This is a genomic window from Shinella zoogloeoides, from assembly GCF_033705735.1.
GTDB classification, from domain to species: Bacteria; Pseudomonadota; Alphaproteobacteria; order Rhizobiales; family Rhizobiaceae; genus Shinella; species Shinella zoogloeoides_A.
The window spans coordinates 429,635-540,905 of record NZ_CP131130.1; the positions used below are offsets into that span (position 1 = coordinate 429,635).

Annotated in this window: 95 protein-coding genes and 6 pseudogenes (2 of these 101 cut by a window edge); 49 read left to right on the forward strand and 52 right to left on the reverse strand. The window is 67.0% G+C overall.

Annotation, left to right across the window (positions count from 1 at the left end; genetic code table 11):
• Positions 1–200 carry the beginning of a metal-dependent hydrolase family protein gene (locus ShzoTeo12_RS02155; RefSeq protein WP_318911120.1) on the reverse strand. 1,252 nt of this gene lie to the left of the window's left edge, so only the first 200 of its 1,452 coding nucleotides appear in the window; the start codon lies at positions 198–200; its stop codon lies beyond the left edge, outside the window.
• A 169-nt stretch (positions 201–369) separates the two neighbouring features.
• Between ShzoTeo12_RS02155 and ShzoTeo12_RS02160 the strand changes: the two genes are divergently transcribed.
• Both ShzoTeo12_RS02160 and ShzoTeo12_RS02165 read left to right on the forward strand, forming a co-directional pair.
• Positions 370–636, forward strand: coding sequence for a hypothetical protein (locus ShzoTeo12_RS02160; protein ID WP_318911121.1), 267 nt, complete (start codon positions 370–372; stop codon positions 634–636).
• A gap of 2 nt (positions 637–638) precedes the next feature.
• On the forward strand, positions 639–1,331 hold the full coding sequence (locus tag ShzoTeo12_RS02165; RefSeq protein WP_318911122.1) for a thioredoxin family protein: 693 nt from the start codon (positions 639–641) through the stop codon (positions 1,329–1,331).
• A gap of 49 nt (positions 1,332–1,380) precedes the next feature.
• Here ShzoTeo12_RS02165 and ShzoTeo12_RS02170 read toward each other — a convergent pair whose 3' ends face one another.
• From ShzoTeo12_RS02170 to ShzoTeo12_RS02180, 3 genes are read right to left on the reverse strand one after another with little or no spacing between them, the layout of a single operon-like run.
• Positions 1,381–2,247: a sulfurtransferase gene (locus ShzoTeo12_RS02170; RefSeq protein WP_318911123.1), complete on the reverse strand. Its 867-nt coding sequence runs from the start codon at positions 2,245–2,247 to the stop codon at positions 1,381–1,383.
• Positions 2,248–2,262: 15 nt separating this feature from the next.
• Positions 2,263–3,981, reverse strand: coding sequence for an NADPH-dependent assimilatory sulfite reductase hemoprotein subunit (locus ShzoTeo12_RS02175; RefSeq protein ID WP_318911124.1), 1,719 nt, complete (start codon positions 3,979–3,981; stop codon positions 2,263–2,265).
• Between the two features lie 10 nt (positions 3,982–3,991).
• Entirely contained in the window at positions 3,992–5,785 is a 1,794-nt protein-coding gene (locus ShzoTeo12_RS02180) for an assimilatory sulfite reductase (NADPH) flavoprotein subunit (RefSeq protein ID WP_318911125.1), read from the reverse strand.
• A gap of 481 nt (positions 5,786–6,266) precedes the next feature.
• On the opposite strand from ShzoTeo12_RS02180, the gene ShzoTeo12_RS02185 reads away from it, so the two are divergent.
• The 4 genes from ShzoTeo12_RS02185 to dhaL all read left to right on the forward strand — a co-directional run bounded on the left by ShzoTeo12_RS02185 (position 6,267) and on the right by dhaL (position 11,542).
• Entirely contained in the window at positions 6,267–7,214 is a 948-nt protein-coding gene (locus ShzoTeo12_RS02185; RefSeq protein WP_119258099.1) for a substrate-binding domain-containing protein, read from the forward strand.
• 78 nt (positions 7,215–7,292) lie between these two features.
• Positions 7,293–8,792 carry a sugar ABC transporter ATP-binding protein gene (locus ShzoTeo12_RS02190; RefSeq protein WP_318911126.1) on the forward strand — a complete coding sequence of 500 codons (1,500 nt, stop codon included), beginning with the start codon at positions 7,293–7,295 and terminating at the stop codon, positions 8,790–8,792.
• Between the two features lie 165 nt (positions 8,793–8,957).
• On the forward strand, positions 8,958–9,743 hold the full coding sequence (locus tag ShzoTeo12_RS02195; RefSeq protein WP_318911127.1) for an ABC transporter permease: 786 nt from the start codon (positions 8,958–8,960) through the stop codon (positions 9,741–9,743).
• Positions 9,744–9,778: 35 nt separating this feature from the next.
• Positions 9,779–11,542: a dihydroxyacetone kinase subunit DhaL gene (dhaL, locus tag ShzoTeo12_RS02200; protein ID WP_318911128.1), complete on the forward strand. Its 1,764-nt coding sequence runs from the start codon at positions 9,779–9,781 to the stop codon at positions 11,540–11,542.
• A gap of 6 nt (positions 11,543–11,548) precedes the next feature.
• Here dhaL and ShzoTeo12_RS02205 read toward each other — a convergent pair whose 3' ends face one another.
• The 16 genes and pseudogenes from ShzoTeo12_RS02205 to ShzoTeo12_RS02285 all read right to left on the reverse strand — a co-directional run bounded on the left by ShzoTeo12_RS02205 (position 11,549) and on the right by ShzoTeo12_RS02285 (position 28,364).
• Positions 11,549–12,505, reverse strand: a complete 957-nt coding sequence (locus tag ShzoTeo12_RS02205; RefSeq protein ID WP_119258103.1) for a sugar-binding transcriptional regulator — start codon at positions 12,503–12,505, stop codon at positions 11,549–11,551.
• Between the two features lie 79 nt (positions 12,506–12,584).
• A pseudogene (locus tag ShzoTeo12_RS02210) lies at positions 12,585–13,920 on the reverse strand (NAD(P)/FAD-dependent oxidoreductase).
• A gap of 65 nt (positions 13,921–13,985) precedes the next feature.
• On the reverse strand, positions 13,986–15,197 hold the full coding sequence (locus ShzoTeo12_RS02215; protein ID WP_318911129.1) for an MFS transporter: 1,212 nt from the start codon (positions 15,195–15,197) through the stop codon (positions 13,986–13,988).
• Between the two features lie 186 nt (positions 15,198–15,383).
• A complete protein-coding gene (locus ShzoTeo12_RS02220) occupies positions 15,384–15,587 on the reverse strand; it encodes a cold-shock protein (protein ID WP_119258105.1) in 204 nt (67 codons plus the stop codon).
• A 102-nt stretch (positions 15,588–15,689) separates the two neighbouring features.
• A complete protein-coding gene (gene argE, locus ShzoTeo12_RS02225) occupies positions 15,690–16,850 on the reverse strand; it encodes an acetylornithine deacetylase (protein WP_318911130.1) in 1,161 nt (386 codons plus the stop codon).
• Between the two features lie 250 nt (positions 16,851–17,100).
• Entirely contained in the window at positions 17,101–17,778 is a 678-nt protein-coding gene (locus ShzoTeo12_RS02230) for a DUF1028 domain-containing protein (protein ID WP_318911131.1), read from the reverse strand.
• Between the two features lie 11 nt (positions 17,779–17,789).
• Entirely contained in the window at positions 17,790–18,212 is a 423-nt protein-coding gene (locus ShzoTeo12_RS02235; protein WP_119258108.1) for a RidA family protein, read from the reverse strand.
• A complete protein-coding gene (locus ShzoTeo12_RS02240) occupies positions 18,149–19,285 on the reverse strand; it encodes an extracellular solute-binding protein (RefSeq protein ID WP_318911132.1) in 1,137 nt (378 codons plus the stop codon). Before ShzoTeo12_RS02240 ends, ShzoTeo12_RS02235 begins: the two co-directional genes overlap by 64 nt.
• Positions 19,282–20,085 carry an ABC transporter permease gene (locus ShzoTeo12_RS02245; RefSeq protein ID WP_318911133.1) on the reverse strand — a complete coding sequence of 268 codons (804 nt, stop codon included), beginning with the start codon at positions 20,083–20,085 and terminating at the stop codon, positions 19,282–19,284. The genes ShzoTeo12_RS02240 and ShzoTeo12_RS02245 overlap by 4 nt, the downstream gene beginning before the upstream one ends.
• 33 nt (positions 20,086–20,118) lie before the next feature.
• Positions 20,119–21,048, reverse strand: a complete 930-nt coding sequence (locus ShzoTeo12_RS02250; RefSeq protein WP_318911134.1) for an ABC transporter permease — start codon at positions 21,046–21,048, stop codon at positions 20,119–20,121.
• Entirely contained in the window at positions 21,045–21,299 is a 255-nt protein-coding gene (locus ShzoTeo12_RS02255; protein WP_318911135.1) for a TOBE domain-containing protein, read from the reverse strand. The genes ShzoTeo12_RS02250 and ShzoTeo12_RS02255 overlap by 4 nt, the downstream gene beginning before the upstream one ends.
• A complete protein-coding gene (locus ShzoTeo12_RS28195) occupies positions 21,296–22,135 on the reverse strand; it encodes an ABC transporter ATP-binding protein (protein ID WP_413251111.1) in 840 nt (279 codons plus the stop codon). Before ShzoTeo12_RS28195 ends, ShzoTeo12_RS02255 begins: the two co-directional genes overlap by 4 nt.
• A 10-nt stretch (positions 22,136–22,145) precedes the next feature.
• A pseudogene (locus ShzoTeo12_RS28200) lies at positions 22,146–24,226 on the reverse strand (FAD-dependent oxidoreductase).
• A 288-nt stretch (positions 24,227–24,514) separates the two neighbouring features.
• Positions 24,515–25,996, reverse strand: a complete 1,482-nt coding sequence (locus ShzoTeo12_RS02275; protein ID WP_318911136.1) for an aldehyde dehydrogenase — start codon at positions 25,994–25,996, stop codon at positions 24,515–24,517.
• Positions 25,993–26,952 (reverse strand): LysR family transcriptional regulator, encoded by a 960-nt coding sequence (locus ShzoTeo12_RS02280; protein WP_318911137.1) that lies wholly within the window; start codon positions 26,950–26,952, stop codon positions 25,993–25,995. The genes ShzoTeo12_RS02275 and ShzoTeo12_RS02280 overlap by 4 nt, the downstream gene beginning before the upstream one ends.
• 155 nt (positions 26,953–27,107) lie before the next feature.
• Positions 27,108–28,364 (reverse strand): NAD(P)/FAD-dependent oxidoreductase, encoded by a 1,257-nt coding sequence (locus ShzoTeo12_RS02285; RefSeq protein WP_318911138.1) that lies wholly within the window; start codon positions 28,362–28,364, stop codon positions 27,108–27,110.
• 246 nt (positions 28,365–28,610) lie between these two features.
• On the opposite strand from ShzoTeo12_RS02285, the pseudogene ShzoTeo12_RS02290 reads away from it, so the two are divergent.
• The 6 genes and pseudogenes from ShzoTeo12_RS02290 to ShzoTeo12_RS02315 all read left to right on the forward strand — a co-directional run bounded on the left by ShzoTeo12_RS02290 (position 28,611) and on the right by ShzoTeo12_RS02315 (position 34,186).
• A pseudogene (locus tag ShzoTeo12_RS02290) lies at positions 28,611–29,611 on the forward strand (LacI family DNA-binding transcriptional regulator).
• 127 nt (positions 29,612–29,738) lie between these two features.
• Positions 29,739–30,773, forward strand: a complete 1,035-nt coding sequence (locus ShzoTeo12_RS02295; RefSeq protein WP_318911139.1) for a sterol desaturase family protein — start codon at positions 29,739–29,741, stop codon at positions 30,771–30,773.
• On the forward strand, positions 30,770–31,081 hold the full coding sequence (locus ShzoTeo12_RS02300) for a MocE family 2Fe-2S type ferredoxin (RefSeq protein ID WP_234189889.1): 312 nt from the start codon (positions 30,770–30,772) through the stop codon (positions 31,079–31,081). Before ShzoTeo12_RS02295 ends, ShzoTeo12_RS02300 begins: the two co-directional genes overlap by 4 nt.
• Before the next feature lie 76 nt (positions 31,082–31,157).
• On the forward strand, positions 31,158–32,102 hold the full coding sequence (locus ShzoTeo12_RS02305) for a substrate-binding domain-containing protein (protein ID WP_234189890.1): 945 nt from the start codon (positions 31,158–31,160) through the stop codon (positions 32,100–32,102).
• Between the two features lie 57 nt (positions 32,103–32,159).
• Entirely contained in the window at positions 32,160–33,365 is a 1,206-nt protein-coding gene (locus tag ShzoTeo12_RS02310; RefSeq protein ID WP_318911140.1) for an NAD(P)/FAD-dependent oxidoreductase, read from the forward strand.
• The gene (locus ShzoTeo12_RS02315) at positions 33,365–34,186 is read left to right on the forward strand and encodes a sugar phosphate isomerase/epimerase (RefSeq protein WP_318911141.1); all 822 of its coding nucleotides are present in this window, start codon (positions 33,365–33,367) and stop codon (positions 34,184–34,186) included. Before ShzoTeo12_RS02310 ends, ShzoTeo12_RS02315 begins: the two co-directional genes overlap by 1 nt.
• 25 nt (positions 34,187–34,211) lie before the next feature.
• Here the strand turns inward: ShzoTeo12_RS02315 and ShzoTeo12_RS02320 are convergent, their stop codons facing one another.
• Positions 34,212–34,874: a GntR family transcriptional regulator gene (locus ShzoTeo12_RS02320; RefSeq protein ID WP_318911142.1), complete on the reverse strand. Its 663-nt coding sequence runs from the start codon at positions 34,872–34,874 to the stop codon at positions 34,212–34,214.
• A 246-nt stretch (positions 34,875–35,120) separates the two neighbouring features.
• On the opposite strand from ShzoTeo12_RS02320, the gene ShzoTeo12_RS02325 reads away from it, so the two are divergent.
• From ShzoTeo12_RS02325 to ShzoTeo12_RS02355, 7 genes and pseudogenes are all read left to right on the forward strand, one after another.
• On the forward strand, positions 35,121–36,383 hold the full coding sequence (locus ShzoTeo12_RS02325) for an NRAMP family divalent metal transporter (protein ID WP_119258124.1): 1,263 nt from the start codon (positions 35,121–35,123) through the stop codon (positions 36,381–36,383).
• Between the two features lie 13 nt (positions 36,384–36,396).
• A pseudogene (locus ShzoTeo12_RS02330) lies at positions 36,397–37,166 on the forward strand (LamB/YcsF family protein).
• A 10-nt stretch (positions 37,167–37,176) separates the two neighbouring features.
• Complete coding sequence (locus tag ShzoTeo12_RS02335) at positions 37,177–37,986, forward strand: putative hydro-lyase (protein WP_318911143.1); 810 nt, start codon at positions 37,177–37,179, stop codon at positions 37,984–37,986.
• A 7-nt stretch (positions 37,987–37,993) separates the two neighbouring features.
• On the forward strand, positions 37,994–39,583 hold the full coding sequence (locus ShzoTeo12_RS02340) for a 5-oxoprolinase/urea amidolyase family protein (protein ID WP_318912355.1): 1,590 nt from the start codon (positions 37,994–37,996) through the stop codon (positions 39,581–39,583).
• Positions 39,584–39,592: 9 nt separating this feature from the next.
• Complete coding sequence (locus tag ShzoTeo12_RS02345) at positions 39,593–41,323, forward strand: acetyl/propionyl/methylcrotonyl-CoA carboxylase subunit alpha (RefSeq protein WP_318911144.1); 1,731 nt, start codon at positions 39,593–39,595, stop codon at positions 41,321–41,323.
• An 88-nt stretch (positions 41,324–41,411) separates the two neighbouring features.
• Positions 41,412–42,524 (forward strand): agmatine deiminase, encoded by a 1,113-nt coding sequence (aguA, locus tag ShzoTeo12_RS02350; RefSeq protein ID WP_318911145.1) that lies wholly within the window; start codon positions 41,412–41,414, stop codon positions 42,522–42,524.
• 12 nt (positions 42,525–42,536) lie between these two features.
• Positions 42,537–43,628, forward strand: a complete 1,092-nt coding sequence (locus ShzoTeo12_RS02355) for a polyamine ABC transporter substrate-binding protein (RefSeq protein WP_318911146.1) — start codon at positions 42,537–42,539, stop codon at positions 43,626–43,628.
• Positions 43,629–43,688: 60 nt separating this feature from the next.
• On the opposite strand, the gene ShzoTeo12_RS02360 is transcribed toward ShzoTeo12_RS02355, so the two are convergent.
• Positions 43,689–44,498 carry a LuxR C-terminal-related transcriptional regulator gene (locus ShzoTeo12_RS02360; RefSeq protein WP_318911147.1) on the reverse strand — a complete coding sequence of 270 codons (810 nt, stop codon included), beginning with the start codon at positions 44,496–44,498 and terminating at the stop codon, positions 43,689–43,691.
• 40 nt (positions 44,499–44,538) lie between these two features.
• Between ShzoTeo12_RS02360 and aguB the strand changes: the two genes are divergently transcribed.
• Entirely contained in the window at positions 44,539–45,417 is an 879-nt protein-coding gene (aguB, locus tag ShzoTeo12_RS02365; protein ID WP_318911148.1) for an N-carbamoylputrescine amidase, read from the forward strand.
• Between the two features lie 39 nt (positions 45,418–45,456).
• Here aguB and ShzoTeo12_RS02370 read toward each other — a convergent pair whose 3' ends face one another.
• Complete coding sequence (locus tag ShzoTeo12_RS02370; protein ID WP_318911149.1) at positions 45,457–46,233, reverse strand: glutaredoxin family protein; 777 nt, start codon at positions 46,231–46,233, stop codon at positions 45,457–45,459.
• 51 nt (positions 46,234–46,284) lie between these two features.
• On the opposite strand from ShzoTeo12_RS02370, the gene ShzoTeo12_RS02375 reads away from it, so the two are divergent.
• Positions 46,285–46,689 carry a MerR family transcriptional regulator gene (locus ShzoTeo12_RS02375; protein ID WP_318911150.1) on the forward strand — a complete coding sequence of 135 codons (405 nt, stop codon included), beginning with the start codon at positions 46,285–46,287 and terminating at the stop codon, positions 46,687–46,689.
• Between the two features lie 796 nt (positions 46,690–47,485).
• Positions 47,486–48,136, forward strand: coding sequence for a GGDEF domain-containing protein (locus ShzoTeo12_RS28205; protein WP_413251135.1), 651 nt, complete (start codon positions 47,486–47,488; stop codon positions 48,134–48,136).
• Between the two features lie 372 nt (positions 48,137–48,508).
• On the opposite strand, the pseudogene ShzoTeo12_RS28210 reads toward ShzoTeo12_RS28205, so the two are convergent.
• The 8 genes and pseudogenes from ShzoTeo12_RS28210 to ShzoTeo12_RS02415 form a co-directional block, all read right to left on the reverse strand.
• A pseudogene (locus tag ShzoTeo12_RS28210) lies at positions 48,509–49,768 on the reverse strand (ice nucleation-like protein); the annotation flags it as partial.
• 11 nt (positions 49,769–49,779) lie between these two features.
• On the reverse strand, positions 49,780–54,330 hold the full coding sequence (locus ShzoTeo12_RS02385) for an ice nucleation-like protein (RefSeq protein WP_318911152.1): 4,551 nt from the start codon (positions 54,328–54,330) through the stop codon (positions 49,780–49,782).
• Positions 54,327–54,902, reverse strand: coding sequence for a hypothetical protein (locus ShzoTeo12_RS02390; protein ID WP_318911153.1), 576 nt, complete (start codon positions 54,900–54,902; stop codon positions 54,327–54,329). Before ShzoTeo12_RS02390 ends, ShzoTeo12_RS02385 begins: the two co-directional genes overlap by 4 nt.
• A 164-nt stretch (positions 54,903–55,066) precedes the next feature.
• Positions 55,067–55,846 (reverse strand): anti-sigma factor, encoded by a 780-nt coding sequence (locus ShzoTeo12_RS02395; protein WP_318911154.1) that lies wholly within the window; start codon positions 55,844–55,846, stop codon positions 55,067–55,069.
• Entirely contained in the window at positions 55,843–56,409 is a 567-nt protein-coding gene (locus ShzoTeo12_RS02400; protein WP_119258137.1) for an RNA polymerase sigma factor, read from the reverse strand. The genes ShzoTeo12_RS02395 and ShzoTeo12_RS02400 overlap by 4 nt, the downstream gene beginning before the upstream one ends.
• The gene (locus tag ShzoTeo12_RS02405; RefSeq protein WP_119258228.1) at positions 56,393–56,767 is read right to left on the reverse strand and encodes a hypothetical protein; all 375 of its coding nucleotides are present in this window, start codon (positions 56,765–56,767) and stop codon (positions 56,393–56,395) included. Before ShzoTeo12_RS02405 ends, ShzoTeo12_RS02400 begins: the two co-directional genes overlap by 17 nt.
• A 109-nt stretch (positions 56,768–56,876) precedes the next feature.
• Entirely contained in the window at positions 56,877–58,262 is a 1,386-nt protein-coding gene (locus ShzoTeo12_RS02410; protein WP_318911155.1) for an FAD-binding oxidoreductase, read from the reverse strand.
• A 121-nt stretch (positions 58,263–58,383) separates the two neighbouring features.
• Entirely contained in the window at positions 58,384–59,709 is a 1,326-nt protein-coding gene (locus ShzoTeo12_RS02415; RefSeq protein ID WP_119258139.1) for an MFS transporter, read from the reverse strand.
• Between the two features lie 311 nt (positions 59,710–60,020).
• Between ShzoTeo12_RS02415 and cyoA the strand changes: the two genes are divergently transcribed.
• The 5 genes and pseudogenes from cyoA to ShzoTeo12_RS02440 all read left to right on the forward strand — a co-directional run bounded on the left by cyoA (position 60,021) and on the right by ShzoTeo12_RS02440 (position 64,951).
• Positions 60,021–61,079, forward strand: coding sequence for a ubiquinol oxidase subunit II (gene cyoA, locus ShzoTeo12_RS02420; protein ID WP_413251112.1), 1,059 nt, complete (start codon positions 60,021–60,023; stop codon positions 61,077–61,079).
• A gap of 78 nt (positions 61,080–61,157) precedes the next feature.
• Positions 61,158–63,162: pseudogene (gene cyoB / locus ShzoTeo12_RS02425) on the forward strand (cytochrome o ubiquinol oxidase subunit I).
• A 4-nt stretch (positions 63,163–63,166) separates the two neighbouring features.
• Complete coding sequence (gene cyoC, locus ShzoTeo12_RS02430) at positions 63,167–63,790, forward strand: cytochrome o ubiquinol oxidase subunit III (RefSeq protein ID WP_119258142.1); 624 nt, start codon at positions 63,167–63,169, stop codon at positions 63,788–63,790.
• Positions 63,787–64,185 (forward strand): cytochrome o ubiquinol oxidase subunit IV, encoded by a 399-nt coding sequence (gene cyoD, locus ShzoTeo12_RS02435; protein ID WP_318911157.1) that lies wholly within the window; start codon positions 63,787–63,789, stop codon positions 64,183–64,185. The genes cyoC and cyoD overlap by 4 nt, the downstream gene beginning before the upstream one ends.
• A gap of 16 nt (positions 64,186–64,201) precedes the next feature.
• A complete protein-coding gene (locus tag ShzoTeo12_RS02440; protein WP_318911158.1) occupies positions 64,202–64,951 on the forward strand; it encodes an SURF1 family protein in 750 nt (249 codons plus the stop codon).
• Positions 64,952–65,215: 264 nt separating this feature from the next.
• Here ShzoTeo12_RS02440 and ShzoTeo12_RS02445 read toward each other — a convergent pair whose 3' ends face one another.
• Positions 65,216–67,897 (reverse strand): sensor histidine kinase KdpD, encoded by a 2,682-nt coding sequence (locus ShzoTeo12_RS02445; protein ID WP_318911159.1) that lies wholly within the window; start codon positions 67,895–67,897, stop codon positions 65,216–65,218.
• Positions 67,898–68,126: 229 nt separating this feature from the next.
• Between ShzoTeo12_RS02445 and ShzoTeo12_RS02450 the strand changes: the two genes are divergently transcribed.
• Together ShzoTeo12_RS02450 and ShzoTeo12_RS02455 are read left to right on the forward strand one after the other, a co-directional pair.
• Positions 68,127–68,900 (forward strand): SDR family NAD(P)-dependent oxidoreductase, encoded by a 774-nt coding sequence (locus ShzoTeo12_RS02450; RefSeq protein WP_318911160.1) that lies wholly within the window; start codon positions 68,127–68,129, stop codon positions 68,898–68,900.
• A 10-nt stretch (positions 68,901–68,910) separates the two neighbouring features.
• Complete coding sequence (locus ShzoTeo12_RS02455; RefSeq protein WP_318911161.1) at positions 68,911–69,660, forward strand: SDR family NAD(P)-dependent oxidoreductase; 750 nt, start codon at positions 68,911–68,913, stop codon at positions 69,658–69,660.
• On the opposite strand, the gene ShzoTeo12_RS02460 is transcribed toward ShzoTeo12_RS02455, so the two are convergent.
• The gene (locus ShzoTeo12_RS02460) at positions 69,657–71,054 is read right to left on the reverse strand and encodes a PLP-dependent aminotransferase family protein (RefSeq protein ID WP_318911162.1); all 1,398 of its coding nucleotides are present in this window, start codon (positions 71,052–71,054) and stop codon (positions 69,657–69,659) included. The genes ShzoTeo12_RS02455 and ShzoTeo12_RS02460 overlap by 4 nt on opposite strands.
• A gap of 101 nt (positions 71,055–71,155) precedes the next feature.
• Between ShzoTeo12_RS02460 and ShzoTeo12_RS02465 the strand changes: the two genes are divergently transcribed.
• Complete coding sequence (locus ShzoTeo12_RS02465) at positions 71,156–72,019, forward strand: DMT family transporter (protein WP_318911163.1); 864 nt, start codon at positions 71,156–71,158, stop codon at positions 72,017–72,019.
• A gap of 51 nt (positions 72,020–72,070) precedes the next feature.
• On the opposite strand, the gene ShzoTeo12_RS02470 is transcribed toward ShzoTeo12_RS02465, so the two are convergent.
• From ShzoTeo12_RS02470 to minC, 5 genes are all read right to left on the reverse strand, one after another.
• Positions 72,071–74,245, reverse strand: a complete 2,175-nt coding sequence (locus ShzoTeo12_RS02470) for a right-handed parallel beta-helix repeat-containing protein (protein WP_318911164.1) — start codon at positions 74,243–74,245, stop codon at positions 72,071–72,073.
• 271 nt (positions 74,246–74,516) lie between these two features.
• Positions 74,517–74,702: a hypothetical protein gene (locus ShzoTeo12_RS02475; RefSeq protein ID WP_318911165.1), complete on the reverse strand. Its 186-nt coding sequence runs from the start codon at positions 74,700–74,702 to the stop codon at positions 74,517–74,519.
• Between the two features lie 139 nt (positions 74,703–74,841).
• Positions 74,842–75,105, reverse strand: coding sequence for a cell division topological specificity factor MinE (gene minE, locus ShzoTeo12_RS02480; protein WP_119258150.1), 264 nt, complete (start codon positions 75,103–75,105; stop codon positions 74,842–74,844).
• Positions 75,102–75,917 (reverse strand): septum site-determining protein MinD, encoded by an 816-nt coding sequence (minD, locus tag ShzoTeo12_RS02485; protein WP_119258151.1) that lies wholly within the window; start codon positions 75,915–75,917, stop codon positions 75,102–75,104. The genes minE and minD overlap by 4 nt, the downstream gene beginning before the upstream one ends.
• Positions 75,918–75,943: 26 nt before the next feature.
• Positions 75,944–76,687 carry a septum site-determining protein MinC gene (gene minC, locus ShzoTeo12_RS02490; protein ID WP_318911166.1) on the reverse strand — a complete coding sequence of 248 codons (744 nt, stop codon included), beginning with the start codon at positions 76,685–76,687 and terminating at the stop codon, positions 75,944–75,946.
• A 521-nt stretch (positions 76,688–77,208) separates the two neighbouring features.
• On the opposite strand from minC, the gene ShzoTeo12_RS02495 reads away from it, so the two are divergent.
• From ShzoTeo12_RS02495 to ShzoTeo12_RS02515, 5 genes are all read left to right on the forward strand, one after another.
• A complete protein-coding gene (locus tag ShzoTeo12_RS02495; RefSeq protein WP_119258153.1) occupies positions 77,209–78,330 on the forward strand; it encodes an AI-2E family transporter in 1,122 nt (373 codons plus the stop codon).
• A 32-nt stretch (positions 78,331–78,362) separates the two neighbouring features.
• A complete protein-coding gene (hdaA, locus tag ShzoTeo12_RS02500) occupies positions 78,363–79,058 on the forward strand; it encodes a DnaA regulatory inactivator HdaA (RefSeq protein WP_318911167.1) in 696 nt (231 codons plus the stop codon).
• A gap of 332 nt (positions 79,059–79,390) precedes the next feature.
• Positions 79,391–81,604, forward strand: coding sequence for an RNA degradosome polyphosphate kinase (locus tag ShzoTeo12_RS02505; RefSeq protein WP_413251113.1), 2,214 nt, complete (start codon positions 79,391–79,393; stop codon positions 81,602–81,604).
• Between the two features lie 10 nt (positions 81,605–81,614).
• Positions 81,615–83,135, forward strand: a complete 1,521-nt coding sequence (locus ShzoTeo12_RS02510) for a Ppx/GppA family phosphatase (protein ID WP_119258156.1) — start codon at positions 81,615–81,617, stop codon at positions 83,133–83,135.
• A 6-nt stretch (positions 83,136–83,141) separates the two neighbouring features.
• Entirely contained in the window at positions 83,142–83,726 is a 585-nt protein-coding gene (locus ShzoTeo12_RS02515) for a DUF922 domain-containing Zn-dependent protease (protein WP_318911168.1), read from the forward strand.
• 101 nt (positions 83,727–83,827) lie between these two features.
• On the opposite strand, the gene ShzoTeo12_RS02520 is transcribed toward ShzoTeo12_RS02515, so the two are convergent.
• Both ShzoTeo12_RS02520 and ShzoTeo12_RS02525 read right to left on the reverse strand, forming a co-directional pair.
• Positions 83,828–85,186 carry an esterase-like activity of phytase family protein gene (locus ShzoTeo12_RS02520; protein WP_318911169.1) on the reverse strand — a complete coding sequence of 453 codons (1,359 nt, stop codon included), beginning with the start codon at positions 85,184–85,186 and terminating at the stop codon, positions 83,828–83,830.
• Between the two features lie 165 nt (positions 85,187–85,351).
• Positions 85,352–86,254 carry an AraC family transcriptional regulator gene (locus ShzoTeo12_RS02525; protein WP_318911170.1) on the reverse strand — a complete coding sequence of 301 codons (903 nt, stop codon included), beginning with the start codon at positions 86,252–86,254 and terminating at the stop codon, positions 85,352–85,354.
• On the opposite strand from ShzoTeo12_RS02525, the gene ShzoTeo12_RS02530 reads away from it, so the two are divergent.
• The 3 genes from ShzoTeo12_RS02530 (at position 86,253) to ShzoTeo12_RS02540 (ending at position 87,419) form a co-directional block, all read left to right on the forward strand.
• On the forward strand, positions 86,253–86,660 hold the full coding sequence (locus ShzoTeo12_RS02530; protein ID WP_318911171.1) for a DUF2000 family protein: 408 nt from the start codon (positions 86,253–86,255) through the stop codon (positions 86,658–86,660). The two genes, ShzoTeo12_RS02525 and ShzoTeo12_RS02530, sit on opposite strands and share 2 nt — an antisense overlap.
• Positions 86,661–86,779: 119 nt before the next feature.
• On the forward strand, positions 86,780–86,971 hold the full coding sequence (locus tag ShzoTeo12_RS02535) for a DUF4160 domain-containing protein (protein ID WP_318911172.1): 192 nt from the start codon (positions 86,780–86,782) through the stop codon (positions 86,969–86,971).
• Positions 86,961–87,419 (forward strand): DUF2442 domain-containing protein, encoded by a 459-nt coding sequence (locus ShzoTeo12_RS02540; RefSeq protein ID WP_162911476.1) that lies wholly within the window; start codon positions 86,961–86,963, stop codon positions 87,417–87,419. Before ShzoTeo12_RS02535 ends, ShzoTeo12_RS02540 begins: the two co-directional genes overlap by 11 nt.
• On the opposite strand, the gene rnd is transcribed toward ShzoTeo12_RS02540, so the two are convergent.
• From rnd to ShzoTeo12_RS02555, 3 genes are all read right to left on the reverse strand, one after another.
• The gene (gene rnd, locus ShzoTeo12_RS02545; RefSeq protein ID WP_318912357.1) at positions 87,416–88,561 is read right to left on the reverse strand and encodes a ribonuclease D; all 1,146 of its coding nucleotides are present in this window, start codon (positions 88,559–88,561) and stop codon (positions 87,416–87,418) included. The genes ShzoTeo12_RS02540 and rnd overlap by 4 nt on opposite strands.
• 177 nt (positions 88,562–88,738) lie before the next feature.
• A complete protein-coding gene (locus tag ShzoTeo12_RS02550; protein ID WP_318911173.1) occupies positions 88,739–88,915 on the reverse strand; it encodes a hypothetical protein in 177 nt (58 codons plus the stop codon).
• 144 nt (positions 88,916–89,059) lie between these two features.
• Positions 89,060–89,482: an organic hydroperoxide resistance protein gene (locus ShzoTeo12_RS02555; RefSeq protein WP_119258233.1), complete on the reverse strand. Its 423-nt coding sequence runs from the start codon at positions 89,480–89,482 to the stop codon at positions 89,060–89,062.
• 113 nt (positions 89,483–89,595) lie between these two features.
• Here ShzoTeo12_RS02555 and ShzoTeo12_RS02560 point away from each other — a divergent pair, with 113 nt between their 5' ends.
• The 7 genes from ShzoTeo12_RS02560 (at position 89,596) to ShzoTeo12_RS02590 (ending at position 96,612) form a co-directional block, all read left to right on the forward strand.
• Positions 89,596–90,087: a MarR family winged helix-turn-helix transcriptional regulator gene (locus tag ShzoTeo12_RS02560; RefSeq protein ID WP_119258162.1), complete on the forward strand. Its 492-nt coding sequence runs from the start codon at positions 89,596–89,598 to the stop codon at positions 90,085–90,087.
• Positions 90,088–90,166: 79 nt separating this feature from the next.
• Positions 90,167–92,086, forward strand: coding sequence for a PAS domain-containing sensor histidine kinase (locus tag ShzoTeo12_RS02565; protein WP_318911174.1), 1,920 nt, complete (start codon positions 90,167–90,169; stop codon positions 92,084–92,086).
• A gap of 1 nt (position 92,087) precedes the next feature.
• Positions 92,088–92,465 (forward strand): response regulator, encoded by a 378-nt coding sequence (locus ShzoTeo12_RS02570; protein WP_318911175.1) that lies wholly within the window; start codon positions 92,088–92,090, stop codon positions 92,463–92,465.
• A gap of 268 nt (positions 92,466–92,733) precedes the next feature.
• Positions 92,734–93,975 (forward strand): MFS transporter, encoded by a 1,242-nt coding sequence (locus ShzoTeo12_RS02575; RefSeq protein WP_318911176.1) that lies wholly within the window; start codon positions 92,734–92,736, stop codon positions 93,973–93,975.
• 97 nt (positions 93,976–94,072) lie between these two features.
• On the forward strand, positions 94,073–95,458 hold the full coding sequence (locus tag ShzoTeo12_RS02580) for a multicopper oxidase family protein (protein WP_318911177.1): 1,386 nt from the start codon (positions 94,073–94,075) through the stop codon (positions 95,456–95,458).
• A gap of 67 nt (positions 95,459–95,525) precedes the next feature.
• Positions 95,526–95,903, forward strand: a complete 378-nt coding sequence (locus tag ShzoTeo12_RS02585) for an MbcA/ParS/Xre antitoxin family protein (RefSeq protein ID WP_119258167.1) — start codon at positions 95,526–95,528, stop codon at positions 95,901–95,903.
• Positions 95,863–96,612 (forward strand): RES family NAD+ phosphorylase, encoded by a 750-nt coding sequence (locus tag ShzoTeo12_RS02590; protein WP_318911178.1) that lies wholly within the window; start codon positions 95,863–95,865, stop codon positions 96,610–96,612. The genes ShzoTeo12_RS02585 and ShzoTeo12_RS02590 overlap by 41 nt, the downstream gene beginning before the upstream one ends.
• A 192-nt stretch (positions 96,613–96,804) precedes the next feature.
• Here the strand turns inward: ShzoTeo12_RS02590 and ShzoTeo12_RS02595 are convergent, their stop codons facing one another.
• Both ShzoTeo12_RS02595 and ShzoTeo12_RS02600 read right to left on the reverse strand, forming a co-directional pair.
• A complete protein-coding gene (locus ShzoTeo12_RS02595) occupies positions 96,805–98,325 on the reverse strand; it encodes an ABC-F family ATP-binding cassette domain-containing protein (RefSeq protein WP_318911179.1) in 1,521 nt (506 codons plus the stop codon).
• Between the two features lie 615 nt (positions 98,326–98,940).
• Positions 98,941–100,491 (reverse strand): helicase HerA-like C-terminal domain-containing protein, encoded by a 1,551-nt coding sequence (locus ShzoTeo12_RS02600; protein ID WP_119258234.1) that lies wholly within the window; start codon positions 100,489–100,491, stop codon positions 98,941–98,943.
• Between the two features lie 243 nt (positions 100,492–100,734).
• On the opposite strand from ShzoTeo12_RS02600, the gene ShzoTeo12_RS02605 reads away from it, so the two are divergent.
• Complete coding sequence (locus tag ShzoTeo12_RS02605; protein ID WP_119258171.1) at positions 100,735–101,127, forward strand: hypothetical protein; 393 nt, start codon at positions 100,735–100,737, stop codon at positions 101,125–101,127.
• Positions 101,128–101,447: 320 nt separating this feature from the next.
• Here the strand turns inward: ShzoTeo12_RS02605 and ShzoTeo12_RS02610 are convergent, their stop codons facing one another.
• From ShzoTeo12_RS02610 to ShzoTeo12_RS02620, 3 genes are all read right to left on the reverse strand, one after another.
• Positions 101,448–102,602 carry an MFS transporter gene (locus ShzoTeo12_RS02610; protein WP_318911180.1) on the reverse strand — a complete coding sequence of 385 codons (1,155 nt, stop codon included), beginning with the start codon at positions 102,600–102,602 and terminating at the stop codon, positions 101,448–101,450.
• Positions 102,603–102,882: 280 nt separating this feature from the next.
• Positions 102,883–103,716 (reverse strand): aldo/keto reductase, encoded by an 834-nt coding sequence (locus ShzoTeo12_RS02615; protein WP_318911181.1) that lies wholly within the window; start codon positions 103,714–103,716, stop codon positions 102,883–102,885.
• 70 nt (positions 103,717–103,786) lie between these two features.
• A complete protein-coding gene (locus ShzoTeo12_RS02620) occupies positions 103,787–104,980 on the reverse strand; it encodes an MFS transporter (protein ID WP_318911182.1) in 1,194 nt (397 codons plus the stop codon).
• A gap of 137 nt (positions 104,981–105,117) precedes the next feature.
• On the opposite strand from ShzoTeo12_RS02620, the gene ShzoTeo12_RS02625 reads away from it, so the two are divergent.
• Complete coding sequence (locus tag ShzoTeo12_RS02625) at positions 105,118–106,008, forward strand: LysR family transcriptional regulator (RefSeq protein WP_318911183.1); 891 nt, start codon at positions 105,118–105,120, stop codon at positions 106,006–106,008.
• Positions 106,009–106,011: 3 nt separating this feature from the next.
• Here ShzoTeo12_RS02625 and tam read toward each other — a convergent pair whose 3' ends face one another.
• From tam to ShzoTeo12_RS02640, 3 genes are all read right to left on the reverse strand, one after another.
• Positions 106,012–106,785, reverse strand: a complete 774-nt coding sequence (tam, locus tag ShzoTeo12_RS02630; RefSeq protein WP_318911184.1) for a trans-aconitate 2-methyltransferase — start codon at positions 106,783–106,785, stop codon at positions 106,012–106,014.
• Position 106,786: 1 nt separating this feature from the next.
• Positions 106,787–107,437 (reverse strand): haloacid dehalogenase type II, encoded by a 651-nt coding sequence (locus tag ShzoTeo12_RS02635; protein ID WP_318911185.1) that lies wholly within the window; start codon positions 107,435–107,437, stop codon positions 106,787–106,789.
• Between the two features lie 251 nt (positions 107,438–107,688).
• A complete protein-coding gene (locus ShzoTeo12_RS02640) occupies positions 107,689–108,729 on the reverse strand; it encodes a zinc-dependent alcohol dehydrogenase family protein (RefSeq protein ID WP_318911186.1) in 1,041 nt (346 codons plus the stop codon).
• 285 nt (positions 108,730–109,014) lie between these two features.
• On the opposite strand from ShzoTeo12_RS02640, the gene ShzoTeo12_RS02645 reads away from it, so the two are divergent.
• Positions 109,015–109,899 (forward strand): branched-chain amino acid aminotransferase, encoded by an 885-nt coding sequence (locus ShzoTeo12_RS02645; protein WP_318911187.1) that lies wholly within the window; start codon positions 109,015–109,017, stop codon positions 109,897–109,899.
• 209 nt (positions 109,900–110,108) lie between these two features.
• Here ShzoTeo12_RS02645 and ShzoTeo12_RS02650 read toward each other — a convergent pair whose 3' ends face one another.
• Positions 110,109–110,501, reverse strand: coding sequence for a hypothetical protein (locus tag ShzoTeo12_RS02650; protein WP_318911188.1), 393 nt, complete (start codon positions 110,499–110,501; stop codon positions 110,109–110,111).
• A 264-nt stretch (positions 110,502–110,765) separates the two neighbouring features.
• On the opposite strand from ShzoTeo12_RS02650, the gene ShzoTeo12_RS02655 reads away from it, so the two are divergent.
• Positions 110,766–111,271, forward strand: partial view of a superoxide dismutase gene (locus tag ShzoTeo12_RS02655; RefSeq protein ID WP_119258180.1) — the 5' portion only. 97 nt of this gene lie beyond the right edge of the window; the window shows 506 of its 603 coding nt (coding positions 1–506); its start codon is at positions 110,766–110,768; its stop codon lies beyond the right edge, outside the window.

Consider the following 111,271-nt stretch of genomic DNA (forward strand, 5'->3'; position numbering starts at 1 on the left):
ACGGCCCTTGCGGGCGCCTGCGCGAAGGCCGCGCCGCCAAGGGCGGGGGCGGCGAGGCTCGCCGCGATGGCCTTGAGGACCGAGCGGCGGGAAAGGCCCGCATCGATGCGGGAGAACAGATCCCGGGCGAGCGGGCTGTGGCACGCGCAATCCCCGTCATGCGTGAGATGCCGGTATCTCTGGCCAAGACGAAACAACAAGGCGCCCCTCCCTCTGCTCGAAGAGTGTCTTATGCCCAGCGCATGAAACTTAATCAACCGTCGGCCGCGTCCATGGGAAAATCCCGACACACTTGTCACTCCCGGCAATCGGTCCTTCCGGCCTAGTCTCGGCTTTGCGACGACGGAAGCGCGGGAGAGGAAAATGGCGATGCCGGTGACAGTCGAAAGGCCGCTTCAAGGGCGGACACATGGTCCGGCGGACTGGCTCTGCCTTGCCGCTTCGCCCGTCTTCGCCGCCATGGCGTGGACAAGCGCCGGCGACCCGATGGCCCTCTGCGCCTCGGGGCCGCTGCCGATGGACGGCATGGCCGCGATGTACCTGCTGATGGCTCTTTTCCATCTGCCGCCCTGGCTGAGGCTCGTTTCCCGCCGGACGCGGCGCTTCCCGCCCGACACATCAACCGAAGGAGAATGACAATGCAGCACCCAATCGTTTCGCGCGAGGACTGGCTTGCGGCCCGCAAGGCCCTCTTCGAGAAGGAGCGCGCCATGACCCACCGGCTCGACGCCCTGCGCGCCGAGCGCCGGCAACTGCCCTGGGTCAGGATCGAGAAATCCTATGTCTTCGACGGTCCGGACGGCGCCGTCACGCTGGGCGACCTCTTCGGGGATCGCAGCCAGCTTGCCGTGTACCACTTCATGCTGACGCCCGGCTCGGACCACATCTGCCCGGGATGCTCCTTCACGGTGGACCACGCCGATGCGGCGCGCCGGCATTTCGAGCAGGCGGACCTCGCCTTTGCCGCGGTCTCCCGCGCGCCGGTCCGGCGGATCGAGGCGGTCAAGGAGCGGATGGGCTGGACCTTCCCCTGGGTCTCCTCGGACGACCGCGACTTCAACTACGATTTCGGCGTGTCGTTCAGGCCGGAGGACCGCGCCGCCGGCCGCGCACTCTACAATTACGGCCTGACGACGATCCGCAACGCGCCGGACATGTTCGGCCTCAGCGTCTTCGCCAAGGATGAGGAGGGCAACATCTACCACACCTACTCGACCTATCATCGCGGTACGGAGCTGCTGATGGGCGCGCTCAACTGGCTCGACCTCGTTCCCAAGGGCCGCAACGAGAACGGCACGATGAGCTGGGTGAAGCTGCACGACGAATATTGACGGCTGACAGCCGGGCGCGGGCGGCGGCATTGCGCCGCCCGCGGAAATCCTACTTGCCGAGCCAGATCGTCCCGCTCCGGTTGACGACCGGCACGCCGACGGCATTGCCGTATTCGGTCCACGAGCCGTCATAGTTGCGGGCGTCGTAGCCGAGCAGGCGCTTCAGGGCGAACCAGGTATGGCTCGACCGTTCGCCGATGCGGCAATAGGTGATGACCGGCTTCGTGCCGTCGATGCCCTTCTCGGCATAGATGCGGCGGATCTCGTCGAGCGGCTTGTAGGTGCCGTCCTCGTTGACGATGGTGGCCCATGGCACGTTTTCCGCGCCGGGAATGTGGCCCGCGCGGATCGACAGTTCCTTGACGCCTTCCGGCGCGAAGACCTTGCCGAGATATTCGTCGGGCGAGCGGATGTCGACCAGCTTGCCGTCGATGCGGCCCTCGGCGACGTCGAGCGTGTTGGCAAGGCGGGCGCGCAGGCTGTCGTCGCGCCCGGGTAGCTCCAGCGCCGTCGCCTCGTAAGCGGGCACCGCCGTCGTCAGCGGCAGGCCGCGCGCCTCCCACAGCTTGCGGCCGCCGTCGAGGAGCTTTGCCCGCGTGCCGAAGCCATAGACGTCGAGGACCCAGACACCCCAGGCGGCGAACCAGTTGTTGTGGTCGCCGTAGACGATGACGGTGGTGTCCTCGTCGACGCCCGCCCGGCGCAGCTGCGCCTGGAGCTTCTCGCGCGAAGCGATATCGCGGTTGACGGTGTCGACGAGGTCCGTGTGCCAGTTGAGATCGACCGCGCCGGGAATGTGGCCCTTCTCGTAGACGCCGGTATCGACGCTGACCTCGAAGACCCGCACCTTGGGGTCGGTCAGATGGTCCTTCAGCCAGTCCACGGTCACGAGGGAATCGGTTGCTGCTGTCGTCATGATGCTTTCCTTTCGTCAGTCGTTGAAATGGCGGCCTTCCGTGACCTCGGCCACATAGCCGGCGCGGATGGCGAAATCGCCGAAATGCTCGCCCGGATGCCGCTCGCGGGCGAAATGGCCGATCACCTTGCCGAGGAGATCGAGGATCGCCGGCTCCGCCGCGTTCTCCAGCACCATCTTGTTGAGGCGCTGGCCGGCAAAGCCGCCGCCGAGATAGAGGTTGTACTTGCCCGGCGCCCGGCCGGTCAGCGCGATCTCGGCGATATAGGGCCGCGCGCAGCCGTTCGGACAACCGGTCATGCGGATGGTGATCGGCTCGTCCGAAAGCCCGTGTTCGGCGAGGATGGCGTCGATCTTGTCGATCAGCACCGGCAGGTAGCGCTCGCTCTCGGCCATGGCGAGGCCGCAGGTCGGCAGCGCCACGCAGGCCATGGAATTGCGCCGGAGGCCGCTGCCGCCATTGAGCATGTCCAGCCCGTGCGCCTTCAGGAGCGCCTCGATGGCCGGCCGGTCGGCCGGCTCCACCTCGGCGATGACGAGGTTCTGGTTGGGCGTGACGCGGAAGGTGCCGCGATGCGCCTCCGCGATGGCGCGCAGGCCGTCGAAGAGGGCGTTCCTCACCCGGCCGTTCTCGATGCGCAGCGTATAATGCTCGCGCCCGTCCTCGCCGCGCTGCCAGCCGAGTGTGTCGCCGTTGGTGGCGAAGGCGTAGGACTGGGCATCTCCCAGCGCGAAGCCCAGCCGGTCCTCGATCGCCGCCTTGATCCAGTCCAGCCCCTTGTCGTCCACGGTATATTTGAAGCGGGCGCGGCTGCGGTCGGCGCGGTCGCCATAGTCGCGCTGCACGCCCATGACGGCGTCGCAGGTCTCGATCACCCGGTCCTTCGGTATGAAGCCGATGACGCTGGCGAGCCGCGGATAGGTCTTCGGCGCCTGGTCGGTCCGCCCCATGCCGCCGCCGACCGCCACGTTGAAGCCGGTAAGCCGGCCGTCCTCGATAATGGCGATGAAACCGAGATCCTGCGCATAGACGTCGATGTCGTTGACCGGCGGAATGACGAAGCCGATCTTGAACTTGCGCGGCATGTAGGTGCGGCCGTACATCGGCTCTTCCGGCCCGTCGCCGCGCGTCTGGCGCTCCTCGCCGTACCAGATTTCCGGATAGGCGCCGGTCTTGGGGGTGGCGTGGTCGCTCGCCGCTTTGGCGAGCGCGTAGACTTCGGCATGCAGCGCCGAAAGCTGAGGGTTGATCGAAGCCATGACGCCGCGCGCATCGTCGCCGCAGGCCGCCTTGGTATCGAGCGCGACGTCGCGCAGCCCCTGCATGACGGCTCTCAGGTTCTTCTTGTGGAGGTAGTGGAGCTGGAAGGTCTGGCGCGTCGTCAGCCGCAGCGTGTCGCCGGCATAGGCCCGTGCGAGCGCATCGAGCTTCAGCCATTGCGAGGGCGACAGCACCCCGCCCGGCAGGCGCACGCGCGCCATGAAGCGATAGGCCGGCTCCAGCTTCTGCCGGCGGCGCTCGTCGCGGATGTCGCGGTCGTCCTGCTGGTAGAGGCCGTGGAACTTCATCAGCTTGATGTCGTCGCCGGGCACGGCGGCGGTCAGCGGGGCGGAAAGGCCTTCCGCAATAGTGCCGCGAAGCTGTTCGCTGTTCGCCTTCATCGTCTCGTCGGCGCTCAGCCTTTCGAGCGGCTGGGAGATGTCGCGGCTGCGGTCGGTTTCAAGAAGGGTCATCGTCGGGGCCTCAATAGACGTCGATCTGGTAGCGGCGGCTTTCGCGCAGCGCGGCGAGGTAGTCCTCGGCGGCGGCCTTGCCGTGCCCGCCTGCTTCGGCGACGATCGCCGTGAGCGCGCGGTGCACGTCGGGCGCAAGCTTCGCCCCGTCGCCGCAGACATAGAGATGCGCGCCCTCTTCCAGCCACGCATAAAGCTCGCGGGCCTCCTCCAGCAGCCGGTGCTGGACATAGGTCTTTTGCGCGCCGTCGCGCGAGAAGGCGACGTTCATGCGCGACAGCACGCCGTCCTTGAGGAAGCCCTGCCATTCGGTCTGGTAGAGGAAGTCGCTGTCGAAGTTGCGCTCGCCGAAGAACAGCCAGGCGCGGCCCCTGGCCCCTTGCGCCTCGCGCTCCTGCAGGAAGGCGCGGTAGGGGGCGACGCCCGTGCCGGCGCCGATCATGATGATCGGCGCGTCGCCTTCCGGCAGGCGGAAGCGCGGGTTCTCCTGCACATAGACGGGAAGGACCGTCTCCGGCGCGGCGCGGCGCGAGAACTGGCCGGAGGCGACGCCGTGGCGCTCCTCGCCGTTCAGCCCGTAGCGCACGGTGCTGACCGTCAGGTGCACCTCGTCGGGAACGGCCGTCGCGGAAGAGGCGATGGAATAGAGCCGCGGCTGGAGCGGACGGAGACCGGCAGCGAGCGCCGCCGCGTCGATGCCCTTCGCCGGATAGCGGCGCAGGATGTCGATGACGTGGTTTTCCCTGAGGAAGGCCGAGCGCGCATCGCCCGCCAGTTCCTTCAACGCGGCAGCGCCGGTCACCTCCGCCCACTGGTCGAGGAAGCGCGGCGTGGCGGCGGTGATTTCCAGCACGCCTTCGAGCGCCTCGCCGAGCGTCGTCGCCGCACCCTTGATCGTCAGGGCTTCGCCGCCGGAAAGGTCGAGCACGGAAAGAAGCCCTTCGACGAGCGCCGGATCGTTGCGCGGCATGACGCCAAGCGCATCGCCCGGCGCGAAGGCAAGGCCCGAGCCTTCCAGCGACAGCTCGACATGCCGCGTCTCCTTGCTCGATCCGCGCCCGGTGAGCGCCAGGTTCTCGATGACGATGGCCGGGAAGGGGTTCTGCCTGTCGTAAGCGGTTGCCGATGGGGTGGCCGATGCGGCGGCAGCTGGCACCGCTGCGGTTCGGGCCGGGGCGAGGGCGGCGAGGGCCGTCTCGATCCAGGCGGCGGCGGGGTCGTCATAGTCGACGTCGCAGTCGACGCGCTCGTGCAGGCGCTTGCCGCCGAGCGCGGCAAGGCGGTCGTCGAGGCGCCGGCCCGCGCCGCAGAAGAACTCGTAGGTGGAATCGCCGAGCGCCAGCACCGCGTAGCGCAGCCCCTCCAGCCGCGGCGCCTTGCGGCCCTCGACGAATTCGAAGAAGCCGGCGGCGGAGGTCGGCGGCGCGCCCTCGCCATGGGTGGAGGCGACGATGAGGAGGTCCTGCTCCTCTTTCAGCCGGCGCGGCTTGTAGTCGGCCATGTCGGTGAGAACCGGGGCGAGGCCGGCGGCATGCGCCCGCTCGGCAAGGCGGTCGGCGAGGCGCTTGCCGTTGCCGGTCTCGCTGCCGTAGAGGATGGTGAGCGTGCGCGCGGCGGCGGCCGGCGCGGGGTCGAGCCCGGCGGGCACGAGATGGGCCGCCTCGGGCCGGCCGGCATCGGCCAGCCCGGCGAAATAGCCGCTCAGCCAGAGCGCCTGCTGCGGCTTCAGCGCCGTGGCGACGGCGCGCACCGTCCTCCACTGTTCCTCGCTCAGCCCGGGTCCGTTGAATTCCACGACAGTCATGCGTCCGCTCGCCTCCCGAGGCCGGAAAACCGGCATTTCCAAAGGGTTCGGCGGCACTATTGGCGGGCGTCGGCAGGCGTGACAAACGAATGATATTGCCGTCTCGGTGCAAGAAAATTGCAGTCAACGCGTCTTTAGACACGCGTTCCAAGCGGAAAGGGAAGGGCGTTCCGGGCGTTCTGCAGCGGCCCGTTTTCTTGGGACAATCTACCCTTTGCCGGCCGGCGATTTTTTCGGGATTCAGCCGGTTGGCGCCTTCCGCGCGCCTCTAGGAACGGGTCACGGCGCAAGCGTTTTGTGCACCTGCGCGCCGACGACCCGGTCTGTGCCCGCTGAGCGGAGGCTTTTTTACTGTTGTAAAAATGAAAATACATCTGTATCAATTTGCACGCGGGCTTTGGGTTTTGGGAGCGAGCCCACGCAAAGCCCTCGTTCCATCACTCAGGCGGGAGGGATCTCGCCTGCTCCAAGGGAGGTCATCATGAAGAAACTCGTCACGTTGCTGGCATGCGCCGCCGCGTTCGCGCTGCCGGTCGTCGCCTCGGCTGAGGATGCCGCCGGCACCACCAAGAAGGACAGCTACCGCTTCGTCGTCGTGCCGAAGGTCGTCCATCCCTGGTTCGACAAGGTGAACGACGGCGCGCAGGCCGCCGCCGCCGCGATCAAGGCACAGACCGGTTCCAGCGTCGAGGTCATCTATTCGGCGCCGCAGTCCGCCGACGTCGTCCAGCAGAACCAGATCATCGACAGCGCGCTGGCGACCCAGCCGGACGGCCTGGCGCTCGACCTGCTCGACCCCTCGGGCAACCGTGCCTCGCTCGAGGAAGCGCAGAACCAGAAGATCCCGCTGGTGATCTTCGATTCCGTGCCGCCGGAAGGCATGGCGATCCCCTATATCGGCTCGGACTTCTGCGAGCAGGCCAAGATCGCCGCACGCCGCCTCGTCGAGGTTCTCGGCGGCGAGGGCGAAGTCGCCATCATGCAGGGCGTGCCGACCGCGCCGAACCATTCGATCCGCGCCGAGTGCCACCGCCAGGTCTTCGCCGAGCATCCGGGCATCAAGGTCGTCGCCGAAGGCATCGACAATGACAGCATCGAGACGGCGCAGCAGCAGGCGGCCGCCATCATGCAGGCGAACCCCAACCTCAAGGGCTGGGTCGCGTCCGACGCCGCCGGTCCGATCGGCATCGGCCAGGCCATCGTCGAAGCCGGCAAGCAGGGCAAGGTCACGCTCGTCGGCCTCGACAACCTGCCGGAAATGCTCGACATGATCCGCGAAGGCGTCGCCGACAGCTCCTCGGCCTCGCAGCCGGAACTGCAGGGCTACTGGTCGGTCATGCTGCTGTGGGCGCAGGCGACGGGCGCCAAGGTGCCGGGCTACCTCGACACCGGCAACGCCTTCCTCACCAAGGAAAACGTGGGCGGCTGATCCGGCGCGACCGGATTGCCGTAAGGCGCGGGGATATTTCCCGCGCCTCTTCCATCTCATCGTGACGCGAGGTGCCCCATGGCCTATCTCGAAACCCACGGCCTTGGCCGGGACTTTCCCGGCGTGACCGCCCTCGACAAGGTCGACCTGTCGATCGAACTCGGCCGTACGCATATTCTCGCCGGCGAGAACGGTGCCGGCAAATCCACCCTCGTCAAGATCCTCACCGGCACGGACCGGGCCTCGCGCGGCAAGGTGCTGATCGACGGCCGCGACCCGGCGGAGGACCCGGGCCTCTACAAGAACGTCGCCTATGTCCCGCAGGAGCTCAACCTCTTCCCGCAGATGAGCGTCGCCGAGAACCTCTTCATGCCGTTCAGCCGAACGGGGCATGGCGGCCTTCTCGTCGACCGCGGCGCCCTCGTCGAGGAGGCGCGGACCTATCTCGAGCGCTTCGGCATCGAGGCCGACCCGCGCGAGCTGGTGGCCAATATCTCGGTTTCCGACCAGCAATTGCTCCAGATCGCCCGCGCCTGCACCAATGCCAGCATGAAGGTCCTCATCCTCGACGAGCCGACGTCGTCGCTGACGCGCGTCGAGGTGGACCGCGTCTTCAAGGTCATCCGCGGCCTTCTCGACCGCGACCACGCCATCGTCTTCATCAGCCACAAGATGGACGAGGTCTTCGCCATCGGCGACGACTACACGGTGCTGCGCAACGGCGAGAAGGTCGAGAGCGGCCGGATCGCGGATATCACCGAGGCCGACCTGATCCGCGCCATGTCCGGCCGCGATGTCGCCTTCGAAGAGCATTTCCGGCCGAAAGGCCCCGTCACCGACGCCATCATGGAGGTGCGCGGCCTTTCCGGCGCCCGCTTCCAGGATGTCGGCTTCGAGCTGCGCCGCGGCGAGATCCTCGGCTTCGCCGGTCTCGTCGGCGCCGGCCGCTCGGAGGTCATGCAGACGATCTTCGGCTTCCTGAAGGCCAAGGCCGGCACGGTTAAGGTCGATGGCAAGCCGTGGACGCTTAACGACACCGCGGCCTCGGTCGACGGCGGCATGCTGTACCTTTCCGAGGAGCGCAAGCACCACGGCATCTTCCCGCTCCTGTCGCTGCGCGAGAATATCGGCATCTCCATCCTCTCGCTGACGAAAGGGGCCTTCGGCATCAGCAGCGGGCGCGAGCGCGAGGCGGTGCAGAAGATCATCGACGACTACGGCATCCGCACCTCGGGCATGGGCAAGCGCATCTCGCAGCTTTCCGGCGGCAACCAGCAGAAGGCCATCATCGGCCGGGCGATGGCGACGCGGCCGCGCGTGCTGATCTTCGACGAGCCCACCAAGGGCATCGACATCCGCACCAAGACCGAGATCTACCGGATCATGAAGGGCCTCGCCGAGGAAGGCGTCGGCGTCATCCTCGTCTCCTCGGAGCTCGACGAACTGAAGAAATGCGCGAGCCGCATCGTCACGATGCACCACGGTCGCATCACCGGCGCGTTCGATACCGCCGAAACCAGCAATGAAACACTCGTAGGCGCCATCTTCGGCACGGAGGCGAAAGCCGATGCAAAGTAAATCCCTCGCGCTCCTGACGCGCAGCCCCCTTGCCGGCGTTTTCGTCGCGCTCGCCGTCATCTTCGTGTTGTCGGCGCTGATTTCCCCTATTTCCTCACGCCCTACAACCTTTCGGTCATCGCGCGCGGGCTTGCCTTCGTCGGCCTCATCACCATCGCGCAGTCCATGCTGATGGTGCTCGGCGAGCTCGACCTCTCCCTCGGCGTCATCGGGGGCCTGTGCGGCGTCATCTCCGGCATCCTGATGGTCCGGCTCGGCCTGGAGCCCTATTCGGCCATGCTGCTCGCCATCCTGCTCGGCGCCGGCCTCGGCCTCCTCAACGGCCTGCTGGTGACGGTGCTCAGGCTCCATTCGCTGGTGCTGACCATCGGCACGGCCGGCATCTTCGGCGGTGCCAACCTCGTGCTGACGCGCGGCGTCGCCATCACCGGCATCCCGCGCGAGGTGCAGTATCTCGGCCGCGGCGATGTCCTCGGCATGCCGGTTCCCTTCGTCATCATGCTGGTCGCGCTCGCCGTCGCCACCTTCGTCATGCTGAAGACGCCCTTCGGCCGCTACATGTACGCCATCGGCAACAACCAGGCCGGCGCCCGCATGCTGGGCATCAAGGTCGACAAGATCCGCCTTCTCGTCTTCGTCGCCGCCGGCGCCATCGCCGCACTCGCCGGCGTCCTGATGGTCGCGCGCCTCGGCACCGCTCAGCCGTCGATCGGCGAGACCTGGGTGCTGGCGCCCATCGCCGCCTCGGTCATCGGCGGCGTCGCCACGACGGGCGGCATCGGCAGCCCCATCGGCGCGATCTTCGGTGCCGGCATCATCGCCATCATCGAGAACATCATCGTGCTCTTCGGCGTCTCGCCCTACTGGCAGGGCATCGTCTCGGGCGCCATCGTCGTGCTCGCCATCTCCTTCGACGCCGTTTCCCGCCGTTATCTGCGCCGCGACGCCTGACGGCCGGCCGCATCGATCTGACGAAAGACAAGAGAATGAACCAGGAAGTCAAAACCAAGAAGCTGATCAACGCGCCGGAGAATATCATCCCGGAGATGATCGAGGGCATGGTGGGCGCCCATCCCGACATGCTGCGCGTGGAAGGGGAGACGGGACGGGCGGTCGTCGCCGTGGACGGACCGCGCGACGGCAAGGTCGGCATCGTCGTCGGCGGCGGCTCGGGCCATGAGCCGGCCTTTGCCGGCTATGTCGGGCGCGGCCTTGCCGATGCGGCGGCCGTCGGCAATGTCTTCGCCTCGCCCTCGCCGGCGCATATCGCCGAGGCGGCCCGCGCCGCCGATGGCGGCGTCGGCGTGCTGATGCTCTATGGCAACTATACCGGCGACGTGCTGAACTTCACCATGGCGGCCGAGGAGCTGGAGCAGGCGGGCATTTCGGTGCGCCATGTCGCCGTCGCCGATGACGTCGCCTCCGCGCCCGCCGGGCGCAAGTCCGAGCGTCGCGGCATTGCCGGCGACTTCTTCGTCTTCAAGGTCGCGGGCGCCGCTGCCGATCTCGGCGAGCCGCTTGCGCGGGTCGAGGCGCTGGCCCTTGCCGCGAACGATGCGACCCGCTCCATCGGCGTCGCGCTCAGCCCCTGCTCGCTGCCGCAGACCGGCAAGCCGAACTTCACCATCGGCGACGAGGACATGGAAATCGGCATGGGCCTGCACGGCGAGCCCGGCATCCGCCGCCAGAAGCTCGCCCCCGCGGACGCCGTGACCGACGAATTGATGGACGCCATCCTCGCCGAGCTCGACCTCACGGCCGGTTCCCGCGTCGCCGTCCTCGTCAATGGCCTCGGCGCCACCTCGCAGATCGAGCTCTACGTCATCTTCCGCCGCGTCAAGCAGCGGCTGGATGCGCTCGGCATCGACATCCACGCCTCCTGGGTCGGCGAATATGCGACCTCGCTCGAAATGGCCGGCGCCTCGGTGACGCTGATGAAGCTCGACGACACGCTTCAGGCCCTGCTGGACCACCCCTGCCGCACGCCGGCCCTCGTCGTCGGCGCCTTCGAGAAGAGCGACGTTTCCGCCCGCAGCCGCAAGGCCGTCAAGGCCGCCGAAAGCACGGCGGCCGCGCCGGAAAAGCCGCGCGAGCTCCTCACCGAGGGCGACGTCACGCCGACGATCTTCCGGGCGATGATGCATACGGTCGGCGAGCAGATCATTGCCGAGAAGAACTGGCTTTCCGAACTCGACGGCGTGATCGGCGACGGCGACCACGGCGTGACGATGGAAATCGGCTGGAAGGCCGTCCAGCACGCGCTGGAGGACACGCAGGCCGACGAGACGATCGAGGGGATCTGCAAGCGCATGGCGAAGGCGTTCCTCGATGCGGTCGGCGCCTCCTCGGGCCCGCTCTATGCCACGGCCTTCCTGCGCGCCGGCACGGCCGTCAGCCACAGGCTCAACCTCGACGGCGCCGGCATGGCCGAATGGCTGGGCGCCGCCTGCCAGGGCATCCGCGACCGCGGCCGGGCCGAGCCGGGCGACAAGACGATGATCGACGCCTGGGTGCCGGCGGTCGAAGCGGCGCAGGAGAGCGCCAAGGGCGGCGGCTCGGCCATCGACGTGCTGCTTGCCGCCCGCGACGGCGGCGAGGCGGGCATGAAGGCGACGGCGGCGCTAGAATCGCGTCGTGGCCGCTCGGCCAAGCTCGGCGCGCGCTCCGTCGGCCATATCGATCCCGGCGCGGCCTCGACCTATGTCACGCTGCGCGCGATGGCGGCCGCCTTGCAGAAGGCGCTTGCCTGACCGGCCTCAGCGCGGGCCCTGCAAAAGGGCCCGCGCCACGCCTTCATTGGTGACCAGCCGGTTGACATAGCCGGCGCGCAGGATCGCCCGGATGATCGGGATCTTGCGGATGCCGCCGGAGACGAGCACCGAAATCGGCTTGAGCTTCAGCTTGTCCGGCGGCAGCGCGATGATCGAATCGTTGAGGAAATGGTCGATCGTCTGGCCGCGCGCGTCGAGGAACCATCCCATGAACTCGCCGACCGCGCCGCGCTTCAGCACCGTGTCGAGATTGTCCTTCACCACGCGGATCTGCGTCAGCGACGTCTCCTGCGCGAGCGCCCCGCAGGAGACGATGCCGATATCGGCGATCTCCGTGCGCGCCAGCACGTCCGTCAGCTCGTCGTTGAGGAGCAGCGCGTTGCGGCTTTCCGGATTGGCGCAGTAGATCGGCGCCGTCAGGTAGTGACATTCCACGCCGAGCGCCCGGGCGAAGGCCGTGGCGACCTCGAACGTGTTGGTGGCCGAGCCGCTGGTGACGCCGCCGGTGAGACCCACGACCCAGCTTTGCGAGCGCGGCCGCGCCCGCAGGCTGCGCACGGCAAAGCTCAAGGTACGGCCCGAGCCGATCCCCACCCCCATGTCGCGCCCTTCGATCAGGTCGCTGGCGAGCGATCCCGCCGCCTCGCCGATGACGCGCTTCTGCTCGATATAGTCGTCGAGATCCGGCACCACCACGGCATCGACCAGCCCGTAGCGGGCGGAAACCTTCTCGGCAAGCTCGATGCAGTCGGTGAGCGGCAGGCTGACCTTGACCTGCACGCTGCCGGAATCGCGCACCTGGCCGATGATCTTGTTGACCTTCAGCCGGGTGATGTTCATGCGCTGGGCGATTTCCTGCTGGGTCTGCCCGCCGATGAAATAGAGCCACGCGACGCGCGCGCGCTCCAGTTCCTCATCGAAATGTCCCCATTCTTCGCTCATGCAACATGTTCTCCCGGCGTGCGCGTTCTCGATACGTCAATTCGCCTGTCGGGAGCAACTGCTGCTGTCCGCCGCCGTTTCAGTATCCGGCGAGCAGCTCGATCCTGGAGCCGTCGACGAAGCGTTCGAGCCGGAATTCGCGCGGGTCCACGACCGGATTGCGGCCGAGCACGAGATCGGCCATCAGCCGGCCCGCGCCGGGGCCGATGCCGAAGCCGTGGCCGGAAAAGCCGGTCGCGATGAAGAAGCCGGGGATTTTCGCCACGCCCGAAATCACCGGGATGGCATCCGGCGTGGCGTCGATATAGCCGGCCCAGCGCTGCGCCACCTTTGCCGAGGCCAGCGCCGGGAAGGCCTTCTGCGCCGAGGCCATGGCCATGTCGGCCAGCTTGCGGCTCGGCTTGGGATCGAGCACGCGGCAATATTCGAACGGGCTCGGCTCGTCGAGGCTCCAGCGGCGCGGCATGCGCGCCTCGTCGAGAAAGCGCCAGCCGGCGCGCAGCATCAGCGCGCGCCATTCGGCCTTCAGCGCCGGCACGAAATCGAGCGCATAGCGGAAGGAGGCCGGCACGATGTCGACGACGTTGCCGATGCCCGAGGCGATGGTGTAGCCGCCGTCCTGCCGCTTGCGGATGGCGAAATCGCCCGCCCACATCGCCTGGTCCGGGCCGCCGTCATGCGGCTCGGTGCGCAGGACGGAGTTCTTCACCTTCAGTTGCGGCAGGTGGATGCCGGCATCGAGGCTGCGGGTGAACATTTCCGACCATGCCCCGCCCGCCAGCACCGCCGCGCGGCAGCGGATCGTGCCGCGCTCGGTCACGACCGCCGAGATCGCCCCGCCGGAGGTCTCGATCCCGCGCACGGCGCATTCCGTCAGGATATGCGCGCCGCATTCGCGGGCGCGCTCGGCAATGGCGGGCGCCGCCTTCTGCGGCTCGGCCCGCCCGTCGTCGGCGCAGTAGAGCGCGGCGGGCGGGCGAAGGCGCGATTGCGGGAACATGGCCGAAAATTCCGCGCCCGAGAGCATCCGGCAATCGACGCCGAGCCCGTCGAGATGCTTCAGCCAGGTCTCGTAGCCGGCGCCTTCCCGCTCGTTTTCCGCGTTGAAGAGGATACCCGCCTGCGTGAAGCCGGTGTCGCGCCCGGTCCGCGCGTTCAGCCCACGCCAGATGCGCTGGGCTTCCAGCACCAGCGGGATTTCCCGAGGGTCGCGCTTGGCGACGCGCACCCAGCCCCAGTTGCGGCTGGACTGCTCGTGGCCGATGCTACCTTTCGCACACCGCGACGCGCTGGCCGGCCTCGGCAAGCTCCAGCGCCGTCGAGACGCCGATGATGCCGCCGCCGATGACGACGACGTCGACCTCCGCAGGCAGATCGGCATCGCCATGGACGGGTACGACAAAGGGACCGGGCATCGAAAGAATTCCTTGATTGGGTTCGCGGCGGATATCCGCCGCTCGGGAGAGGCAGGCCGGGCGGCTTATCCGCCGGTGCCTTCCTCGATCCTCGGGAGAAACCATGCGAGCAGCCCCGCCAGCGGCAGGAAGGAGCAGAGATGGTAGACCGTCTCCACGCCGTAGCTGTCGGCAAGGATGCCGAGGAGCGCGGCGGCGATGCCGCCGAGGCCGAAGTTGAGGCCGTAGAACAGCCCGCCGATCAGGCCGATGCGGTTCGGCAGAAGCTCGATGGCATAGATCAGGATCGAGGCGAAGGCGCTTGCCATGATCAGGTTGATCATGACCGTCAGCACGCCGGTCCAGAAGAGATCGGCATAGGGCAGGATCAGCGTCAGGGGAAGCGGGCCGAGCACCGAGATCCAGATGATCCGGTAGCGGCCGATCCGGTCGCCGACGATGCCGCCGATCAGCGCGCCCGCCGCCGAGGCCAGGAGGAAGATGAACAGCATCATCTGCGCCGAGGGAATGGAGAGGCCGAACTTCTCCATGAGATAGAAGGTGTAGAACGAGCGGAAGCTCTCGCCATAGGCATTCTTGGTGAACATCAGCAGCGTCAGCACCACCAGCCCCGCGCCGATCGTCGCGGGGGCATGGCGCACGGTGCCGGTCGCCGTCTTGGCCTTCGCCCGCATCGCCGAGAATTCGGCGCTGATCTGGCGCTGCTTGCTGCCGATCCAGACGAGGAGCCCCATCGCCATCAGCGCCAGCACGGCGAACCAGGCAAGGCTCGGCTGGCCCCAGGGAACGATGATCAGCGCGGCGAAGACCGGCCCGAGCGCGCCGCCGGCCTGTCCGCCGACCTGGAAGAGCCCCTGCGCCAGCCCCTGCCGCCCGCCGGCGGCATAGCGCGCCATGCGCGTCGCCTCGGGATGGAAGATCGACGAGCCGATGCCGATCAGGGCCACCGAGACGAGGATCACCACATAGCTCTGGGCGAAGGCGAGGCTGACCAGCCCCGACAGCGTGAACATCATGCCGACGACCGGGGAATAGGGCGCGGGATGCTTGTCCGTCACCATGCCGATGGCCGGCTGCAGCAGCGAACCGGCGATCTGGAAGGTCATGGTGATCATGCCGATCTGCACGAAGTCGAGCGCATAGGCATCTTTCAGGATCGGATAGGCCGCCGGAATCAGCGATTGCATCAGGTCGTTGAGAAGATGGCTGAAGCCCAGGACGACGAGGACCGCAAGATAGGTCCTCGGCTGCGTGGCGGTGCGGATGGCGACGGTCATATCGGATTCCATGAGCGGCCGGATGCGGCGATGGGTCTGCTGCTGCAGCCGCATCCCCGCATGGCCGTTCTCGAATGAGTGCATTTCCGGCAAGAGCGCGAAGCGGCCCTGCGTTCGAAAATGCGGAGAAGCAAAGAGCTGGAGCGTTTTCGCGATTCGGGAAAAGCGGAAATGCTCCAGGTCTTCTCAGAGCGTGCTGACGTTCTCGGCCTTCGACTTTCCGGTCTTGCGGTCCTGGCCGATGTCATAGCTGACCTTCGTGCCTTCCTGCAGCAGCCCGCCCGGCTGAACGGCCGATACGTGGACGAACACGTCCGGTCCGCCATTGTCTGGAACGATGAAGCCGAAGCCCTTGTCCTGGTTGAAAAACTTAACAGTTCCGGTTGCCATGATATCCTCGTGTGCGAAAAGCCGTCTTTCGGCCGCCGGAGCTTATGCATCGCGAGTGCATGCGGCAACAGCTTATTCGCGCCATATCGGCGGCAATACGGGTCAGGCGGCGGTTTCGAGCTCTTCCGTCAGGCGCGCGAGCATGACATCGCAACGTTCGAGCTGCCCGGCCGCGATAAATTCGTCCGGCTTGTGGCCCTGTTCCATCGAGCCGGGACCGCAGATCGCCGTGGAGAGGCCGAGCGTCTGGTCGAACAGGCCGCCCTCGGTGCCGAACGCCACTTTCAGCGTGGTCTCGTCGCCGAGCAGGCGGGCGAGGAGGCGGGCGGCGGGCGCGTCGGGCCGGGTGGCAAGGCCCGGATAACCGGAAACCTCCTCGATCTCGATGCAGGCCATGGGGAAGCGGCCGCGATAGGGCGCCGCGATGGCCTCGGCATCGGCGGCGATGCCAGCGAGGATGTCGGCGGGATCGTCCCCGGCGATGTTGCGGATCTCGAAGTCGATCTCGCAGCGGCCCGGCACGATGTTGAGCGCGGTGCCGCCGCGCATCATGCCGGCATGGATGGTGGAATAGGGGATGTCGTAGTCGGCATCGCGCGCGCCGTGCGTCGCCAGCGCCTCCTGCCGCGCCTCAAGGGCCTGGATGAAGGCCGCGCCGAGATGGAGGGCGTTGAGGGCCTTCGGGGCGAGGGCGGAATGGCCCTCCTGGCCGTGGCAGCAGGCCCGCAGCGCCCGCTTGCCCTTGTGGCCGGTGGCGATGCGCATCTCAGTCGGCTCGCCGACGATGCACAGCGCCGGCCGCTCCGTCCGCGCCGCCAGTGCCTCGATCATGCCGCGCACGCCGATACAGCCGATCTCCTCGTCATAGGAGAAGGCAAGATGCAGCGGGCGTTTCAGCGGACGGGTGGCGGCGATGAGGGCGGCGCGCAGGCTGGCCGCGACGAAGCCCTTCATGTCCGCCGTGCCGCGCCCGTAGAAACGGCCGCCGCGCTCGGTGAGCGTGAAGGGATCGCTGCTCCAGGCCTGCCCCTCGACCGGCACGACATCCGTATGGCCCGACAGGACCACGCCGCCGGCCCCTTCCGGCCCGACGGTCGCGAAGAGATTGGCGCGGCTGCCGTCCGGGTGGGAAAATCGCTCGATGCGCGCGCCCACGGGGCGCAGCAGGCTTTCCACATGGTCGAGCAGCGCGAGGTTGGACATGCGCGAGACGGTGGGCTCGGCGATGAGGCGGGCGAGGATTTCGGGCGTGGAGGGGATCATGGGGTGCGGTCGTGTGGTTGGAGATGATGGTGCTTCGGGCGTATTGGAGGGTATCACCTTTGCCTTGGGATGGCGCTTGCCCCTCATCCGGCCTGCCGGCCACCTTCTCCTTGGCTGCGGGGAGAAGGGGATATGCCGGACCGGTTTCCCCAACCAATAACCGTGCGTGTGACACGCCCCCTCTCCCCGCTTGCGGGGAGAGGGCTAGGGTGAGGGGCAGCCCCGGGCGCGGCGCAGATTAAACCACCCCTCACAAATCCCCCGGCACACCGTAGCTCGGCGCGCCCGAGGGGTTGAGCGCGCGGGTGACATAGGCATCCATCTCGCCGCGCCAGCGCTCCCAGAGCGCGGCGCATTCCTCGATCGGGTCGCCGTCGGTCCAGTCGATGCGCAGGTCCGCGACATTCCAGGAGACCTTGTCGACCATGACGAGGCCCATGGAGTGGACCGGCCCTTCCTCGCCACCCGCGGCGAGCGCCGCGCGCATGGCGGCGATCAGCCGGTCACCGAGATGCTTTCCGGCGGCAGCCTCGAAGGCCTCGATCATCTTCTGCGGGATTTCGGTGCTGATCAGCATGTTGCCGGCGGCGACGACGTTCTTGCCGCACGCTGTCGCATGGGTGCCGAGGGTTCTCGCGCCGGAATAGGCGGCGGTGTGGCCTTCGGCATCGACCAGCGCGAGCTGGCGGTATTCGATATGCGGGGCTTCAGTGATGAGCCGCTCCAGCGCCGCTTCCGCCGAAAGGCCGCCGGCCATCAGGTCCAGTCCCTTCGGGCCGAGGCGCGGGTCGGTGACGTTCTGCGTCGAGACCGCGCCGACGCCGGCGCGCGCATGGGCGCAGCGCGCCGCGACGCTCGGCGAGGAGGAGGAGACGGCGACGCCGAACATGCCGGTGTCGGGGCAGCGGCCGGAGACGGAAAAGGTCATGCCGGCCTCCCTCAGGCTGCGTCGGGAATGACGGCGGTCGCCTCGATCTCGACCAGCCATTCCGGCCGGGCGAGGGCGGAGACGACGAGGCCGGTCGAAACCGGGAAGACGCCCTGAAGGTACTTGCCCATCTCGGTATAGACGGCCTCGCGGTAGCGGATATCGATGAGATAGACGACGACGCGGCAGATATGGCTGAGGTCGGAACCGGCCTCCTCCAGCAGCATCTTGATGTTCTCCATCGCCTTGCGGGCCTGCGCGCCGGCATCGCCGACATGCAGGCTCTCGCGTGTGTCGAGGTCCTGCGCGATCTGCCCGCGCACGAACACCGTCGTCCCGCGCGCCACCACGGCCTGGCAGAGATCGTTGTTCAGCTTTTGCTCGGGATAGGTCTCCTTCGTGTTGAAGGGGCGGATGCGGGTGTGCACGGGCATGGAAGTCTCCTTGAGGGTATGGGAAAGCGCCGCGGTCGCCCGCGGCGCGAAAGCGGGACTACTGGAGAAGCTGCGTCCAGACGCGGGTCACGAGGTCCTGCGCGGCGGCCGAGCGTACGCGAGAAGGTGATCGGCACGTCCGGGTAGAGTTCTGGCGCCGTTTCCTTCGTATTGACGACCTTGTCCGCGATGACCTTCATCGGTGAGGAATGGGAGTAGAAGTTCATCTGCTCCGTGGCGTTCTCCGCCGTCGACATGAACTCGATGAACTTCACCGCGTTGTCGTGGTTCGGCGCATCCTTCGGGATGACATAGCTGTCCATCCAGCCGACGAGGCCTTCCTTGGTCATGGCGAGCTTGACCGGCGAGCCGGTCTTGCGGGCGCGCAGCGAGTCGCCGTCCCACCAGAAATGCGCCGAGACCTCGCCTGACGCGAGGCGGCTTGCGATATTGTCGGAGGAGTAGACGGCGACGGACGGCTTCTGCGCCATCAGCAGGTCCAGAACCTTCTTCATTTCCGCCTGGTCTTCCGAGCAGAAGGGGACGCCGAGATAGAGCTGGGCTGCGCCGATCACCTCGTCGGGATAGGAGAGGAGGGCGATCTTGCCCTTAAGCTCTTCCGCCGGCTCGAAGAAATACTTGAAGCTGTCGGTCGGGCCTTTGTACTGGTCGGTGTTCACCACGAAGCCGGCGGTGCCGTAGGCGAGCGGGATGGAATATTCCTGCTTCTCATCCCACCACTGGTTACGCCACTTCTCCTCGATGTTCTCATAGGCCTTGAGTTTGTTGGCCCCGAAATTCTCGATGATGCCCTGGTCGATCATCACGCGCAGGAAGTGCTGCGAGGGGGTGGCGATGTCGTAGCCGGAGGAGCCGGCCTGCAGCTTGGTCAAAAGATCCTCGTTGGAGGTGAAGCTGTCGACATTCACCTTTACGTCGTTCTCCTTGGAGAATTTCGCGATGAGGTCCGGCGAGATGGATTCGGCCCAGGCGTAGATGTTGAGTTCGCCGGCGGCCTGTGCGCTCGTGGCGAAGCAGAGGGCGAGGGCTGTGGCGGCAAGGTATTTCTTCATTTTATGTTCCTCTCTTTGATTATCGTTCTGTGATTATGGTTCTGCATTTTCGCGGGCGCGCGCGCGGCAACGAGTAGCGCGACGGTGGCAAGGACCAGCGAGGCCAGGATCAGCAGCGTCGCGATGGCGTTCAGTTCCGGCGAGGTGCCGGCGCGGATCAGCGAGAAGATGTAGACGGGCAGCGTCGTCGAGCCGCCGGTCGAAAGCAGGTTCGAGGTGATGAAGTCGTCCATCGAGATGAGGAAGGCGAGCATCGCGCCGGAGAAGACACCGGGGAAGATGAGCGGCAGCGTCACGCGGCGGAAGGTCGTCCAGCGGTCGGCATAGAGATCGGCGCTTGCCTCCTCGAAATCCAGCGACATGCCCTGCAGGCGGGCGCGGATCGGCAGGAAGGCGAAGGGCGTGCAGAAGGCGGAATGGGCGATGACGAGCCGCAGCATGCCGTTCTGGATATCGAGCAGCGAGAAGAGAAGGAGCGTGGCGACGGCCAGCACGATTTCCGGCAGCAACGGCAGGTTGACGACGGTCTCGGAAAGTTTGCGGAAGCGCAGGTCCTTGCCGCGGATGATGGCGAGCGCGGCGGAAAGCGCGACGAGGGTGGAGACGACGGTGGCGATGGCCGCGACCGTCAGCGAGGTCTTCAGCGCATTCATTAGCGCGGCATTGTTAAGTGCCGAGCCGTACCATTTCAGCGAAAAGCCGGTCCAGACGCCGGCAACGCGGTTGGCGTTAAAAGAGTAGACGACGATGACCGCGAGCGGCGCATAGAGATAGGAGGAAGAAGACGGTGAGCGGGGCAAGGCCCGGATAGCGCTTGACGTCGTGGCGAATGCTCATGGCGTCGCCTCCCGGCGGGCGGCGCGCAGCGCCGTGAAGATCAGGAAGACCATGACGAGGGCCATCAGCGCCATGGCGATGGCCGCGCCGAAGGGCCAATTGCGGCCGCCGCCGAACTGGAGCTGGATGAGCGAGCCCATCATCATCTGCTTGCCGCCGCCCATCAGGGTCGGCTCCAGCACCGCGCCGAGCGAGGGGACGAAGACGAGGATGGCCCCGGCGGTGAGGCCCGGCGCCGTCAGCGGCAGGATCACCCGGCGCAGCGTTACCCAGCGATCGCCGTAAAGGTCGTGCGAGGCCTCGATCAGCGTGCCGTCCAGCTTCTCGATGGAGGCGAAGACGGGCAGCACCATCAGCGGCATCGCGGTATAGACCATGGCCGTCAGCGTCGCGCCGTCGTTGAACATGAAGCTCATGCCGGCGGGAAGGCCGAGCGTTTCGAGCAGCTTCGGCAAGGTGCCGTCCTTGCCGAGGATGATCATCCAGGCATAGACGCGCAGGATCATCGAGACCCAGAAGGGCAGTGTCACGAGATAGACGAGCGCCGCCTTGCGGCCCGGCGGCTGGCGCGAGATGAAATAGGCGACGGGTACGGCAAAGAGGAGGCAGATCAGCGTCGTCGCGCCGGCGAGCAGGAAGGTGCGGCCGATGATCATGAGATATTGCGGGGTGAATTCCAGCTCCCCGGTCCAACCCTCGTTGAAGAGGATCTGGCTGTAGCCAGCGAGGTTGAAATCCCAGGTGAAGCCGCCATAGGCGCCGCGTGTCGCCACGGAGACGGCGGCGATGATGAAGATCGGCAGGATCAGCGCGAAGCCCATCAGCAGGCGCGAGGGCAGGAGGCCCCAGAAGGAAAGGTCGTGCCAGAAACGGGCGCGGGGCGCGCGCGCCGTCTCGGCGGGGATATGGAGGGCGCTGTCGGTCATGCCGCCAGCACCCGCGCGGAACCCGCGACGAAGCCAACGGGAACCGTCGCGCCGAGCGGGATCGTGTCGCCGTCGCGGGAGGCGTTGCGGCGCGAGGCGCGCAGTTCGGTACCCGCGACGTCGAGCGTGTAATGGGTGTAGCCGCCCATGTAGTTCTTGTTGATGATGCGGCCCTCGAAGGTGATCCCTTCTGCCTGATTGCCGAGATTGATCTTTTCCGGGCGCACGGAGAGCGTCGCGCGGCCCTTCATCGTTGGGCCGGTTGCCGGCACGGTGATGGAAAGGCCAAAGGGCGTGCGGATGTCGCCTCACGGCCGGTGGTGTCAAGCACCTCCACATCGAGGAAATTCGTCTCGCCGACGAAATCGGCGACGAAGCGGTTCACCGGCTCTTCGTATATCTCCGCCGGCGTTCCGATCTGCTGCACCTCGCCGCCGCCGAGCACGGCGATGCGGTCGGACATGTCGAGCGCTTCTTCCTGATCGTGCGTGACGAAGACGAAGGTGATGCCGGTGTCGCGCTGGAGCGTGCGCAGCTCGTCACGCATCGCCTGTCGCAGCTTCAGGTCGAGGGCGGAGAGCGGTTCGTCGAGCAGCAGCACTTCCGGCTCGGGCGCGAGCGCGCGGGCAAGGGCGATGCGCTGGCGCTGGCCGCCGGAGAGCTGGGCGGGCTTGCGCCTGGCCATCGGTCCCATATGCACGCGCTCCAGCATCTCGCCGACACGCGTCTTGATGCGGCCCTGCTCCCAGCCGAGGTTTTCGAGGCCGTAGGCGACGTTCTGTTCCAGCGTCATGTGCGGGAAGAGGGCGTAGCTCTGGAAGACCGTGTTGACCCGCCGCTTGTGCGGCGGAATGGCGACCACTTCCTTGCCGTTCAAGAGGATCGAGCCTGCGTCCGGGCTTTCAAAGCCGGCGAGCATGCGCAGCAGCGTGGTCTTGCCACAGCCGGAGGGGCCGAGCATCGTGAAGAACTCGTTGCTGCCGATGTCGAAGCTGACCGATTTCAGCGCCTGATAGGCCCCGAAGCTTTTGGAAACCGACTTCACTTCGATGGCCCTCTTGTCTCCGGTAAAATGGGGCTCAGTCATGCGTCGTTCCTCACGCCGGTTCGAGCTGGGTGACTTCGCGGCGGAAGGGCAGGGCATCGCCGATATCGGGCGTGTCCAGTTCCCGCGCATAGCGATGGCCCGCATAGGTCGCCCAGGCGATCGGGGCCGGAGCGCTGGCGTCGCCGATGATCTTGACCGACCTGATGCCGGCATCCGCCCAGTCCGCCTGCCGGGCGAGGAGGTCGTTGTAGAGCGCATCCTCGGCAAGGCGCGAGGCGACCATGACGACGGCGTCGCAGCCGATGGCCGTCTTGCGGCCGGTATAGGTGCAGTTGGTCTCGACCTCGCCGGCGCGGATGGCGGTGACGCCGCGGTTGAGGCGGATGTCGACGCCGAGATCGTCGAGACGCACATGGATCGCGCCCTGTTCCAGCGTGTTGCGCGTCCAGTCGGAAACATAGGCCGAGGGCGTAACGAGGATGACGTTGGCGCCGGCCTTGGCCATCACCTCGGCCATCACGCCGCCCATGTAATAGTGGTCGTCGTCATAGACGACGACGGTCTTGCCGGCGAGATTTTCGGGATGAACCTTCGCCATGACGTCGTCGGGCGTCCAGACGGTCATGGCGGGATCGATCGGCATGGGCACGACATGCTGGCGGGCGACGCCGTCGCGCCGCCAGTGCGATCCGGTGGCGATGGCGACATGCTCGAAGCCGAAGCCCAGCACATCCTCGGCCGTCAGGCGGCTGTCGAAATAGGTCTCGACATTGGTGCGCTGGGAAATCTGGTACTGGCGGTAGTCGACGACGCGGCCCCAGGCGGAAAGGCCGGGCAGAAGCCGCTCGCGGGCGACGCGGCCGCCGAGCGTCGTGGTCGCCTCGGCCAGCGTCACGTCATAGCCGCGCAGCGAGAGGGCGCGCGTGGCTTCGAGGCCGGCGGGTCCGGCGCCCACGACGAGCACCGTCTGGCTCTCGCCCTTTTCGTTCATGCGCTCGGGGTGCCAGCCCTTGCGCCATTCCTCCATGAAGGTCGGGTTCTGCGTGCAGCGGCTGATCGACATGGTCATGTCGCCGGTGATGCACATGTTGCAGCCGATGCATTCGCGGATGTCCTCGATGCGGCCCTCCTCGATCTTCCTCGGCAGGAAGGGATCGGCGATGGAGGGGCGGGCGCAGCCGATGAAATCGAGCACGCCCTGGCGGATCATCCGCGCCATCACGTCCGGCGAGGTGAAGCGGCCGACGCCGACGACGGGTTTCGAGGAGAGTTCCCGGATGCCCTTGACCAGCAGCTCCTGCGCGCCTTCTTCCTTGAAGCGCGAGGGGCCGGAACAGTCCTCCCAGGCGCCGTGCGCGAGGTCCCAGAGGTCGGGCAGTCGGCGTTCATCTCGACGAATTCGCGCACCTCGGCATTGGAGAAGCCGAGTTCGCCGATCGTCTCATCAAGGCTGACGCGCATGGTGATCGCCGTCGTGTCGCCGACGGCATCGCGGATATCGGCGACGACCTCGCGGGCGAAGCGCGAGCGGTTTTCGAGGCTCCCGCCATATTCGTCGGTGCGCTGGTTGGTGGCGCGCGACAGGAAGTGCTGGAAGATGCCGAAGCCGTGCGCGCCGTAAAGACAGATGAGGTCGAAGCCGGCGACCCTGGAGCGCTTCGCCGCGTTGACGAACCAGCGGCGAAGGTCCCGGATGTCGGACCTGTCCAGCGCGCGGGCCTGCACCGGATCGTTGGTGAAGGTGCGGATCGGCAGCGCCGAGGGGGCGAGCGGCACTTCCTTGGTGTAGAAGTTCGGGCCGTTGATGCCGGAATAGGCGAGCTGGATGCCGGCGAGCGCGCCATGCACCTTCATGGCGTCGGACATGCGGCGAAGGCCGGGAATGTCCTTGTCCTCCCACAGGCGCAGTTCGATGAAGGGCGTGATCTCCGAGGTGTGGTGCATCTCGGTCTGCTCGGTGAAGATGACGCCCCAGCCGCCTTCCGACTTGATGCCGCGCATAGCCGCGGCCGCCGAGGGGTCGCGATAGCCGCCGCCATTGCAATGCGGCACCTGGTAGAACCGGTTTTTTGCGACATGCGGGCCGATCGCGAGGGGTTCGAACAGGATATCGTATTTGGCGTCACGCATGGCGGTCCCCGGGTTTTGTGAGGCTATTGGATTGGGCGAAGTGCCTCCGGTAAATGATGCGTTCCGGAAGCATGGATTAGGTTCAGGCTAATCGAGATGCGCGGTGTGAAGGCCGCGCCTTTTCAATTTTCGCGCGAATAAACGGCGTCTTGCAAAATATCTTTTGATTTCAGTCAATTATGAAGACGGCGGTGCCGGCTTGGGCTTGCAGGCAAAAGCGCGAGCTGGAGCCGGCGCCGCCGATGATCGAAATACGGGCCGGCACGTGCCGCCGGCCCGGGCAGATGCCTAGTATTTCACCCACACGGTTTTGAGCGCGCAATACTTGTCGAAGCTGTGGATGGAGAGGTCACGGCCGAAACCGGACTGCTTGACCCCGCCGAAGGGCGTCATGGCGGAGAGCGCATCGACCGTGTTGACGGAGACCGTGCCGGCATTCAGCCGGTCGGAAACCGAGAGCGCGCGCGAAAGGTCCTTCGTCCAGACGGAGGCGGCAAGGCCGTATTCGCTGTCATTGGCGATGCGCAGCGCCTCTTCGTCGCGGTCGAAGGGCGTGATGGCGAGGACGGGGCCGAAGATCTCCTCCCGCGCGATGCGGGCGTCCGGCGCGACCTCGTTGAAGATGGTCGGCTGGATGTAGCAGTCCGAGCCGTCGCGCGTCTCGCGCGTGCCGCCATGGGCAAGGCGCGCTTCCTTGCGACCGATGTCGATATAGGAGGCGACGCGGTCGGCATGGCTCTTCTCGACCAGCGGGCCCATGCGCGTGGCAAGGTCGAGCGGGTCGCCGAGCGGCCATGCGGCCGTCGCGGCGATCAGCTTCTGCGTGAATTCTTCCTGCACGGAGCGGTGCACGAGAAGGCGGGAATTGGCCGAGCAGACCTCGCCGGAATTGAACAGGATGCCGAAGGCCGCCATCTCGGCCGCCCTGTCGAGGTCGGCATCGGCGAAGACGAGGTTCGGCGACTTGCCGCCCGTCTCCAGCCAGACCTGCTTCATGTTGCTTGTCCCCGCATAGGTCATGAAGAGCTTGCCGACCTTGGTCGAGCCGGTGAAGACGAGGGCGTCGACATCGGGATGGAGGCCGAGCGCGCGGCCGGCATCTTCGCCGAAGCCGGGCACGACGTTGAGAACGCCGTCCGGCAGGCCCGCCTCGGAGGCAAGTTCGGCCAGCATGAGGGCGGAGAGCGGCGATTGCTCGGCCGGCTTCAGCACGACGGAATTGCCGGTGGCGAGCGCCGGCGCGAGCTTCCACGTCGCCATGTCGAGCGGGAAGTTCCACGGCACGACGGCGCCGATGACGCCGAGCGGCACGCGGCGGATCATGGCGAGGTCGCCGCGTCCGGTGGGGGCGATCTCGTCATAGAGCTTGTCGATGGCCTCGGCATGCCATTCGAAGAAATGGGCGGAGCCGGGCGCGTCGATGGTCGAGCTGTCGCCGATCGGCTTGCCCATGTCGAGCGTGTCGAGGAGGGCAAGCTCCGGCACGTTCTCGCGGATGAGGGCGGCAAGGCGCAGCAGCACCGCCTTGCGCTCGGCCGGCGACTTGCCGGACCAGCGGCCGTCCTCGAAGGCGCGCCGGCCGGCGGCGACGGCGGCGTCGATATCCTCGGCGGTGCCGCGTGCGACGGCGGTGAGCACCTGCGCATTGGCGGGGTTCACGGTCTCGAACCGGCCGCCCTTCGCGGCATCGCGGAAGCGTCCGTCGATATAGAGGCCGTTGCGGAATTTCAGGCTCGCCGCGCGGGCGCGCCAGTCGATGGTCGTCGTCATGAACTGCCTTTCTTTGCGGGTGGGGTGTCGGCGGAAACCGGCAGGTCCATGCCCATGCCGCGGATCGTCTCGCCGCAGAAGTCGATGAAGCGCCGCACGGTGAGCGCCGGATTGGCATCGGCCATCGAGAGGATGCCCATGCGCATGGGGCGCAGGTTCCCGGTCAGCGGCACGAAGACGAGGCGGCTGCCGTCCGGCGCATAGGTGGAGACCGGGCGGATATTGGCGATGGAATAGCCGAAGCGGTTGGCGACCATGGCGCGCATGACCGACATGTCGCGCGTGCGCTCCGCCACATGGGGCGTCAGGCCGGCGTCGCGGAAGAGCGAGAGGAAATAGGCCGAGGAATGCGGCAGGTCGAGCAGGATCATCGGATGCGGCGCAAGGTCCTCCACCGTCACCTCGCGGCGGCCGGCGAGCGGATGGTCCTCGTCGAGCACCGCATAGGGCGGCAGCACGGCGAGCTCGTGGAAGGTCATGTCGGCGGGAATGTCGAGATCGTAGCTGAGCGCGATGTCGAAGCGCGCCATGCGCAGCCCTTCGAGGATGCGCGCCTGGTCACGCTCGTACTGGAAGAAGTCGACATCCGGATAGGTGTCGGAGAAGGCGCGGCGCAGCGGCGGGATGACGGCCTGCGCGAAGGTGACGAGACAGGCGACATGCAGCGGCCCGCGCACCTGGCCGGTCAGCTCGTTGGAAAGCGCGTTGAGCTTTGCGGCTTCCGAGAGGATCTGCCGCGCCTGCGCGACGAAGCCGTGGCCGGCCTGCGTCAGCGACAGGCCGTGCGCGTGGCGGCGCACGAAGAGGTTGATGCCGAATTCCTTCTCGAGCTGCGAGATCGCCGCCGAGACGGACGGCGCCGAAACGTTCACCCGTTCGGCCGCCTCCGTGACGGAGCCGAATTCCCCGACCGCGACGAGATACTCCAGTTGCCGGAGCGTGAAGCGCAAGGCCATGTCTGTTCCCCTGTTGAGGCCCCAATTAAGGAACAGATTCGCCCGCGCGAAAGGGTGCGTTCCGTCAGGCTGTGGACGGCGCGCTCGCGCCTCGGGGCGGGGGACGGTTCATGGCATGCTCGCTTCCTCCTCGCGGGCGGCCGGTGCCTGGCCTTTCAGGAGGCCACGGCGGCGACGCCGGTGTCCTTTCCGCTGCGGTGTTCGGCGATGTAGCCGGCGAGATAATCCGCGTCGTGCCAGCAGCCCCAGATGAAGGAGGAGGCGCGGCGCGACAGCCACGGCAGGCCGACGAAGAAGAGGCCGGGCACCTTCGAGACGCCGCGCTCGTGGACGGGGCGGCCCTTCTCGTCGAGCGCGTCGAGCTTCAGCCAGCCGTAGTCCACCGCATAGCCCGTCGCCCAGACGATGGAGGTGATACCGGCCTCCTTGAGGTCCAGCATCAGGATCGGATCGGTCACGCAGGCCGGGTCCGGCTCCTTGTGGCGCGCCTCGGGATCCTCCGGCAGGTCGAGGCCGTGTTCCGCCGCATAGGCGTCGGCGCGGTCGAGCAGGGAGAGATGGTTGGCGTCGCCCCGCGCGATGTTGTCGACGAGGTCGGGTGCGACATGCAGCACGCCGTCCCTGTAGGACTCGGCGCGGCCGAGCAGCGTCATGCCGCGGTTGCCGAGGCGGCGGAAGTCGACCGTCTGCCCGCCATAGGCGCCGCTGACGGCGATGGTGACATGCTCGGTGTTCGGCGCCGGCACCTTGAGGTCCCAGATGCCGAGCACCCCGAGCCACCAGCAGAAATCCTTGCCGCGATAGCGGCGCGGCGGTCTGTCGTGCGGGCCGATGGAAAGGTAGACGCGGCGGCCGGCGCGCAGGAGCTCGTCGGCGATCTGCGTGCCGGAGGACCCGGCGCCGATCACCAGCACCGTGCCCTCGGGCAGCTGGCCAGGATTGCGATAGGTGTTGGAATGGATCTGGGTGAGGCCCGCCTGTGCCGGCACGAGGGCGGGCATGATGGGACGCTGGAAAGCGCCGGTGGCCGAGACGACGTTCCGCGCCTCGATCACGCCATCGGAGGTCTCGACGCGGAAGGTCGCGCCCTCCTTGCCGACCGACCGGACCTCCACGCCGCAACGGATCGGCGCCTTGATCTTTTCCGCGTAGGTCACGAAATAATCCGCCACCTGCTCCTTGGGGGCGAAGGCCTCGCCGTCGAGGCCGGGGAAGGTCATGCCGGGAAAGCGGTCGTGCCAGGCGGGGCCGTTGGCGACGAGGCTGTCCCAGCGGGCGGTGCGCCAGTTCTCGGCGATGCGGGCCTTTTCCAGGACGAGATGGGAAATGCCGCGCCTGCCGAGATGCTCGCTCATCGCGACGCCCGCCTGGCCGGCGCCGATGACGAGCGTGTCCACTTTTTCCACTGCCATGCCGCTTTCCTTTCCTTCCCGGAACGCCACCTCTGCGACCGGTCCTGCCGATGTGTAAGGGAAGGGAAAAAAGCGGACATGAGTGTTTGATTCAGCGATGCTTAGGCGGTCGCTAAGCCATGGAATCGCCGCCGCCCAACGAGGGGCGGAATGGAAAAGGCGGAGGATGCCATTTTGGAGCGCGCGTGATCGGCAAGGTTGGGCTAGATTCGGATTCGCCCTGAAGCCATCGAAGGACGCCGCACCGTGAGCAAGCCGAACTACCGCGACATCGCCCGCCATGCCGGCGTGGGGACGGCGACGGTCGAGCGGGTGCTGAACGGGCGCGGCGGCGTGCGGCCGGACCTCGTCGCCAGGGTGGTGATCGCCGCGCGCGCCCTCAAATATCCACGCACGCTGCCCGATACGCATCGCGGGCTGCTGCGCATCGAGGTGCTGATGGTGCGGCCGGAGACGACGTTCTACCGGCGGCTTTCCCGGGCCTTCGAGCGCATCGCCGCGACGCTCGATCCGCTGGTGGTCGTCCAGCGCAGCTTCACCGAGGAGATGAAGCCGGAGGCGATCGCAAGGCGCATCCTTTCCACCGAGACGCCGCGCGCGGGCCTCATCCTCGCCGTTCCCAACAGCCCGCTGATCAGCGCGGCGGTGGAGGCGGTGGTCGCCCGGGGCATTCCGGTCGTCCATGTCGTCACGCGCGCCTCGGGCCATACGGGCGAGTTCGTCGGCATCGACAATCACGCGGCGGGCCGCACGGCCGCCTACTTCATCGCGCGCATGGCGCGGGCGCAAGGCCCGGTCGTCGCCCTCTGTCATCCCATCTACCAGGTGCATCGCGACCGCATCCGCGGCTTTTCCGACTATTTCCTCAAGCATCCCGGCCCCATCGCCTTCGAATGGCTCGGCTTCACCCGCGACGAGGAGCATTTCAGCGCGGAAACGCTGGCGATGGTGCTCGAAAGGCACCCCGATCTCGTCGGCCTCTACAATGCGGGCGGGGCGAATGCGGCGCTGATCAGCGTGCTGCAGCGCCACCCGCGCGGGCGTGACATCCTCTTCGTCGGCCATGAGCTGACGGACTATACCGCGCGGCGCTCGGCGAGGGCATCATGGACGTGGTGCTGGACCAGGCGCCGGAGGCGCAGGCCCAGCGCGCTCTCGATCTCGTCCTGCGCCGGATCGGCCTGACCGACATCGAGCCGGACCGCAATCCCATCCGCTTCATCACCATCACGGCCGAGGGGCTTTGATCTGATTTGATCAAGGAAGCCTTCGGTGCGCCGCCCTGTTCCTGATATTTTTCAAGTCAGGAGGAGGGCCGGCGGCGCTCTCCCGTCATCCGGCAATTGTGCGGGCGAAAGCCCGAAGGAGAGCGCAATGGACGATCTGAAATACGGCAAGCGCAACAAGCGCGGCGACTGGGCGCCGAACGATCCGGTGGAGACCGCGCCGCTGTTCGCCTTCCCGCCGAAGCTTATGGCGATCCTCAAGTGGTTGCCGCACTATTTCTTCCCCTGGAACGTCATCTTCGCGCTCTCGGCGGTCGCCTACTGGGCCTGGGTGATCCCCCCGGTCGAGACGATGAAGACGCTCGCCATCGGCTGGGCGCTCTGGCTCTATGCGGTGAACGCGGTCTGCGTCTTCCTGTTCTACGGTGCCTTCGAGCTTCACCTCTACGTGCTGAAGCGGCAGGAGAACCGCTTCAAGTACAATGGCAGGTTCCCCTCCGACCAGAAGAACAACGTCTTCTGGTTCGACCGCCAGAACGTCGACAACATGCTGCGCACGTTCCTGTCGGGCGTGACGATCTGGACGGCCATCGAGGTCGGCATGCTCTGGGCCTATGCCAACGGCTATGCGCCCTGGCTGACCTTCGCGGAGAACCCGTGGACGCTGGCGCTGGTCGCGCTCGTCGTGCCGATCATCCACGAATTCCACTTCTTCTGCATTCACCGGCTCATCCACGTGCCGTTCCTCTACAAGTGGGTGCACTCGGTCCACCACAATTCGGTGAACCCGTCGCCGTGGTCGTCGCTGTCCATGCATCCGGTCGAGCATTTCCTCTATCTCGGCACGGCCTTCTATCACCTGATCCTGCCGTCCAACCCGGTGCTGATGCTCTACCAGCTCCACTATGCCGGCTTCGGCGCCATTCCCGGCCATGTCGGCTTCGACAAGGTGGAGGTCGGCGAGGACAAGCTGGTCGATAGCCATTCCTATGCGCATTACCTGCACCACAAGTATTTCGAGGTGAACTACGGCGATGCCCTGATCCCGCTCGATAAGTGGTTCGGCACCTGGCACGACGGCTCGCCGGAGGGCGAGGCCCGCATGCAGGAGCGCTACCGCAGGCGCAAGGAAAAGCTCGCCGCCCGCAAGGCCCGCACCGAAGTCCGGGGAGCAGCCGAATGACCTGGGTATCCGCTTGCAGGATTGACGATATCGAGCAGGAGGGCGCCGTGCGCTTCGACCATGGCGGCCGCACCTATGCGATCTACCGCGGCCCGGACGACAGCGTCTATTGCACGGCGGGCCTGTGCACCCATGAGGCGATCCATCTTGCCGACGGACTCGTCATGGATTTCGAGGTGGAATGTCCCAAGCATTCCGGCGCCTTCGACTATCGCACCGGCGAGGCCCTCCGGCTTCCCGCCTGCGAGAACCTGAAGACCTATCCCGCCGAGGTGATCGACGGCGAGGTGCGCGTGGCCCTTTCCTGAAGGCCCGCATCATCGATCGGCCCTTCGGGCCTCCGGTGTGCGAGCGGGTGAACCGGCACCCATTGGGAGGAATGACATGAAATCTCTATGCCTGGCGGCCGTTCTGGCCGCCTTGATGGGAAGCGCTGCTTCGGCCGAGACGATCGGCGTCTCGATGCAGAGCTTCGACAACAATTTCCAGACGCTGCTGCGCGAGGGCATCGGCGCCCGCGCCGCCGAGGTGAACGGCGTCAACGTGCAGGTCGAGGACGCGCAGACCGACATCTCCAAGCAGCTCAACCAGGTGAACAACTTCATCGCCGCCGGCGTCGATGCGATCATCATGACGCTGACGGACACCTCCGCCGCCCCCGGCGTCAGCGAGGCGGCGTCCAAGGCCGGCATTCCGCTCGTGTTCCTCAATCTCGAGCCGGAAAACCTCGCCAGTCTTCCCGAAAAGCAGGCCTATGTCGGCTCGAAGGAGACGGATGCCGGGCGGCTTGCCGGGGAGGCGGCCTGTTCGCTGCTGAAGGAGAAGGGCAAGGCATCGGATGCGCAGGTCTATATCCTCATGGGCGACCTTGCCCATCAGGCGTCGCGCGACCGCACCTCCTCCTTCAAGGACGCCCTGGCGGGCGGCGACTGCAAGGCCGTGACGATCGCCGACGAGCAGTCCGCCGCCTGGACGCGCACCAATGCGATGGACCTGACGACGAACTGGATCACCGCCGGCCAGCCCATCGACGTGGTCTTCGCCAACAACGACGAAATGGCCATCGGCGCCATCCAGGCGCTGAAGGCGGCGGGCGTCTCCATGGACGACGTGATCGTCATCGGCATCGACGCCACGCAGGACGGCCTTGCCGCCATGGCGGCCGGCGATCTCGACGCGACCGTGTTCCAGAACGCCAGGGGCCAGTCCGGCAGCGCGCTGGACGCCGCCGTGGCGCTCGCCCGCGGCGAGGCCGTCGACAGGCAGGTCTGGGTGCCCTTCGAGCTCGTCACGCCGAAGAACATGGCGGACTATTCCACGCGGAACTGATCCTCCCCGCCGGTGCGTTTCCGAGCGCGCCGGCAACATTTTCCCATGGAGAGCCTCATGAACGGGATCGTCATCATCGGCGCGGGCGAAGCGGGCACCCGTGCGGCCTTCGCGCTTCGCGAGGCCGGGTTTTCCGGTCCGGTCACGCTGGCCGGCACGGAGCCGCATCTTCCCTATGAGCGCCCGCCGCTCTCCAAGCCGCTGGACGGCGCCGTCCAGATGAAACCGATCTGCTCGGCCGAGGCTCTCGAAGCCGCCGGCATCGACTATCTTCCCGGCATGCCGGTAGTGCAGATCGACACCGCCCGTCGCCACCTTCTCCTCGGCGACGGGCGGACGCTTGCCTATGACAGGCTGCTCCTTGCCACCGGCGCGCGGCCCCGCCGGCTCGCCTGCCCGGGCGCCGAACGGGCGCTCGACTTCCGCACCTTCGCGGATGCGGCGGCGATCTTCTCCCGCGTTGAAGGGGTGGAAACCGTCGCGATCGTCGGCGGCGGGCTGATCGGCATGGAGCTTGCGGCGGTGCTGCGCGGCAAGGGCGTCGCCGTCGGCGTCGTCGAGGCGGCGGCAAGGCCCCTCGGCCGCGCCGTGCCCGCGCGCCTTGCCGCGCGGCTGCATGCGCGCCATGCCGAAGAGGGCGTGCGGTTCCACCTCGGGCAGGGGATCGCCGAAATCACGCCCGATGCGGTCTTGCTGGCCGATGGCACGCGGGTTCCGGCCGATATCGTCGTCTCGGCCATCGGCGTCGTGCCGGATACCGGCCTTGCCGAGGCGGCGGGGCTCGCGACCGGCAACGGCATCCTGACGGATGCCTTCCTGCGCACCAGCGATCCGCATGTCTTCGCGGCGGGCGACTGCGCGGCCGTGTCCGTGGCCGGCGGCGGGCATGTCCGGTTCGAAAGCTGGCGCAACGCGCGCAGCCAGGCCGAAACCGCCGCGCGCAACATGGCGGGCGCGAGCGAAGCCTTCGCCGCAATCCCGTGGTTCTGGTCCGACCAGTACGATCTCGGCTTGCAGGTCGCGGGCCTGCCCCAGCCGGGGCATGACTGCATCCTGCGGCCGGCCGGGGAGGGAGAGCTGGAATTCTATCTCGACGGCGGGCGTCTCGTGGCCGCCGCCGGCCTCGGGCCGGGCAACAGCCTTGCGAAGGACATCAAGCTCGCCGAGATGCTGATCGCCGCCGGCATCAGCCCGGATCCCGCCGCGCTCGCGGACCCCGCCGTGAACCTCAAGGCCCTCCTCAAGAGCGCGCGGGCGGCGTAATGCAGAAACTGCTGTTCTTCCAGTCGCTCTGGGCCATGGAACGCCGGCATACGGACGGGCACGAGCGGAGCCTTGCGGAAAACATCGCGATGATCGCAGAGGCGGGCTTCGACGGCGTCAGCGCGCATTACACGAAGCGCGCGGACGTCAGGACGCTGGACGAGGCGCTGCGGGGAACCGGCCTCGGGATCGAGGGCGTCTGCTTCCCGCGCACCGTCGAGGACCTGCGCCTGCCGCTGGAACTGGCCGCCGAATATCCGGTGAGACATATCAACCTCCAGCCCGATATCCGCCTGCGCCGGGTGGAGGATTGCCTGCCGCTGCTCGACGGCTGGATGGCGCTTGCCGAGCAGGCCGGCATTCCGGTCTTCATCGAGACGCACCGCGACCGCATGACGACGGACCTGTTCTTCACGCTCGATCTGCTCGACCGCCGCCCCGATCTGCCGCTTCTCGCCGATCTCTCGCATTTCCTCGTCGGCCGGGAATTCGCCTTTCCGGTCGAGGAGGAGAACCACGCCCTCATCCGGCGCATCCTGGAAAATGCCAAAGCCTTCCACGGCCGCGTCGCCTCGCGCGAGCAGGTGCAGATCGAGATCTCCTTCCCGCATCACCGCCCCTGGCTCGACCTCTTCCTTAACTGGTGGGACGACGGCTTCCGCCACTGGCGCGCAAATGCGGCCGAGGATGCCGAGCTGGTCTTCACCTGCGAACTCGGCCCCAAGCCCTATGCCATCACCGGAAGGGACGGCAACGACACGACGGACCGCTGGGCGGAGGCCTTGATGCTGCGGCAGGAGGTGCGCGCGCTCTGGAAGTGAGCGGAGGCGGCGAAGCCGCCGCCGCTTACGCCTGCTCGGAGGCCCGTTCCAGCGCCTTCAGCATGGTGCGTTCGGCAAGGTTCAGATAGGTCTCCATCTGCGTCGCCGCCTCGTGCGGCCGGTTCTCCTCGAGAAGGGTCACGATGGCGTCGTTCATGTCGACGAAGGGCGCGTGCAGGTGCTCCGGGTCGTTGAGCAGCCCGAAGCAGAGGCGCAACTCCGCCGAGATGCGCTCGTAGAACTCGTTGAGCCGCACGCTGTCGGAAAGGTCGATGATGGCGGTGTGGAAGATCATGTTGGCGCTGCCGACGCCGAGCCAGTCGCCCTTTTCGCGCTCCTGCTGCGCCCGGCCCACGGCCTCGCGCATCACCCGGATCGCCGGATGCTGGTGCCATGCCTGGCGCAGTGCGCCGCATTCCAGCATGCGCCGCACGCGGTAGATGTCGATGATCGAGGCCATGGAGGGCACGGCGACGAAGACGCCGCGATTGGCCTCGTGCCGCAGCAGCCCATCCTTGGTGAGCAGGCGGAAGGCCTCGCGCAGCGAATTGCGCGAGACGTCGAAACGCTCGCTGAAGGCCGCCTCCGAAAGGCGCTGGCCGGGCGAGAGCTCGCCCGAGATCAGCAGCGTTCGAATGCGCCGCGCCAGCCGGTCCGCCAGCGGCAGGCCATTACCATCCTCGCTCATGCCATCCTCCCCGTCCCAGGCTTTCAACCGCCGGAACGTGCCCTATTTCAATGCTGGCCTTAGCACGAATGCAGAAGGGACGGTGCGAAATTCGTCGCCAATCCCGTGCTATCTGATTGGTAAAAAGGCAGAAATAAGGAACGATAGGGAATTATTGTTGAACAAAGTTGACATTTTTGTGTAGCAATGCATCATTCCACCATGCGCCACCCGCGAGGGGCGGGTGAAGGAGAGCGGAGAAATCTCATGGAACAGAATGCAGCAGCGCCTGCCGCCACGGGTGTGGTCGCGCAGGGCGTCCACACCGTCAAGTCCCGTCGCGCCGCGCTCATCGCCGCGATCTTCCTGATGGCGACCAGCGCCATCGGCCCCGGCTTCATCACGCAGACGGCCACCTTCACCACGAAGCTCGGCGCCGCCTTCGCCTTCGGCATCCTTGCCTCGATCGTCATCGACTTCGTCGTGCAGCTCAATATCTGGCGCATCGTGACGCTGACGCGCATGCGCGCCTCCGACGTCGCCAATGCCGCCATTCCGGGCTCCGGCTATCTGCTCGCCGTCCTCGTCATCGTCGGCGGCCTGTTCTTCAATATCGGCAATATCGGCGGCACGGGCCTCGGCCTCAACGCCGTCTTCGGTCTCGATCCGAAGATCGGCGGGGCGATCAGCGCGGTCTTCTCCATCGGCATCTTCCTGTCGAAGCGGGCCGGCCTTGCCGTGGACCGCTTCATCGTCTTCGCCGGCATCCTGATGATCGTGCTGACGCTCTACGTCGCCTTCGTCTCCGGCCCGCCGGTGGGCGAGGCGCTCTACCAGACGGTGCTGCCGGCGACGATCGACTTCGCGACGATCACGACGATCGTCGGCGGCACGGTCGGCGGCTACATCACCTATTCCGGCGCGCACCGCCTGCTCGACCGCGGCATGGTCGGCCAGGAGCACCTGCCCGCCGTCAACCGCGCCGCGCTGACCGGCATCGCGGTGACCGGCCTGATGCGCTACGTGCTCTTCCTCGCCATTCTGGGCGTCGTGGCGAGCGGCGTCGTCATCGATACGTCCAGCCAGGTGGCGAACCCGGCCGCACAGGCCTTCCAGGCCGCCGCCGGCGATTTCGGCCTGCGCCTCTTCGGCATCATCTTCTGGGCGGCGGCGATCACCAGCGTCATCGGCGCGGCCTATACGTCGGTGTCCTTCATCACCGTCTTCAAGCACGATGTCAGCGAGCATACCCGCAACATGGCGACGGTGCTGTTCATCGCCGTCTCGCTGGTCTCCTATCTGCTGATGACCACGCCGCCGGCCGCCATGCTGGTCTTCGTCGGCGGTCTCAACGGCCTCATCCTGCCCATCGGCCTGTCCATCTTCCTCTTCGCCGCCTGGAAGCGCGAGGACCTGATGGGCGGCTACCGCTATCCGCGCTGGCTGCTCGTCCTCGGCGTCCTGGTCTGCGCATTGACATGGTATATGGGCTACAAGTCGGCCGGCACGATCTTCAGCCTGCTCGGCTAATAGGGAGGAAATCATGGTAGCGATCGATCTCAACAGCGACCTCGGTGAAAGCTATGGCGCCTGGCGCATGGGCGACGACGCGGCGATGCTCGCCGTCGTCTCCTCCGCCAACATCGCCTGCGGCTTCCATGCCGGCGACCCGGCGGGCATCTACCGCACGGTCAAGGCCGCCGCGCCGCCAACGGCGTCGTGATCGGCGCGCACGTCTCCTACCCGGACCGCGTCGGCTTCGGCCGCCGCGACCTCGACGCGACGCCCGAGGAACTGATCGCCGACGTGATCTACCAGATCGGCGCCATCAAGGGCGTCGCCGCCGCCGCCGGCACCACGGTGCGCTACGTCAAGCCGCATGGCGCGCTCTACAACCGCATCGCCTATGACGCCAGGCAGGGTCAGGCGGTGATCGACGGCATCAAGGCCGTGGATCCCTCGCTGATCCTGATGGGTCTTGCCAATGCCCCGATCCTCGATCTCGCCCGCCGCTCCGGCCTTGCCGTCGTCGCCGAAGCCTTCGCCGACCGGGCCTATACGCCGAAGGGCGAGCTCGTCTCGCGCCGCGAGGCCGGCTCCGTGCTGCACGACGAGAAGAAGATCGCCGACCGCATGGTGCAGCTTGCCCGCGAGGGCACGCTGGAAGCCATCGACGGCAGCACGATCCGCGTCGAGGCGCAGTCGATTTGCGTGCATGGCGACAGCCCCGGTGCCGTCGCCATCGCGCAGGAGATCCGCCGTCGCTTCGAGGCCGAGGGCATCGTCATCCGCTCCTTCGCCGACAAGGCGTGAGGGCGCGGTCATGACGATCCCGACCGCTTATCTCGACCATGTCGATGCGTCGAGCGCCCGCAAGGCGCGCGCCACCTACCGCGACGGCCTCGTCGCGCCGACCTCTGGCATCGCGCCCGGCTTCACCCAGGCCAACATGATCGTGCTGCCGCGCGACTGGGCCTTCGATTTCCTGCTCTATGCGCAGCGCAATCCGAAGCCCTGTCCGGTACTCGACGTTTCCGATCCCGGTTCGCCGACGACGCTGCTGGCGCCCGGCGCGGATCTGCGCACCGACCTGCCGCTCTACCGCATCTGGCGGGACGGCAAGCTCGTTGAGGAGACCCCGGACGCGACCGCGGCCTGGGCCGAGCGCGACGATCTCGTCGCCTTCCTGATCGGCTGTTCCTTCACCTTCGAGACGCCGATGGTCGAGGCGGGCATCGAGATCCGCCACATGACGGACAAGTCCAATGTGCCGATGTACCTGACCGACAAGGCCTGCCGGCCCGCCGGCCGCCTCAAGGGCAACATGGTCGTCTCCATGCGGCCGATCCCGGCCGCGCGCGTCGCCGATGCCGCGACGATCTCCGGCCGCTTCCCGGCCGTGCACGGTGCGCCGGTGCATATCGGTGCGCCGGAAGAGCTCGGCATTGCCGATCTCGCCAAGCCCGATTTCGGCGATGCCGTGCGCATCGAGCCGGGTGAAGTGCCGGTCTTCTGGGCCTGTGGCGTCACTCCGCAGGCGGCCGTGATGGCCTCCGGCGTGCCCTTCGCCATCACCCATGCGCCGGGCTACATGTTCATCACCGATATTCCCGATTCCGCCTATCACGCATGAGGGCATGATGCGCTTTCTTCCCGTCAGCCTGACCACCATCCTCGTCGAGCTTGCCGATCTCGACGAGACGCTTGCGCTCTTCGCCTCGCTGCAGGCGGACCCGGTCGACGGCATCGAGGAGATGGTGCCGGCGGCGCGCACGCTGATGATCCGCTTCCGCCCGGAAAAGGTGACCTCGGCCGAGCTTGCCGCGCGGATCGCCACCCGCGACCTCTCGGCGAAGATCGCGCCCTCCGAGCATCTGGTGGAAATCCCGGTGCGCTATGACGGCGAGGACCTCGCTGACGTCGCGGAGTTGACGGGCCTCACAGTGGAGGAGGTCGTCCGCCGCCACACGGAGAGCGAATTCACCGTCGCCTTCTGCGGCTTCGCGCCGGGCTTCGGCTATCTCGTCGGCGGTGACACCGCCTTGCATGTGCCGCGCCGCAAGAGCCCGCGCACCCGCATTCCGGCCGGCTCCGTGGCGCTTGCCGGCGCCTTCAGCGGCGTCTATCCGCAGGCAAGCCCCGGCGGCTGGCAGATCATCGGCACGACGCCGGTCAAGATGTGGGACATCGACCGCGATCCCGGCGCGCTGTTCCAGCCGGGCTACCGCGTCCGTTTCTTCGACATGGATCAGCCGGGCAGGACCGTCAGCATCCCGCAAGCCGCGCCCCGCAAGGAACGCGCCGTCGCGCCGGAAGCGCCGCAGTTCAAGGTGCTCGCCGCGCCGATGCCCGCCGTCTTCCAGGACCTCGGCCGTTTCGGACAGACGGGGCAGGGTGTTTCCGCCTCCGGCGCGCTCGACCGCGCCGCCTTCAATGCCGCCAACCGCATCGTCGGCAATCCGGCCAATACGCCGGTTCTCGAACTCACTCTCGGCGGCTTCTCCTTCGCGTGCAACGCCCGCGCCGTGATCGGCCTTGCCGGCGCGGCCTCAGCGGTGACGGTCCGCGATGCCGCCGGCCGCAGCCGCGATCTTGCGGCCTATGAGCCCGTCTCGCTGGAGCCCGGCGACGTCGTGACCATCGGCCAGCCGAAAAAGGGCATGCGCGCCTATCTCGCCGTGCGCGGTGGCTTCGACGTTGCGCCGGTTCTCGGCAGCGCCGCGACCGATACGCTCGCCGTCGTCGGCCCCGAACCGGTTACGGCCGGGACGGTGCTTGCGCTCAGGGGCGGGGAGGGGCTCGCCAGCGTTTCCCTCGACGAGGCCCCGGCCTTCGACCTGCCGGCGGCGGGCGATGTCGTGACGCTCGACGTGGTGCTCGGTCCGCGCACGGACTGGTTCACCGAGAAGGGCATCGAGACGCTGACGGGCCAGCTCTGGCAGGTCACGCCGCAATCGAGCCGCGTCGGCATTCGCCTTGCCGGCGAGGTGCCGCTGGAGCGCAAGGACAGCGCGGAACTGCCGAGCGAAGGCACGGCGACGGGGGCTATCCAGGTGCCGCACAGCGGCCAGCCGGTGCTCTTCCTCGCAGACCATCCGCTGACCGGCGGCTATCCCGTCATCGGCGCTGTCGCCGAATATCATCTGGACCTTGCCGGCCAGATCCCCATCAACGCAAAAATCCGTTTCCGCCCGATCGGCCCCTTCGCCGAAATCGCCGCGACCCGATAGGAGAGTGCCATGAAGAAAGTGCTGATCGCCAATCGCGGCGAGATCGCCGTGCGCATCCTGCGCGCCTGCCGCGACCACGGCCTCCAGTCGGTCGCCGTCTATGCGGACCCGGATGCCGACGCGCTCTTCGTGCGCCTCGCCGACGAGGCCTATGGCCTCGATGGCGTGCGCCCGGCCGAGACCTATCTCGACATCGACAAGCTGATCGCCATCGCCAGGCGCTCCGGCGCGGATGCTGTGCATCCCGGCTATGGCTTCCTCTCCGAGCGGGCGGAATTTGCCAAGGCCGTGCAGGATGCCGGCCTCATCTGGATCGGGCCCGATCCGCATGTGATCGAGGCGCTCGGCGACAAGGTCGAGGCGCGGCGCATTGCGACCAGCGTCGGCGCGCCGCTCGTTGCGGGCAGCGACGGCCCCGTCTCGTCTGCGGCAGAAGTGATCGCCTTTGCCGAGCAGCATGGCCTGCCGGTCGCCATCAAGGCGGCGCATGGCGGTGGTGGGCGCGGCATCAAGGTGGCCTGGAAGATGGAAGAGGTCGCCGACCTCTACGAATCCGCCGTGCGCGAGGCGACCGCCGCCTTCGGCCGCGGCGAATGCTTCCTCGAACGCTTCCTCGACCGCCCGCGCCATATCGAGGCGCAGGTGATTGCCGACAAGCATGGCAACGTGCTGGTGCTCGGCACCCGTGACTGCTCGGCGCAGCGCCGCAACCAGAAGCTCATCGAGGAGGCACCCGCGCCCTTCCTGACGCCGGAGCAGCGCGAGCGCATCCACGCCTCCGCCAAGGCGATCTGCGCCGCCGCCGGCTATTCCGGTGCCGGCACGGTGGAGTTCCTGCTCGGTGCCGACGGCACGATCTCCTTCCTCGAAGTGAACACGCGCCTGCAGGTCGAGCACCCGGTCACCGAAGAGACGACGGGCATCGACCTCGTCATCGAGCAGTTCCGCATCGCCGAGGGTAAGCCGCTGCGCGTCACCGAGACGCCGGAACCGCGAGGCCACTCCATCGAGTTCCGCATCAATGCGGAAGATCCCGGCCGCGGCTTCTTGCCGACGCCGGGCGCGATCACCGCCTTCGATCCGCCATCCGGCCCGGGCGTCCGCCTCGACAGCGGCGTCGTCACCGGCTCGACGATCCCCGGCGTCTTCGATTCGCTGATGGCCAAGCTCATCGTCACCGGCGCGACGCGCGAGGAAGCGCTGCGCCGCGCACGCCGGGCGCTGCGCGAATTCCGCATCGAGGGCGTTGCCACCGTACTGCCCTTCCACCGTGCGGCCATCGATACCGAGGACTTCATCGGAACGGACGGTTTCAAGGTCCATACCCGCTGGATCGAAACCGACTTCGCTGCCATGCCGGAAGCCGCAGCCCGGCCCGAGCCGGTTGCCGATCCCGCGTTGATCCGCACCCATCTCGAAATCGACGGCAAGCGTGTCTCGCTTGCGCTGCCGAGCCTGCTTCTGGCCGGCCTCGGTGCCGTGGGGCAGGGCACGGCATCCGCCGCGAGCGCGGGCAAGCCGGTTGATGACGGTATCGCCGCGCCCGTGTCCGGCACGCTGCTGCAGGCCTTCAAGATTGCCGACGGTGCGACGGTTGCGGAAGGCGATCTCGTCGCGGTGATGGAGGCGATGAAGATGGAAACGCAGGTTCTCGCCCCCCAGTCCGGCCGCCTGCGCCTGCGCGTCAAGGAAGGCGATTACCTTCAAGCGGGCGATACGCTGATGGTGTTCGAGGGCTGACCCGGCCCTCCCACCTGTCCCAAATGGGACATTGACCCGAAAGGGCTGCGCTTGCCTTAATCCCCCCGGATTTTCATTTGGGGGGAACATGGTACGCACGCTCACAAGCACGCCCAGGGTCGACGGTTTTCGCGCGCCGGGGGAATTCGAACCCAAGGCCGGCTGCTGGCTGATCTGGCCGGAGCGGCCGGATACCTGGCGGCTCGGCGCCAAGCCGGCGCAGAAGCTTTTTGCGAAGGTCGCTGCGGCGATCGCCGAGAGCGAGCCGGTCACCATCGCCGTCTCTTCCCGTCAGTGGCTCAACGCCCGCGCCATGCTGCCGGAGAGCGTGCGGCTCATCGAAATGACGACGGACGATTCCTGGCTGCGCGACAGCGGCCCGAACTTCGTCATCAACGACCATGGCGAGGTCCGCGGCGTCGACTGGACCTTCAACGCCTATGGCGGCAATGACGGCGGCCTCTATTCGCCCTGGAACCTCGACGATCTCGCCGCCCGCAAGGTGCTGGAAACCGAGGGCATGGCCCGTTACCGCTCGCCGCTGATCGCCGAGGGTGGCGGCCTGCAATGTGACGGCGAGGGCACGCTGATCACCACGGAACAGTGCCTCCTCAACCGCAACCGCAACGGCCATCTCGGCAAGGCGGCGGTGGAGCAGCAGCTCTGCGACTATCTCGGGCTGGAACATGTCATCTGGCTGCCGCGCGGCTTCTGCTTCGACGAGACGGACGGCCATATCGACGATGTCTGCTGCTTCGTGCGGCCCGGCGTGGTGGCGCTGAGCTGGACGGAGGATCGCGACGATCCGCAATACGAGATCGTGCGCGAAGTGGAGGAGGCGTTGCGCTCGGCCCGCGATGCGCGCGGCCGTTCGCTCGAACTGCACCGCATCTACCATCCCCGCCCCATCGAGATGACGGCGGAGGAGGCGGCGGGCGTCGACCAGGTCGACAGCACCTGGGCGCGCCCGGCCGGCAACCGTATCGCTGCTACCTACATCAACTATTATCCCGGCAATTCCGTCGTCGTCGTGCCGCAGTTCGACGACGAGAAGCCGGATCTTGCTGCGAAGGCCAAGCTCGCCGAGCTCTTCCCTGATCACCGGATCGTCGGCATCGACAATTCCCGCGAAATCCTGCTCGGCGGCGGCAATGTCGCCTGCATCACCCTGCCGGTCTATGCCGGCCAGACGAAAGCCTGACGGAGAAAAGCCATGCGCAGAACGCTCGTCTCGATCCTCGCCCTTCTCGCCGCTTCGGGCGGCGCGTGGGCGCAGGAGGAAAAGGTCGTCAACGTCTACAACTGGTCGGACTACATCGCGCCCGACACGGCGGAGAAATTCGAGAAGGAGACCGGCATCCGCGTCGTCTACGATGTCTATGACGGCAACGAGGTGCTGGAAACCAAGATGCTGACGGGCGGTTCGGGCTACGATGTCGTCTATCCCTCCGCCTATCCCTTCCTCAAGAACCAGGTGAAGGCCGGCGCCTTCCAGCCGCTCGACAAGGCGAAGCTTTCCAATATCGGCAGGCTCGATCCGCAGGCGCTCTCGCTGATCAGGGGCGCGGACCCGGACAATGCCTATGCCGTGCCCTACATGGCCGTCACCGACGGCATCGGCTACAATATCGAGGCGGTCAAGCAGCGCATGGGCGATGCGCCGGTCGATTCCTTCGCCATGGTCTTCGACCCTGCGATCGTGGAAAAATTCGCCGATTGCGGCGTCGCGATGATCGACGCACCGGCCGAGATCATTCCCATGGCGATGAACTATCTCGGCATCGACCCGCATTCGACCAGCCCGGACGACATCGCCAAGGTCGAGGACCTGTTGCTGAAGGTGCGCCCGCACATCCGCTATTTCCATTCCTCACGCTATATCAACGATCTCGCCAATGGCGACATCTGCGTCGTGCTCGGCTGGTCGGGCGATATCCTGCAGGCCAAGGCCCGGGCGGCCGAGAGCGAGAAGAAGCTGGAGATCGCCTATTCCATCCCCAAGGAGGGCACGCTCATCAACTTCGACACCATGGCTGTGCCGAAGGATGCGCCGCACCCGGAAAACGCGCTCGCCTGGATCGACTTCAACATGCGTCCGGACATCGCCGCGGCCAATTCCAGCTACGTCTCCTATGCCAACCCGATCCCGGAATCGCTGCCGCTGATGGACCAGGCGGTGGCGAAGGACCCCGGCGTCTTCCCGCCGGATGACGTGAAGGCCAAGCTCTTCGTGGTGGAATCGAGCGATGCGAAGCTGCTGCGCCTGCAGAACCGCATGTGGACGCACATCGTTTCGGGGCAATAGGCTTGGTGAGGGTTTCCCGCCGATTTGAGGAAAACGGCGCGGCGTTTCCCTTCTCCCCGTTTACGGGGAGAAGGTGGCGGCAGCCGGATGAGGGGCCGTCCCGGCCTCGCGCACGGCCGCCATCAGCTCGACCTGGGAATGGAGGCCGAGCTTGCGGTAGACGGTCTTGATGTGGTTGCGCACGGTGCCCGGGGCGATGGTGAGGTCGCGCGAGATCGTCTTGGCGCAGCCGCCGTCGATGAGGAGGAGGGCGATCTGGCGCTCGCGCGGGCTGAGGCCGGCAAGCGACAGCCGGCTTTCGCCGGATGGGCGCCATTGCCGCCAGAGCCGTTCGAGCACGAGGCGGGTGGCGTCGGCCGTCGCCTCGGCGACCGCGAGGTCCTCGGTGTCGAAGGGGCGGGCGCCGCGGCGGCGCAGATAGGTGACGAAGCCGGCGGCGTTGCGGTCGAAGTTGAAGACGCCGGTGATTTCGTCGAAGCTGCCGGAGGGCTCGTAGAAGTCGCGATAATAGGCGCTGGTGTGGAAATCGCCCTTGTCGAGCGCGGAGAGCGGCAGCAGGAAATCCTGCCGCGTGCCGGCGAAGAGCGGAAGAACGGGTCCTGCCGGTACTTGCGGGTATCGTAGTTGCGGTTCCAGTGGTCGGGATCGCGCTCGTAGATGGTGATCGAGGCGCTGTCGCGCAGGTAGAGACCGATATAGACTTGGTCGGAGGCGACGAGATGGCGCGCACCGGCCGTGAAATGGGCCGAGATCTCCTCGGGCAAGGTGGCGCTGACCGCAGCGGTGATGCCGCTGCTCCAGTGCCGGAGCTGCTCGAAGGTGAGGTCGGGTCGCATGGGGACAGGATAGACGGGGCGGCCGGGAATTCAAGCCGGACGGCCCGGAAGATCGGGAACAGGGAGACTTGAGAATGCGCAATGTCACGGTGGCCGCCACGCAGATGGCCTGCATCTGGGACGAGAAGGCCAATGTCGAGCGGGCCGAAGGGCTCGTCCGGCAGGCGAAGGAGAAGGGGGCGGACCTGGTGCTGATCCAGGAACTCTTCGCCGCGCCCTATTTCTGCCAGGACCAGATCCACGAATTCTTCGCGCTCGCCCGGCCCTTCGAGGGCAATCCGCTGATCGCGCATTTCGCAAGGCTCGCCGCCGAGCTCGGCGTCGTGCTGCCGCTCAGCTATTTCGAGCGCGCCGGCCAGTCCTATTTCAACAGCCTCGCGGTGATCGACGCGGACGGCCGGGTGCTCGGCAATTACCGCAAGAGCCACCTGCCGGACGGGCCGGGCTATATGGAGAAGTTCTATTTCTCGCCCGGCGATACCGGCTTCAGGGTGTGGGATACGCGCGCCGGCCGCATCGGCGTCGGCATCTGCTGGGACCAGTGGTTCCCGGAGGCGGCGCGCTCCATGGCGCTGCAGGGCGCTGAAATCCTGCTCTATCCGACCGCCATCGGCTCCGAGCCGCACGATGCGAGCCTCGATTCCAGCGCGCATTGGCAGCGGGTGATGCAGGGCCATGCCGGGGCGAACCTCATGCCGCTCGTCGCCTCCAACCGCATCGGCACGGAAGAGGGGCGCAACGGCACGAGCATCACCTTCTACGGCTCGTCCTTCATCGCCGATCCCACCGGCGCCAAGGTGGCCGAGGCTGACCGGACGACGGAGACGGTGCTGACCGCCACCTTCGACCTCGACGCCATCGCCCACCAGCGCCGCTCCTGGGGCGTCTTCCGTGACCGCCGCCCGGAACTCTACGGCCACCTCGCGACGCTCGACGGCCGCAGGCAAGCGTGAAGCAAGGGCACGGCGTCCATGGACGCCGTGCCTTTCTCATCACATGGCGTGGATGTAGCCGAGCGAGACGGCGGCCATCCAGATGGCCATGGCGATCATCATCAGGTTCTCCGTCAGCGAGATGAAGCCGAGCGGCACGTTGCTCGACCCGCCGACGCAGGCGCATTTCAGCTCGCGCCGGTCGATATAGACCGCCTTGAAGACCGAGGCCGCCCCGATGGTGCCGATGAAGAGCGCGACGGGAACCGAAAGCCAGGTAAGCGCGCCCGCCACCATCAGCACCCCGGCGAGCCCTTCCGCATAGGGATAGATATAGCTGTAGGGCACCCAGCGCTTCGCGAGCAGGTCGTAGTTGAGGAACATGGTGGCGAAGCTCTCGACATTCTGGAGCTTCAGCATGGCGAGGACGACCATCGAGAAGGCGATGAACCATTCGGCCGCGCGCAGCGTGAAGGGCGAGCCGCTGACCGCGAAGCTCGCGGCCATCGCCGTCAGCGCCGTCAGGGTGAAGAGCACGGCGACCGGGCGATAGGTGGTCGCCTTCGGGTCGGCGACCGGCTTGCCGAGATAGCGGCGAAGGTCGTCGTAGCCGCCGACGCGCTCCCCGTCGATGAAGACCTGCGGGGTGGTGGCGACATCGTGCTCGGCCTTGAAGGCGTCGGTTTCCGCGCGGCTCGTGAGGTGGCGGTCGTCGACCTCGTAGCCCGAGCGCCGCAGCAAGTCCTTTGCCTTCAAGCCGTAGGGGCAGGTGTGGCTGGGCATCACCATGCGGTAGAGGATGGCCTTGCGGCCGGCATTTCGTACCTTGTCCAACATCTCACGTCTCCTGTCTTGTGAAACCGTTGGCAGGACTATAGGTTCCGTACCATGGTACGGAGTCAACACCCTGAAGAGCTGACGATCGGAAAACTTGCTGCTGCCGCCCGTGTCGGCGTCGAGACCGTGCGATTCTACCAGCGCCGCGGCCTGCTTGCGACGCCGAGGCGCATCGACGGCATCCGCCGCTACGGCGAAGCGGACCTCTCGCGCCTGCGTTTCATCCGGCAGGCGCAGACGGCGGGCTTCACGCTGGAAGAGATCCGCCAGCTTCTCGCGCTCGATGCTGGCGAGGACCGCGCCGCGGCCCGCGAAATGGCCACCAGACGCCTTGCCGAGCTCGACGCGCGCATGGAGGACCTGCAACGCGCCAGGGCCTCGCTGCAGAAGCTCGTCTCGGAATGCGCCGTCGGCAGGACCGGCCCCTGTCCCATCCTGAAATCCTTCGAGGCGTGAGAAGCGCCACGCTTAACCTTCTGTTCGTCTAGTCTCGCAACAGGCGTTTAGGAGTCTCCCGCTAAGGTGCCGGCATGTTGCGCATGTTGCTTCTCGGCGCCGCGTTTCGTGCGCTGGCAGCTCCATCATGGGCCGCCAACGGTCTCCTGAAAGGAGCGCGTTCGGAATGGATGCGAAAACCATATTCACGATGGCGTCGATCATGGTGCTGGCCAACGGGGCCATCCTGACCGCCATGGGACGCGAACTGCCCGCCAGCCTCAGGCCCGCGGCGCGGCAGTGGTGTCTCGGCACGCTGCTGGTGGCGTTCGGATGCATCGTCTTCGCGCTCGGCGGCCCGCTGCCGCGGCCCCTGATGCTGACGGCGGCCAATGCGGGCTTCGCCTTCGGGCTGACGGCCTATTGCGTGGCGATCCGCCGGTTCCTGCGGCTGCCGGTCGGCGCGTGGCTGTTCCTGCCGGCGCTGGCGGCCTCGCTGGTCGTCGCCTGGTTCTCGGCGGTCATGCCGAACTTCCATGTCCGCATGGCGGTGGTTTCCGTCGTCTGGGTCGGGCTGATGGCGATGTGCGTCAGGGATCTCATGAACAGGGGCCGCGGCGAGGCTTCGCTCGCCCGTTCCATCCTCACCGCCATGTTCGCCGGCGTCGGCCTCTATGCGGCGGGGCGCTGCATGCTCTACCTCTTCGCCGACGTTTCCGAGAGCTTTGCCGTGGAAAGCGGCGGCAACTGGCTGAACGTGCTGTCGGCCCTGCTGATGACCACGCTGCCGGTCATGGGCACCACCGCCTTCCTGCTGATGTGCTCGGACCGGCTGCAGCGCGGTCTGGAGCGGGCCGCCGACACCGATTACCTGACCGGATTGCCGAACCGGCGCAGCCTCGCCCGGGCCGGCGTCGAGGCGTTTCTTTCGGCGCGGCAGGCCGGCGGCGGCCTCTGCCTCGCGGTGTTCGACATCGACAAGTTCAAGGCGATCAACGACACCTATGGCCACGATGCCGGCGACCGCGTGCTCGTCCATGTCGCGAACCGGCTGCGCGCCGGGCTGCGCCCCGCCGACCTGATCGCCCGCACCGGCGGCGAGGAATTCGTCGTCCTCTTCCGCGACATGGCGGAGGCCGACGGGCTCGCCATCGTCGAGCGGATGCGCGCGGCGGTGGAGAACGGTGGCTTTTCGGCGGATGGCGAAGGGATCGCCCTGACGGTCTCGGCCGGTCTCGCCGCGCGCGCGACCCGTGACGAGACCTATGACGACCTCCTGCGCCGGGCCGATGCGGCGCTCTATCGCGCCAAGGCGAATGGCCGCAACCGGGTCGAGGCGGCGCGGCCGGATGGAACAGCGGATGCCCGCCGGGTGCGGACCGCCCCGCCGGCCCTCGCCGCCGAGGACACTGCCTCGCTTGCGGTGAACCCGGAGGCCGGGTCCGCTCCGGTTCAGATCTCCAGATAGGACGAGATGATCGCCGCGATGTCGGATTGCGGATCGCTCGTCGTGGCGTCCGCCGTCGGCTCCGTGCTTTCCGTGGACGTTCCGCCCGTGCCCGACGTGCCGCCGGTCACCGGCGTTGCGGCGGGGCCGCGCGGCAGGGCGGCGACCTGCGGGGGTCATGGCGGCAAGCTGGGCGGGCGTGAAGGCATTGGCCTGCTCGCTGCTGAGGCCGGCGAGCGCCGCCGTGCTGAGGCCGAGCACCGCATTCGTGCCGAGGGCGACGATATGGTCCGGCGAGAAGGTGGCGAGGTCGTCCGCACCGAGCCCGGCCGTCTGCGTCGCCGTCATCGCGCCCGCCTGCTCGACCGTCAGCGCCGCCACCTGGGCCGTGCTCATGGCGTTCACCTGGCTGTAGGTCAGGGCCGCGATCTGGCCAGCGCCGAGGGCCGCGATGCTTTCCGTCGACAGCCCGCCGATCACCGCCGGGGAAAGGCCCTTGATGGCCGAGGGGCTCATCGCCGCCAGTTCCTCGGTCGAGATGGTCTGCATATGCGCCGGCGTCAGGCCGGCGGTGCCGGGCGAGCTGAGGGCGGCGATCTGCGCCATCGAGAAGGATTCGAGCTGGCCGGGCGAGAGCGCGGCGACCTGGGCGCTGCTGAGGCCGGAGATCGCGCCGGTGCCGAGTGCGGCGATCTCGGCGTCCGAAAGCGTCGCAAGATAGCTCGGCGGCAGGCCCTTGATGGCGCTGGAGCCGATGGCGGCGAGCTTGCTCGTCGAGAAGGTGTCGAGCGCCTCGCTCGAAAGCCCGCCGAGCGCCGCGGCCGTGAGGGCTGCGATCTGGCTGGCCGAGAGGGATTCGGCCTGCTCGAAGGTGAGGCTCGCGGCCTGCATGCCGGTGAGGCCGGCAATGCCGCTCGGGCTGAGCGCGGCGATCTGGCCCGGCGTCAGCGCCGCGATGTCCGCGACGGCGAGGGCGCCGACCTGCTTGGAGGTGAGCGCGTTGATCTGCGCGGTGGAGAGCGCGGCGATCTGGTTCGGGCTGAGGGCGCTGATCTGGCCCGTCGTCATGCCGCCGATGCCGGCGGGGCTCAGCGCCTCGATCTGCTCCGGCGAGAAGCCGGCGAGGATGGAGGCGGAAAGGCCGGCCATGGCCGCCGAGCCGATCGCCCCGATTTCCGCGGTGGTGAAGAGGGCGATGTCGGCGGCGTCGAAGGCGGCGATCTGGCGCGAGGTGAAGGCGCCGATCTGCGTCGCCGTCAGCGCCTCGACCTGATCGGCGCTGAGCGCGGCGATCTGCTCGCTCGTCATGCCGGAAATGCCGGCCGTGCCGAGGGCGGCGATCTGCGCCGTCGTCAGCGAGGCGATCATGCCGGTCGAAAGGCCGAGAATACCCCGCGAGCTGATGGCCGCCATGTCCGCGGCCGAGAACTGCGCGAGGTCGTCGGCGCTGAAGGCCGCGATCTGCTGCGAGCTGAGGGCGCCGACCTGCGTGTTGGTGAGCGCTTCGGCCTGCGCCGTGCTGAGGGCTGCGATCTGCGCCGTCGAGAGGGCCGCGACGCCGGCCGTGCTGAGGGCGGCGATCTGTTCGGGCGAGAGGGTGGCGATATTGGCCGTGGTCAGGGCAGCCACCTGCGTCGAGCCCATCGCCGCCATCTGCAGGCTCGTCAGCGCCTCGAACTGGCTCTCGCTGAAGGTGCCGATCTGCGCGCCGGTGAGCCCGCCGCATTCAGCGCGGCGACCTGGGCGGGGGTAAGCGCGGCGATCGCCGCCGTCGGCAGGCCCGCCACGGCCCGCGAGGTGATCGCGCTGATCTCGGCGGGCGTGAAGGTTTCTAGATTCGCGGGGCTGAAGGCGCCAATCTGCGCCGAGCTCAGCGCGGCGATCTGCGTTGCCGTCAGCGCCTCGGCCTGCAGCGGCGAGAGGATGCCGATCTGCGCCGAGGTCAGGCCGGCGATGCCGTCGGCATTGAGCGCGGCGATCTGGGCCGGCGTCAGCGCCGCGATGCCGTCAGCGCGCAGCGCCGCGACCTGCCGGGAGCCGAGCGCGCCGAGCTGCGCCGTGGTCATGGCCTCGATCTGCGTGCCGGAAAGCGCCGCGACCTGGTCGCTCGAAAGCCCGGAAAGGCCGGCGGCGCTCAGCGCCGCGATCTGACCGGTCGACAGCGAGGCGAGCATGGCGGTCGAAAGGCCCGCGATCGCGCCCGAGCCGATGGCCGCGATGTCCGCGGAGGAGAAGGTGTCGAGCTTGGCCATGTCCAGCGCGGCGATCTGGCGCGAGGAGAAGGCCGCGATCTGCGTCGGCGTCAGCGCCTCGGCCTGCGCGGTGGAGAAGGCGGCGATCTGCTCGGGCGTCAGGCCGGCGATGGCCGCCGCGCTGAGGGCGGCGATCTGCGCCGTCGAGAGCGTCGCGATATAGGCCGGGCCGAGATTGGCGATCTGCCGCGCATTGAGCGCGCGGACCTGATCGGCCGAAAGCGCATCGAGCTGGTCGCTGGAAAGGGCGGCGATCTGCTTCGTTCCGAGCCCGCCGATGGCGGCGGTGCTGAGCGCGGCGACCTGTCCCGTCGAGAGGGCGGCGATCACCTCGGTCGAAAGGCCGCCGATGGCATCCGAACCGATGGCGGCGATCTCGCGCGTCGAGAAGGTCGCGATGCCGTCGGATGTGAAGGCGGCGAGCTGCGTGGAGCTGAGCGCGCCGATCTGGCTCGTCGTCAGGGCTTCTGCCTGCGCGAGGCTGAGGGCGGCGATCTGCTTGGTGGTGAGGCCGGCGATGCCGGTGGAGCTGAGGGCGGCGATCTGCGCCGTCGAAAGGGCCGCGAGCGCCTCGGTCGAAAGGCCCGGCAGGGCGCCGGACGAGATGGCGGCCATTTCCTGGGTGGAGAAGGTCGCGATGTCCTCGGGGCTGAGGGCGGCGATCTGCGTCGAGCTCAGCGCCGCGATCTGCGTGCGGGTCAGCGCCTCGGCCTGCGCGGTCGTGAGGGCGGCGAGCTGCTGGGTGGTCATCGCGCCCATGGCGGCCGCGCTGAAGGCGGCGATCTGGGCGGTGGAAAGCGAGGCGAGCGTCGCCGCCGAAATGCCCTTGATGGCGCTGGCGGTGATCATCGATATGTCCTTCGTGGAGAAGGTCGCGATCTCCGCCGTGCCGAATTCGCCGATCTGGTCGGGATTCAGCGCGCCGACCTGGGCGCTGGTCAGCGCCTCGGCCTGGCTGGTGCTGAGCACGGCAAGCTGCTGCGAGGTGAAGCCGGCGATGCTGCCGGCATTGAGGGCCGCGATCTGCCCGGTCGTGAGGGCGGCGATCTGCGCCGTGCCGAAGGCGGAAATCTGCGAGGAGGTCAGCGCGGCCATCTGCCGTGTGCCGAGCGCGCCGATCTGCGACAGGCTGAGCGCGGCGATCTGGCTCGAGGTGAGGCCGGAAACGCCGGAGGCGCTGAGGGCGGCGAGATGGGCGTTCGACAGGGCGTCGAGGTCGGACGGATTGAGCGCCGCGACCTGGCCGGATGACAGGGCCGCGATCTGCGCGGTGGTCAGTGCGGCGATCTGGTCGGAGCCCAGCGCGCTTATCTGGCCGGAGCGCAGCCCGGAAACGGCCGCCGGGGTGAGGCCGGCGAGCTGTTCGGGGGTGAGCGCCTTCACATCCGTGTCGAGCGCGCCGGCCTGGGCGGCGGTCAGCGCCTTGAGATGGGCGGCGGAAAGCTGGCTGACCTGCAGCGGGCTCAACGCTTCGATCTGGTCGCTGGTCAGGCCGGTGAAGGCGCTGGTGCTGAGGGCGGCGATCTGCGCCGAGGTCAGCGAGGCGAAGGTGTCCGGGGCGATGCCGGAGACCGCGCCGCGGCTGAGCGCGGCGATCTGGGCGGTCGAGAGCGCGCGGATGTCCTGCGGTTCGAGCGCGCCGATCTGGGCGGAGGTGAAGCCGCCGATCTGCGCCGTCGAGAAGGCCGCGATCTGCTCGCTTGTCAGCGCCTCCATCTGCGAGGCGGTCAGGCCGGAGAGGGTCGTGCGGCTGAGGGCTGCGATCTGGGCGGTGGTGAGCCCGGCGATCGCCGCAGGGCTGAGGCCCGCGATGGCCTTGCTGGAGATCGCCGCGAGGTCTTCCGTCGAGAAGGTGGCGAGATCCGCCCCGCTGAGGGCGGAAAGCTGCGCGGAGGTCAGCGACTTGACCTGCTGCGAGGAAAGCGCCTCGATCTGCGCCGTGCTTAGCATCTCGATCTGGTCGGCCGAAAGGCCGCCGATCGCGCCCGTGCCGATGGCGGTGATCTGCCCGGTCGCAAGGGCCCTGAGGAAGGCTTCGCCGAGGCTGGCGATCTGCGCCGCCGTCAGGCCGCCGATCTGGCCGCTCGTGAGCGCGGCGATCTGGGCGGTCGAGAGTTCGGCGAGCGCTGCGCTGCCAAGGCCGTTGATGGACTTGGTATTGATCGCCGCCATGTCCTCGGTGGAGAAGGTCGCGATGCCCTCCGCGCCGAGCGCCGTGATCTGCTTGGCGTTCATTCCGCGGATCTGGTCGGGCGTGAGCGCCTCGACCTGGCCGGTGCTCAGCGCCGCGATCTGCAGGGTGGAAAGGCGCGCGACGACGCTCGGGCTGAGCGCGGCGACCTGCTCGGGCGACAGGGCGGCGATGGCCGAGGTCGGCAGGCCGGCAATGGCCTTGCTGTTGATCGCCGCGATCTGGGCGGGCGTCATGTCGGCCAGCACGGCCGGGTCGATGGCCGCGATCTGCGCGGCGTTCAGCGCCCCCATCTGCGAGGGAGAAAGCGCCGCGATCTGCTCCGTCTTCATCGCGCTGATCTGCGCCGTGGAAAGACCGGTGAGCGCAAGGGTGCCGAAGGCGCCGATCTGCTCGAGCGAAAGGGCGGCAAGGACGCTGCTGCCGATGCCGGAAACCGCCCTGTTGCTGAGGGCCGCGATATCGGCCGTCGAGAAGGTCGAGAGCGCATCGACGCTCAGCACGGCAAGCTGCGCGGCGGTCAGCGCCTTCACTTGCGTCGGGGTGAGGGCTTCGATCTGGCCGTTGTCGAGGGCGGCGATCTGCGTCGTCTTGAGCGCACCGATCTGGGCGGAGGTCAGCGCCGCGATCTGGCCGGTGGTGAGGGCGGCGAGCGCATCCGGGCCGAGGCCGATGAGCGCGTTGTTGCGGATCGCGGCGATGTCGCTGCTGGAGAAGGTCGAAAGCGTCTCCGGCCTGAAGGCGGCGATCTGCGCCGCGGTCATCACCTTGATCTGGGCGGGCGTGAAGGCCTCGACCTGGCTTTCCTCCAGCGCGGCGATCTGCGCCGGGGTGAGGGCGGCGACCGCCTTCGTGCTGAGCGCGGCGATCTGCGCCGGCGTCATGCCCGAAATGGTATCCGGGCTGAGACCGGCGACCGCGGCCGGCGAGAGGGCCGCGATGTCGGCTGTCGAGAAGGTGGCGATGCCGGCCTTGTCGAGGGCGGCGGCCTGGACGGCGGTGAAGCCCTTCATCTGCGTCGGGGTGAAGGCCTCGACCTGCGCCTCGCTCATGGCGCCGATCTGCGTGGCCGTGAGGCCCCGCACCGCCGCGCTGCCGAAGGCGGCGACCTGGCGGGTGGAGAGCGCCGCGATGCTGTCGGTCGTGAAGGCGGAGACCTGCAGGGCGGTGAGCGCCGCGATCTGCGCGGTGGAGAGCGCGCCGACCTGCTCGGTGCTGAGGGCGGCGATGGCCGCCGTGCTGAGCCCGGACAGCGATTTCGCCGAAATCGCGGCAAGGCTGTCGGTCGACATGCGCGCGAGGTCGTCGGCGCTGAAGGCGGCGATCTGCGCGGCGCCCATGGCGGCGAGTTGCCTGGATGTGAGCGCGGCGGTCTGGTCGGGCGTGAAGGCGGCGACCTGCGCGACCGAAAGGCTCTGGATGGCCTGAACGCTCAGCGCGGCGACCTGCTCTTCGGAAAGCGTCGCGATGGCGTCGGTGCTGAGTCCCGAAAGGGCCTTGGCCGCGATGGCGGCGATGTCCTCGGCCGAGAAAGTGGCAAGGCCGTCGGCGGAGATGGCGCCGAGCTGCTGGGCCGACAGGGCCTTGACCTGCGCGGGCGTCAGGGCCTCGACCTGCCCTTCGGAGAGCGCGCCGATCTGTGCGGTGGAGAAGCCGGTGATGGCGCTGCTGCTCAGCGCGGCGATCTGTTCGGCCGAGAACGCCTTGACCGCCTCTGCGCTCAGCGCCGCGATCTGCGCGGGCTTGAGCAGCGCGATCTGCGCCGTCGTCATCGCGGCGATCTGGTCGGGCGTGAGCGCTCGGTCTGGTCCGTCGTAAGGCCGGCGACGGCGAGCGGCGCAAGCGCGGCGACCTGTCCGCTGGAGAGCGCCGCCAGCGCCGCGGGGCTGAGGCCCTGCACCGCCTTGTAGCTGATCGCCGCCATGTCCTCGGTCGAGAAGGTCGCAAGGTCCTCCGGGGCGAGGGCCGCAAGCTGCGCGGTGCCCAGCGCCTGGACCTGCGACGGCGTCAGGGCCTCGGCCTGATCGGCCGAAAGCGCGCCGACCTGCGATGCGGTCAGCACCGCGACCTGGCCCGTCGTCAGGTTCTCGATGGAGGAATGGGTGAGCGCGCCGATCTGGTCGAGCGACAGGCCGATGATGGCGCCCTGCGAGATGGCGCTGATCTGGCCGTCGCTGAGAATGCCGATATCCTCGAGTTCCAGCGCCGCGATCTGCTTGGAGGAGAAGGCGCCGATCTGGCTCGTGGACAGCGAGGCCACGTCCTCGGTCGACCATTGCTGGATCGTCTCCGTCGAAAGCTGCCGGATCTGGCTGAGGCTGAGCGAGGAAACGATCGACGTCATGGCAAAATCCTGGGCAAAGTCCTGAAAGAAGGAAACGAAAACACACGTAAATGCACGATCCGGCAGCCTGCTCGATACAACCGTGAGCTTGCCTGAACCTGTAGGTGTGTCCTCGCCGGCCGGACGTGCCCGCCCGGCCCTTCGCTCCGCCCTTCCGGCGTCCCTCAGGTGGGGAACTGGCGGTAGCATTCCTCCGCGATCTGCTGCAGGACATCGCGGGAAATGTCGCCTGTCACGGCATAGCCGAGGTCCCCGTCGATCCAGTAGAAGGTCTCGATGCCGCTGGCGGAGGCGAAGCGGAAGCTCGTCGTGCGGTTGTCCCCGTTGCGCCCGACGAGGACGGTCACGCGCCGCCCGGCCTCGTTCTCATACATGAACATGGCGCCCGGCCTGTCGGCGACGGGAAGGAGGCGGCCGCCGACCAGCCGGAAGCCGATGGATTGCAGGCTCGGCACCTTGAGGTCCGGTATGGCGAGCCGCTTGCCGAGCCATGCGGCGAGATGCGTCTCCTCGTCGGCGAAGACTTCCACGGGATGGCGTACCTCGCTCGCATAGATGAGATAGGCGTTGCGCGCCTCCTGCGGCAGCGCGTCCATCGCCGCGACTTGCTGCGGCGGCGCTTCGAAAAGGGGCGGCACGAAATGGCCGGCAAGCCCGCCGAGCACGAAAAGGCCGGCCGCGGCGGCCGCCATGGCGAAGCGGCGGGAGCCTGCCCCTGCCGCCGCCGGCGACGAGACGAGACGGGCATCGGACGGGCGGGAAACGGCATGGCCGGCAAAGGCGTCGCGCAGGCTCTCGTTCTGCGCCTGCCAGTCGGCGACGAGCCGGGCGGCCTCCGGGTCCTCCGCCAGATGATCCTCGACGTGCCGGCGCTCCGCCTCATCGAGCAGCCCGTCGACATAGGCGTGCAGGTCGGGTTCGCCGATGGGTTGGCGCTCGCTCATCGTGGGCTCCGCAAATGAATGACGTTTTCCTCCTGCAGCCTTTGCCGCAGCATCTGCCGGGCGCGCGAAAGGCGCGACATGACGGTACCGACAGGGATTTCCAGGATCCCGGCGACCTCCTGGTAGGAATGGCCTTCCACGGCGACGAGCATCAGCACCGCCCGCGCCTCCTTCGGCAGGATCTCCAGTGCCTGCACCAGCCGGTTGCGCTCCAGCGGATCGGAAGGCGCGGCGTTCTCGGCCACGGCCTCGGCTTCCTCGATGCCGACGGAAGGCCGCCGCGCGACGGCCCGTTGCGCGTTGAGATGCAGGTTGGTCATGATCCGGTAGGCCCAGGCGCGAATGTTCGCGCCGCGCCATTGCGCGCGGTGGACGAGCGCCTTCTCCACGCAGTCCTGCAAGAGGTCCTCGCTCTCCGCGTCGGAGCGCGTCAGGCTGCGCGAATAGCGCCGCAACTGCGGCAGGAGGGCAAGGATCTGCGCCTCGAAGGCAGGGGGCGGGGAGGCGTCGCCTTCCCGCCCGCCGCCGTCGGTCATGGCGTGGGGATCACGGCCTTGCGACATTCCAGACGCCGTTCATGCCGTCGCCGGTCGCATCGCCTTCCTTGGTGTCCTTGGCCCAGTAGTAAAGCGGCATGCCGTCCTTCGCCCATTGCTTCGACCCGTCCTTGCGGGTGACGAGCGAATATGCGCCTTCCGCCTTGGCGTTGGAAGCGGCCTTGGCCGGCGGCCAGTTGGCGGCGCATTTGTCGTAGCAGGCGGACTTGCCGTGCTTGTCCTTCTTGAAGGTGTAGAGGGTCATGCCCTTTTCGCCGGCAAGCACCTCGCCCTTGTCGGTCTTCACGGTCTTGAACGGCTCTGCCGCAAAGGCGGTGCCGGCAAGGAGGGCGGCAGCCAGCGGGACGAGAACAAAGAGCTTCATGGTCTTCTCCATCGTTATGACGCGCTTCCGGAGCCGTCCATGCCAAGACACCGGACCCTGCCGGTTTATTCCGTCCCGCGATGGAAAAATGTAAGGACCCGCCGCCGGCTCAATGCCCGGTGATGCCGTCGGCGATGGCCGCGAGCTTCGACGTATGCTGGAGGCCCGCAAATTCCCGCGCATCTGCCATGCGGTAGAGCTGGTACATGGAATGGACGCCGAGCCAGCGGAAGGGCTCGGGCTCCCATGGGCGCACCGTGCGGTTGACCCAGGGAAGGCCGGTGAGTTCCGTTTCGCGCCGGAGCACGAGGTCGGCCAGGGTCCGCCCCGCGAGGTTGGAGGAGGAAACGCCCAGCCCGACATAGCCGCCGGCCCAGCCGATGCCGGTTTCCCGGTCGAAGCCCGCCGTCGTGCACCAGTCGCGCGGCACGCCGAGCACGCCGCACCAGGCATGTTCGATCTTGAGGGATTTCGTCTGCGGCAGGAGGCGGGTGAGGATGGCATGGAGGGCGTCGATGGTCGCCTGCTGCGTCTGCCCGTCGATATCGGTCCTCGATCCGAAGCGGTAGGGAACGCCGCGACCGCCCATGGTAATGCGGCCCTCGCGGGTGCGCTGAGCATAGCAATAGGCATGGGCCGCATCGCCAAGCAGTTCATGGCCTTCCCAGCCGATCTCCCGCCACAGCGCCTCGGGCAGCGGCTCGGTGACGATCTGTGCGCTGTTGAGCGGCAGCCACGTGCGCTCATAGCCCGGCAGGCCGGCGGTGAAACCCTCCGTGGCGCGGATGACGACCGGCGCGCGAACGGTGCCGCGCTCCGTCTCGACATGGCCCTTCGTGAAGCCGGTGACGGCGGTGCCCTCGAAGATGCGGACGCCGAGGCTTTCGACCACGTTGGCAAGGCCGCGCACCAGCTTGGCCGGCTGGACCCGCGCCATGTCGCGGATGACGAAGGCGCCCTCGACGCCGGCGATGCGGATGCGCCGCGCCGCTTCCTCCGCCGACAGCATCTCCATCCGGTCGGCCGGCATCTCCCAGTCGAGATAGAACTGGTATTCCTCGCGGGCGCGCTCCAGTTGCGGCCTGTTGGTGGCGACGGTGATGTTGTCGACGCGCAGGATATCGGCATCGATGCCCTCGGCCTCGGCGACGCGGATCACCTCGTCCACCGTGCCGGCCATGGCACGCTGCATGTCGACCACCGCGCCGCGCGTCGCTGTCTTGAGATACTTTTCCCGCGACCAGCCGAAGCCGCCGGAAAGCCAGCCGCCGTTCCGCCCCGAGCCGCCGAAGCCGGCAAATTCGCGCTCGACCACGACGATGTCGAGCGAGGGATCGGCTTTCTTCAGGTAATAGGCGGTCCACAGGCCCGTATAGCCGGCGCCGATGATGCAGACATCGGCCTCGCGGTCGCCGGGAAGGGCGGGGCGTCGTTGCGGGACGCCGCCGATATCGGCGTACCAGAAGGAGATGTTGCCGTTCGTCGTCACGTCCATATGCGCTGCCTTCGCTTCCGCCGTTCCTGACGTGAAGGCATATTGGCCGGCGGGGGCCTTGGCAATCGCCGGACGAAAAGGGCGCCCCGCGGGGCGCCCTCCGGATGCGGTGTGGAGACCGTTACTGCTGGTCGAGAACCTTCGTCAGGCTGAGGGCGGCGATGGTGCAGATCGCGCCGGAGATCAGATAGCCGCCGATGAAGATGATGCCGAAGCTGGAGGCGAGACCCAGCGCCACGAGCGGCGCGAAGGCGGCGCCGATCAGCCAGGCGAGGTCCGAGGTCAGCGCCGCGCCGGTATAGCGATAATACTGCGTGAAGCGCGAGGAGACGGCGCCGGAGGACTGGCCGAAGGTGAGGCCGAGGATGAAGAAGCCGATGAGGATATAGGCGTCCTGGCCCTTGCCGCCGGCATCGAGCAGGAACGGCGCGGAGAAGGAGAAGATCGCGATCAGGATCGCGCCGGCCATAAGCTGGTTGCGCCGGCCGATCCGGTCGGCGATGACGCCGGAAAGGATGATGCCGACCGCGCCGAAGGCCGCGCCCGCCACCTGCACCCAGAGGAATTCCGCCGCCGACTGGCCGCCCTTGAGCGTGACCCAGCTCAAGGGGAAGATCGTCACGAGATGGAACATCGCGAAGCTGGCGAGCGGCACGAAGGCGCCGAGCACGACGTCGATGGCGTGCTTGCTCAGCATCTCGAAGATCGGCCGGGCCTGCAGCTCCTGTGCCTCCATGGCCGCGCCGAACTCCTTGCTGGCGACGATGCGCAGGCGCGCGAAGAGCGCCACCACGTTGATGGCAAAGGCGACGAAGAAGGGATAGCGCCAGCCCCAGGCGAGGAAATCCGCCTCCGAGAGATTGCTGACGAAATAGCCGAAGAGGATGCTGGCCAGCGCAAAGCCGATGGGCGCGCCGAGCTGTGGGATCATCGCGTACCAGCCGCGATGGTTGGCCGGGGCGCTGAGGTTGAGCAGCGAGGCGAGGCCGTCCCAGGCGCCGCCGAGCGCGAAGCCCTGCCCGAGCCGGAAGAGCGCGAGGAGGGCCACCGCCCAGTAGCCGAGCGTGTCGTATCCCGGCAGGAAGGCGATGGAGGCCGTCGAGCCGCCGAGGATCACCAGCGCCACCGTGAGCTTCGTGCCGCGCCCGTAGTTCCGGTCGATCCACATGAAGACGAAGGAGCCGACCGGGCGGGCGAGGAAGGCGAGGGGGAACAGCGCAAAGGACATGAGCGTTGCCGCCACCGCATTGGGCGCGAAGGGGAAGATGAGCTTCGGGAAGACGAGGATGGAGCCGAGGCCGTAGACGAAGAAGTCGAAGAATTCCGACGTGCGGCCGATCACCACGCCGATGGCGACGCTGCCCGGCGAGAGCGGCTTGTCGTCCTGGTGCATGCGGCGGGCATCCCGCTCCAGACCGGACGATGTGGGATTGATGGCCGAACTCATGAACGCCTCCGCGTGGATTAGGGTCATGTCACTAGAATGTTGATCAATCGGCCTCGAAGATCAAGGACCGGCATGCGTCGCTTTGCCGGTGCCGAAATTGACAACGGGCATTTCTATTGCGCTAGTACAATCGCGCATCGACAGAAAGCCCCTGATTGTCTACCGTGCTGCGACAGAATGCTGCGCTGCGACGATGGACCTCATTTCCAACCGCCACCGCGCCCGACTATTGCCGACTAGACAGAACGCAAGTTGAGGCCGCAATGCCGAAGCAATTCAGTTTAGCCCGACACTCGATCACTTTGGCTCCCATGCTCGCCATCCTTTCCGGATGCAATATGGTCGTGATGTCTCCTTCCGGCGATATCGCCACGCAGCAAAGGGACCTGATCGTCATCTCGACGGTCCTGATGCTGCTGATCATCGTGCCGGTGATCTTCCTGACCCTCTTCTTCGCCTGGCGCTACCGCCAGTCCAACACGGCGGCCAAATACGATCCCGAATGGCACCATTCCACGGGCCTCGAGGTCATCATCTGGTCGGCCCCGCTCGCCATCATCATCGCGCTCGGGGCGATCACCTGGGTCAGCACCCACAAGCTCGATCCCTACCGCCCGCTCGACCGGATCGACGCCGCGCGGCCGGTCTCCGAAGAGACGAAGCCGATCACCGTCGAGGTGGTGGCGCTCGACTGGAAGTGGCTGTTCTTCTATCCGGACTACGGCATCGCCACGGTCAACGAGATGGCAGCGCCCGTCGACGTGCCGATCAACTTCAAGCTCACCGCCTCCTCGGTGATGAACTCCTTCTACGTCCCCGCGCTCGCCGGCATGATCTACACGATGCCGGGCATGGAGACGAAGCTGCACGCCGTCATCAACAAGGCCGGCGAATATGACGGCTTCTCGTCCAACTACAGCGGCGACGGCTTCTCCCATATGCGCTTCAAGTTCCACGGGGTGGACCAGGCCGGCTTCGACGCCTGGGTCGCGCAGGTCAAGCAGAACGGCACGGCGCTCAACCGCGACGCCTATCTCAAGCTCGAAAAGCCGAGCTCCAGGGAGCCGGTGCGCTACTACGCCTCCGTCGACGACGGGCTCTATGAGGCCGTGCTCAACATGTGCGTGCGCGAAGGCCAGATGTGCATGAAGGACATGATGCATATCGACATGATGGGCGGCGCGGGCAAGGAGAGCCAGGAGAACCGGGCGAAGCTCCAGCACGACAACCGCCACGCCGCCGGGGAGGGGACCGCCGCGACCTTCCCCGAGACCGGCAATCCCGCGCGCAGCGAGGAGCCGGCCGAGGGCGTCGAGGAGCGGCAGGACAAACCCGCCGCGATGGATCACGACGCGCACCAGTCGCACTAGACCTCATGGCGCCCGCCCCGGCGGCGGGTGCCCAAGGCCCGGACAAGGGCCGCATCTGAAACGATATTGGACGATCCCATGTTCGGTGACACCAGCCTCACGCATTTCCTCTTCGGACGGCTTACCCTGGAGGCGATCCCCTATCACGAGCCCATTCTCGTCGTGACCTTCGCCGTGGTGGCGCTGGGCGGCATCGCGCTCCTCGCGCTCATCACCAAGTTCAGGCTCTGGGGCTATCTCTGGAACGAGTGGTTCACGTCGGTCGATCACAAGAAGATCGGCATCATGTACATCATCCTCGCCATCGTCATGCTGCTGCGCGGTTTTTCCGACGCGATCATGATGCGCATCCAGCAGGCGATCGCCTTCAACGGCAGCGAGGGCTATCTGCCGCCGCATCACTACGACCAGGTCTTCACCGCCCATGGCGTGATCATGATCTTCTTCGTGGCGATGCCCTTCGTCACCGGCTTCATGAACTATGTCGTGCCGCTGCAGATCGGCGCGCGCGACGTCTCCTTCCCCTTCCTCAACAACTTCTCCTTCTGGATGACGACGGCCGGCGCGATCATCATTATGATGTCGCTGTTCGTCGGCGAGTTCGCGCGCACCGGCTGGCTGGCCTATCCGCCGCTGTCGGGCGCGGACTACAGTCCCGGCGTCGGGGTCGACTATTACATATGGGGCCTGCAGGTGGCGGGCGTCGGCACGACGCTGTCCGGCATCAACCTCATCGCGACCATCGTGAAGATGCGCGCGCCGGGCATGACCTTCATGAAGATGCCGATCTTCACCTGGACCTCGCTCTGCACGAACATCCTGATCGTCGCGACCTTCCCGATCCTCACCGCCACGCTCGCGCTGCTCTCGCTCGACCGCTATGTCGGCACGAACTTCTTCACGAACGACCTCGGCGGCAACCCGATGATGTATATCAACCTCATCTGGATCTGGGGCCACCCGGAGGTCTACATCCTCGTGCTGCCGGCCTTCGGCATCTTCTCCGAGGTGGTGGCGACCTTCTGCGGCAAGCGCCTCTTCGGCTATGCCTCGATGGTCTATGCGACCTGCGTGATCATGATCCTCTCCTACCTCGTGTGGCTGCACCACTTCTTCACGATGGGCTCGGGCGCCTCGGTCAACGCCTTCTTCGGCATCACCACCATGATCATTTCGATCCCGACGGGGGCGAAGATGTTCAACTGGCTCTTCACCATGTATCGCGGGCGCATCCGCTACGAGGTGCCGATGCTGTGGACGGTCGGCTTCATGGTGACCTTCGTCATCGGCGGCATGACGGGCGTCATGCTCGCGATCCCGCCGGCCGACTTCGTGCTGCACAATTCGCTGTTCCCTCATCGCCCATTTCCACAACGTCATCATCGGCGGCGTGCTGTTCGGGCTGATGGCGGGCGTCGTCTACTGGTTCCCCAAGGCCTTCGGCTACAAGCTCGATCCCTTCTGGGGCAAGATGAGCTTCTGGTTCTGGCAGATCGGCTTCTTCTTCGCCTTCATGCCGCTCTACGTGCTCGGCCTGATGGGCGTCACCCGCCGCGTCAGCCAGTTCGAGGATCCCTCGCTGCAGATCTGGTTCGTCATCGCCGCCTTCGGCGCCGTCCTGATCGCGCTCGGCATCGCCTCCTTCATCGTCCAGCTCGTCATCAGCTACCTGAGGCGCGACCAGTTGCGCTGCGACAGCGGCGATCCGTGGGACGGCCGCACGCTGGAATGGTCGACCTCCTCGCCGCCGCCGGACTACAACTTCGCCTTCACGCCCGTCGTGCACGACCACGACAGCTGGTACGACATGAAGAACCGCGGCTATGTGCGCCCGCTGGAAGGCTTCAGGCCGATCCACATGCCGAAGAACACCGGCACGGGCGTCATCCTCGCCGGGATCAGCACGGTGCTCGCCTTCGCGCTGATCTGGTACATCTGGTGGCTGGCGGCGCTCTCCCTCATCGCGATTATCGCGGTGTCTATCGCCCATACCTTCAACTACGACCGCGACTTCTTCATCCCCGTCGAGACGGTGACGGCGACCGAGGACGCGCGCACGAAACTGCTGCAAGAACGGACCTGAGCCCATGAGCGCGACCCAAGTCCACGACACCGGCGAAAAGCCGACCTTCTACCTGACGGAAGAGCACCATCCGGAAAACAGCACCATGCTGGGCTTCTGGCTCTACCTGATGAGCGACTGCCTGATCTTCGCCGTGCTGTTCGCGACGCACGCCGTGCTCGGCCGCAACTATGCCGCCGGCCCGTCGCCGGCCGACCTCTTCGACCTGACGCTCGTCGCGATCAACACGGCGATGCTGCTCTTCTCCTCCATCACCTACGGCTTCGCGATGCTCCAGATGGAGCGCAACGCCAAGATGGAGACATTGGTCTGGCTCGCCATCACCGGGGTCTTCGGCGCGGCCTTCCTCGGGCTGGAACTCTACGAGTTCTACCACCTGATCCTCGAGGGCGCCGGCCCGACGCGCTCGGCCTTCCTGTCGTCCTTCTTCACGCTGGTCGGCACGCACGGCCTGCACGTCACCTTCGGCATGATCTGGCTGATCACGCTGATGGTGCAGGTCAAGAGGCGCGGCCTCACCCATGAGAACCGCCGCCGGCTGATGTGCCTTTCGATGTTCTGGCACTTCCTCGACGTCATCTGGATCGGCGTCTTCTCCTTCGTCTATCTTCTCGGAGTCCTCGGATGAGCGCGCACCACACCCACGAAAGCGCGGCCGAAGCCCATCACGGGCACAGCCACGGGCACGAGGCCGGCCACGGCTCCTTCAAGGGCTACATGATCGGCTTCCTCCTGTCGGTCGTCCTGACCGCCATTCCCTTCTGGCTGGTCATGGCGGGCGTCATGGAAAGCAAGCTGCTGACGGCCGTCCTCGTCATGGGCATCGGCGTCGTGCAGATCTTCGTGCACATGGTCTACTTCCTGCACATGAACCCGCGCTCGGAAGGCGGCTGGACGCTGATGGCGCTGATCTTCACGCTCATCATCGTCGGCATCGCGCTGGCGGGCTCGCTCTGGGTCATGCACCACCTCAACGCCAACATGATGCCGATGACCCACGACATGATGAAGAACATGCCGTGAGGGCAGGCGGCCGGTGATGACCAGCGCGCATCCGCAGGAGGCCGGGGAGGCCGGGCCATCGTCCCGCGCCCGAACGGCCCTTGCCGCCTTTCTCGTCCTGCTCGTCGCCACCTTCCTCGCGCTCGGCACCTGGCAGGTGCAACGGCTCTTCTGGAAGCTCGACCTCATCGCCCGCGTCGAAAGCCGCATTCATGCCGATCCGGTCCCGGCGCCGGGACGGGCGGAATGGCCTTCGGTCGACAGGGAGAAGGACGAATACCGCCGCGTCACCGCGACCGGCCTCTTCCAACACGACAGGACGGTGCTGGTCCAGGCGGTGACCGAACGGGGCGCCGGCTTCTGGGTGGTGACGCCGCTCGTCCTTGCCGACGACTCGGCGATCCTGATCAATCGCGGCTTCGTGCCGGCGGACAGGAGCACGCCCGAGGCGCGGCTGGCGGGCGAAATCGCTGCCGGGCCGGTCGTGGTCACCGGGCTTTTGCGTATCACGGAGCCGGGCGGGGCGTTCCTGCGCTCCAACGATCCGGCGGCGGACCGCTGGTTCTCCCGCGACGTCGCGGCCATCGCGGCGGCAAAGGGCCTTGCCGATGTCGCGCCCTATTTCATCGACGCGGATGCGACGCCCAATCCGGGCGGGCTGCCCATCGGCGGCCTCACCGTCGTCGCCTTCCGCAACAGCCATCTCGTCTATGCATTGACCTGGTATGCGCTCGCCGCCATGAGCGCGGCGGCGGCCTGGCGGGTCTGCCGCAGGCGCGTGACATAGGCTGGAAAAAAGAGCCCCGCACGAAGCGGGGCAGCGAGCGTCACGGTTGGCTCCCGGTGACGCGGGGAAGCTCGCGGGTCACGCGAGTGACCTCCCACTAGGAGTTTGCCCCCGCGCAGGGAAGGTCTGATTCCGCGAATCCGGTACGCTTGTGCAAAAAAATGCGCAAACGGCCGCGCCACCTCCCTGCGTCAGGACATTTCCGCTTTTCTCCGAGCTGCAAAACCGCTTCGCACTTTGCTGGAAATGCTCTCGGCCTCCGTGTTACTTCGCCTTGTCGGCCTTCTTTTCGCCGGCCGGGAAGCGCAGCACGATGCGCGTGCCTCTCTTCTTCACGGCGGGGCTTTCCGCCTGGATCTTGCCGCCCATCGCCTCGGTGAAGCCGCGGGCGATGGAAAGGCCGAGGCCGGTGCCGGGCGCCCGGCCGTCCGGTTTGCCGCGGCGGTAGAATTTCTCGAAGATGCGGTCGAGTTCCGCTGGGGGAATGCCCTTGCCGAGATCGGTGACGGAGATCAGCACATCCCCGCCGTCGCGCCGCGCATAGACGTTGACCGGCTCCTCGCCGCCATATTTCACCGCATTGTCGAGCAGGTTGAAGAGCACCTGCCCGAGCAGCACGCCATCGCCTTCGATGGGCGGCAGGTCCGGCGCGATGCCCGTTTCGATCACCTTGCCGGGGAAATACTTGCGGGCCCGCTCGACGGCGGTCTGGACGACGTCAGCGACGTCGAGCCGGTCGCTCTTCGGCTTCAGCATGCCGGACTCGATGCGCGTCATGTCGAGAAGGTTCGAGACGAAGCCGCTCAGGCGGCCGCCTTCCTCCTCGATCAGGCGGAGGTCGCCGTCGCGCTCCTCGCGGGGCATCGTCTCGCACTGCTGGCGCAGGTTCGTGGCGGCATCGACGATCGTCGCGAGCGGAGTGCGCAGGTCGTGCGAGATGGAGGCGAGCAGCGTCTCCCGGTAGCGCTCGCCCTCCAGCCTGGCGGCCTGCTCCACGCTCTCCTCCGAGAGGCGGGCGCGGTCGAGGGCGATGGCGGTCTGGTCGAGGATGGCCGAAAGCGCCCGCTCGGCATTGAGGTCGAGCCGTTCCTCGGTCTGCTCGATGCCGCAGACGCCGACCAGCCCGTGCGGGCCCATCAGCGGGCGGAATTCGAAGCGGCTGTCCGGCAGCGTGCCGGTGCCGGCCCCGGCGGTCTCCTGCTTGTCGCGCGTCCAGCGCGCGGCGGTGAAGTCGGTGGTGTCGAGGTCGGTGTCGGGCGGCCAGACGGCGGCCACCCTGAGGTCCCCCTTGTCGGGCAGCAGGAGCACGATGTTACGCCGAAGGCTCGCCTGGAGCTGCGAGACCGCGACCCAGATCGCGTCGTCCGCCGTCGCGGTGGTCGAGAGCTTGCGCGAGAAGTCGTAGAGCGACTGCAACGCCGTGGCGCGCACCCGCGCCACCTCCGCCTGCTCCTTGATGCGCGAGGCGAAACCGCCGGCGATGATCGCGACGCAGAGGAAGACGACCAGCGCGAAGACCTCGTGCGGCGCAGTGATCGTGAAGGTGTGCAGCGGATCGATGAAGAGGAAGTTGTAGGCGAGCGCCGAGAGGATCGCCGCGATGAAGGCGGAGACATAGCCGCCCAGCACCGCCGAGCCGAGAACGGCGAGCAGGAAGAGCAGCGAGATGTTCGGCAATTCGGCGAAGACATAGACCAGCTTGCCCGCGACGGCGATGGCCGCGGTGAGGCCGATGGCGATGAGGGCCGGCTGGCGATAGGCGGCAAGCCCCGGCAGCGCCATGCGCCGTGGCGCGGGTGGCTTCTCGTCCTTTTCGGGCGTCACGAAATGAATGCCGATGCCAGCGGCCTTGCGCGACAGCGTGTCGGGAAGGGAGCGCGAGAGGAAGCGGGTCCAGCCGCGGTTGCGCTTGGCGCCGATCACGATCTGCGTCGCGTGCTCGCGGCGGGCGAGCTTGAGGATTTCCTCGACGAAATCGTTGCCGACCACCCGGCGCGTCTCAGCGCCGAGCTGCTCGGCGAGGCGGAACAGCGCTTCCATGCGCTGCAGCCGTTCCGTCGTTTCCTCCTCGCGGTCGGCCCGCTCGATGGAAACGACCAGCCACGGCGCGTTGAGCCCGGAGGCAAGGCGGCTCGCGACGCGCACCACCTTCTCGGAAAGCTCGTCCGGGCCGACGCAGACGAGCAGCCGCTCGCCGGTGGCCCATGGCCCCTCGATGGCGTGCTGCTTGAGATAGTCGACCATCTGGTTGTCCACCCGGTCGGCCGTGCGGCGAAGCGCAAGCTCGCGCAGCGCCGTGAGGTTGCCGAGGCGGAAGAAGCGGTCGACGGCGCGGCTCGCATTTTCCGGCAGGTAGACCTTGCCTTCCTTGAGGCGCTCGATCAGCTCGGTCGGCGGCAGGTCGACCAGAACGATCTCGTCGGCCTTTTTCAGCACGGTATCGGGAACGCGCTCGCGCACCGTGACGCCGGTGATCTGCGCGACGAGGTCGGCGAGGCTTTCGAGATGCTGGATGTTGAGCGACGTCCAGACATCGATGCCGGCCGCGATCAGCTCCTCGATGTCCTGATAACGCTTGGGATGCCGGCTGCCCTCGGGGTTGGAATGGGCGAGCTCGTCGACGAGGACGATGCGCGGATGGCGCGTGAGCGCGCCGTCGACGTCGAATGCCTGACCGTCCTGCGCGCCCGCAAGGCGCGGCAGCACCTCCAGCCCGTCGAGAAGGGCCGCCGTCTCGCTGCGGCCGTGGGTCTCCGCCAGGCCCACGACGACGTCCACGCCTTCCGCCTTCAGGCGTCCCGCCCGCGTCAGCATGGCGTAGGTCTTGCCGACGCCCGGTGCGGCGCCGAGGAAAACGGTCAGTTTGCCCCGGCGATCACTGTCCGCCGTGGCAGGCGATGCGTCGGGATCCGGTCTGCGACTGTCGTCGCGGTCGATGTCCGTCATTCTCACTCTCGTGTTCGGCGCGGGAAAGGCGCCGGGTTGAGCTGTAGCACGTTCACCCGCGGCTCGCCGATGAATCCGAAAGGCGCCTTCTACACGCTTTTCGATGGGGCTTGCCATATCCGTTTCGCCGGATTGTGCGGCCGGCGCATCGCCCGATGCGAACTGCGCTGTTGACGCGCGCCGCGCGGGGCCCTCTTCTGGCCGCATATCGAATTGCGTGGGGGAATGCATGACCGACCAGAAACGAGTAGCGCTCATCGCCGGGGGAGCCGGCGGCATGGGAGCGGCCATCGCCGCGCGGCTTTCCGCCGACGGCTTCGCGGTCGCCATCGCCGATCTCGAATCGGAGCGACTGACGGCGGTGGTGGAAACGCTGAGGGCCGGCGGCGGCGAGGCGCTGGCCGTGCCGCTCGACATCCGCAAGGTCGCCGGATGCGCCGCCGCGGTCGAGGCCGTCATGGCCTGGCGCGGCCGGCTCGACGTGCTGGTCAATTCCGCCGGCGTCTGGCGCGAGGGCGAGGCCGTGACGATGACGGAGGCGGACTGGGACCTCGTTCTCGACGTCAACCTCAAGGGCGCGTTCTTCCTCATCCAGGCGGCGATCCCGCATCTGGAGACCGGCGCCTCCATCGTCAACATCGCCTCCGATGCCGGGCTGGTCGGCAACAACGGCGCGTCGATCTACTGCGCCTCCAAGGGCGGCTTGGTGCTGCTCACCAAGGCGCTCGCGCTGGAGCTCGCCCCGCGCCGGATCCGCGTCAACGCCGTCTGCCCCGGCGATGTGGCGACGCCCATGATCGAGTTCCAGGCCGAGCGCTATGGCGGGGGCGATCCGGATGGCTACAAGGCGAAGCTCCTGTCGAACTATCCGCAGCAGGCCGCGGCCCGCTTCATCCGGCCGGAGGAGATCGCCCGCATGGTCGCCTTCCTCTGCGAGAAGGATGCCGCCCCCGTCACCGGCGCGGCGCTCTCGATCGATTTCGGCGTGACCGCCGGCTACTGAGGAGAAGGACATGCAGCGCCAGACGGCAATCATCACCGGCGCGGGCGCCGAGGACGGCATCGGCCTTGCCTGCGCCCGCAGCCTTGCGGAGGAGGGCTTCCACGTCCATCTCGTCGCGATCGGCGAGCGGGTCCTCGTCCGCGCGGAGGAACTGCGCCGGGCGGGCTTTCCGGCGACGGGCCACCTCTGCGACCTGACCTTGCGGGCGGCGGTGGAAAGGCTCCGGCAGGAAACCGGCCCCGCTTCGGTGCTCGTCAACAATGCCGGCATGGGCAACCTCGCCCAGCCCGCCCTGCAGCGCGAATTCGTGCAGCTTGAGGAAGAGGACTGGGACCGCGGCATCACCGCCAGCCTCAAGACGGCCTTCCTTGCGACCCGCATCTACCTGCCGGACATGCTGGCGGACGGCTACGGCCGCGTGGTCAACGTCGCCTCCGTGACCGGCCCCTATGTCGCCAATCGCGGCGAGACGGCCTATTCCGCCGCCAAGGCCGGCATGGTCGGCATGACCCATGCGCTGGCGCTGGAGGCGGGGCCGCAGGGCGTCACCATCAATGCCGTCGCGCCGGGCTGGATCGAGACCGGCGCCTCCACGGAAGAGGAGCGCCGTGCCGCAAGGGCAACGCCGCTTGGCCGGGCGGGACGGCCCGAAGAGGTTGCGGCCGCCGTCGCCTTCCTCGCCTCGCCGAAGGCGAGCTACATCAACGGCGCGGTCCTCGTCGTCGACGGCGGCAATATCCTGCAGGAGGCCAAGAGCTAGGCTGCGTGTCTCATCGCCCGGGCGAGGACCTCGTAGACCCGCGGGTCCTGCATATGGGCGACGTTGAAGCGCATGAAGCCGGCCGCGCTCTGCGAGATGCTGAAGACGTTGCCGGGGGCGAGGACCACGCCTTCGGCGACGGCGGCCTGCGCGACGAGCGCTGAATCCAGCCCTTCCGGCAGGCGGCACCAGAGGTTGAAGCCGCCGCGTGGCAGGAGCCAGGGCTCGATGCCGAGCCGCTGCAGCCGCTCCACCGTCTCGCGCCGCACCCGCACCAGCCGGCGGCGCAGTTCCTCCATGTGCTTGCGGTAGCCGCCGCCCGACAGCATGTGGGCGATGATCTCCGCGGAAATCGGGTTGGGCCCGCCGAAATTGGTGGCGATCTGGAGGTCGACCAGCCCCTCGATCCAGTCCGGCCGCGCCGCGATATAGCCGCAGCGCGCCGAGGCGGAGAGCGTCTTGGAATAGCTGCCGATGCGGATGACGCGGGAAAGCCCGTCGAGCGCGGCAAGCCGGGTCGAGGGCTCCGGCTCGAAATCGGCGACGATCTCGTCCTCCACGATGGCCATGTCGATCGCCCCGGCGGCGTTGAGAAGCCGGTGGGCGACCTGCGGCGAGAGCGTGGCGCCCGTCGGATTGTGGATGGCGGAATTGGTGATGTAGAGCCGCGGCCGCGCGGCGGCAAGCAGCGCCTCGAAGGCGGCGACATCGGGGCCCGAGGTCGAATAGGGCACGCCGACGACACTCACCTGATGGGCCTTCAGCAAAGCCTGGAAATTGAAATAGCAGGGATCGTCGACCAGCACGGTGTCGCCCTGCCGCAACAGGAAGCGGCAGATCAGGTCGAGCGCCTGCGTGCCCGTATTGGTCAGCATCAGGTGGTCCGGCCCCGCCGCGATGCCGTCTTCGGTGAGGCGGCCGAGCAGCAGCCGGCGCAGCGCCGGCGAGCCGCGCGTGCTGCCGTAATAGGCGAGGAAGTCGCTGTCGCTGCGCGCAAGGCTGCGGATGGCGCGGCGCAGCGCCGCGTCCGGCATCCAGTCGGAAGGCAGCCAGCCGCAGCCCGGCTTGAGCACGGCCTCGCCCGCATCGAGCGCCTGCCGGGAGACCCAGAAGGGATCCACCGCCCGCGCCTTCGGGGTTTCCGCCGAAAGTTTCAGCGGCGGCTGGGCGCTGCTCGCGACATAGAAGCCCGAACCCCGCTGCGCCCGGATCAGCCCTTCCGCCGCGAGGCGGTCATAGGCCTCGACGACCGTCGAGGGCGAGACGCCCATCGTCGCGGCGAAGCGCCGGATCGAGGGAAGCCGGTCGCCCGGGGCGAGGGCGCGGCCGGCAATGCGGCCGCGGATCGCCGCCATGACGTCGAGGGTCCGGCTGCCGGCGGAGATTTCGGTCATTGTATGACTCTCCATACCAATACAGTTTGCCATAATTGTACGGTTTTGTTCCTGCCGCCGCCAGTCCCCCCGATGTATCGAGAGGGCGAATGCGAGGTATCATGAAAACAGCGACGGACGGTTGGGGCAGCGGGCTGCTCGGGGTCATCATCTTCAGCGGATCGCTGCCGGCGACGCGCATCGCGGTATCCGGCTTTTCGCCGATCTTCCTGACATCGGCGCGGGCGGTCATCGCCGCGCTGCTCGGCGGCGCGCTGCTCTTCGTGCTGCGCCAGCCGAAGCCGTCGCGGGACGATCTCTTTTCGCTCGTCATCATCGCGCTCGGCGTCGTCGTCGGCTTTCCGCTGCTGACGGCGATTGCGCTGCAATATATCACCTCGGCGCATTCCATCGTCTTCATCGGCCTCCTGCCGCTCTCCACCGCCGTTTTCGGCGTGCTGCGCGGCGGGGAGCGGCCGAAGCCGCTCTTCTGGCTGTTTTCCATTCTCGGCAGCGCGACGGTGGTGGGCTTCGCGCTCAATTCCGGCGCGGAGGTCTCGCTTGTCGGCGACCTGCTGATGGTCGCCGCCGTCGTCGTCTGCGGCCTTGGCTATGCGGAGGGTGCGGCGCTGTCGCGCCGGCTGGGCGGCTGGCAGGTCATCTCCTGGGCGCTGGTGCTGTCGCTGCCGGTGATGGTGGTGATCGGGCTCTTCCGGCTTCCCGAAAGCTGGGCAGGCATCGCCGGCGATGCCTGGGCGGGGCTCGCCTATGTCTCGGTCTTCAGCATGCTGATCGGCTTCATCTTCTGGTATCGCGGCCTTGCCCTCGGCGGCATCGCGGCGGTCGGCCAGTTGCAGCTTCTGCAGCCCTTCTTCGGCCTGCTGCTCGCCGCCGGCCTGCTGCACGAGAAGGTGAGCCCGCTGATGGTCTTCACGACGCTCGCCATCGTGCTCTGCGTGGCCGGCGCGCGGAAGTTCGCCCGCTAGCATGGTATCGCCATCCCCGCGGCCGGAGCCGCGGGGATGGCGTCATCGGCTTCAGCCGCAACGGGCGGCGAAGGTGGCGGGGCCGATCTCCTTGCCGTTCACGATGAAGACCGAGCCGCCGGGCTGGTCGATCGAGCCGCTGAGGCCGCCGTTCCATGACGCATCGGATTTGCAATCGCGCGGCGTGTTCCTGACGGTGACGCTGCCGGCAAGGTCTTCCGTCGGCCCCATGAAGTAGAGGCCGGCCGTCCTGGCATTGTCGATCACCACATTCTCGAAGGTGATGTCGGAGACCGGGCCGCCCATGAAGCCCCACTCGTCGCCATAGAGGAACATGCCGTAGGTGCCGGCATTGGTGATCGTCACGTTCTTCAGGTCGATGCCGGAGACCGGGTTGAAGAAGATGCCGGCATTGGTGGTGCCGTCGATCTTCAGGCCGTCCACACTGACATTCGTCGTCTGCGCCTCGTCCGGCAGCGTGGAGGCGGTGACGAGCATCAGGCCGTTGATGCCGCCCTTCAGCGACATGTCGGTGATCCGGACATTCGACGTGCCCTGCAGCACGACGAGGTCCATGTCGCGGTCCTGCTCCGTGTTGTCGATCGTCACCCTGTTCATGGTCACGTCGTCGGCCGCGACGAGGAGGATGCCCTCGCGGCGCGAGCGGGTGATCGTCACATTGTCGATCGTGATGTTGCTGGCAAGGTCGGTGATCACCGGCGGCCAGTCGCTGTCGTCGATCGCGCTGCCGGCGAAGATGCCGTAGGTGACGTTGTCGATCGCCGTGTCGCGGACCGTGAGGTTCTTCGTGCCATGGGCGCTGATCGCGGCAAAGGGCGCGCGGTTCGGGTCGCCGACGGCAAATTCGCAGGTCGTGTTGTTGGTGCAGATGTAAAGGTCGTGGATGGCGCTGTTCTCGATCACCGCGCCGTCGACGCGCGTCAGGCGGATGCCGTCCTGCGCGGTTCCCGAAACGTCGACCCGGTCGATGGTGAGGCCGGCCGTGCCGGTGCTGCCGATGCCGGCAAGCCCGCCGGTGACCGAAAGCGTGGAGAGCATGCTGTTCGAGGCCATCGTCACGACGTCCTGCGCCGGATCGTAGCCGGTCAGCGTCGTCGCCGCCCCGCTATTGGTGAAGACGCCGCCGCTCCGGCTCGAAGCGCCGCGCAGCGCCAGCGTTCCCCCGCCGCCGAGCAGGGCCTGGCCCTCGCCGAGCATCAGCGAGCCGTTGAGGCCGATATTGCCGTCCGCCAGCACCAGCGCGCCGGTTCCTGCGCCGGCAAGGAGGGCGTTGATGGCCGCGGCATCGCCGCTCGCGCCGGAAATGTTCAGCACGGTGTCGACGGTCTGCCCGTTGAAGACGAAGACGGCGTCTTCCAGCGCGCCGCTCGCGGCGACCTCGGTGCGGATGCCCGCATTGCGCCGCACGGCCTGCGTCATGGGGTCGAACGGATCGACCGCTTCGCCCGCCGGTGCGCCGAACGGAATGCGAAGCCGCGCCATCACGCCGCCGGTCAGCTTGTCCTCGTTGTCGTAGGCGGCGCTTGCGCCGAAGGCGAGCGTCGAGCCGGAAGGAAGGCCGGCGACATTGGCGATGGTGAGTTCCGCGCGCAGCTTGGCGCCGAACATGTCGCTGACATTGCGGCCGTCGTACCAGTAGCTTCCGGCGAAGAGCTTCAGCTCGGCGTTTCCGTCCGGCGAGATGCCGGGAACCTTGACGCCGACTTCGGCATCCGCGCCCGTGCGGCCTTCCTCGCGCCCGGCACGGAACTTCAGCGCGCCGTTGCTGATCACGCCTCGGCCAGCTCCGTCGGCCGCCTTGCTGCCGTGCTGCGGCAGGTAGATGTTGGCGCGGGTCTCGAAGACGGGGCCGAGCGCCTCGGCGCCGAAGGAGAGCTGGTGGAAATCGTTGCCGTAGCTGGAACTGAGATAGTCGTAATAGCCGTAGAGGCCGAACGTCCACTGGCCCGGCGTCCCGAAGCGGTAGCCCACGCCGAGCGAGCCCTGCCGGATGCCGCCTTCGACGAAAGCGCCGCTGAGGTCGAGGAAGAACGCCTGGCCATCGTCGAGGCGGAACGGCAGCATGATGCCGAGATTGCCCGCCGCCTCGCCCCCGAGCCAGCGGCCTTCGAATTCGGTGAAGCCACGAATATCGGTGGCATGGGCATGCGCGACCCCCACGGCCACCGCTGCTAGCGGCCCGGCTAACCCTTTAACAATGTTCATAAATATCTCCAATTCGACAATCCGCAGCGCGGATGCGATCGGCGATATTATTCATGAGTTAAAGAGTCAACTTTTAAAATATCAAGGCCCGGACGGCATTGACCGCCGCACGGTCCGCCGGTGCCGGAAAGGATTTGGGAGGAGGGGTGCGAAAGGTTGAAAAACCAATCGTTAACCATGTCGCAAAAAGGACGACCGCCCTTCCTGCTGGAAAGGGCGGTCGTTCAAAGGCGACAAAATGGCGCAGTTGCGACATCTGCCCCGCAGGGGCTCAGTTCGTCCTTGCGGGCGGCTCTTCGGGCGGGATCATGACGCCCGCCGCCTGCTCGCAGACTTCCACATGTCGTTCCAGCGCCTGGTTGGAGAGGATGGCGCTGATGGTGGTGATGTCACGTCCCTGGTATTTGGGCATCCGTTGGACTGCCTTCAGTCTTTCCAGAAGCGCGAAACGGGTCATGACATTCTCCTTGAACTTGGATGTTGAAAATGGGGTATCGGCCCCCAATGGAGGCCGGTGGCGAGGTCGCTGTCCTTCGATGGTGCGGGATCGGTGCCCGGCATCCGCCAGATGCACGGGCGCGAGGGGAGGGCGGCCGTCAGGCCGCCTTCTTGGTGGGATCGAACGGGATCTCGATGTCGACGGCAAGCGTGGAGACCTGCGCGCCGCGTTCCATCTTGATGGAAACCTTCTCGTCGTCGACCTGCATGTGCTTGGAAATCGCCTTCAGGATTTCGTCGCGCAGCTTGTTGACGAGGTCCGAGTCGCCGGTGGAGGCCCGCTCATGGGCGAGCAGCACCTGCAGGCGCTCGCGCGCTGCGGGGGCCGACTGGCCGCGGGAGAAGAAACGGAACGGGTTCATGCCGCTTTCCTTCCGAAGATCTTGCCGAGGAAGCTGCGCTTGTCGCCGGGGATGGTGACGGGCAGGGTTTCGCCCTTGAGGCGGCGGGTCGCTTCGAAATAGGCGAGTGCCGGGGCGCTGCGGCCGTCGGCGAGCGTCACGGGCGCGCCGACGTTCGACGCGCGCAGCACGTCCATGCTTTCCGGGATGATACCGAGCAGCGGGATGGAGAGGATTTCCAGCACGTCGTCGACCTTCAGCATGTCGCCGCGCTCGGCGCGCACGGCGTCGTAGCGGGTCAGCAGCAGGTGCTTCTCGATGCGTTCGCCGTTCTCCGCCTTCAGCGTCTTGGAATCGAGAAGGCCGATGATGCGGTCCGAGTCGCGCACGGACGAGACTTCCGGATTGGTGACGACGATGGCGACGTCGGCATGGCGCATGGCGAGCGTCGCGCCGCGCTCGATGCCGGCCGGGCTGTCGCAGATCACCCAGTCGAAGGCGTTCTTGAGGGCCGCGATGACCTTCTCGACGCCTTCGGGCGTCAGGTTGTCCTTGTCGCGGGTCTGCGAGGCCGGCAGCAGGTAGAGCGATTCCAGGCGCTTGTCGCGGATCAGCGCCTGCGTCAGCTTGGCCTCGCCCTGGATGACGTTGACGAGATCGTAGACGACGCGGCGCTCGGCGCCCATGACGAGGTCGAGATTGCGCAGGCCGACGTCGAAGTCCACGACGACGACCTTCTCGCCGTTCTGCGCCAGCGCGGCGCCCAATGCGGCCGACGACGTCGTCTTGCCGACGCCGCCCTTGCCCGATGTGACCACGATTACCTTGCCCATATGTCTCTCCAGTCCATTGGATTTCGTCAGCCGAGTGTCGCGGCCTTGATTGTTTCGCCTTCCAGCCAGACCTGCCCGGGCTTGCCCCGCAGCTCCGGCTCCATGTCGTCCGCCGTCTTGTAGAACCCGTCGATGGCGATCAGCTCGGCCTCGAGCTTGCGGCAGAAGATGCGCGCCGAGGCATTGCCGGTGGACCCCGCCAGCGCCCGGCCGCGCAGGGGGCCGTAGACGTGGATGGAGCCGCCCGCGACGATCTCCGCCCCGGAGGCCACCGAGCCGATGATGGTGACGTCCCCCTCCGGGAAGAAGATCGACTGGCCCGAGCGCACCGGCCGCGAGACAACCAGCGACGGCGTCGTCTGGACGGGCGTCGCGGCGACGGGCGCAACATTCCTGACCGGCTCAGCCGCTTCCACCGGCTCCGCAGAGGCCTTTTCCGGCGCCTCGATATCGGCGGCCGGGCGTCCGTCGGTCATGGCCGGCGGCATGTCGGGGCCGAGCAGCGAGGAGCGCGCGCCCTCGATGCCCATGACGCGCACATTGCGCGCATTGAGCTGGTCGACCAGCTCGCGCAGCTCCGCCCGGTCGATATCCAGTCCCTCGACGTCCAGCACCACCGGCCGGCGAAGGAAGAAGCCTGCCGAACGGGCGGCGAGGTCGTCGAGCCGCCGCAGCCAGTCCGCGAAGGGCAGCTCCGGGGTCAGCGCAAGCGCAAGGAAGGACCGCCCCTTGAGGCGGATCGGCCGGGGTTGAGTTAACACGTCAGTCATCTTGGTTAATTTTCGGTAGCTCCGGTGTAGCGGTGAAATGGTTAACAAAAGGTTAATTTGCAGGTCAGGCTGGCGCGAGGCATGCCTTCCCGGCGGCGCGGGCGGGAATATCGCGGGCGAAGGAAACGTGGAGGTAGACGTGCCATATTCTTCGCGCCCGGTGCGGGTGGAAAAGGGGTCTGGCAAGGGGTTGGGGGGGGCTGATTCGATCTTCGGGTCGGGCCGTAGCAGGGAGCATGGCTCTTCAGGCGTTCTCGCAGGCGGCCGGGCTGTCATATGGGAGGAGGGCAACGTCGAATTCCATAGGAAATGGCCATGCAGGTGGAAGCGTGCCGCCCGCCCATGTGGAAACGGGGGAAAACGGCGCGGCCCGTTTCCCTTCAGGAAGAGCCGCCGGCAGGGGGAATAACCCGCTTCCCGCACGAAAACGCAGCGTTCCCCCTGTTCGCCGAGCCTTGACCTTTCTCCAGCCCGCATCCTATCTCGTCTCCAGACAGTGGCGGAACACGGGATAAAGCACGATGGCAGCCCATATCAGCGGCGCGGGATTGAAGCGGCAGGCGGTGTTCTGGCTCATCGCGCTCGTTTGCTTCGTCCTCTTCCTGCTCGTCTTCTCCGATATCCTGCTGCCCTTCATCGCCGGCATGGCGCTCGCCTATTTCCTCGATCCGGTGGCGGACCGGCTGGAGCGCATCGGCCTGTCCCGCATGATGGCGACGGTGGTGATCCTCATCACCTTCGTCGTGCTCTTCGCGCTGTCGCTGATGATCGTCATCCCGCTGCTGGCGACCCAGGCCGCCGATTTCCTCGAAAAGCTGCCGGGCTACGTCACGCAGCTCCAGGAACTGGTGGCGAGCTTCAATCCCGACCTCCTGCCCAAATGGATCAGCAGCCAGATGGGCACGATCAAGCAGAGCTTCTCCTCGATCCTCGCCGAGGGCGCGGGCTTCCTGGGCACGGTGTTCAAGCAGCTCTGGAATTCCGGCATGGCGCTGGTCAACATCGTCTCGCTGCTGGTCGTCACCCCCGTCGTCGCCTTCTATCTCCTGCTCGACTGGGACCGCATGATCGCCAAGGTGGACAGCTGGGTGCCGCGCGACTATGTCGACAATGTCCGCCAGATCGCGTCCGAGATGGACGCGGCGATCGCCGGCTTCGTGCGCGGGCAGGGCTCCATCTGCATCATCCTCGGCCTTTACTACGGCATCGGCCTTTCCTTCGCCGGCCTCAATTTCGGCCTGCTGATCGGCCTCTTCGCCGGCCTCATCAGCTTCATTCCCTATGTCGGCTCGCTGGTCGGGCTGGTGCTCGCCATCGGCGTCGCCGTCGTGCAGTTCTGGCCGGACTACTGGATGGTCGTGCTCGTCGCCGTCATCTTCTTCTCCGGCCAGTTCATCGAGGGCAACATCCTCCAGCCGAAGCTCGTCGGCTCGCGCGTCGGGCTGCATCCGGTGTGGCTGATGTTCGCGCTCGTCGCCTTCGGCGCGCTCTTCGGCTTCGTTGGGCTGATGATCGCGGTGCCGGCGGCCGCCGCCGTGGGCGTGCTTGTCCGCTTCGGCCTCAGGCGCTACCTTGACAGCGACCTCTATTACGGCAGCAGCAAGCCCATCCTTCTCGAAGAGAGCACGCCGGAAGACGAGTAGGCGGCAAGAGTTCAGAGTACCGAGTAATGTCCATGACGTCGCGCAAGACAGCCGAACAGTTGCCGCTGGCCTTCGGGCACGATCCCGCGACGGGCCGCGACGACCTGCTCGTCGCCGAGCCCGTCGATGCGGCGGTGGCGATGATCGACGCCTGGCCGCACTGGCCGGCGCCTGTCGTCATCATCGCCGGGCCGATCGGCTCGGGCAAGTCGCACCTTGCCGCGATCTGGCGCGAGAAGGCCGGCGCGGCGCTGATCGAGCCGGAGCCGGGCAGGGGGGCGGAAGCGGCGGCCGAGCACGGCCCCGTCCTCATCGAGGATGCCGACCGCAAGGGCTTCGACGACCGCACGCTCTTCCACGTCATCAACAATGTGCGCCAGAACGGCCACACGCTGCTCATCACCAGCCGGCTCTGGCCGATGTCCTGGCCGGTCGACCTTCCGGACCTGCGCTCGCGCCTCAAGGCGGCGACGGTGGTGGAGATCGGCGAGCCGGACGACGAACTGCTCTCCCAGGTCATCGTCAAGCTTTTCGCCGACCGCCAGCTCTTCGTCGACGAGAAGCTGGTGGCCTATATCGTCGCGCGCATGGAGCGCTCGCTGGAGGCCGCGCAGACGCTGGTGGAACGGCTCGACCGCCTCGCGCTCGCCCGCGGCAGCCGCATCACGCGGGCGCTGGCGCAGGAGGTGCTGGGCGAGATGGTGGGCGGCGGGGATTTCGAGGAATAGGTCGGGGGCAGGGGTGTGCGAAGGCCTGCGAAGACCGGGCCCCTCATCCGGCCTGCCGGCCACCTTCTCCTTGGCTGCGGGGAGAAGGGGATATGCCGCACTCGTTTCCCAAACTTTCAACGCTGCGTGGGGCACGTCCCCTCTCCCCGCTTGCGGGGAGAGGGCTAGGGTGAGGGGCAAGGCTCCACACACGATTGTCCCCCGAATTCCACCGCCCCCGATTGACTGTCACAGTTCTGTCGTCAAACTGCGCTAAGCGCTTCGTGGAAAAGCATAAATCGTTTCCCGTTCGAAGCTGCGTCGAACAGGTGGCCAACCGGGCGGAACATCCAATGGATACAGCGACTTCCGATCTTTCTCAGGAAAAGCCCGCCGAGGGCGCGCGCCCCGATGGCGCTTCCGTCGATATCGAAGCGCTGATGGCAAGCCCCGAGCGCTTCATCAACCGCGAATTCTCCTGGCTCCAGTTTAACCGCCGCGTCCTGGAAGAAACGCTGAACACCGCCCATCCGCTGCTGGAGCGCGTGCGGTTCCTGTCGATCTCCGCCGCCAACCTCGACGAGTTCTTCATGGTGCGCGTCGCCGGCCTCGAAGGGCAGGTGCGCCAGGGCGTCGGCATCCGCAGCCCGGACGGCAAGACCTCGGCCGAGCAGCTCGACGATATCCTGAAGGAGATCGACAATCTCCAGATGGAGCAGCAGGCCTCGCTCGCCGTGCTCCAGCAATATCTCGCCAAGGAAGACATTCTCATCGTCCGCCCGACGGCGCTTTCCAGCGACGACAGGGTCTGGCTGCAACAGGAATTCACCCAGTCGATCTTCCCGGTGCTGACGCCGCTTTCCATCGACCCGGCGCACCCGTTCCCCTTCATCCCCAATCTCGGCTTCTCCATCGGCCTGCAGCTCGAAAGCACGATGGGCAAGGAGCCGATGACGGCGCTCCTGCGCCTGCCCGTCGCGCTCGACCGCTTCATCCGCCTGCCCGATGCCGGCGGCGCGATCCGCTACATCACGCTGGAGGATGCGGTCGGCCTCTTCATCGGCAAGCTCTTCCCCGGCTATATCGTGCGCGGCTCGGGTACGTTCCGCATCATCCGCGACAGCGATATCGAAGTGGAGGAAGAGGCGGAAGACCTCGTGCGCTTTTTCGAGACGGCGCTGAAGCGCCGCCGCCGCGGCTCGGTGATCCGCATCGAGACCGACTCGGAAATGCCGGAATCGCTGCGGCGCTTCGTCGTCGGCGAACTGAACGTGCCGGATAACCGCGTCGCCGTCTTGCCGGGCCTGCTCGCCCTCAACACGCTGTCGGAAATCGCCAAGGCGCCGCGCGACGACCTGAGGTTCGAGCCCTACAATGCCCGATTTCCCGAACGCGTCCGAGAACACGCCGGAGACTGCCTCGCCGCCATCCGGGAAAAGGACATGGTCGTCCACCACCCCTACGAAAGCTTCGACGTGGTGGTCCAGTTCCTTCTCCAGGCTGCGCGCGATCCTGACGTCCTGGCGATAAAGCAGACCCTCTACCGCACCTCCAACGACAGCCCCATCGTGCGCGCGCTGATCGATGCCGCCGAGGCCGGCAAGTCGGTGACGGCGCTGGTGGAGCTGAAGGCCCGCTTCGACGAGGAGGCCAACATCCGCTGGGCACGCGACCTCGAACGCGCCGGCGTGCAGGTCGTCTTCGGCTTCATCGAGCTGAAGACCCACGCCAAGATGTCGATGGTCGTGCGCCGCGAGGAGGGCAAGCTTCGCACCTACTGCCATCTCGGCACGGGCAACTACCACCCGGTCACGGCGAAGATCTACACGGACCTGTCCTTCTTCACCTGCAACCCGACCATCGCCAGCGACATGGCGAACATCTTCAACTTCATCACCGGCTACGGCGAGCCGGAGGCCGGCATGAAGCTCGCCTTCTCGCCCTATACGCTGCGCCCGCGCATCCTGCGTCACATCGACGAGGAGATCGCCCATGCGAAGAACGGCGCGCCGGCCGCGATCTGGATGAAGATGAACTCGCTGGTCGATCCCGACATCATCGATGCGCTCTACCGCGCCAGCCAGGCGGGCGTGGAGGTGGACCTCGTGGTGCGCGGCATCTGCTGCCTGCGCCCGCAGGTTCCGGGGCTTTCCGACAATATCCGCGTCAAGTCCATCGTCGGCCGCTTCCTCGAACATTCCCGCATCTTCTGCTTCGGCAACGGCCACGGGCTTCCATCGGACAAGGCGCTGGTCTATATAGGCTCGGCGGACATGATGCCGCGCAACCTGGACCGGCGGGTCGAGACACTCGTGCCTCTGATCAACCGGACGGTGCATGAGCAGGTCCTCTCGCAGATCATGCTGGGCAATCTGATCGATAACCAGCAGAGCTACGAGATTCTTGCGGACGGAACGTCCCGGCGCATGGAAGTGCAGCCCGGCGCCGAGCCGTTCAACGCTCAGCACTACTTCATGACCAACCCCAGCCTGTCCGGCCGGGGTGAAGCCCTGAAGTCCTCCGCACCGAAGGCGATCGCGGGCTGGCAAGGCCGGCGCAAGAAGTAACTGGATATGCATGGTCGAATCTGAAGCCCAGGGGCGTCTGCCTGGAATTGCCCCGGTGTCGGTCGTGGATATCGGCTCCAACTCGATTCGCCTGGTGGTCTACGAGGGCATGAGCCGTTCGCCGGCCATTCTCTTCAACGAGAAGGTCATGTGCGGCCTCGGCCGGGGCCTCGCTAAAACGGGCCGCATGGATCAGGCGAGCGTCGACCGGGCGCTTGCAGCTCTCCACCGTTTCAAGGCTCTTTCAAGGCAGGCCCGCGCCTCCACCATGTTCGCGCTGGCGACCGCCGCCGCGCGCGAGGCGGAGAACGGCCCCGATTTCATTCACCAGGCCGAGATGATCCTCGGCCAGAAGGTCCGCGTGCTGACGGGCGAGGAGGAGGCCTATTTCTCGGCGCTTGGCATCGTCAGCGGCTTCCATGACACCGACGGCATCGTCGGCGACCTCGGCGGCGGCTCGCTGGAGCTGATCGATGTCGCCGGCGGCATGATCGGCAAGGGCGTCACCCTGCCGCTCGGCGGCATCCGCCTGTCGGAAGCCTCCGGCGGCTCGCCCGCCCAGGCCCGCATCGTCGCGCGCAAGTATCTGCGCACCGCCAATCTTCTGAAGAATGGCGCGGGCCGCGCCTTCTATGCCGTCGGCGGCACCTGGCGCGCCATCGGCACGCTGAACATGGAGGTGCGCAACTATCCGCTGCATATGATCCAGGGTTACGAGCTCGGCTTTTCCGATGCCATGGATTTCCTGACGGATATCGTCACGGCCAAGGATCCCAAGGACGCGGCCTATGCCACGATCTCCAAGAACCGCCGCAACCTCCTGCCCTTCGGCGCCGTCGCCATGCAGGAGGCCATCGCCATCATGAAGCCCTCGCGGGTCTTCTTCTCCGCGCAGGGCGTGCGCGAGGGCTATCTCTATTCGCTGCTGCCCGAGCGCGAGAAGGCGCGCGATCCGCTGCTCGCCGCCGCCGGCGAGCTTGCCATCCTGCGCGCCCGCTCGCCCGAGCATGCCCGCGAGCTTGCCGAATGGACCGGCCGCATGATGCCGCTCTTCGGCATCACCGAGACGGACGAGGAGCGGCGCTACCGCGAGGCCGCCTGCCTCCTGGCGGACATAAGCTGGCGCGCCCATCCCGATTATCGCGGCCTCCAGGCGCTGAACCTCATCGCGCACGGCACCTTCATCGGCATCACCCATCCCGGCCGCGCCTTCATCGCGCTCACCAACTATTACCGCTTCGAAGGGCTGAACGACGATGCGGTGAGCAGCTCGCTCGCCGCCGTCGCGACGCCGCGCCTGCGCGAGCTTGCCAAGCTCGTCGGCGGCCTGCTGCGCGTCGTCTATCTTTTCTCGGCCTCCATGCCCGGCGTCGTGCCGCGCCTTGCCTTCCGCAAGTCGACGCAGGCGGATGTCGACCTCGATCTCGTCGTGCCGCCGGACTATGCCGAGCTCGCCGGCGAACGGCTCGAAGGCCGCCTGCAGCAGCTTGCCCGCCTGACCGGCAGGAAGCTCGCCTTCAGATACCTTTAGGTCGCCATGCGGATCGTGTCCTTCCTCGCCGTTTTCCTCTTCGCCGCAAGTGCGTTCGCGCAGGACTGGCAGGCGGTCGAGCGGGTGGAGCCCTATACGGTTGAGGGCGCGACGGGCCTTGAGATCTACCGCTCGATCGGCGAGCGCGGCCCGAAGCTCGGGGTCGCCCGCGTCATTGCCCATACCGGCTTCAAGCTCACCTGGACGCGCAAATACGAGCGCAAGGGCAATGCCTGCGTGATCACGGTCAACCGGCCGAAACTCATCATCACCTACACGCTGCCCAGGCTGAAAACCAAGCTCGCCGAGCCGATGAAGGGCCGGTGGGACACCTTCCTCGCCGGCGTCACCGCGCACGAGAAGGTGCATGGCGACTTCATCCGGGACATGGTGAGGGAGATCGAGGCGATGAGCGTCGGCATGACGGTCGAGAACGACCCGGACTGCCGGAAGATCCGCCCGCAACTGCAGGCCCGCCTCGGCGAACTCTCCAACGCCCAGCGCGCCCGCAGCCGCGATTTCGACCAGGTCGAGATGAGCGAGGGCGGCAACGTGCACCAGTTGATCCTGCGGCTGGTCGATCCGCGGTAGCGGAAAATCGCCTCCCCGGATCGTCACTTGCAGAAGACGGCGGCGCCTCCTGCCCCTTCTCCCCGCCTGCGGGGAGAAGGAGGATGCGGCCCGCTCTCCGATCATTCGGCCTTCAGGAACTCGCCCACTTCCAGCAGCACGAACTCGTTGTCGTCCGCCTTGTCCAGCGCGCGGCCGGCGGAGAAGGGCAGGTTGTTGTCGTTGCCGACGATGATGTGCGTGTCGTCCACGCGGTCGACATTCTCGATGGTGACGAACGGCATGTCGTAGAAGCCTTCGCCGCCGCCCTGGCGCTTCCTGTTGTCGGGGTCGGCGATCTTGAGGAGGTCGATATAGCCGATCTTGCGCACGGCCTTGCCGGCATTCTCGTCGGTCATGGCGATCTTGTAGATGCGCTTGACCTTGGAGGCGGGGGCGAAGCAATCCGGCTTCGGGTCCTTCGGATCGGCGCAGGCCTTGTCGGCGGTGCCCGCGCCGTTGTCGCGCTCGATCACGAGGGCGGTCGTCGCGTCCAGCATGTTGAAGTCGCCGATCGCTTCGCCGCCTTCCGAAAGCGGATAGAGCCAGCTCCGGCCCGTCCATGCCTTGGAGGCGACGTCGAGCTCGATGATGCGCAGCGCCGGGCGGCCTTCGGCCTGTTCGACGCTCTCGCCGTTGAGCCAGATCGGGCCTTCGAGCAGGCCATAGAGCTTCGCGCCGTCCTTCGACATGGCAAGGCCCTCATAGCCGCCGGAGCGCTTGAGGTTGAAGGCCGGCATTTTCTTGGAGGGATCGGCCTGCACGGCAAGCGTCGGGTTGTCCGGCGAGGTCACCGGCTTGCCGTCGACTTCGGTGGCGATGACATCCGTCAGCTTGCCGTCGAGGTCGAATTTCAGGATATAGGGGCCGAATTCCTCGCCGATCCAGAAACCGTCCGCCACCGGCTGGATGGATTCGACGTCGAAGTCGCCGCCCGTGAGGTAGCGCGTCGCCGCGCCTTCCATGACGATCGGGAAGGGCGCCTTCCTGTCGGGATCGGAAAGGAAGACGGTCTTGATCGGCTCCATCGTGCCCTTGTCCCAGTCGAAGCGCACATGATGGATCATCAGCATGGCGTCGGTCGAATTCAGCTTGTTGCCGAAGCCGTTGTCCGAGAGTGTCCAGAACGTGCCGCCCTCCATGGCCTTGATGCCGGAGAAGCCCTGCATCGGCTGGCCGTCGAAGGGCAGCGAAAGGCCGGTTTCGCGCACGCCGTCCTTGCCCATGATGCTGCCGAGGGCCTCGGCGCGCTTGCGGTCGGGCGTGGTGAACTTGCCGGAGGTCTTCAGGTAGTCGGCGGCATCGGCCGGCGCGGCGAGGATCGTGTTGGCCGGAAGGATCGCGTGGGCCTTCAGCGTGGCCGGAAATTCCTTCTCCGCGGCGAAGGTTGCGGTGGACGTCAACAGCGCGAGCGCGGCGGTGGCGAAAAGGTGCCTGGTCATGAAAATCCCCATGGGTTTGCAAACGGGTCGGCAAGGCGACGCCGCTTGATAGGCGTCGCGCATGACCGCGGCTTGACAGTTGGGTATCGCTTTCGTGACCTCTTTGTTTTGCCGCGTTTCCGAACGCAAAACCGCTTCGCACTTTTGCTGGAAATGCTCTAGGGATCAGTTCCGGTGCCCGGCGGCCAGCGCCGCGAAGCGCCCGGGCGTCATGCCGAGCGCCTTCTTGAAGTGCCGGTTGAGATGCGCCTGGTCGGCAAAGCCGCTGGCGAAGGCCGCTTCCGCGATGGTCTCGCCGGCCGTGATCAGCGCTTTCGCCCGCTCCAGCCGCCGCATGACGAGATAGCGGTGCGGGCTGGTGCCGAGGAGCTGGCGGAACTGGCGGGAAAGCGCGAAGCGGTCGAGCCCTGTCACCGCCTCCAGCTCCGCGGAGCCGACCTGCCGGGAAAGGTTTTCTCGCAGGAAATCGCAGGCCCGCTGCACCTCCGGCCGCGCCAGCCGCCCCGCCCGCGCCTGCGGCGCCCCGGCATGGTCGAGGAGGGCGCTCGCGATCTCCCCGACGATCTCGTCCAGCTTCAGCGGCTCGATCGTCTCGTCCATGCTGCCGATGGCGTCGAGCAGCAGGCCCGCAAGGCGCGGATCGTCGACGACGGGCGTGGCAACGAAGGGCAATGTCCGCCCGCGCCCGGCCGTCGCCGGCAGGAAGCGCTCCGGCGGGATGTAGATCATGCGGTAGGTGAGGCCTTCCTCGGTGCCCGCGCCGCCGTCGTGCAGCTCGTCGGGATGCAGCACGATCACGTTGCCGGGCGGGCTGAAACGCGCCTCGCCGCGATAGCGGAAGGTCTGGATGCCGGCCATGGTGACGCCGAGCGCATAGGTATCGTGCCGGTGCGGCTCGAACCCCTTGCCGCGGAAGCGCGCCTCGATGCGCTCGATGCCGGCAAGCTCCGGCGCGACGACGATGCGGTCCTTCTCCTCGCACGAACGTTCAAGCGGATCGTCGAGCGCGCCTGCTATCGCATTGGCCGCGGAATGGTCCGCAGCCTTTTCCCGGGAGAATACCTGCATGTTCGATACCAAGTTCGCCGTGGTGCTGCGCGAGGATCTGGAGGTGTGGCAGAAGCTCAACGTCACCGCCTTCCTGTCCGGCGGCATCATCGGCCGGAAGCCGGAGCTGATCGGCGAAGCCTACCGCGATGCGCGGGGCAATGTCTACAATGCCCTCAGCGTCCAGCCCGTCATCGTTCTGGCCGCCGACGGCGCGACCCTCGCGAAGATCCACGCCCGCGCGCTGGAGCGCGAGGTGCCGGCCTCCGTCTATATCGAGGAAATGTTCGCTACCGGCCACGACGCCGCCAATCGCGCCGTCTTCGAAAAGTTCGGCCCTGACGACGCAAAAATCGTCGGCATCGCCCTCCACGCCGAGAAGAAAACCGTCGACCGGATCACGAAGGGCGCGAAGCTGCACGCCTAGGCTGGACGAGGAAGTGCACTCGGCGCACTATATCGTTGATTTAGTGCGCCGAGTGCACTATTTTATCGCTGGAGTTGGATGTGCCGACACTCTTCATGTTCGGAAACTTGAAGATCCGCATGTTCGCCGACGACCATAACCCGCCGCATTTCCGCATCCTGACGCCGGAACATGAAGCGCTGGTGCGGATTGCCGATCTTGCGGTTCTGGCAGGCTCGATCGACCGCCGGTCCTATGATCTGGCGTGCCGCTGGGCCTTGGAAAACAGGGAGTTGCTGGAACGTGAGTGGCGCCGCTTCAATGAACGATGACATCATTTCCGTGGGCCGGCCTTTGCCGCGCATCATGAAAGCCGAGGCGCTTGATGGCCGGCGCGTGCGCGTTGTCTGGCGTGACGGGGCGAGCAAGGTGGTCGATCTCGGCCCGATGCTGGAAAGCCGGCGCATCTTCATCCCGCTTCGGCAGGACGATGCGCTCTTCCGCGTGCTCGCCGTCAGCGAGGAGGGGGATGCGTTGGTCTGGCCGGGGGACGACCTCGAATGCTCGGCGGTCTGGATCGAGGCGCTGCCATCCGACGATTTCGAGAATGCGGATTTCAGGGCGGCGATGGACCAGCTCGGCATGTCGCTGGATGGCATGGCGGCCGCGCTCGAAGTCTCGCGCCGCCTCGTTGCCTCCTACCGCAAGGACAAGCCGATCCCGCGGCATATCGGTCTTGCGACCCGCTACCTTGTCGAGCACGCGCGGCGCAGGGCTTAAAGCTCCACCGCCTCGATCTTCCGGTCGACGAAGCGCAAGGCCACCTTGCCGCCGATGAGGTTGAGGGCGGTCTCGCCGAAGAGGTCGCGGCGCCAGCCGTGGAGGGCGGCGACGTCGGCGGCTTCGCCATCGACGGCGATCTTTTCGAGGTCGTCGGAATTGGCGATGATCTTGGCGGCGACGCCCTGCTTTTCCGCGACGATCTTGAGGAGCACCTTCAGCATCTCGCTGGCGGCGGCCGCACCCTCGGGCACATGGTTCTGGCGCGGCAGGCGCGGCAGGTCGGCCTTGGGAATGGCGAGCGCCTCGCCGATGGCCTCGAGCAGGGCGGCGCCCGACTGCGAGCGCTCCCAGCCCTTGGGAATGGTGCGAAGGCGCGCCAGCGCCTCGGCATCTGCGGGCTGCTGCTGGGCGATCTCGTAGATCGTGTCGTCCTTGAGGATGCGCGAGCGCGGCACGTTGCGCGCGCGCGCCTCGCGTTCGCGCCAGGCGGCGACCTTCTGCAGGACGGCCAGCTCCATCGGCTTCTTGACGCGCATCTTGAGGCGCCGCCAGGCGTCGTCCGGATGCAGGTCGTAGGTATCGCGCGATTCCAGCACCGCCATTTCCTCGGTCAGCCACAGCGAGCGGCCGGCGCTTTCCAGCTTCTCCTTGAGCGCCAGATAGACGTCGCGCAGGTGCGTCACGTCGGCGAGCGCATATTCGAGCTGCTTGTCGGTGAGCGGCCGGCGGCTCCAGTCGGTGAAGCGCGAGGACTTGTCGATATGCACGCCCTTGATCTTCTGCACGAGCTGGTCGTAGGAAACGCTGTCGCCGAAGCCGCAGACCATGGCGGCGACCTGCGTGTCGAAGATCGGATGCGGGATCAGCCCGCCGCGGTTGAAGATGATCTCGATGTCCTGCCGCGCGGCGTGGAACACCTTCAGCACGGCGGGATTGGCCATCAGCTCGAAGAACGGCTGCAGGTCGAGGCCCTTGGCGAGCGGATCGACGATCACCTCGGTCTCGGGACCGGCGAGCTGGATCAGGCAGAGCTCCGGCCAGAACGTCGTCTCCCGCAGGAACTCCGTGTCGATCGTCAGATACTCGGAACGGGCGAGCGTCTCACAGGCGTCGCGAAGGGCTGCGGTTGTCTCGATGATCTGCATAGGCGGCTCTGGCGGGCTTTTCTTGAAATTTTTGATCGGGCAGCTTTAGACGTTCCACCCTTTTGCCACAATCAAAAACTTGCGCCGGAGGCGGCGCGGCAAGAGCGGTTACACGCGAAAGGCCCGGATGCAGGCACATCCGGGCCCTTTCGAAGGTCAGCATACGCGGGACTACTTGCAGACCTTGAACTTCCTGATGATGACGTTGCCGTAGTCGTCGTAGGACTTCACCTTCTTGATGAAGCAATGCGGCTTGTGGCCGTAGCCGTAGTAGCCGGCCTGGGAAGGGGCAGCGAAGGAAATGGCGGCGACGGCCGCGATGGCGGACGAAACGATGATCTTGCGCATGGGTCTCTCCCGATCGGTTCGGACGAGCCTCTCTCATCCGGTGATCCGAATGTCCCATGCCGCCTCGCCGTCCGCTGTTTCCCCGGAAACAGAAAGGCCGCCCGCGGGGCGGACGGCCTTTCGTTCGGTCGGGGCAGGGAAGCGTCAGGCGACCGTGGTCTTGACGTCGAGATTGCCGCGGGTGGCGTGGCTGTAGGGGCAGACGACGTGGGCCTTCTTGACGAGGTCTTCCAGCACGGCCTTGTCGACGCCGGGGGCGGAGACTTCGAGCGCCGCCTCGATGCCGAAGCCGCCGCCGTCCTCGCGCGGGCCGATGCCGACCGTCGCGGTGACTTTCGCGTCATCCGGGATCTTAACCTTTTCCTTGCCGGCGACGAATTTCAGCGCGCCGAGGAAGCAGGCGGAATAGCCGACCGCGAAGAGCTTTTCCGGGTTTGCGCCGGACGCGCCGTCGCCGCCGAGTTCCTTCGGCACGGTCAGCGTCACGTCGACGGTGCCGTCTTCCGTTGCGCCATGGCCGGCGCGGCCGCCCGTTGCAGAAGCCTTGGTCCTGTAGAGAATGGGCATGGTTGTCTCCTTCCTGTCGTCGTTGATGATGGCTATTTGATAGCGCAAAACTAGATTGTGCGCAATATGATTTTGCAAATTGCAATTTCGGCCGTTTATGCGAGAATGGCAGCATGAGCGACAAACGTGACGAAGCTGAGACGAACGACATTGCGCCGGGCATGCTGGCCCTCGACCAGCAGCTCTGTTTCGCCGTCTATTCCGCGGCCCATGCGCTCAACCGCACCTACAAGCCGCTGCTCGATCCCTATGGCCTCACCTATCCGCAATATATCGCGCTGATGACGCTGTGGGAGGAGGATGGCCGCACGGTCAAGGCGCTCGGCGAGACGCTGGGGCTCGATTCCGGCACGCTCTCGCCGCTGCTCAAGCGCCTGGAGGCGGCGGGCTACATCCACCGCGCCCGCGACAAGGCCGACGAGCGGCAGGTTCTCGTCACCCTCACCGACAAGGGCCGCGCCATGCAAAGCGAGGCTGTCGCCATCCGCATGGCGATCGGCAAGGCGACGGGCTGTTCCATCGAGGCGCTGCAATCCCTTACGGTCGAGCTGCAGGCGCTGGCCGGGCGGCTCGAGGGCGCGGACAGGCGCGACGACGCGGCATAGGGGTAGTTTTTCACCTCTTCACCCTGCAAGGCCTTCGGGTTAAGGTCCGCGCGGCGTCGCAAGCGCCAAGGGGGCAGGGGTGAACGGGCAGGGGTCCTGGCAGAAGGCGAGTGTCGCGGCGGGCCTTTGGTGCGTCGCGGTCGGTGTCGTCATGTTGACGCTGTGGCTCGCCGAGCCGGCGGCGCTCGCCGCGCGCCATCCCGCTCTTTTCGGCATGAAGTTCAATGCGGCGCTCGCCTTCGCCGCCATGGGTTCCGCCGTGCTTCTGGCCGGCCGCGGTTTCCGGCGTCTTCCGGCCGCGCTCTTCCTCATGGTCTTCGTCTATGGCGCGCTGGCGCTCGCCCAGCATCTCTTCAGCATCGATGCGGGCATCGACACGCTGCTCGACCGGCCCTTCGTCGATATCGGCACCAGCCGGCCCGGCCGCATCGCGCCCAATACCGCGCTGTGCTTCATGCTGGCAGGCCTTGCCTTCCTGCAACGCGCGCTGCAGGGCAGGAGCGGGATGCTGCAGGTGGCGCTCGGCATGGCCTGCGTCATCATCGCGGCGGCCGCGCTGATCGGCTATGCCATCGCGCTCGATTTCGCCCATGACTGGGTGCGCTATACGCGCATGTCCTTCCAGAGCGCGAGCTGCTTCGTCGCGCTCGGCCTCGTGCTGGTCTTCGTGGGCGCGGAGACGACCGGCTACCACCGGATCGCGCTGGCCGGCGCGCTCGGCCTCGGCACCTATCTCCTGCTGCTCGCCATGACCTATTACGAGCTGGCGCGCTACGAGAAGGCCTTCGGCATCACCTTCTCCAGCGGCGACAACACCGCCCGCTCGACGCTGTCCTCGCTCGTCCTGATTTCCGGCGCGCTCTACAGCGCGCTGATCGCCCATCTCTATCTCTCCTCGCGCCGGGCGCGCCGCATGGCCGGCGAGCTTGCCGAAAGCCGCGCCCGCCTTGCCGCCATCATCGACAATGCGGTGGACGGCATCGTCACCATCGACGAGCGCGGCATCGTCCTTTCCGTCAACGCCGCCTCAACGCGCATCTTCGGCTATGCGCCGGAGGAGGTGGTCGGGCGGAACGTGAAGATGCTGATGCCCGAGCCCTATCACGGCGAGCACGACGGCTATCTTTCCAGCTACCGCCGCACCGGCGAGGCGAAGATCATCGGCATCGGCCGCGAGGTGGAGGGCCGGCGCCGCGACGGCACGGTCTTCCCGCTCGACCTCGCCGTCGCGCGGGTGGAACTGAACGGCGCGACGATCTACAGCGGCATCGTGCGCGACATTTCCGAGCGCAAGGCGAACGAGCAGGCGCTGATCGAGGCGAATGCCGAGCTGGAGGAATTCGCCTACCGCACCTCGCACGACCTGCGCTCGCCGATCGCCTCCTCGCTCGGCCTGCTCGGCATTTCGCGCGAGATGATGGCGGAGGGCGACATGGCCGGGCTCGGCGAGATGCTCCAGCGCATGGAAGGCAATTTCCGCCGCCTCGACCACCTGATCCAGAACATCATCACCGTCACGCGCACCCGCCTCCTGGAAGAGGAGGACCGGCCGGTGGGCCTGCGCGCGCTCGTCGCCGAGGCGGTGGATGCCCTGTCGCATCTCGACGACGTCCGGCGTATCCGCATCGAAAATCATGTGCCGCCAGAATTGACAATCGTCAGCAAGCCGTCGAAATTCCAGGTCGTCGTCGGCAACATGCTGTCCAACGCGGTCAAGTACCACGACCCGAAGGAAGCCGAGCCGGCGATCGATATCCGCGCCTTCCGCTATGCCGGCAGGCTGCGGCTGTCGGTGGAGGACAACGGCCTGGGCGTTCCGCCCTCCAGCCGCCATTTGTTGTTCCAGATGTTCAAACGGCTGCACCCGAACCGCTCCTTCGGCAGCGGGCTCGGCCTCTATATTTTGAAGAAGACCGCGGAATCCCTCGGCGGGACCGCACTTTACGAAGCAAGGGATAAGGGCAGCCGCTTCATCGTGGAACTGCCCGATGGGGAATAGAATGAAGATCACCTCCATTCTCGTCGTCGACGATGACGAGAACGACCAGTTCATCTGCGAATACACGATCCGCAAGTTCGACCCGTCGATCCGCGTCACGAAGGCCTTCGACGGCACGGAGGCGCTGGACGCGCTGCGCACTGACACGCCCGACGCCATCATCCTCGACATCAACATGCCGGTCATGAACGGTTTCGAGTTCCTCGACCGCTATGCCGAGGAGTTCGAGGTCCACGCCCCCGTCGTCGCCATGCTCACCAGCTCCCATCTCGGCAAGGACCGCGAGCGCGCCCTGCAATACAGCTTCGTGAAGAGCTATTTCGAAAAGCCCCTGGCGGCCGACCATCTGCGGGTCATGACGGATTTGCTGGAGGGGTGAGGGAAGGAGGGCGGATCTGCGGATGCCACCCCCCTCTGCCCTGCCGGGCATCTCCCCCACACGGGGGGAGATTGGATGGAGCGCCGTCTCGCCCATCTCCAGCGTTGTTGATTGAGCAAGGTTTTCGCGTCTTGCCGATCTCCCCCCTTGTGGGGGAGATGCCCGGCAGGGCAGAGGGGGTATGGCATCCGCCGCCGTTGCATACAATTTCCGCATCCTCCGCCGCTTTCCCTCTCCCTTTCCGCAAAACCTTCGCCATAGTGGCCGCATGTCCACGATTCGCCCGCTGATTCCCCTTCTCGTGACCGCAGGCATCCTGATCGGGGGCAACGGGCTGCAGGGCACGTTCATCGCGCTGCGGGCCTCCGACGAGGGCTTTTCCACCTCCGTCATCGGCTTCGTCGGCGCGGGCTATTCCATCGGCTTCGCCATCGGCTGCATCTATGTGACGCGCGTGCTGCGCGCCATCGGCCATATCCGCACCTTCTCGGCCATGGCGGCCATCGCCTCGGCCTCGGCCATCGCCATGGTGCTGGTCATCGACCCGGTCTTCTGGTTCCTGATGCGCCTCGTCGCCGGCGTCTGCTTCGCCAGCCTCTTCGCCACGGTCGAAAGCTGGCTGAACGCCGCCGTCACCAATGCCAACCGGGCGCGCACGCTCTCCGTCTACCGCCTCGTCGATCTCGGCTCGGTCACGGCGGCGCAATATGTCATTCCCGGCGTCGGCGTCGGCGGCTTCGAGATTTTCGCCATCATCGCCATGGCGCTGTCGCTGTCGCTGGTGCCGATCTCGCTTGCCGACCGCTCCAGCCCCACCGTGCCGGAGGCGATCCGCTTCGATGTGAAGAAGCTCTGGAACATCTCGCCGCTCGCCACCGTCGGCTGCATCGTCGTCGGCCTCACCAATGCGGCCTTCCGCAATCTCGGGCCGATCTACGCCCACGATATCGGCCTGTCGGTGACGGCGATCGCCAGCTTCATGAGCGCCGGCATCGTCGGCGGCGTGGTGCTGCAATATCCGCTCGGCATCTATTCCGACCGGCTCGACCGGCGCCTCGTCATCCTCTTCGCCACGCTCGGCTCGACATTCGCCGCGCTGTACCTCGCCCTCTTCGCCGGCGGCGACGAATGGAAGAACCTCGTCGGCATCTTCGTCTTCGGCGCCTTCGCCATGCCGCTCTATTCGCTCTGCTCGGCCCATGCCAACGACCATGCGGGCGAGGGCGAGCATGCGCTGGTCTCGGCCGGCATGCTGTTCTTCTGGTCCTGCGGGGCGATCATCGGGCCGCTCTTCGCCTCCGTCCTCCTGCAGTTCCTCGGGCCGCAGGCGCTCTTCCTCTATACCGCCGTCGTGCTCGTCGCCTTCATGGCCTATACGGCGCTGCGCATGACCGCGCGCCCCGCCGTGCCGGCCGGGGAGCGGCGCCGCCGCTTCCGCACCCTGCTGCGCACCTCCTTCTTCTTCAACAAGCTCGCCGCACCCGAGAAGGACCGCAACGGTAGGCCCTAGACCCCAACAACGGCCTGCGGCAATCTGGTCGCAGCATGCTTATTGATGAGCGCTGTCCTCAGGTTTAGAAACGGGTCACATACCCGGAGGGACCGCCATGCTGACACGCCGCACGCTGTTGAAGAGCACTCTTGCCGCCGGGGCCTATGCCGGCGGGCTCGGCCTTGCCGGGTATTTCGGCGGCATTGCCAGCGCGAAGGCCGCCATGCCGCTCGTCGCCCGCCGCACCGAGGCGCTGATCACCGACAAGGGCCCGACGAAGGGCGCCATGACCTATGGCGAGGCGGAGATCCCGCCGGTGCTGCGCATGCGCCGCGGCGAACTCTTCAACCTGCGCCTCGACAACCAGTTGGACGAGCCGACGACGATCCACTGGCACGGCCTTCGCATCGACAACCGCATGGACGGCGTGCCCTTCCTCACGCAGCCCTATGTCTATGGCGGCGACGGCTTCGACTATGCCTTCACCCCGCCCGATGCCGGCACCTTCTGGTATCACCCCCATTGCAACACGCTGGAGCAGATGGGCCGCGGCCTTGCCGGCCTCGTCGTCGTGGAGGACCCGGCCGACCCGGTCTTCGACGCCGAGATCGTGCTGAACCTTCGCGACTGGCGGCTCGGCGGCGACGGGCAGTTCATCGCCCAGTTCCGCCCGCGCGATGCCGCCCGCGCCGGCACCTTCGGCACCGTTCGCACCGCCAACTGGCGCCGGGAGCCGCAATATGACGCGCCGGCCGGCGGCCTCGTGCGCCTGCGCCTTGCCGCCACCGACGTCACCCGCATCCTCGCCCTCGTCGTCGACGGGGCGGCGGCCGAGGTCATCGCCGCCGACGGCAATCCCGTGGCCGAGCGTTTCGCGCTGGACCATCTCCTTGTCGGCCCCGGCCAGCGTCTCGATCTCGTGCTGCGCATGCCGGACGGCGAAGGCGCGGTCGCGGTCCTCAAGGACCTGCGCGGCACGAAGCCGGCCACGCTCGCCACCTTCCGCGCCACCGGTGCCTCGCTGAAGCGGGACATCAGGGACCTGCCGGCGCTGGCCGCCAATCCCATGGCCGAGCCCGATCTGTCCGCCGCCACGCAGCTTCCCTTCATCCTCAGCGCCTCGGCGGAGGAACGGCCGAAGGACGGCATCTGCGGCTCGCTCGGCTATAATTTCTGGGCGATCAACAAGGTGCCGTGGGCGGACGACACGGGCGACCCGACCGCCCCGCTCGCCGAGATGAAGACGGGCCGGACCTATGTCTTCAACGTCGAGAACCCAACGCCGCAGGCCCACCCGCTGCACCTGCACGGCCTCGCCTTCCGGCCGATGAACTCCAACAAGCAGGCCGTCCGCCCGCATTTCACCGATACCTACCTCATCCTGCCGGACGAGAAGGTGCAGCTCGCCCTCGTCGCCGACAATCCCGGCGACTGGGTGTTCCATTGCCACATCATCGAGCACCAGAAGACCGGCATGACGAGTTACGTCCGGGTGGCGTGAGGCCAGATCGCATCTTGTCATGGGAAATATAAAGCCTATATTGTTTCCCATGAAAGGAGATCGCCCCATGCAGCGCAAACCCCTCTTGCAAGCCAATGCCGAAGGCACCGTGCTCACCAAGGCGACCGTGCGCGCGGCGGACGGGCTGGGGCTGACGGCGCGCATCCTCTCGGCGGTCATCGGCGTTTCCGAGGCGACGGTCTCGCGGCTGAAGCGGCAGGACGTGCTGCTGGAGCGCGGCACCAAGCCCTTCGAGCTTGCCGTGCTGCTCGTGCGCCTCTTCCGCTCGCTCGATGCCATCACCGGCGGCGACGAGCGCGTCGCCCGCGCCTGGATGACGGCCGACAACACCGTGCTCGGCGCCCGCCCCGTCGACCGCATCGTCTCCATTGCAGGCCTTGTCGATGTCCTTGCCTATCTGGACGCCCGCCGCGCTCTCGTCTGAGGCGCGGCCTTTCAAGGGCGGCGTCTGGCGGTTCGTCGAGGCGCAGCACCGCGTCTCGACCCTGAAGCTCGTCGATACGCTGGACGAGCAGGCGCTTCTCGAGGACCTTCTGGAAGAGAGCAAGCCGGTCCTGCCGCCCGAATGCGCCGGGCTCGACTATCTGCTGGCCACGCCCTTCCGCTACGGCGCCGTCTATCCGCACGGCTCGCGCTTCCGCCGGGCGGGGCGCACGCTCGGCGTCTACTATGCGGCGCTGACGGTGGAGACGGCGCTTGCCGAAATGGCCTTCTACCGCCTGCTGTTCTTTGCCGAATCGCCGGCAACGCCGCTGCCGGGCAACGCCGCCGACTACACCGCATTCCGCGCCGCCGTCGCGACGCAAAGCGCCATCGACCTCACCTTGCCGCCGCTCGACCGCGACGCCGTGCACTGGACGCATCCGACCGACTATGCCGCCTGCCAGTCGCTGGCCGACGGCGCGCGGCAGGGCGGCATCGCCGCCATCCTCTACCGCTCGGTGCGCGATCCCGCCGCCGGCACCAACATGGCCCTCCTGACGGCCGCCGGCTTCGCCGAGCCGCGGCCGGTGGAGCGCCAGACCTGGCGCATCCGCCTCTCCCCCCTCGGCGTGCAGGCTCTCTGCGACCATCCGCCAAGGCGCATCGGCTTTTCCCGCGAGGATTTTCGCGGGGATCCGCGTATCGGGTGAGGCGGGGCCTTTCCACCTCTCTGCCCAAGCGACGCCCGGGCTGCTGACAACCCTTGCCCCGCCCACCGGCGTCATCCTCGGCCTCGTGCCGAGGATCTGCCGACGCGTCGAAAAACCGCGACGGTGGCAGATGCTCGGGACAAGCCCGAGCATGACGAAAGAAAGGGGTGAATTTCGCGAAACCAGTCCCGCTCACGCCAGCATCGCCGTTTCCGCGAAAAAATCCTCCGGCCCGTCCACCTCGATCAGCCTGCGCTTCTCGATCAGCCAGAAGCGGTTCGCCACCGCGCGCACGAAGGCGCGGTCGTGCGAGACGAAGAGGCAGCTTGCCTCCTGCACCGTCAGTTCCCGTTCCAGCGCCTCCTGCCCCTCGATGTCGAGATGGTTGGTCGGCTCGTCGAGCAGGTAGAAGTTCGGGTTGGCGAGCCGCAGCACCAGCATGCCGAGCCGTGCCTTCTGCCCGCCGGAAAGCTGCCCGACCGGCCGCCCCTGCATCTCGACGGAAAAGCCCGCGCCGGCGAGCAGGCTGCGCGCCCGCTGGTCGCCCATGTCGAAACGGTGGATGATCGTGCCATGCGGCGTTTCCCCATCCGAAAGGTCGGACAGCGCCTGGTCGCCATAGCCGAGCACCAGCGAGGGCGTCGGCCTGATGCCAGGCTCGCCCGCGCCCTCGATCGCCTGCCGCAGACGCCGCACCAGCCGCGTCTTGCCGGTGCCGTTGAGGCCGAGCAACACGATGCGGTCGCCCTGGCAGATGAATTTTTGGCCCGTACGGAAGAGAAGCGTGCCGTCCGGCGTGTCCACCGCCGAATCCTCCAGCGTCACCAGCACCTTGGCATGGGTACCGCGATTGGCGAGGCGGATCGCGCCGGCCGAGCGCTCCAGATGCGCCGGTTTCGCCGCCTCCTCGATACGCTCGGCCCGGGCCTTGAGCTGCTTGGTCTTGACCACGAGAAGGTCGCTGCCGGAATTGATGCCGATATTGTTGAGCTTGGCCGCCTGCTGGCGAAGCTGCTGGGCGGTCTTCATGTCCTTCTCAAAGCGTCGTTCCTCCGCCGCATCCGCCTCGTCCAGCGCCACCCGGGCGCGGGAATAGGGCAGCGCGAAGAGCTGCGAGCGCTCGGGGCGCAGGAAAAGCGTGCGGTTCGTCACGGCATCGAGGAAGGCGCGGTCGTGGCTGGAGAGGACGACCGGCATGTCGCGCGGCAGTGTGGCGAGCCAGTTCTCCATCCGGGCGATCTTTTCGAGGTCGAGATGGTTGGTCGGCTCGTCGAGCAGCAGCACGTCCGGCTCGCCGACGCGCACGCGGGCGACGAGCGCGATGCGCTGCCATCCACCGCTCAGCGCAGCCAGCGGCCGCTCGCGCAGCACCTCGGGCACCTCGAGTTCCTCCAGCGTCACATCGGCGCGCCAGCTTTCGCTCTCCTGCTGCTCGGGCGAAAGGGCGTCCAGCACCGCCTCGCGGAAGGTGAGCCTTTCGAGGCCGGCGGGAAGGTTCTGCTCCATATGCCCGACGGTGAGGCCGCGTGCACGGGTGATCTCGCCCGTCGTCGGCTCGAAGGCGCCGGTGATGCATTTCAGCAGCGTGGATTTGCCGCGCCCGTTGGCGGCGACGAGCCCGATGCGGTCGCCGGCGGCGATGGAGAGGTTGAGATTGGCAAAGAGGTCGGTGGACAGCGTGACGCCGAGCGCACGGATATTGATGAGCGACATGGAAATTCTCTGGTCTTCATGGCCCCGCGGCGCGGCGTCAGCCGTCAGGCGCGCGCAAGGGCAGGGGCGTTGATGCGGGCGCAAGGCCGCATCGCCGGATAGGGCAGACCAGAGAGAAGGTGTGTTCGTTCCGATCAGCCCTGCAAACGCATTTGCAGGGCAAGATCAGGGCCATGTGTGCGATGTGGCAGGAAGCCGAACTTCACGGCACAGCCCTCTCTTTCGTGTTGCGAACGGGATATGGGTAGCACCAGATACAGCCATTGGCAACGCCGCCGCCCCTCATCCCGCTGCCGCGACCTTCTCCCCGCAGGCGGGGAGAAGGGGAATCCCGCACAGGTTTCCTGCAAATCGGACGGATGAGAGAAGAGCGCGGCAGTCCCACATGTTCCTTCTCCCCGCTTGCGGGGAGAAGGTGCCGGCAGGCGAATGAGGGGCTATCGCGGCCGCGCTTACGACCAATCGCCGCCACCACCTCGCAAGCGGCGGGATGCTGCCGGTCTCCCAAAAATCGCGCCGATGAAGCTGGAACGCGGCAGCACCACAACTCCCTTCTCCCCGCTTGCGGGGAGAAGGTGCCGGCAGGCGGATGAGGGGCCTGCCAGACCTCGCAGCCTACCGCCGCAGGCTCCCCAGAATTCCCCGCACCAGCGCCCGCCCGAGCGAGGAGGCCACCGTGCGGGCGACGGATTTCATCGCCGCTTCCGCCACCGTCTCGCGCTGGTAGCCCGCACGCGGCTTGGCCTGCTTGGGAGCGGCCGGTTCCTCGTCGCCGAAGCCGGGCAGCGTCCAGCGGCTGCCGCCGGAGGGCTGCTGGCCGGCCTGATCGGCCTCGGCCTGCTGCGCGGCGGCGTCGGCCGCCTTCTTGGCGCGGGCCATCAGGATCTCGTAGGCCGATTCGCGGTCGAAATCCTCGTCGTAGAGGCCGGCGACGGGGCTGACCTTCATGATGTCCTGCCGCTCGGCATCGCTGATCGGCCCGAGGCGCGAGGCCGGCGGGCGAATGAGGGTGCGCTCCACCATGGAGGGCGCGCCCTTGCCTTCGAGCGTGGAGACCAGCGCCTCGCCGGTGCCGAGCTGGGTGATGACGGTGGCGCAGTCGAAATCCGGGTTGGGGCGGAACGTGTCGGCGGCGGTCTTCACCGCCTTCTGCTCGCGCGGCGTATAGGCGCGCAGCGCATGCTGCACGCGGTTGCCGAGCTGGGCGAGCACCGTCTCCGGCACGTCGAGCGGGTTCTGCGTGACGAAATAGACGCCGACGCCCTTCGAGCGGATGAGGCGCACCACCTGCTCGACGCGCTCGATCAGCACCTTGGGCGCATCGTTGAAGAGCAGGTGCGCCTCGTCGAAGAAGAAGACGAGCTTGGGCTTTTCCGGATCGCCCACTTCCGGCAGCACCTCGAAGAGCTCGGAGAGCATCCAGAGCAGGAACGTGCCGTAGAGCCGCGGGTTCATCATCAGCTTGTCGGCGGCGAGCACCGAGATCGCGCCGCGCCCGTCATTGGTGGTGCGCATGATGTCGGAGATCTTCAGCGCCGGCTCGCCGAAGAACTGCACGGCGCCCTGCTGCTCGAGGATCAGCAGCTCGCGCTGGATCGAGCCGACGGAGGCCTTGGAGATGAAGCCGAACTGGTTGGAAAGCGCCGAGGCGTTCTCGCCCATATAGTTGAGCAGCGCCTGAAGGTCCTTCAGGTCGAGCAGCGGCAGGCCGCCCTGGTCGGCGATCTTGAAGGCGATGTTGATGACGCCTTCCTGCGCGTCCGTCGCGTTCATCAGGCGCGACAGCAGGAGCGGCCCCATCTCGGAGATGGTGGTGCGCACCCGGTGGCCCTTCTCGCCGAAGAGGTCCCAGAAGATCACCGGGAACTCCTGGAAGTCGTAGGGTTCCAGTCCGATCTGCTGGGCGCGCTTTTCCAGGAAGTCCTTGGCCTCGCCCATCGCGCCGATGCCGGAAAGGTCGCCCTTCACGTCGGCGCAGAAGACGGGCACGCCCGCATTGGAAAAGCCCTCGGCGAGGATCTGCAGCGTCACGGTCTTGCCGGTGCCGGTCGCGCCGGTGACGAGGCCGTGGCGATTGCCGAACTTCAGCTCCAGATATTCGGGCTTGTTGTTCGTGTCGTCCGGCTTGCGGCTGGTGCCGATATAGAGTTTTCCGTCTTGAAGAATGGAATCCGCCACGTTGAAACTCCTTGGGCTGCCGGTTCTGCGATTCGCGGCAAGGCGTCGCCGCGGCGATGTTTTCATTGAATCGTCGTGCTCAGTTTATAAGGATAGTCCGGCAGGCAAACAACACGCTTTCAAGGCCTTGCCATGGCGGGGTCAAGATGGGAAAGCGCGCCGGGCTCGCTTGAGTTTGCCGGCAAATTCATTTACCTTGACGTTAACGTCAATTCCTTCGGAGGATTTTCCATGAACGATCTCGTCTCCCGCGTTGCCGATGCCGTCGGCATCGATGCCGCCCTTGCCGAAAAGGCGATCGGCATGATGCTCGGTTTCCTGCAGCGCGAGGCGGCCGACGGCCCGGTCGCGAAGATGATCGAGGCCATTCCCGGCGCCTCCGACCTCGTCGCCCAGTATAATGGCGAAGGCGAGGGCAAGGGCCTGCTCGGCGGCCTGATGAGCGCCCTCGGCGCCGGTGGCGGCGTCATGGGCCTCGGCCAGCAGCTGATGAGCCAGGGCCTCGGCATGGGCGAGATCACCGGCCTTGCCAAGGAAACCATCGCGGTCGCCCGCGAGCATGCCGGCAGCGACGTGGTCGACGAAGTCGTTGCCTCGGTTCCGGGCCTCAGCCAGTTCGTCTGATCGGGCGGGGTTGAAGACCCCTCCCCAACCCCTCCCCACAAGGGGGAGGGGCTTACCGTGCCGCACCCTTGGCATTCGATTTTTCGGACGATGAGCAAGCCTCCATCTTTCTCCCCCCTTGTGGGGGAGATGCCCGGCAGGGCAGAGGGGGTGGCCCCGCGCAGCAGGGGCGCTACACGGGAACACCCCTCCCTAAATCCCTCCCCACAAGGGGGAGGGACTTACCGTGCAGCACCCTTGGGATTCAAATTTTGAACGGGAGCAAGCCTCCTCCTTCTCCCCTTGTGGGGGAGATGCCCGGCAGGGCAGAGGGGGCCTTTCTACCGCCGCCGCGCCAGAACCAGCGCCGCGGTGAAGACGGCAAGGCCGAGGCCGACCGAGAGCGGCCCGGCCTTCGGCCCGCCGGCCTCCATGATCGCGCCGGTGACGCTGGAGCCCGCGCCGCTGCCCGCCGCATAGGCGAGCGCGAAAGCCGCGCTGCCGGCCACCAGCATCGCGCCGTTGTAGCGCTCGCCGAGCATGGTGAGCGCGCAGGTATAGAGCGAGAAGGTTGCCGTGCCCATCAGCGCGAAGACGGCGAGGATCGCGATTTCCGATTCCATCGACGGCAGGATGAGATAGCTCGCGGCGGCGACGGTCACGGCGCTCAGCGCCACGCGCTCGCGCGGCAGCTTGTCGAGCATCAGGCCGATGAAGGGCTGGGCGATGGCGGTCGGCAGGGCGAGCACCGTCACGCTGACGGCGGCGAAGGCCTGGCTGTAGCCCATCTTCACGAAATAGACCGGCATGGCGGAGATCGCCGCGATATCGGCGAAGCCGAAGACGAAGACCATGCCGACGAGCAGGGGCGCCGCCCGGAAGAAGCGGAAGACGGCACCCGTCGAGGAGGGCTCCGGCACCGTCCGTGTCGAGAACATCAGCATGCCGGTCGCGAAGGCGACGATGGCGAGATAGACCGCCGTCAGCGCGAAGCCGAGCCCGCCCTCGCTGCCGAGCAGCGGAATGGCGAGCGGCCCCGCGGCGAAGCCGGCGCACATGCCCGCCCCGTAGGCGCCGGAGATCCGGCCGCGCAGCCGGTCCGGGCATGCGGCGCTCAGCCACGCTTCGCCCAGCATGAAGATGAGGCTGGCGAAGAAGCCGAGCAGGAAGCGCGCGCCGAGCCAGACGGCGAAGGACGTGGAGGCGGCGAAGGTGGCAAGGCAGAGCGAGCAGCCGACGAGGCTGGCGATGATCAGCCGGTCGGCCCGCCAGCGCGCGGTGAGGCTGCCGAGCAGCAGCGTCGAGGCTGCAAGCCCACCGGCGAAGGCGAGCGCATTGACCCCGATCAGCGCCGGCGAATAGCCGCGCGATTCCAGCGTCAGCGAGATCAGCGGATAGGTGAGCCCCTGCGCCACGGAAAAGGCGGTGACGCCGAGGATGACGGCGGCAATGGCCGGCCAGTCCGGCGCAAAGACGGTCGGGGACGAGGTCTGCATGAAGGGCTCCCAGCCGCTCGCGGCGCGGCACATCACCCATATCCGGCCGGCGGGCCTTTGGGAAGCCGGCCCGAGGGGCGGCGAGGGTATCGCCATAGGGCAAACCGGTCCACATCCGCCTCTCCCCTCGGGGAGAAGGTGCCGGCAGGCGGGTGAGACGACACGGCAGGCGGGATTCATGATGCGCTAAAGCCGGATGGTGAGGAAAAGCCTCGCATCCGACCCTTAGGGTCCCCCTCTCCCCGACGGGAGAAGGGGATTTTCAAGTAAGGCGTGCCTTTTACGCCGCCTTGTCCCATGCCGGAGCAAGCCCGTCGGGACTGACAATGCGGCCGTCCGGGCGGGCGAGCTTGTGGATGCGCATCATCTCGCCGGGCGTCAGCACGAAGTCGAAGATGGCGAGGTTTTCGGCAAGCCGGCTGTCTGTCGCGGTCTTGGTGAGGGCCACCACGTCCGGCTGCTGCACCAGCCAGCGCAGCGCGACCTGCGCCGCCGACTTGCCGTGTGCCGCGCCGATTTCCTTGAGCACCGGATCGTTCGGTACCTTGCCGTCGGCCATGGCGTAATAGGCGGTCAGCGCCATGCCATAGGTCTCCGCGGCCTCCAGCACCTTCATCTGGTCGAGATAGGGATGGTATTCGACCTGATTGGTGGCAAGCGGCGCAGCGCTGAGGCGCACGGCCTCGGCCATCAGCGCCGTGTTGAAATTGCTGACGCCGATATGTCTGGCAAGGCCCCGCTCGCGCACGGCGTTGAGTTCGCCGATCTGCACCTCGAGCGGCACGGCCTCGTTCGGCCAGTGCAGGAGGAGGAGATCGACATGGTCGGTCTTCAGCTTCTTCAGGCTTTCCTCGACGGAGGCGGCAAAGCGGTCCCTGCCGTAATTGCCGACCCAGACCTTGGTGGTGAGGAAGATGCTGTCGCGGGCGACGCCGGACGTCCGGATGGCCTCGCCGACGGCGGCCTCGTTCTCGTAGATCTGGGCGGTATCGACATGGTTGAAGCCGCTCTGGAGCGCCTTCGGCAGGATCGAAATTACCTCGGCTTCGGGCATGCGGAACGTGCCGAAGCCGAGCTGGGGAATATGGGCGCCATTGGCCCTGACGGTTTTCATGGGTTTTCTCCTTGTGAGGTTGGTGGCCCGCCGGAGCTCTTTGGAGGAACGCCCCGGCGGTCGAAGGGTTTCAGGCGGGCTGGCAGGCGGCGTCCGGCTGGCTGCGTTCGCGCCGGTCGAGCGCGCCGCTGGCAAGGGTCAGGCCGAGCGCGCCGGCAACGAGGATTGCGCCGACCCATGGCGTTGCGCCGAGGCCGAGCGGGGAGGCGACGACCAGGCCGCCGATCCATGCGCCGGCGGCGATGCCGAGATTGAAGGCGGCGATGTTGAGCGCCGATGCGACGTCGACGGCGGCCGGGCGGTGGCGCTGCGCCATGGCGACGACATAGAGCTGGAGACCCGGCACGTTGGCGAAGGACAGGAAGCCGAGCGCGGCGAGGGTGACGAGCGCCAGGGCCGGCGAGGGGGCGGTGAAGGTGAAGAGCACCAGCACGGCGGCCTGCAGGGCGAAGAGCACGACGAGCGCCCGGACGGGATCGCGGTCCGCCACCTTGCCGCCGACGACATTGCCGAGCGCGATGGCCGCGCCATAGAGCACCAGCACGAGGCTGACCGTACTTTCGGAAAGGCCGGTGACCTGCTGCAGCAGCGGCGAGAGGAAGGTGAACGTCACGAAGGTGCCGCCATAGCCGAGCGCCGTCATGGCGAAGACGATCAGCAGGCGGCCGGAGCCGAGCACGCGCACCTGTTCCATGAGGCCGGCCGGCTCCTCGCGCTTGAGGTTTGCCGGCAGCAGGAGGGCGATGGCGGCGAAGGCGACGAGGCCAAGGCCGGCCACGGCCCAGAAGGTGGCGCGCCAGCCGAAGGTCTGGCCGATGAAGGTGCCGAGCGGCACGCCGGTGACGATGGCGACCGTCAGCCCCATGAACATCATGGCGATGGCGGAGGCGCGCTTGTCCGGCGCGACGAGATCGGCCGCTATGGTGGCGCCGACGGAGAAGAAGACGCCATGCGCGAAGGCCGACAGCACCCGGCCGGAAAGCAGCATGCCGTAGCTCGGCGCGAGCGCCGCCAGCGCGTTGCCGGCGATGAAGAGGGCCATGAGGCCGAGGAGCAGCGGCTTGCGGCCGAGCTTTCCGGTAAGCGCCGTCAAAACGGGTGCGCCGAAAGTGACGCCGAGCGCATAGACGGAAACGATAAGGCCGGCGAGCGGCAGGGTGATGTGAAGGTCGGAGGCGACGGTCGGCAGCAGGCCGACGATCACGAATTCCGTGGTGCCGATCGCATAGGCCGCGACGGTCAGGGCAAGGAGGGCAAGTGGCATGGTTCAATCCCCGCGCCCGGTGGCCGGGCGTCCAGTTGGTGGGTGATCAGGTTCGGGACGGAATATGGGGCAGGGCCACTTGCGCGTTAATCGGGGGCAGTGGATAAGCATATGTGAAGTGAATTCACAGGTGATGCATGGATAACCGGGCCGGCGAAATGGAGGTCTTCGTGCTGGCGGCGGAGCTGAAGAGCTTTTCCGCCGCGGGTCGCAAGCTGCGCCTGTCGCCCTCCGCCGTCAGCAAACTCGTCACCCGCATCGAGGACCGGCTCGGCGCGCGGCTTCTCGTGCGCACCACGCGCCGGCTGGAGCTGACGCCGGAAGGTGAGGTCTATCTAGGCCGGGCGCGGCGCATCCTGTCGGAGATTGCAGAGACGGAGCGGATCGTCGCCGAGGGCGCGAAGGTCGTGCCGCGCGGCCCGCTTCGGGTCAATGCGTCGGTGGGCTTCGGCGAGCGCTACATCCTGCCGCTGCTGCCGGCCTTCCTGGCGCTCTACCCTGATATCGAGCTGGACCTGACGCTGACGGACGGGGTGATCGACGTGATCGGCGAGCGCACCGACGTCGCCATCCGCTCCGGGCCGTTACGCGATTCATCGCTGAAGGCGCGCAAGCTGCTGGAAAGCCGCAAGGTCGTCATCGCCTCGCCGGATTATCTTGCAAGATGCGGCACACCGCAGCACCCAGCCGATCTCTCGGCCCACAATTGCCTGCGCTTCAACTTCCGCCGCAGCATGGACGACTGGCCCTTCCTGTCGGAAGAGGGCGCCGCCGAGCCCTATGAGATCACCGGTAACATGCTGGTCTCCAGCGGCGCGATCCTGCGCCAGCTCTGCCTCGATGGCCTCGGCCTCGGCCGCATCGGCCGCTTCCATGTCGAGCCCGACATCGCCGCCGGCACGCTGGTGCCGGTGCTGGAGGCCTTCAATCCCGGTGATATCGAGATCGTGCACGCCGTCTTCGCCGGCCACGAGCATCTGGCCGCGCGCATTCGCGCCTTCATCGATTTTCTCGTGGAGAAGATCTGAGGTTCAGGCCTTCACCGCGATGATGAAGAGCCGCGGGAAGCGCAGCAGGCGCCGCCCGTCCGCCATCGGCCGGTAGGCCTTGCCGATGCGCGCCTCGTAATCCGCAAGGAAGCCGTCGCGCTCTTGCGCCGGGATACGGTCGAGATAGGGGCGCAGCCCCGTGCCCTTGACCCATTCGACGATGGCGGCCGCATCCGGCATCGGGTGGTTGTAGGCGGTGTGCCAGACGTCGACACGCGCCGCCTTCGGCCCGAGCGCATCGAAATAGGCGGCGGGGCCGGGCAGCGGCTTGCGGCGCGGCGTGCCCTCGGCAAAGGCGCTGTGCCAGGGGCCGGCCAGCGCGCTTTCCTCCATCAGGAGATGGGAGGGTTCGGAAAGATTGTCCGGCATCTGCACGGCTAGCACGCCGCCGGGGCGAAGTCCGTCCATCAGCCGCGTCATCAGCGCCACATGATCGGGCAGCCACTGGAAGACGGCATTGGCGAAGAGCAGGGCGGCCGGCTCCGGCGGCTGCCATTCGGCAAGGTCGCATTCGACGAAATCCACGCCCGGCAGGCGCTGGCGCGCCGCCTTCAGCATGTCGGCCGCGCTGTCGACGCCGCGCACGCCCCGGCCGGGGAAACGCCTGACCAGCAGTTCCGTCGAATTGCCGGGGCCGCAACCGAGGTCATAGACCGTGCCGGCCCGGAGATCGGCGGGCACCTGGGCGAGAAGGTCGGCGGCCGGGCGCGTGCGCTCGTCCTCGAATTTCAGGTACTGTGCGGCGGACCAGGCCATCTTACAGGCTCTCCAGCGAAGGCAGGATCAGGGACGGGCCGAGGTCGAAATATTCGTCCGGCATGTTGGACCGGTTGATCCAGACGGTGCGGAAGCCGAATTTCGTCGCCCCGGCAATGTCCCAGCGGTTGGAGGACTGGAAGGAGACGGCATTCGGATAGAGCCGGTAATTCGTCGTCACCAGATCGTAGACGGCCGGGGCGGTCTTGTAGGTCTTCAGCGCATCCACCGAGAAGATGTCGTCGATCACGGTATCGAGCGCCGCATTCTTCACCGCCGAGGCCAGCATGGCGGGCGAGCCGTTGGAAAGGATGGCGATATGCGCGCCGCGCTGCTTCAGCGCCTTCAGCACGGCCGGCACTTCCGGATAGCAGTCGAGCTTCCAGTAGGCGTCGAGCAGCTTTTGCCGCAGCGAGGGATCGACGCCGCCGATGCGCTGGAACGTATAGTCGAGCGCCTGTTCGGTGAGCTGCCAGAAATCCGCATAGGCGCCCATCAGCGCCCGCGTCCAGGAATATTCGAGCTGCTTGGCGCGCCAGATCTCGGAGAAGATCTGGTAGTTCGGCCCCACATCCCCCGCATGCCGCCGCACCGCCGCATGCACATCGAACAGCGTGCCATAGGCGTCGAACACATAGGCGGCATGGGACATGGCTGCGATTCTCCTGCACTCTTGCCGTCGATTGGCGGTTATCGGGCGGTGAATGTCAATTGTCCGTATCGGGTGGGGCACCCCCCTCTGGCCTGCCGGCCATCTCCCCCTCAAGGGGGGAGATTGGATGGAGCAACGTTTCGCCTATCTTCAACGTCGCTGATTGAGTGAGGTTCTCACTTCTTGCCGATCTCCCTCCTTGTGGGGGAGATGGCCGGCAGGCCAGAGGGGGTATCCACGCCCTCCACCCCTCAGAACCGCGTAATCACGCTGATCCCCAGCTCCGTCGCCCGGTCCATCGCCATCAGAGCAGGCACGGCTTCCTCCAGCCCGATATGCCGGCCGATCAATTTTTGCGGCGAAAGCTTGCCGCTTTCGATCATCGCCAGCATGGCGTCGTAGCGCCATGCCTGCATGCCGTGGCTGCCGTAAATCTCCAGTTCGTGGCCGATGACCTGCGCCATGGGGATCTGCGGCGTCGCATGATCGGCCAGCATCAGCCCCACCTGCACATGCCGCCCGCGCCGGCGCAAGTTCTTGATCGAGTTGAAGCAGGTGACGGGCGAACCCAGCGCATCGACGGAGGCATGCGCCCCGCCGCCGGTGATCTCCCGCACCGCCTCGGCGACGTCGGCCACCTCGCGGGCATTGATCGCCGCGACCGCGCCCATCTTCCTCGCGAAGTCCAGTTTCTCGGGGGAGATGTCGATGGCGATGGGGTTCGCCCCCAGCGCGGCGGCGATCATGATGGCGGAAAGGCCGACGCCCCCGCAGCCATGCACCGCCACCCATTCCCCGCCCGTCACCCGCGCCTGGTCCACCACCGCGCGGAAGGAGGTGGCGAAGCGGCAGCCGAGGCTGGCGGCCGTGGCATAGTCGATGGCCTCGGGCAGGTGCACGAGGTTCTGGTCGGCATGGTCGATGGCGACATATTCGGCGAAGGACCCCCAATGGGTGAAGCCCGGCTGGAACTGTTCTTCGCAGACCTGTTGATTGCCCGAGCGGCACTCGCCGCAATGGCCGCAGCCGGAGACGAAGGGCACGGTCACGCGCTCGCCCTCGCGGAAGCGGGTAACGGCCTTGCCGACCGCCGCCACCGTGCCGGCGAGCTCGTGCCCCGGCACATGCGGCAGTTTGATATCGGGATCGTGACCCATCCAGCCGTGCCAGTCGCTGCGGCACAGCCCCGTCGCCTCGACCTTGATCACCACGCCGCCGGGCGTCGGCACCGGATCCGGCAGGACGCGGATATCCGGTTTCGCTTCAAAGGCTTCGTAGTACATCGCGCGCATGGCCGTCTCCCTTTGCTCTTCTATCGCATGCACCCGGAAGGCCCTCAACCGGGCCATCCATGACAAGACCTGATGCACCCATTCAACATCTTGAATGGACATGCGGCGCGCTCTGGCGGAAGGCAGGGGCGACTTGACCGCTCATCCCGGTCGGGCCTTGATGGGCCAGGGCATTTCCGCTTTTCTCGCGAACCGCGAAACCGCTCCGGCTCTTTGGTTCTTCGCATTGGCGGACGCGGAACCGCTCCGCCCTTTGCCGGAAATGCTCTGGAAGGAGTTTGAAACATGCCAGTCGATACCTCACCGCGCTCCGCCACCTGGACCTTCGTGGACGGCGAATGGATTTCCGGCAACCCGCCGCTCATCGGCCCCACCTCGCATGCCATGTGGCTCGGCTCGACCGTCTTCGACGGCGCGCGCTGGTTCGACGGCATCGCGCCGGACCTCGACCTGCATTGCCAGCGCATCAACCGCTCCGCCGAGGCGCTCGGCCTTGCGGCGACCGTCTCCCCGGAAGAGATCGAGGCGCTCGCCTGGGAAGGCGTCAAGAAATTCGACGGCAGGACGGCGATCTATATCAAGCCGATGTACTGGGCCGAGCACGGCTCGCCGATCAGCGTCGTGGCGCCGGATGCGGGCTCCACCTGCTTCGCGCTCTGCCTGTTCGAGGCCTCGCTGGGCGATCCGAATGCCCGTTCCTCGCTCACCGTCTCGCCCTTCCGCCGCCCGACGGTGGAATGCATGCCGACGGATGCCAAGGCCGGCTGCCTCTATCCGAACAATGCCCGCATGCTGGTGGAGGCCCGCAAGCGCGGCTTCGACAACGCGCTGGTGCGCGACATGCTGGGCAATGTCGCCGAGACCGCCTCGTCCAACATCTTCATGGTGCGCGACGGCGTCGTCTTCACCCCCGCCGCCAACCACACCTTCCTTGCCGGCATCACGCGCAGCCGCGTCATCGGCCTTTTGCGGGACGCGGGCTTCGACGTGGTCGAGACCACGCTCACCCCGGCCGATTTTTCAGCCGCCGACGAGATCTTCACCTCCGGCAACTATTCCAAGGTCGTCCCCGTCACCCGCTTCGAGGACCGCGACCTTCCCCACGGCCCCATCACCGCCAAGGCCCGCGACCTCTATTTCGACTGGGCGCATTCGAACGGCGATGCGTGAATGAGGAAAGGCCGGCGGGAAGGCCGCTTCGGTCATACCGGCGGTCCCCCTCATCCGCCTGCCGGCCCCTTTTCCCCGTCGAGGAGAAGGGGGAATGCTGCCAGCGTCTCATTTTCCCTTCTCCCTTCGGGGAGAAGGTGGCCCGAAGGGTCGGATGAGCGGGCTGCCGCCAGTAGCGATGCCTGTCGAAGCCCAGCAAGGTCCTTGCCCTATTCCTGCCCCGCCGCATCCTGCGTCGTATTGTCCCCCGTCTCGGCGCGCTTCTTCGCCGCCGCCTCGCGCTCGCTTTCCCGCACCACATGCAGGAATTCCGCGGCAATCGGCGGGGAGACTTCCACCGTCTTCTTCTGCTTGTCGTAGATGCAGACATAGGTGATCTGGCTCTTCGATTCCGGCGAAAGCCCCTCGATCGCCGCGATGCCGAAGGATTGCGTGCCGGTCGGCTCGACGAAGACGTTCGGCGTTCCCAGCACTTCCGGCAGGCTGGCAAGGCAGCTTTTCTCCACATCCGCGCGGAATTCCTCCCAGGCATCGGAGGAAGAGGCATGGGCGCCGGCGGCGGCAAGCGAGAGGGCGAGGGCGGAAAGGGGGATGATGCGCATGGAGGGCTCCGGGTTGGCGGGAAGGGGCGAAACGCCGCGAATCGGAAAGGGGTTCCGCCCGCCCTTGATCCGGCACGCGAAACGGGAAGGATTTTGCCGCATGTCAGGAAAATTTGGAAGGCGGGCGGTTGCCTCTTCCGGTTGCCGCTCCTATGTTCCGCTCACGGATTTCCTTCACAAAATTCCGTCGCCAGAGCAATTCCAGCATTGGCCGGGAAACCGGCCCGCCTTCGGAATTGCGGCAAACAAAGAGGAGACACCATCATGGCTTTCGAACTTCCGCCGCTTCCCTACGATTACGACGCGCTCGCGCCCTTCATGTCGCGCGAGACCCTCGAATATCACCACGACAAGCACCACAAGGCCTATGTCGACAACGGCAACAAGCTGGCGGAGGAAGCGGGCCTTGCGAACCTCTCCCTCGAAGAGATCGTCAAGAAGTCCTACGGCACCAACCAGGGCCTCTTCAACAATGCCGGCCAGCACTACAACCACGTCCATTTCTGGAAGTGGATGAAGAAGGGCGGCGGCGGCAAGAGCCTGCCGGGCGCGCTGCAGAAGGCGATCGACAGCGATCTGGGCGGCTATGACAAGTTCAAGGCCGATTTCGTCGCCGCCGGCACCACGCAGTTCGGCTCCGGCTGGGCCTGGCTCTCCGTCAAGGACGGCAAGCTCGCCATCTCCAAGACCCCGAACGGCGAGAACCCGCTGGTCCACGGCGCGGAACCGATCCTCGGCGTCGATGTGTGGGAACACTCCTACTACATCGA

Bases quoted from the DNA above. Each gene is read 5' to 3' on its own strand.
- ShzoTeo12_RS02160 (WP_318911121.1), top strand. From the start codon at position 370: ATGCCGGTGACAGTCGAAAGGCCGCTTCAAGGGCGGACACATGGTCCG.
- ShzoTeo12_RS02165 (WP_318911122.1), top strand. From the start codon at position 639: ATGCAGCACCCAATCGTTTCGCGCGAGGACTGGCTTGCGGCCCGCAAG.
- ShzoTeo12_RS02170 (WP_318911123.1), bottom strand. From the start codon at position 2,247: ATGACGACAGCAGCAACCGATTCCCTCGTGACCGTGGACTGGCTGAAG.
- ShzoTeo12_RS02175 (WP_318911124.1), bottom strand. From the start codon at position 3,981: ATGACCCTTCTTGAAACCGACCGCAGCCGCGACATCTCCCAGCCGCTC.
- ShzoTeo12_RS02180 (WP_318911125.1), bottom strand. From the start codon at position 5,785: ATGACTGTCGTGGAATTCAACGGACCCGGGCTGAGCGAGGAACAGTGG.
- ShzoTeo12_RS02185 (WP_119258099.1), top strand. From the start codon at position 6,267: ATGAAGAAACTCGTCACGTTGCTGGCATGCGCCGCCGCGTTCGCGCTG.
- ShzoTeo12_RS02190 (WP_318911126.1), top strand. From the start codon at position 7,293: ATGGCCTATCTCGAAACCCACGGCCTTGGCCGGGACTTTCCCGGCGTG.
- ShzoTeo12_RS02195 (WP_318911127.1), top strand. From the start codon at position 8,958: ATGCTGATGGTGCTCGGCGAGCTCGACCTCTCCCTCGGCGTCATCGGG.
- dhaL (WP_318911128.1), top strand. From the start codon at position 9,779: ATGAACCAGGAAGTCAAAACCAAGAAGCTGATCAACGCGCCGGAGAAT.
- ShzoTeo12_RS02205 (WP_119258103.1), bottom strand. From the start codon at position 12,505: ATGAGCGAAGAATGGGGACATTTCGATGAGGAACTGGAGCGCGCGCGC.
- ShzoTeo12_RS02215 (WP_318911129.1), bottom strand. From the start codon at position 15,197: ATGACCGTCGCCATCCGCACCGCCACGCAGCCGAGGACCTATCTTGCG.
- ShzoTeo12_RS02220 (WP_119258105.1), bottom strand. From the start codon at position 15,587: ATGGCAACCGGAACTGTTAAGTTTTTCAACCAGGACAAGGGCTTCGGC.
- argE (WP_318911130.1), bottom strand. From the start codon at position 16,850: ATGATCCCCTCCACGCCCGAAATCCTCGCCCGCCTCATCGCCGAGCCC.
- ShzoTeo12_RS02230 (WP_318911131.1), bottom strand. From the start codon at position 17,778: ATGACCTTTTCCGTCTCCGGCCGCTGCCCCGACACCGGCATGTTCGGC.
- ShzoTeo12_RS02235 (WP_119258108.1), bottom strand. From the start codon at position 18,212: ATGCCCGTGCACACCCGCATCCGCCCCTTCAACACGAAGGAGACCTAT.
- ShzoTeo12_RS02240 (WP_318911132.1), bottom strand. From the start codon at position 19,285: ATGAAGAAATACCTTGCCGCCACAGCCCTCGCCCTCTGCTTCGCCACG.
- ShzoTeo12_RS02250 (WP_318911134.1), bottom strand. From the start codon at position 21,048: ATGACCGACAGCGCCCTCCATATCCCCGCCGAGACGGCGCGCGCGCCC.
- ShzoTeo12_RS02255 (WP_318911135.1), bottom strand. From the start codon at position 21,299: ATGAAGGGCCGCGCGACGCTCTCCGTGCGCCCGGAAAAGATCAATCTC.
- ShzoTeo12_RS28195 (WP_413251111.1), bottom strand. From the start codon at position 22,135: ATGACTGAGCCCCATTTTACCGGAGACAAGAGGGCCATCGAAGTGAAG.
- ShzoTeo12_RS02275 (WP_318911136.1), bottom strand. From the start codon at position 25,996: ATGACGACGACCATCGACTGGCGCGCCCGCGCGGCGAGCCTGAAATTC.
- ShzoTeo12_RS02280 (WP_318911137.1), bottom strand. From the start codon at position 26,952: ATGGCCTTGCGCTTCACGCTCCGGCAACTGGAGTATCTCGTCGCGGTC.
- ShzoTeo12_RS02285 (WP_318911138.1), bottom strand. From the start codon at position 28,364: ATGGCAGTGGAAAAAGTGGACACGCTCGTCATCGGCGCCGGCCAGGCG.
- ShzoTeo12_RS02295 (WP_318911139.1), top strand. From the start codon at position 29,739: ATGGACGATCTGAAATACGGCAAGCGCAACAAGCGCGGCGACTGGGCG.
- ShzoTeo12_RS02300 (WP_234189889.1), top strand. From the start codon at position 30,770: ATGACCTGGGTATCCGCTTGCAGGATTGACGATATCGAGCAGGAGGGC.
- ShzoTeo12_RS02305 (WP_234189890.1), top strand. From the start codon at position 31,158: ATGAAATCTCTATGCCTGGCGGCCGTTCTGGCCGCCTTGATGGGAAGC.
- ShzoTeo12_RS02310 (WP_318911140.1), top strand. From the start codon at position 32,160: ATGAACGGGATCGTCATCATCGGCGCGGGCGAAGCGGGCACCCGTGCG.
- ShzoTeo12_RS02315 (WP_318911141.1), top strand. From the start codon at position 33,365: ATGCAGAAACTGCTGTTCTTCCAGTCGCTCTGGGCCATGGAACGCCGG.
- ShzoTeo12_RS02320 (WP_318911142.1), bottom strand. From the start codon at position 34,874: ATGAGCGAGGATGGTAATGGCCTGCCGCTGGCGGACCGGCTGGCGCGG.
- ShzoTeo12_RS02325 (WP_119258124.1), top strand. From the start codon at position 35,121: ATGGAACAGAATGCAGCAGCGCCTGCCGCCACGGGTGTGGTCGCGCAG.
- ShzoTeo12_RS02335 (WP_318911143.1), top strand. From the start codon at position 37,177: ATGACGATCCCGACCGCTTATCTCGACCATGTCGATGCGTCGAGCGCC.
- ShzoTeo12_RS02340 (WP_318912355.1), top strand. From the start codon at position 37,994: ATGCGCTTTCTTCCCGTCAGCCTGACCACCATCCTCGTCGAGCTTGCC.
- ShzoTeo12_RS02345 (WP_318911144.1), top strand. From the start codon at position 39,593: ATGAAGAAAGTGCTGATCGCCAATCGCGGCGAGATCGCCGTGCGCATC.
- aguA (WP_318911145.1), top strand. From the start codon at position 41,412: ATGGTACGCACGCTCACAAGCACGCCCAGGGTCGACGGTTTTCGCGCG.
- ShzoTeo12_RS02355 (WP_318911146.1), top strand. From the start codon at position 42,537: ATGCGCAGAACGCTCGTCTCGATCCTCGCCCTTCTCGCCGCTTCGGGC.
- aguB (WP_318911148.1), top strand. From the start codon at position 44,539: ATGCGCAATGTCACGGTGGCCGCCACGCAGATGGCCTGCATCTGGGAC.
- ShzoTeo12_RS02370 (WP_318911149.1), bottom strand. From the start codon at position 46,233: ATGTTGGACAAGGTACGAAATGCCGGCCGCAAGGCCATCCTCTACCGC.
- ShzoTeo12_RS02375 (WP_318911150.1), top strand. From the start codon at position 46,285: ATGGTACGGAGTCAACACCCTGAAGAGCTGACGATCGGAAAACTTGCT.
- ShzoTeo12_RS28205 (WP_413251135.1), top strand. From the start codon at position 47,486: ATGTGCTCGGACCGGCTGCAGCGCGGTCTGGAGCGGGCCGCCGACACC.
- ShzoTeo12_RS02385 (WP_318911152.1), bottom strand. From the start codon at position 54,330: ATGACGACGGCGCAGATCGCGCTGCTCAAGCCCGCGCAGATCGCGGCG.
- ShzoTeo12_RS02390 (WP_318911153.1), bottom strand. From the start codon at position 54,902: ATGACGTCGATCGTTTCCTCGCTCAGCCTCAGCCAGATCCGGCAGCTT.
- ShzoTeo12_RS02395 (WP_318911154.1), bottom strand. From the start codon at position 55,846: ATGAGCGAGCGCCAACCCATCGGCGAACCCGACCTGCACGCCTATGTC.
- ShzoTeo12_RS02400 (WP_119258137.1), bottom strand. From the start codon at position 56,409: ATGTCGCAAGGCCGTGATCCCCACGCCATGACCGACGGCGGCGGGCGG.
- ShzoTeo12_RS02405 (WP_119258228.1), bottom strand. From the start codon at position 56,767: ATGAAGCTCTTTGTTCTCGTCCCGCTGGCTGCCGCCCTCCTTGCCGGC.
- ShzoTeo12_RS02410 (WP_318911155.1), bottom strand. From the start codon at position 58,262: ATGGACGTGACGACGAACGGCAACATCTCCTTCTGGTACGCCGATATC.
- ShzoTeo12_RS02415 (WP_119258139.1), bottom strand. From the start codon at position 59,709: ATGAGTTCGGCCATCAATCCCACATCGTCCGGTCTGGAGCGGGATGCC.
- cyoA (WP_413251112.1), top strand. From the start codon at position 60,021: ATGCTCGCCATCCTTTCCGGATGCAATATGGTCGTGATGTCTCCTTCC.
- cyoC (WP_119258142.1), top strand. From the start codon at position 63,167: ATGAGCGCGACCCAAGTCCACGACACCGGCGAAAAGCCGACCTTCTAC.
- cyoD (WP_318911157.1), top strand. From the start codon at position 63,787: ATGAGCGCGCACCACACCCACGAAAGCGCGGCCGAAGCCCATCACGGG.
- ShzoTeo12_RS02440 (WP_318911158.1), top strand. From the start codon at position 64,202: ATGACCAGCGCGCATCCGCAGGAGGCCGGGGAGGCCGGGCCATCGTCC.
- ShzoTeo12_RS02445 (WP_318911159.1), bottom strand. From the start codon at position 67,897: ATGACGGACATCGACCGCGACGACAGTCGCAGACCGGATCCCGACGCA.
- ShzoTeo12_RS02450 (WP_318911160.1), top strand. From the start codon at position 68,127: ATGACCGACCAGAAACGAGTAGCGCTCATCGCCGGGGGAGCCGGCGGC.
- ShzoTeo12_RS02455 (WP_318911161.1), top strand. From the start codon at position 68,911: ATGCAGCGCCAGACGGCAATCATCACCGGCGCGGGCGCCGAGGACGGC.
- ShzoTeo12_RS02460 (WP_318911162.1), bottom strand. From the start codon at position 71,054: ATGACCGAAATCTCCGCCGGCAGCCGGACCCTCGACGTCATGGCGGCG.
- ShzoTeo12_RS02465 (WP_318911163.1), top strand. From the start codon at position 71,156: ATGAAAACAGCGACGGACGGTTGGGGCAGCGGGCTGCTCGGGGTCATC.
- ShzoTeo12_RS02470 (WP_318911164.1), bottom strand. From the start codon at position 74,245: ATGAACATTGTTAAAGGGTTAGCCGGGCCGCTAGCAGCGGTGGCCGTG.
- ShzoTeo12_RS02475 (WP_318911165.1), bottom strand. From the start codon at position 74,702: ATGACCCGTTTCGCGCTTCTGGAAAGACTGAAGGCAGTCCAACGGATG.
- minE (WP_119258150.1), bottom strand. From the start codon at position 75,105: ATGAACCCGTTCCGTTTCTTCTCCCGCGGCCAGTCGGCCCCCGCAGCG.
- minD (WP_119258151.1), bottom strand. From the start codon at position 75,917: ATGGGCAAGGTAATCGTGGTCACATCGGGCAAGGGCGGCGTCGGCAAG.
- minC (WP_318911166.1), bottom strand. From the start codon at position 76,687: ATGACTGACGTGTTAACTCAACCCCGGCCGATCCGCCTCAAGGGGCGG.
- ShzoTeo12_RS02495 (WP_119258153.1), top strand. From the start codon at position 77,209: ATGGCAGCCCATATCAGCGGCGCGGGATTGAAGCGGCAGGCGGTGTTC.
- hdaA (WP_318911167.1), top strand. From the start codon at position 78,363: ATGACGTCGCGCAAGACAGCCGAACAGTTGCCGCTGGCCTTCGGGCAC.
- ShzoTeo12_RS02505 (WP_413251113.1), top strand. From the start codon at position 79,391: ATGGATACAGCGACTTCCGATCTTTCTCAGGAAAAGCCCGCCGAGGGC.
- ShzoTeo12_RS02510 (WP_119258156.1), top strand. From the start codon at position 81,615: ATGGTCGAATCTGAAGCCCAGGGGCGTCTGCCTGGAATTGCCCCGGTG.
- ShzoTeo12_RS02515 (WP_318911168.1), top strand. From the start codon at position 83,142: ATGCGGATCGTGTCCTTCCTCGCCGTTTTCCTCTTCGCCGCAAGTGCG.
- ShzoTeo12_RS02520 (WP_318911169.1), bottom strand. From the start codon at position 85,186: ATGACCAGGCACCTTTTCGCCACCGCCGCGCTCGCGCTGTTGACGTCC.
- ShzoTeo12_RS02530 (WP_318911171.1), top strand. From the start codon at position 86,253: ATGTTCGATACCAAGTTCGCCGTGGTGCTGCGCGAGGATCTGGAGGTG.
- ShzoTeo12_RS02525 (WP_318911170.1), bottom strand. From the start codon at position 86,254: ATGCAGGTATTCTCCCGGGAAAAGGCTGCGGACCATTCCGCGGCCAAT.
- ShzoTeo12_RS02535 (WP_318911172.1), top strand. From the start codon at position 86,780: ATGTTCGCCGACGACCATAACCCGCCGCATTTCCGCATCCTGACGCCG.
- ShzoTeo12_RS02540 (WP_162911476.1), top strand. From the start codon at position 86,961: ATGAACGATGACATCATTTCCGTGGGCCGGCCTTTGCCGCGCATCATG.
- ShzoTeo12_RS02550 (WP_318911173.1), bottom strand. From the start codon at position 88,915: ATGCGCAAGATCATCGTTTCGTCCGCCATCGCGGCCGTCGCCGCCATT.
- ShzoTeo12_RS02555 (WP_119258233.1), bottom strand. From the start codon at position 89,482: ATGCCCATTCTCTACAGGACCAAGGCTTCTGCAACGGGCGGCCGCGCC.
- ShzoTeo12_RS02560 (WP_119258162.1), top strand. From the start codon at position 89,596: ATGAGCGACAAACGTGACGAAGCTGAGACGAACGACATTGCGCCGGGC.
- ShzoTeo12_RS02570 (WP_318911175.1), top strand. From the start codon at position 92,088: ATGAAGATCACCTCCATTCTCGTCGTCGACGATGACGAGAACGACCAG.
- ShzoTeo12_RS02575 (WP_318911176.1), top strand. From the start codon at position 92,734: ATGTCCACGATTCGCCCGCTGATTCCCCTTCTCGTGACCGCAGGCATC.
- ShzoTeo12_RS02580 (WP_318911177.1), top strand. From the start codon at position 94,073: ATGCTGACACGCCGCACGCTGTTGAAGAGCACTCTTGCCGCCGGGGCC.
- ShzoTeo12_RS02585 (WP_119258167.1), top strand. From the start codon at position 95,526: ATGCAGCGCAAACCCCTCTTGCAAGCCAATGCCGAAGGCACCGTGCTC.
- ShzoTeo12_RS02590 (WP_318911178.1), top strand. From the start codon at position 95,863: ATGTCCTTGCCTATCTGGACGCCCGCCGCGCTCTCGTCTGAGGCGCGG.
- ShzoTeo12_RS02595 (WP_318911179.1), bottom strand. From the start codon at position 98,325: ATGTCGCTCATCAATATCCGTGCGCTCGGCGTCACGCTGTCCACCGAC.
- ShzoTeo12_RS02605 (WP_119258171.1), top strand. From the start codon at position 100,735: ATGAACGATCTCGTCTCCCGCGTTGCCGATGCCGTCGGCATCGATGCC.
- ShzoTeo12_RS02610 (WP_318911180.1), bottom strand. From the start codon at position 102,602: ATGCAGACCTCGTCCCCGACCGTCTTTGCGCCGGACTGGCCGGCCATT.
- ShzoTeo12_RS02615 (WP_318911181.1), bottom strand. From the start codon at position 103,716: ATGAAAACCGTCAGGGCCAATGGCGCCCATATTCCCCAGCTCGGCTTC.
- ShzoTeo12_RS02620 (WP_318911182.1), bottom strand. From the start codon at position 104,980: ATGCCACTTGCCCTCCTTGCCCTGACCGTCGCGGCCTATGCGATCGGC.
- ShzoTeo12_RS02625 (WP_318911183.1), top strand. From the start codon at position 105,118: ATGGATAACCGGGCCGGCGAAATGGAGGTCTTCGTGCTGGCGGCGGAG.
- tam (WP_318911184.1), bottom strand. From the start codon at position 106,785: ATGGCCTGGTCCGCCGCACAGTACCTGAAATTCGAGGACGAGCGCACG.
- ShzoTeo12_RS02635 (WP_318911185.1), bottom strand. From the start codon at position 107,437: ATGTCCCATGCCGCCTATGTGTTCGACGCCTATGGCACGCTGTTCGAT.
- ShzoTeo12_RS02640 (WP_318911186.1), bottom strand. From the start codon at position 108,729: ATGCGCGCGATGTACTACGAAGCCTTTGAAGCGAAACCGGATATCCGC.
- ShzoTeo12_RS02645 (WP_318911187.1), top strand. From the start codon at position 109,015: ATGCCAGTCGATACCTCACCGCGCTCCGCCACCTGGACCTTCGTGGAC.
- ShzoTeo12_RS02650 (WP_318911188.1), bottom strand. From the start codon at position 110,501: ATGCGCATCATCCCCCTTTCCGCCCTCGCCCTCTCGCTTGCCGCCGCC.